Raw genomic sequence first — 112,479 nt, 5'->3', positions numbered from 1 at the left:
ACCAGACAACGTTGAGGCGATGCCTCCCATCGGCGGCGGTATCGCGTAATCCCTGATCAAGGAGTCATCTCATGAGCGCTCAAAGGTCCTACACAGGCAGTTGTTTCTGCGGTGCCGTCGAGTTCACCGTCAGCGGGGAGCCCGCCGCGATGGGCTATTGCCATTGCGAGTCGTGTCGGCATTGGTCGGCAGGACCGGTCAATGCCTTCACGCTGTGGAAGCCCGAGGCGGTGCAGGTCACTCGGGGAGCTGACAGCATCGGCACCTACAACAAGACCGAGCAGAGTTACCGCAAATGGTGCAAACATTGCGGCGGCCACCTCTTCACCGAACATCCGGGGATGGGGCTGATTGATGTGTATGCCGCCGTTATCCCGGACCTCGCGTTTTTGCCAGGCGTTCACGTCCACTATCAGGAGACCGTGCTGCACATCAAAGATGGATTGCCCAAGCTCAAAGACGTCCCCAGCGAATTGGGAGGGTCGGGCGTCGGCGTGGAGGAATAGCGCATTATCAATCGGCGAACCTGGCATGAAAAAGAGGGATTTACTTAAACCCTCAAGACAAATAGCCAAGTGACTGCCCCATCAGATCGAATGGGGTTTGTTTAGAGTGCACTTAGTTGAAAATCAACTAAGTGCGCCGAACATCTACTTATGCACCGAAACAAAATAGGCCTCATACTCAACCCTCGAGTTACTTGAGCAATACGCTCACCGCAGAGCAACTCGATCAAACGCCAGGATCTGGGTATCTACGTGGGTGGGGCCTGTGTGCGGACGCATTACATTGCAACCAGGCGAAACACTTAAGGCGGCAGACGTCCTCGAGTTCTGAGTGCCTGCAGCGCAATCGGCCTGAAGTAACGTAGTAACTTCGGCGCCGAGTGTATCGGCGGCGTTACAACTTATACCAATATAGTTGCAATCGCAGTAGCGTGCCAGTTTTGGCCAGTTCGATTTCAAGCACAATCAAACTGGCCAATACGCGCTCACATCGGCCGCGAGTGCCCGCAACCCCCATGAAGAAACTGTACTCAGCGCAGGAAGACACTCATGCACACCATTCGTAATACGTTGGTGGTAGTGGATTCGCAGCAGTCCAGGGATCTGATCTTGAACAGGGCAAAAATGATTGCCGGCGCTACCCGGTCGCACTTGCATCTGCTGGCGTGCGAAAAGGGAAATCACCACGGTGCCTACCTGAGCGACATACAAGACGAATTGCTACAGGAGGGTTATAGCGTCAGCGCTCAACAAGCCTGGTACGGGAGTTTTCACAAGACCATCATCGCGACCCAACATGAGGAAGGATGTGGTCTGGTGATCAAGCAGCACCTTCCCCAGACGCTGATGAAGTCCTTTCTCACCCCCGACGACTGGAAGTTGTTGCGATACTGCCCCAGCCCGGTACTGATCGTAAAAACCGCCAGACCGTGGACCGGAGGCAACATTCTTGCGGCCATTGATGCCGGTAACGGTGACGTCGAGCACCGCGTGCTGCATTCCGGCATTGTCAGCCACAGTTACGACATCGCCGCACTGGCGGGCGGCACGCTCCACATGATGAGCGCCCATCCCTATCCCCTGTACTCGGCAGCCGACCCCGTGCTCCAACTCAAGGAGAGCATTCAGGCGCTGTATCACGAACTGTGCAAAACCCTCCAGGACGAATTCGACATCAGCGACGACCGCCTGCATATAGAAGAGGGCTCAGCCGACGTGCTGATCCCATACGTCGCGCACAAACTTGAAGCCGCGCTCACGGTGATCGGCAGCGTGGCCCGTACCGGGCTGTCGGGAGCATTGATCGGCAACACCGCCGAGATGATTCTGGACACGCTCGACAGCGACGTACTGGTGCTCAAGCCGGACGACATCATCACTCACCTGGAAGAGCTGGCCGCCCCACCCCACAGCTCACCGGACAATGACGGTAGCGCGATATCCGCTTGGCCGTATAACCATCACAATCATCGACCACACTCGTAGGAGCACGTTAAATGCCTCCCGGAAAATCAATGGCCGTGCCCCCATCAGGCCATTCATGCAGACGCACTTCGTGAGTGCGATCGGCTGTCCATTAGCCGCTTTCGGCGAGCGGAAACACCTAAGACACATTTACTTACAAATGCGACCTTTGCTAAAAACCTGCTTTCTAACTATAGGTGATAGGTTACGCGCCTCGAATGGGCCAAGAGATGCCTAGCCTTAAGATGCGCATCAAATTCCCCAGTATTCCTGCCCTCGGTGCTTACCTTGCACTGACCTCCCTTTTTGCGGCCGCATGGTTCCTCAATCCTGGCCACACGCACTCTTCCTTTGCGTTGATGAATCCAGTGAAGGCCGTGGCCGACCAAGTGGCCAAGCCCATTTATACCAGCCGTTTCGCCTCTTCCGGGCTGGTGGACTTCGTGCATTCTTCGGCGGTAACCGCCCTGCCTGACGGTTCCTTGATGACCGTCTGGTTTGCCGGCTCTCGCGAAGGCGCCGCCGATGTGCAGGTACGTTCCGCCCGTTTCGACGTGAAAACCGGCGAGTGGGGGTCTGAACAAGTCCTGGCGACGCGGGATTCGACCCAACAAGGAACCCAAAGATACATCCGCAAACTGGGCAATCCGGTGATTGCCCTTGCGCCGGATAATCGCCTTTGGTTGTTCTACGTGTCCGTGTCCATGGGCGGCTGGGCCGGCAGTGCGGTCAACGTGATGGTCTCAGACGACTTCGGTGGAAGCTGGTCCGCTCCGCGCCAACTGATCACGTCCCCCTTTCTGAACATCAGCACCCTGGTCCGCTCGGCACCGGTGTTTCATGCCGACGGTTCCATCGGCTTACCGGTCTACCACGAATTTTTGGGCAAGTTTGCCGAGTATCTCTACTTGAGCGCAGACGGGAAAGTGATCGACAAGTACCGCATCAGCCACGGCATGAACTCGTTGCAACCCACGGTGGTCCCGCTGGACGGGCAGCGCGGCATCGCGTTGCTGCGTTATGCCGGCAACACCCATCACCGCGTTCTGGCGACCCGTACTGAAGATGCCGGGCAAACCTGGAGCGAGCCTTATCCGCTCAACCCATCGAATCCGAATTCCTCGCTGGCGGCCGTCGCGACCCCCGAGCACGGACTGCTGGTAGCGCTCAACGACCTGCAAGAGGGGCGTTTCAAGCTGAGCCTTTATGGTACCGACGCAAAAATGGTCGATTGGCGCTCGTTGAGTGATCTGGACAAGTCGCCTGATCCTGAAGGGGACCCGATTTCACCCCAGGTCTACAAGGAAATCATGGGGCATGAGTTCCGCGGTTCCAGTGGTGCGCTACGCCAACCGCTGGAGGCGCAATTCCTGAACAATCTCGACACCCGTGTCTGTACCGTCCGCGGGTGCGAATTCGAATACGAATACCCCTACTTCATCCGCAGTCCCGACGGCATGTATCACCTGGTTTATTCCTGGAACAACACTTTCATCAAACACGTCACCTTCAACGAGGCGTGGCTTTCCGAGCGTCTCAAATGATTAGCCTTTGGCAAGCCCACGTCAGCTTCGCAATGATCACCTTCCTGCTGCTGCCGGCATTTGGCTTGAACAGGGCTTTGCGCATCGCTGTGCTGTTCGCCTTGCTGGCCGTCAGCTTCATTCCCGTGGACGGGTTGTCGCTGGCCACGTATCTGCGTAGCCACATTGATGACCTGGCGATTACCTCAATGGTATTGATGGCGTGGGGCTGCTTGCGACGTCTGGGCGTCCTGCCGCCAGCGCAGCAAAGCAAAACCTGGGTGTTGATCCTGTTCGCCGTGTTGGCCCTGGTGCTGTATCCGGCAACGATGGGGTTGAGTGATCTGGACCCTTATCGGTTCGGCTTCAACCCGCGTCCGATGTTGATTTTCTTCGCACTGCTCACGCTAGGCCTGTTTTACCTGCGCAACCTGCTTGCCGTCGTGATGCTGGCCAGCGCGACCCTCGCCTTCGTCGCCGGGATAAAACCTTCGCAGAACTATTGGGATTACCTGATTGATCCGCTGCTGGGCCTGTATTGCTTCGCGTCACTCCTGATGCTTGTCATGCACTGGATGTATGGTTTGCTGATCAAGCGGCACCGTTCACCGCCGAATCGACCCGCTTGATTCAGCGAGATTCTTAACAGGGGAAACATAGATGGGTTGGCTGCATTCAAGACGTTTGCATTATTGGCTAGGCGCAACGGCGATTCTGTTTGCGCTGTTTGCCCTGTTGCGGGGTGTGTTCTTTTTCGGCTTTTCCGGTTTCGACGCCAATGCCCTGCTCAACGACGATGCCGTCCGGGAAACCTTGGGCATCGGCTTTCGTTTCGATCTGCGCCTGGCCATCCTGGTAGCGTTGCCGCTGGCAATACTGGCCTGGATTCCTCGCTGGAACCTGATCACGAGCCGCTTGCTTCGCCGCATCGCACGCCTGTACATCGTCACCGTCCTGAGCGCACTGCTGCTGATCTACATCATCGATTTCGGGCATTACGCGTACCTGGGCATGCGGATCAACGCCACGGTCCTGCGCTTCCTCGACGATGCACAAATTTCCCGTGACATGGTCTGGCAAACCTACCCGGTGATCTGGATTTCTCTGGGTTGGCTGGTAACCGTCGCGTTGATGACACTGGCCCTGGTACGCCTGGAACGCGTGACCCTCGACCGTCGCCGCAAACCGATTCACCGGCTCTCCGCCCTATGGGGTGGCACCGCGATGGTCATCGTGGTTTTGCTGGGTATTTTGGGTCGTGTCGAGAACATGAACTTTGAGAACCCGGTCCCGTTACGCTGGAGCGATGCGTTCTTCTCGGGCAACAACCAAACAGCCGCGCTGGGCCTGAACCCGGTGATTTTCCTCTACGACACACTCAAAGTCGGTCAGTCCCGCTATGACGAAGCGCAGGTGCGCGAGCACTATTCCGTCATGGCCAACTACCTGAGCGTTGACCAGCCTGATCCGCAGACTCTTAATTTTGTTCGCCACCAGGCACCACAACCCTACAAAGTGCCGGGTTCACGACCGCCGAACGTGATGTTTGTCATGCTTGAATCCCTGGGTACCAGTGCTGTCGGGGCTTACGGCAACCCGATCAATCCGACCCCGAATATCGATCGCCTGGCCACGCAGAGCTGGTTCTTCGAGCACTTCTATGTGCCGGTGACAGGTACTGCAAAAACAGTATGGGCCAGCATTAGCGGGGTCCCGGACGTGACGCGCCAGGAGACTGCGACGCGTAACCCGTTGATCACCCGACAGCACTCCCTGGTCAATGCTTTCACCGGGTACGAGAAGATCTACACCATCGGCGGCAACTCCGGTTGGGCCAATATGAATGCCTTGATCCGGCAAAGCATCGACGGCGTTCGCTTGTACGAAGAGCGGGACTGGAAGTCCCCGGTGGTGGATGTCTGGGGCATTTCCGATCTGGACCTGTTCAAGGAAACCGACCAGATCCTGCAAGCGCTGCCCAAGGACAAACCGTTCTTTGCCTATGTACAGACGGCCGGCAACCATCGCCCTTTCACGATTCCCAAGACCAACGACGGATTCGAGGTCAAGCACCCGACCCTCGAGGAAGTCCAGGCCGCAGGATCGCGCAGTGTCGAGCAATACAATGCCGTGCGCCTGCTGGACTTCAACATCGGACGCTTGATGGAAATCGCCAAGGCCGGCGGTTACTACGACAACACCATTTTCGTGCTGTTTGGCGACCATAACACCCGTATCGCGCAGATCCCTTACCTGGCACCGGCTTATCAGCAACTGGGTCTGGAAAGCAATGCGGTGCCGATGATCATTCACGCCCCGGGTCTGCTCGGGACGCGCAAGGTCGAAGAAGCGGTTGGCCTGGTGGACTTGCTGCCCACCGTGGCAGGCATGGCCGGTCTTGAGTTCCGCAACAGCGGCATGGGCCGTGACATCCAGCAACCCGCGCCCGAGGGTGAACGCGTTGTACCGCTGGTATTGCGCGAGGGAACGTTCCCGTTGATTGCCGGCGTGACTCAACACTACATGGTGCAAATGGAGCACGACGGCAGCTCGCCAACGCTCCACGACCTTGCGTCGAAGACCCCGCTGGACAACGTGGCTCAGCAAAACCCGGAAGAGTTCAAACGTCTGTCGGAGTTGACCCGCGCCATGCATGAAACCTCAAGGTTGATGCTGTATCAGAACGTCCGTCAGTAACCGTCTGTAGCAACCACCGCGCCTATCGTTCGATAGGCGCGGCCCGCCCAACCTCCCCGCCCTTCCCCGCAAAATTCTTTGAAGACCATTGCTTGCACCGAGTTTTTTTCAAACCTCGGAGTCAACCTGTGGCCCCCTATTTTGACATTCACGGGATCACTCGGGATCAGGCAGACGCCAAGTGTTTGTTAAAGTTTCACATTTGCGTTCAATTCGTATTCCGAAACCAGATGCACATGCGTATGATATCGATTCTCAAATAACACAAATTAAATGTGAGTTCGCATGTCCGCCCCCACCCTTCTGTGTTCACAAATCGCCGTTACCCCACGCTCGCCTTTGGCAATGCGCCCTCTGGCCCTGGCAGTACACATGCTTGCGGCCGGTATCGCCATTTCTGCGCCCACGCTGCAAGCGGCGGAACCGACTGAACAGACCGAGAAGGGAAGCTCGGTGGTCCTGAGTCCTATCGCTATCACCGAGACCGCCACCGCTGGGCAAGTCGGCGTTACCGAAGGCACCCACTCTTACACAACGGACGCAGCGCGCACGGCCACGCCGTTGAGCATGTCTTTGCGGGAAACGCCGCAATCGGTCAGCGTCGTCACTCAGCAGCGCATTCAAGACCAGGACCTGAAAACCATCCTCGATGTGGTCAACAATGCCACGGGCGTGTCGGTCAACCGCTACGAGACCAGCCGCGCACAGTTCAACGCCCGTGGCTTTGAGCTCAACTCGCTGATGATCGACGGTGTTCCCACCATCTATGAGCAGCCTTGGAGCTCGGGAGAAATCTTCAGCAGCCTGGCCATGTACGACCGCGTCGAAGTGGTCCGTGGCGCCAACGGTTTGATGACCGGCGCCGGCGATCCTTCCGCGTCCATCAACATGGTGCGCAAGCGCGCCTACAGCACGGACCTGAAGGGTTCGGTAGAACTGAGCGCCGGCACATGGGACACCTATGGCGTCGAGGCCGATGTGGCCACGGCACTGAACTCGGAAGGCACTGTGCGTGCGCGATTGGTCGGGGAGACCAACGAGGGCGACACCTGGATCGACATGAACTCGACCAAGCGCCAGACCCTCTACGGCACAATGGATATCGACCTGACGCCCGACACCACGCTGTGGTTCGGCTTGAGCCATCAGGAAAGCAACGCCGACTCGCCGATGTGGGGTGGCCTGCCCGTCTGGTACGCAGACGGTAGCCGGACAAACTGGAGCCGCTCGAAGACGACTTCCGCCAACTGGAGCAAGTGGGACACCACCTACGATACCTACTTCGTCAACCTCGACCACACCTTCGCCAACAACTGGCAACTCAACCTCAGCTACAACCGTGGCGAGCGCACGAGCGACTCTTCCCTGCTGTACCTTTCCGGCAATCCGGGCCAGAACGGCAGTTCCGGCATGTCTTCGTTCCCGGCGACCTACAAGACCGAGACCACCCAGGACGACTACGGCATCCGCGTCAACGGCCCGTTCTCACTGTTGGGCCGTGAACATGAATTGGCCTTCGGTTACGTGGACAGCAAGCAGGAATTCGACGCCGATGCACTCAACGCGCAATCCGGGTTTGGCGGCGTTGCCAACTTCGATGCCTACAACGGCCACTTCCCGGAACCGATCTGGGGCCCACGGTCCGACTACGGCTATAGCGAGACCCGGCAGAAAGGGCTTTACGCCGCCACTCGCTTGAACGTGACCGACGATTTGAAAGTGATTCTTGGCGCGCGTGAGAGCTGGTACGAGAAGACCAGCGACGACATCTACTCGGAAGTGAGCAAGATCGATGTCGATCACGAACTGACCCCTTATGCAGGCGTCGTCTACGACCTCACCGACAACCTCTCGGCCTATGCCAGCTACACCGAAATCTTCCTGCCGCAGTCGGTCCGCGACAGCAGTGGCCAGCAATTGGAGCCGATCGTTGGCGAGAGCAGTGAAATCGGCTTGAAGGGCGAATACTTCGACGGCCGTTTGAACGCTTCCGCGGCGATCTTCCAGATCAAACAGGACAATCTGGGGCAAAGCACCGGCGTGCTGATCGATCCTTCGAACCCCGTCGGCGGTTATGCCTACGAGGCCAGTGAAGGCGCGACCAGCAAAGGCTTCGAGCTGGAAGTGTCCGGCGAACTCGCGACCGACTGGAACGCAACGGTGGGCTACACCCAGTTCACCGCCGAAGATGCCAACGGCGACGACGTCAACACTCTGTACCCGACCAAGTTGCTGCGTACCTTCACCACCTACCGCCTGCCCGGTGCATTCAACAAGCTGACCATTGGCGGCGGGGTTAACTGGCAGGACTCGATTTACACCTACGCCACCAACCCGGCAGGCAACTCCGAGAAAATCCAGCAGGACGCCTACGCCCTGGTCAACTTGATGGCTCGCTACGAGATCACCGAAAACCTGTCGGCTCAGGTCAACGCGGACAACGTCACCGACGAGAAGTACTTCGACATCTTCGATGCCTACGGCGCCCTCACATACGGTGCACCGCGCAGCATTACGGCGTCGGCGAAGTACCGCTTCTAACGCCCCCCACCCAGCGTAAACGATGCAGAAAGCACAACGCCGGCCTTGCGCCGGTGTTGTGCTTTTCGTCGATTGAAATTAGTAGCGCCTGTGAGAATCAGGCGAATCAAAATGTTATAGTATATCAACAAACCACCCGTTCAATCGGGATTGATCTTCCCTGCCAGCGACGTCCGAATGACTACCAACCAACGCCTTTCAACTCAAGCGAAATCAAGCCAGCGACTGTTGTCCATCGATGCCCTCAGGGGCCTGGTCATTCTCTTCATGCTGCTGGACCATGTGCGTGAGACGTTTTTTCTTCATCGCCAGGTCTCTGATCCGATGAACATCGACACCACCGAGCCAGCATTGTTTTTCAGCCGGACCCTGGCCCATCTCTGCGCGCCGGTCTTCGTGCTGCTCACGGGCCTATCCGCTTACCTGTTCGCAGAAAAGCATCAGGGCAAAAACGATGCGTCTGCCTTCCTGTTCAAACGGGGACTGATTCTGGTGCTGCTGGAAATCACCCTCGTGAACTTTGCCTGGACGTTCCAGTTCCCGCCCACCGTGATCTATCTACAGGTGATCTGGGCCATCGGGGTCAGCATGATTGCGCTCGCCGCGCTGGTCTGGCTGCCACGTTCGATTCTGTTTGCGGTCGCCGTGATCATCATTGCCGGGCACAACCTTCTCGACTCATTGCACGTTGCGCAAGGTTCGGCGATGCATGGGGTTTGGGCGATTCTGCATGATCGCGGCTGGATCGAACTCTCGGACACTGTGCGCCTGCGCACGTCGTATCCCGTATTGCCGTGGATCGGGGTGATCGCTTTGGGGTACTGCATCGGGCCATGGTTCAGCGGCACCACGCCCCCTGAACAACGTCGGCGAAAACTTTGGCTGGCGGGCGTCGGTGCCCTGCTCGGTTTCTTCGCACTGCGCTTGCTCAATGGTTATGGTGACGCGCACTGGACGAGTTACGACAGCACCACATTCACCGTGATGAGTTTTTTCAACATCACCAAATACCCGCCTTCCCTGCTCTTCCTCGCCCTGACGCTGGGCATGGGCCTGTTATTGCTCCTGAGTTTCGAGCGCAGCCGCCAGCGTCATGGGATCAGCGTTCTGGCCGTGTTCGGTGCAGCGCCGATGTTCTTTTACATCCTGCACCTGTACGTACTGAAAGTGCTGTACCTGGCCTGCATAGCGATACTCGGGTTGAATCAAGGCAGCTTCTTCGGCTTCGATGGCGTCGGGATGGTTTGGTTGACGGCGGTATCACTCGCCGTGGTGCTTTATTGGCCGGTGCGCTGGTTTGCGGCCCTGAAGGCGCGGCGTCGCGATATCACCTGGCTCAAATACTTCTGATCCGGCGTCAGGGTTTGCTTTGCGGCATGAGCCATCGGCCGCCGGCACGCTCGCCAGCTATCCTTGCTATTCAACCCACAACGCCGGACAGCGAAATGCCCGCACCCGAAACCACCCTCCTCCAAAGCTGGCACCACAACGCCCAGGCCTGGATTGAAGCGATCCGCACCGGGACCATCGCCAGCCGCCAGCAAGTCACCGACCAGGCCATTCTGTGGGCAGTGCTCGGTTTCCAGCCGGAGCGCGTGCTCGACCTGGGATGCGGCGAGGGTTGGCTGTTGCGTGCGCTGGCTGCTCGGGGCATTACGGCGGTCGGCGTGGACGGTGATGCGACACTGGTCCAGGCCGCACGGTCAGCAGGTTCTTCGCCGGTCCATCTGGCAAGCTATGAAGCTCTGGTCGAGGCGAAAGTAGACATCGGCCGCGACTACGACCTGATCTGCGCCAACTTCGCCCTGCTGCACCAGGACATCATCCCTTTACTCGCAGCGATGAACACCCTGCTCGTTCCCGGCGGCACGCTGCTGATCCAGACATTGCATCCATGGACCGCTGCGGCGGGCGACTATCAGGACGGTTGGCGCGAGGAGTCCTTCGCCGGGTTCGAGGGCCAGTGGCAACCGATGCCGTGGTACTTCCGCAGTTTGTCGAGCTGGCTCAATGCGCTGGACATGGCCGGCTTCCAACTGACCGCTTTGCAGGAACCGCAACACCCGCAGAGCCCGGTGCCGCAGTCGTTGCTGCTGAAAGCAACGCGACGGGGCTGACTTCGCAGCCCAACGGGGGCAAGCCCCCTCGCTGCAACCGCTGCCGGAAGCCAATGCCCCACGCGCCGATGGTGAAGTCGATGTAGGTACCCTGCGCAGCGAGTGGTCGCAACTCAAGGACACTCACGACTTCTTCATGCTGCTCAAGCGCAACGACGTGGCACGTACCCAGGCCCTGCGCCTGGCCGGTCACGAATGGGCCGAACCTCTGGCCACCGTCGAGCTGACCCGCATCATCGAAGAAACGGGCAAGCGTGAAGTGCCGATCATGGTGTTCGGGGGCAACAAGCATTGCATCCAGATTCACTCCGGCCCGGTCAGCAACCTGCGCTGGATGGACACTTGGTTCAACGTGCTCGACCCGATGTTCAACCTGCACCTGAAAACCACGGGCGTGACTGAACTGTGGCGTGTGCGTAAGCCGAGCGTCGATGGCATCATCACCAGCTACGAAGGTTTCGATGCCGAAGGCGAACTGGTCATCCAGTTGTTCGGCGTGCGCAAGCCGGGCATTCCTGAGCGTGACGACTGGCGTGCCCTGGCTGAAACCGCCACCCCTCTGATCGGCTAAGGAATAGTCCCGATGCGTATGAAAACACTGCTGGCCTGTGCCAGCGTGCTCGTCAGCCAGATGTCCGTCGCCGACGCCCTGCCCCAGCGCTGGGTCAGTGCCGGCGGCGCTTTCAGCGAATGGGTGGTCGCCCTCGGTGGCGAAAGCAAACTGGTGGGTGTCGACAGTACCAGCCAGTACCCGCCATCGCTGCGCAGCCTGCCCGGCGTCGGCTACCAGCGCGCGCTGGCGGCCGAAGACATTCTGACCTTGAAACCGGACATCCTGGTGGGCAGCGTCGAAATGGGGCCACCGCCCGTGCTGGAGCAACTCAAAGCGGCCGGCGTGCGCATTGAGTTGCTGTCGGCCAAGGCTGACGTACCCGCCCTTCAACATAACCTGACCGAGCTCGGGCAACTGCTGGGCAAAGAGGCCGAGGCACAAGCGTTGATGGGCGGTTACCTGACGCGCCTGCAAACCCAGGCCGACTGGGTCAGGCAGGCACAGCAGCAATCCCCGGCACCGCGGGTGTTGATGCTGCTCAGCCATTCCGGCGGCAACCTGCAAGTGGCAGGCAAGGACACATTGGCCGCCTGGATGATTGAACAGGCCGGGGCCAAAAGCCTGGGCGAGCACAACGGCTACAAACCGGTTTCCAATGAAGCCATGCTGGCGCTTGATCCGCAGGTGATCATCTTCGCCGGTGGTCGTCTGGAAGGCGACGCGGCGGGCAAAGCCCTGCTGGAGCAGAACCCGATCCTGGCACAAACCCGGGCCGGGCGTGACGGCCGGGTGCTGGTGATCGATCCGACGCTGCTGGTTGGCGGCCTGGGTCCACGCGTGCCGGATGCGTTGAACCGTCTCGCCACCGCGTTCTACCCGGACGTCAAAGTGCAGACCGCCGAGATCAGCCAATGACGGCCATTTTTCGGCCGCGTCCGACGTTGATCTGTTTGCTGTTGTTGCTGGTTGTCGTGTTCTGGCTATCCCTGGCCCTCGGGCCGGTCAGCCTGCCGCTGGGCGATACGCTACTGGCCGGAATGCGTCTGCTCGGTTTGCCGCTTGAAGGCGGCGACACGCAACAGGCGGAGCTGATCCTGGGTCAGATCCGCCTGCCGCGCAGTTTGCTCGGCATTGCCGTCGGTTCGGTACTGGCGCTGTCAGGTGTGGCGATGCAGGGGTTGTTTCGCAACCCCTTGGCAGACCCGGGCCTGGTCGGCGTCTCTGGTGGTGCAGCGCTGGGTGCCGCTTTCGCCATTGTCGGCGGCAGCATGCTCGGTGGAATGCCGCCGGCCGTAGAGCCCTATCTGCTGTCGGTCAGTGCCTTTGTCGGTGGCTTGATCGTGACGGCGGTGGTGTATCGCTTCGGTCGTCGCAACGGGCAAACCGACGTCGCCACCATGCTGCTGGCGGGTGTGGCGATGACGGCGATGGCCGGTGCCGGTGTCGGTCTGTTCACCTATCTGGCCGACGATGCGACCTTGCGTACCCTGACGTTCTGGAACCTGGGCAGCCTAAACGGCGCCAGTTATCCGCGGTTGTGGCCGCTGTTGATCGTCACCGTCGGCGTGGCGCTGTGGCTGCCACGTCGTGCGGCGGCACTCAATGCGATGCTGCTGGGCGAGTCGGAAGCCCGTCACCTGGGCTTCGACATCGAGCGGATCAAGATGGAGCTGGTGTTGTGCACAGCCCTGGGTGTGGGTGCCGCCGTCGCGGCTGCCGGGTTGATCGGTTTTATCGGTCTGGTGGTGCCACACCTGATGCGTCTGCTGGTCGGGCCGGATCATCGAGTCTTGTTGCCCGCCTCCTTGCTCGCCGGTGCCAGCCTGTTGCTGCTCGCCGATCTGGCTGCGCGCCTGCTGTTGGCGCCAGCGGAATTGCCGATCGGGATCGTCACGGCACTCATTGGCGCGCCGTTCTTTCTTTACTTGCTGGTACGAGGGCGTTCCTGATGCTGCGGGCAAACAACTTGCTGGTACGCCGGGGCAGCCGCACGGTACTGGCGAACATCGATATCGAATTGCGTCCGGGGGAAGTGCTCGGCGTGCTGGGGCCGAACGGCGCCGGCAAAAGCACCCTGCTCGCGGCCTTGTGCGGTGAATTGGCGGCCAGCGAAGGCAAGGTCAGCCTGGACGAGCGGCCACTCGCCGACTGGCCGGGCCAGGAGCGGGCCAGACGGTTGGCGGTGCTACCGCAAAGTTCAAGCCTGAACTTTGCGTTCACGGTCAACGAAGTGGTCGGCATGGGGCGCCTGCCCTACGCCAGTGGTCGCGTGCGCGATGCCGAAATCGTCGCCGAAGCACTGCGTGCCGCCGACGCTCTGCATCTGGCTGGGCGCAGTTATCTGGCGCTGTCCGGTGGCGAACGCCAACGTGTGCATCTGGCGCGGGTGCTCGCTCAGCTTTGGCCGGGGGCCGAAGGGCAAACCCTGCTGCTCGACGAGCCGACGTCGATGCTTGATCCGCTGCACCAGCACACCATTCTGCAAGCCGTGCGCGACTTCGCCGGACGCGGTGCAGCGGTGCTGGTCATCTTGCACGACCTCAACCTGGCGGCACGTTACTGCGATCACTTGTTGCTGCTGCAACAAGGCCTGCCCCACGCCTACGGCCCACCGGCAGAAGTCCTGACTGCCGAGGCACTGGCCGCGGTGTATGGATTGGAAGTGTTGATTCATCAGCATCCGGAACGCGGCCACCCGTTGATCATTGCGCGCTGATACCCGCCCCCTCCTCTCACAGTCGAGGGGGCCTCTGTCTATTAAGGAAAACCCATGCGCTTTCTGTTGCTCTGTGCATTCAGTCTGCTGGCTGCCTGCCAAACCCATCACGTCACGCCACCGCCGGCGCCAATCGCCCCGCAAGGACGTGATCACACCGACTTCGGCGTTATCCGCGAGCTGTCCACCGGCCAAACGCTGACACCCCAAGAACTGGTCTTGCGATTGGCCGTCGCGCCTCGCGTACTGGTCGGCGAACAGCACGACAACCCGGATCACCACGCCCTGCAATTGTGGCTACTGCGTGAACTGGCGGCCCAGCGCCCACAAGGCAGCTTGCTGATGGAAATGCTCACCCCCGATCAGCAGGCCAAGGTCGATGCGGCACAAGCCGCCACTCGCGCCGGACAACCACCGGCCGACCCGTTCAAGGCGCTGGCCTGGCAGAAAAATTGGGACTGGAGCGTCTATGGCGCACTGGTGACCTACGCGTTGCGTCAGCCGTATCCACTGATGTCCGCCAACCTCGATCGTGCGCAGATCATGCAGATCTACCAACAGCGTCCGGTGCTCCAGGGTGAAGCGTCCACCACCCAACAGGTGCAGGCGACGTTGCTCGACGATATTCGCGAATCCCATTGCGGCTTGCTTCCCGAAGCGCAGATGCCCGCGATGCTCGCCGTGCAGCAACAGCGCGACCGACGCATGGCCGAGCGCTTGATGGCCGCGCCGACACCGGCGCTGCTGTTGGCCGGGGCGTTTCATGTGCGTAAGGATTTGGGCGTGCCGCTGCACCTGAAGGACCTGGGCGCTGGCGAAGGCAATGCGGTGCTGGTTCTGGCGGAAGTGGGCAAGACCGTGACCGCCGACAGCGCGGACTACGTGTGGTACACCGCCGCGCAACCCGAACAGGATCACTGCGCAAAGCTGCGTCGTTAATCCCAACTGATACCTTTGTGGCGAGGGAGCAAGCTCCCTCGCCACAAGAGCAATCCGATCTCAGATGACCGGCGCGACACTATGTCACGCCTCCCCACCGGTCCAATGGTCGAATCCAATCCTCCAGCACCGGCACAGTTTGCTACCATCCTCGCGTTTTTTTCGTCTGTACAGTCATCACGCTGTCATTTCAGCCTGTTCAACAGGATGCTTTTCCATGAGTACTTCGTATACCCGCCGAACTGTCCTGCAAGGCATGGGCTTGTTGAGCCTCGGCCTGCTCGCCGGTTGCGATGGCAGCAGCAAGCTGTCGTTCCAGCACGGCAAGGACCTCAGCGACAAGATCATGGGGCGTAATTTCAAGCTCAAGGACGCCCAGGGCGAAACGAGAATGCTGGGCAGCTATCGCGGCATGATGCCGATGATTTTTTTCGGTTTCACCCAATGCCCGGCGGTGTGCCCGACCACGCTGGCCCGTGCGGCACAGGCCAAGAAACTGATGGGACGCGACGGCGAAAGGTTGCAGGTGATCTTCATCACCCTCGACCCCGAGCGCGACACACCAGAGATGCTCGACAAGTATGTGAAGGCGTTCGACCCGAGTTTCGAAGCGCTGTACGGCACGCTGGAAGAAACCGCCGCCACCGCCAAAGAGTTCGGCGTGTTCTTCGAAAAAGTCCCGAGCGGCGATACCTATACCCTTTCCCACACCGCGACCAGTTTTGTCTTCGACTCCCGGGGCAATCTGCGCCTGGGCCTGTCCGCGTCCCTGACTGCACAAGAGTGCGCAGAAGATCTGCTCACCGTGATGGAGGTTTGCTGATATGACTACCCCACAGGCTAAAATCCGTTTCGCACAACGTTGCAAGCAACTGGCGCTGGGCTTGTCTCTGGTCGGTCTCGCCTGGCAGGTGTCGGCTCAGACTCAGGTTGATGACGCCTGGGTGCGTGCCACCGTGGCTGGCCAGCCATCGAGTGGTGCCTTCATGACATTGACGGCGAGCAGCGACAGCAAGCTGCTGAGCGTGCAATCACCCGTCGCCAAGGCAGTACAGATCCATGAATCAAGCATGAAAGACGATGTGATGAAGATGCAGCAGGTCGAATCTGTTGCACTGCCGGCGGGCAAAGCGGTGAGTTTTGATCCCCACGGCTACCACATCATGCTGATGGACCTGACCGCCCAGATCAAGGAAGGCGATCAGGTACCGTTGACCCTGACCGTCGAAGACGCCAAGGGTGAGAAAGAGATCATCCAGGTCCAGGCCATCGCCAAGGCACTCGGTACGATGGACCACAACAAGATGATGCACGACCACAGCAAGATGAATTAATACCCCGCCTGACGCTGCCCCCTCCTATCAGGTCTTGGTGACGCTTTCGTTTCATCACCAAGACCTTTTCAATATCAGGCTCAAATGAGCTTGAGCATGACGGCGATGTTAGTTACTTACGCGCCACTTTGTAGCTGACGCAATCTTCATAAAAAATCTTCCGTACCGCTTCCGGCTTCAGTCGTGAAGGGCTGTCATACGTTTGCTCGGTGATTCCCATGGCCATCATGCGCATCCATGATTTCGCGAACTTGTAGGCCTGGATTTTCTGGCGGGCGGCATATAACGAAACCCCTGAAAGCTTGAGTTCCTGTGCTCTTGCGGCCGTTCCGCCGCCCCAACTGCACATGTAATGATCATTGGAATTCAGATCCTTGCCGTGGACTGAACTCACAATTCCGGCCAAAAACAGCGGAAGTAATCTAATCCCTTTCTTGCACATTTCGACCTATCTAACCCACTGAAAACAAAGTAATTCTGAAGAGGACTTTGGACGTCATGGGCCAGCATTGTGCCTTTTCTTCAAAATCTATAAAAAAAGCTAATGGATGAGCTCAATTTCTTGCGAGTTTTCAAACCTTTGCTATAGATAACTCTCTATCTCGCCAACTAGTGAGGCAACGAAATGTCAGTCGCAAAAAAAATGAGTGTGGGGCAACTGACGATGTTGACCGCCGTCAACATGTTGGGCTCAGGGATTGTGCTACTACCGACGAAACTCGCCGAGGTCGGTGCAATTTCGATTCTTTCCTGGCTGGTGACAGCCACCGGTTCACTCGCTCTGGCCTACGCCTTTGCGCGATGCGGGATGCTCAGTCGAAAGACCGGCGGCATGGGCGGCTACGCCGAATATACCTTCGGTAAAGCCGGCAACTACATCACCAACTACACCTACGGTCTCTCGCTGTTGATTGCCAACGTGGCGATCAGTATTACTGCGGTGGGTTATATCCAGGTGTTGTTCGGGATAAAACTTGATTCACTGCAAGTGGGTCTGGCAACTATCGCACTGCTGTGGCTCACCACCTTCGCCAACTTTGGCGGCGCGAGCATCACCGGCCGTATCGGTGCCATTACGGTGTGGGGTGTAATCGCGCCGGTCGTTCTGGTGTCCACCATTGGCTGGTTCTGGTTCGACAGCAGCGTTTACGCCGCTGGCTGGAACCCGCATGACAAGGGATGGTTCGAAGCAGCCGGCGCCTCGGTGGCGATCACGCTGTGGGCCTTCCTGGGTCTTGAATCGGCTTGCGCCAACACCGATGCAGTGGAAAACCCAGAGCGGAACGTGCCAATCGCAGTACTGGGTGGCACCTTGGGGGCGGCGGTGATCTACATCGTTTCCACCAACGTCATCTTCGGCATCGTCGGCAACGAAGAGCTGGTCGCTTCCACCGCGCCGTTCGGCCTGGTGTTCGCCAAGATGTTCACCCCAATGGTCGGGGACATCGTGATGGCCGCGATGGTACTTGCCTGTATCGGTTCGCTGCTGGGTTGGCAGTTCACCATCGCCCAGGTGTACAAAAGCTCGGCGGACACCGGTTACTTCCTGTCGATCTTCGCCAAGGGCAACAAGGCTGGCACTCCGATTGTCGGCATGCTGGTGCTGCTGGCTGCGCAGACTGCTCTGGCCCTGCTCACCATCAGTCCTGACTTGAGCAAGCAATTCGACACGCTGGTCAACCTCGCGGTAGTCACCAACCTGGTGCCTTACATCCTCTCCATGGCCGCGTTGATGACCATGCAAAAAGTCTCCAATGTGCCGGAAAGCAAGGCACTGGCGACCAACGTTATTGCCTTGATCGCAGCGGCTTACAGCTACCTGGCACTTTACAGTTCCGGTGAGCAGGCAATGATGTTGGGCGGCGTGGCAACCATCTTCGGTTACACCCTGTTCGGCTTCGTCAACAACCGTCTGATCCGCCTTGAAGCACTTAACAACAGCGTACCGACGCAAACCGTCAGCGCGCAGCACATTACTGGCGAGCCTGTTCCAGTGAACAGCTTGTAATCGACTCTGGAGGATCAATCATGACGGAATATAAACACTCACTCGGGATGCTGGCGCTACTGGTCAGCAGCCCGGCGGACAAGCGCACGGTGTTTGGCCGTGCCCTGGATCAACTGATCCACGACGTAGAGAGCCGAGGCGTCAGCGTACTCGCCTCGGAAAGCCTGACCGACGCCGCGTCGATCCTGCGCTCGGACCCTGCCATCCAATGCGTGATCATCCGATGGGAAATGGACACCAGCGAAGACCACGCCGACTGCACCAAGTTGCTGGTCAAGCTGCGCGAGCGCAACACACGCGTACCGGTGTTCCTGGTCAGCGACCGTACCACCGCGTCGACCATTCCGCTGTTGGTCATGCAGCACGCCGACGACTTCATCTGGCTGCCGGAAGACACCTCACGCTTCCTCAGCGGGCGCATCCTGGCGGCCATCGAGCGCTATCGTCAGGCCGCACTGCCGCCGATGTTCGGCGCGCTGGTGAAGTTTGCCCGCAACTATGAATACTCGTGGCACACCCCCGGCCATGCCGGCGGCACAGCGTTCCTGAAGAGCACCGCAGGGCGTGCGTTCTACGAGTTCTTCGGTGAGAACCTGCTGCGTTCCGACCTGTCGATCTCGGTGGGTGAACTGGGCTCGCTGCTCGATCACAGCGGCCCGATCGGTCAAGGCGAGCGCTATGCCGCCAAGGTCTTCGGTGCCCACCGCACCTACTACGTGACCAACGGTTCGTCGATGTCCAACCGCGTCATCCTCATGGCCAGCGTCACGCGCAACCAGATCGCCCTGTGCGATCGAAATTGCCACAAGTCCGCTGAGCATGCGATGACCCTGTCGGGTGCGATTCCGACCTACCTGGTGCCGACCCGCAACCGCTACGGCATCATCGGCCCGATCCTGCCGCAAACCTTGAGCGCCGAAGGCGTGAAAGCTGCCATTGCCAGCAACCCGCTGGTCAAGAAAGGCATCGACCCGACGCCAGTGCACGCGATTATCACCAACTCCACCTACGACGGCCTGACCTACAACGTCACCCGCGTCGAAGATCTGCTGGGCGAGAGCGTCGACCGCCTGCACTTCGACGAAGCCTGGTACGGTTATGCGCGCTTCAACCCGCTGTACAGCGGTCGCCATGCCATGCACGGCAACCCGTCCGATCACGACAAGTCCAAGCCGACCGTGTTCGCGACCCAGTCGACCCACAAGTTGCTGGCCGCGTTGTCTCAGGCATCGATGATCCACGTGCGTGATGGCCGTAACCCGATCGAGCATGCGCGCTTCAACGAGTCGTACATGATGCACGCCTCGACCTCGCCGAACTACGCGATCATGGCGTCCTGCGACGTCAGCTCGGCAATGATGGAAGCGCCGAGCGGGCAGATCCTCACCAACGAATCGATCGAAGAAGCGATCAGCTTCCGCCAGGTCCTTTCGCGCATGCACAACGAGATGCAGAGCAAGAACGACTGGTTCTTCACCTGCTGGCAGCCGCCGACCGTGCAAGTGGGCGCCTCGACCGTACCGTTCCACGAAGTTGACCCGGTGCAGCTGAAAACCGATCCGAACTGCTGGGTCTTGCACCCGAATGCGGTTTGGCACGGCTTCGGCGACATCGAAGACGGTTACTGCATGCTCGACCCGATCAAGGTCTCGGTGCTCAGCCCGGGCATGGGCGACGACGGCAACCTGCTTGCCACCGGTATTCCCGCTTGCGTGATTACTGCGTATCTGGGACGTCAGGGTATCGTCGTGGAGAAAACCACCGACTTCACCATCCTGTTCCTGTTCTCCATCGGCATCACCAAAGGCAAGTGGGGCACGCTGCTCAACGCGCTGCTCGACTTCAAGCGTGACTACGATGACAACGCCGAGCTCGAGCTGTGCCTGCCGGACCTGTACAACGCTCACTCGCAACGCTATGCCGGCATGGGCATCAAGGATCTGGCCGACGAAATCTTCGCCGCCATGAAGAAACACAAAACCACCGCCAACATGTCCCAGGCTTTCGGCACCCTGCCCCAAGCCGAGTTCAGCCCGGTGGAAGCCTACGAAAAACTGGTGCGTAACGAGATCGAACTGGTCACCCTCGACCAGGCCGCGGGCCGTCTTGCCGCCACCGGGATCGTGCCGTATCCGCCGGGCATTCCATTGCTGATGCCAGGTGAGAACGCGGGGCCGATCGATGGCGCGCTGCTGGCGTACCTCAAGGCACTGGAAGCTTTCGACCGCTCCTTCCCTGGCTTCACCCATGACACACACGGGATCGAAGTCGAGGACGGTGTCTATCGGATGCTGGTACTGAAGTAAGTTAAACAGGCTTCACCGCAACACCTTGTGGGAGCGAGCCTGCTCGCGATAGCGATTTTTCAGTCGACTCAATGCTGACTGACATACCGCCATCGCGAGCAGGCTCGCTCCCACATTGCTTTGCGCCCCCCCAAAAAACCCTGTGGGCAAACTCAATCACAGCGCTCTATGATTGATCCTCATGACCACCACTGCTGCGATCCGCTCACCCTGCCCACCCGGCGCCTGCGACTGCGGGCGTGACCCGTTGCTGGAAACACCGGGGGCAGACCTGCGCATCCTGTTTCTGACCCGTGCCGAAGAAAAACGTCTGATCGAACGCCTGGAAAACATCCAGAGCCTGAGCGATCTTGCGCATGTGCAGCGGCGCATGTTCGAACAGTTGGGCATTCGCCTGGACATCGCCCCCGGCTTCAACGAAGTGCGCACCATGCGCGGCATCGGTATCAACATCGACGAACTGCCGGGGTTATGCCGCAAAACCCGCGCGGCCATCCCCGCCGCCATTCGCCGTGCCATGGAAAAACGACCGGAAATTGCCTACGACCTGCTTAACGCCAACGACCTGTTGCGCGATGCCTGACGGGCCGAAAGAAAACCCGTTAAAAAAACCAGCATTCATCGGTAAGTCTTACTGGCGATTTTGTCGTAAAAATCTACGCTCACTGCGGGGGACAACACATTTGATGCGTTGTCGGTAATTGATGCTTGGGGGAGCAGACGCCATGCAGAAGAAAACACTCGCATTGCCCGTCTTCACCCTGCTCGCCCTTTACGGCCAACACGCCTGGGCGGGCGGCATCATGCTGTATGAAATCGGTACCGATAACGCAGGCCTGGCCAACGCCGGTGCCGCGGCCCGCGCACAAGGCCCCTCGACCATCGCCAGCAACCCGGCGGTGGTGCCCAGCTGGGGCTTCGGCGCCAATGTCGGGGTGATCTTTGCCCCGCAACCCGGCACACGCATCGGTCTGGCGTACACCCGCCAGGTCGACCTGGATTTCAAAGACAAACCCTACGTCAAGGGCGATGGCCGATTGCTGGAGCGCGTGAACAACACCAATACCGAACTTGACACAAAGGTGCCGCAAACTGTCACCCTGAGCCTGTTCCAGCAGCTGGATCCGCAATGGGCGTTATTGGCCTCGGCCAACTGGCAAGACTGGTCGGAATTCGGCGACATCGGTGTCCAGGTCGACACCACGGCATTGGGTTCGCAATCGAGGTCCGTCGATGCCGGTTTCAAGGACACTTGGCATCTGTCGCTGGGCGCGCAATACCAGGCGACCCAACAACTGTTGTGGAACGCCGGCGTGGCCTACGACAGTAGCGCTGTCTCGGACAGCGACCGCAGTGTTATCGTGCCGATGAATGAATCCTGGCGTATCGCCACCGGAGCCACTTATGCTCTGAACAAGGATACCGATGTCAACGTCAGTTGGGCCATGGTGTGGCTGGGTGACATGCCGGTGCAACAGACCAAGGCGTCGGGTAATCAGCTTTCCGGTCAGTTCGACAATGCATGGATTCAAGCCTTGACGGGTAACATGACCTGGCGATTTTGATGCGTTGCAAACCTATAAGAACGTTTTTTCCATGGAGTAAACACAACTATGATCTTGTCCCGAAAATTGCTTGTCGGCGCCACAATGGCCGGGCTGTTGCTTGGTGGTTGCACCTCGAAAGTCACTCAAACCGAGCAGTACTCGGGTTACCTGCCCAACTACAACAACCTGCAGGAAGTCGAAACGCCGAGCGGCGGCAAAGCGATGCGCTGGGTGAGCCCGTCGTGGAACCCGAATGCCTATGACACGGTGGTGTTCAACAAACTGGAACTCTATCCAGCCCCCAAGCCGGATGAGCGGGTCAACCAGCAGACGCTGACCGACATCCAGAACTACATGACCACCAAGGCCAAGGACACTCTGGGTCAGAAGTACCGCGTAGTCACCAGCACTTCATCCTTGCAGAAGGGTTCCAAGCCCCTGCTGATGCGTGCGGCGATCACCGGGGTGAATGCCGAAAACGAAGGCATGAAATGGTATGAAGTGGTACCCATCGCTGCAGTGGTAGGGGCAACACAGGCCGCCACTGGCCACCGCGATCAGGACAGCACCTTGTTCATCGAAGCCGAGTTTATCGATGCAAAAACCAACCAGACCGTAGCCAAGGTCGTGCGTAAAGTGTTTGGCTCCACGCTGGAAAACGAAAGCCAGAAGATCACCGCACAGGACTTCAAAGCGGCGATCGACAAGCTGGGCACTGACATGCAGGCGTTCATCAAGTAACAACGTACTTGTGGCGAGGGAGCTTGCTCCCGCTCGACTGCGTAGCAGTCGCAAAGCGGTCGACCGCAATTGGGGCTGCTGCACAGCCCAGCGGGAGCAAGCTCCCTCGCCACACAGTTTCTCGCCGGTCTCAGGATTTCGCCATGCCGATCCGCCGTCGCATCTCGGCAGTAATCGCCTGGCGCGTCTTGCGCAGGTCCGCCCACGGCGCATCCCCCACCTCTGCCAGCCGTTCATGCACGTTGTGCACGTTCCACTGATTCCCTCCCTTCAGTTCTTCCACTTCCTCCCGAAAGATCGGCACCGACACCGGCAGCCCTTCGCGAGTGCGTACGGCGTATGCGCAAATGGTGGTCGCGCCCAACCCGTTGCGCAGGTAATCGATAAAGATCCGCCCTACCCGGTTCTTGGGGCCAGACACCGCCGAGAAACGCTCCGGCAGCAACGTAGCCATATGGCGGACAATCGCGTGGCTGAAGTCCTTGACTGCGTCCCAGCCCAACTTGCGGGTCAACGGCACCACGATGTGAATGCCCTTGCCGCCGCTGGTTTTCAGAAAGGCCTTGAGCCCCAGCTCATCCAGTACCGAAAGCGTCAACTGGGTCGCTTCGACCATGCGCTTCCACGGCAATGCGGGGTCCGGGTCGAGATCAAGGACAAAGCGATCCGGTTTGTCGAGATTGTCCGAGGTTGCGTTCCAGGTGTGCAGTTCCACGGTGCTCATCTGCACCGCACCGATCAGTGCTTCAGCGCTGTTGATGATCATGATCGGCTGGCCGGTGAGCGCTTTGTCCAAAGTGGTCATGCCGGGAATCGCGAGGCGCTCGGCGTTTTTCTGAAAAAACAGTTCACCCGCGATGCCGTCCGGCGCACGGACCAGTGCCACCGGGCGGTCCTTGAGTTCGGGCAGAATCCATTCGGCGACGCTGGCGTAATACTGCGCCAGTTGCACCTTGGTGGTGCCGCTGCTGGCGTCAATCACCCGATCGGGGTGGGTGATGCGCACCTTGCCTTCGTCCAGGCCGGTTTGTGACGGCGCGGGGTCGACTTTGCGGCTGGCAGCGGCTGGTTTGGTGGTACTGGTTTTTTTCGCAGAGGACGTTTTCACGACGGTCGGACGCTCCTCGGTGATGTCTTCGGCAGGTTTGTCATCGCGCAGGCCATGGAACACCGCGTGGCGCACGGCCCCGTCCTTGGTCATTTCGGCGAAGGCCACTTCGGCCAATAATGTGGGCTTGAGCCAGTGCACATCCTTGGCTTCAAAACCGCTCGGTGGATTGACCACGGCCGGTTTTTTCGTTTTCAGAGGTTTGAGTTGCTGATGAACGCTGCGCAGGGTCGCCTCGTTGAATCCGGTGCCGACCTTGCCTGCATAGCGCAACTCGCCGCTGTCGCGGTCATGCAGCCCCAACAGCAACGCGCCGAAGGCACTGCGCGAGCCTTTCGGCTCAGTGAACCCGACGATGACGAACTCCTGTCGATGTTTGCATTTGAGCTTGATCCAATCGCTGCTGCGCCGGGACACATACGCCGAACCCAAGCGCTTGCCGATCAGCCCTTCCATGCGCATCTGGCAGGCACTGTTGAGCAAGGCCTGCGGCTCTTCGGCAAAGGACTCGGAGAAGCGCAGCAACCGGTCGTCACTGGGCTTGAGCACCGTTGCCAGCGCCGCCCGGCGCTCTTCGACGGGCACTTCGCGCAAGTCCACGCCGTTGAGGTACGGCAGGTCAAACAGGTAATAGACGATGTTACCGCTGCGACCGGAATCGAACGCGTTTTGCAGGGCCTGAAAGTCAGGCACGCCCTGCTCGTCCGCCACCACCATTTCACCGTCGAGCCAGGCGGATTCAAGGTCCAGCGCGGCCAACGCCTCGGCTTGTTTCGGCAGTTTGTGGGTCCAGTCGTGGCCATTGCGCGTGATGAGTTTGACTTGGTCGTGATCGATGCGAGCCATGACCCGGTAGCCGTCGAACTTGATCTCGTAGCTCCATGCGCCGTCCGGGACTTTTTCCACCAGCGTGGCCAGTTCAGGTTTGATCTGATCCGGTATCTTGGCCTTTCGCGCGCCGGTCAATCGGGGGGATTGTTCTTGGGCAAGACTCGCCTTCGGTTTTTTGATCGGCTTGGGCTTGCTCGCCGCTTTCGGCTGTTTGCTGATGAGGGTGCGATCACTGAGCACGCTGTCGGGTTCGGCAACCAGCACGTCATAGTCGCTTTGCGGTCTGGCGGCGCCATCCTGATGCTTGATCAGAAACCATTGTTCTTTCTTGCCCGGCATGTGCGTGCGCACCAGGTTCCACAGGCCGCCAAGTTTCTCGCCCTGCAATTCGAACTTGAGCCGGCCCTTGGCATAGGCCTCGGCGGGATCGTCCTGGGGAACCCAGACGCCACGGTCCCAGACGATCACATCACCGGCGCCGTAATGCCCTTCGGGGATGTTGCCCTCGAAGGTCGCGTACTCCAGCGGATGATCTTCGACATGCACGGCCAGGCGCTTGACCTTGGGGTCCAGCGAGGGCCCCTTGGGCACCGCCCAACTTTTCAGGGCGCCATCGAGTTCCAGGCGAAAGTCGTAATGCAGGTGCGATGCGTCATGCTTCTGGATGCAGAACTGCAACGCATGGACCTGGGCGGATTTCCTGCCTGTGCGCTTGACGGCGGCGGGCTCGGACGTCGCCGAGAAGTCGCGCATGCGGTTGTAGTCATCGAGGTTTCGGGTCATGGCTCACCTGCTGCTTGCGCCAAGACGTTGAATCAAAACGTCTCTCCTAAGCAGCAGAGCAAACCCCGGGAGCAATAATTCCATCGGCGTTGAAATTGCCCGGACAGACGGGCCTGTGGGGGGAAGTCCGTCCGGCGCCTGCAGACCTATACTCAACCCCTGCAGCCCCTTCCGTTGGAGAGCCGTCATGCGCCAGGTCCACGTCATCGAAGCCGGGACAGTCCCCCGCCCCGTCATTGTCGTTGGCGAGACGATTACCGTCCTTGCCGGTGGGGACTTGAGCAAACCCTTTGAGGTGCATATCCAGGAAGGCGTGCAAGGAGGCGGACCACCGCCTCACTTTCACCCGTGGGACGAGGCGTTTTATGTCGTTGACGGCGAGGTCGAGGTGACCGTCGAAGGCCAATCGACCACCGTCTCGGCCGGGGGGTATGTGCATATCCCCGGCGGGGCCATTCACGCTTACAAGAACATCAGTGGCACCGCAAAAATGATCGGCGTAGTGTCTGATTCCCGCGGCGGCCAACTCTTTACGGCGCTGGACCGACTCAAGGTGCCGGAAGACTTGCCTCGGATACTGGAAATTGCCGAGAGCTTCGGGGTTACGTTTCTGGCTCCCAAACCGTCCCCGTAGCAGCCTGCGGCAGATCCTACGCGACACCGCCCTTGGCCTGCTGTTCCAGATGCACTTGCAGATCCGGATCGATGTTCAGCGCCGCTGCCAGCTCATCCAGATAATTGCGTTCCGCAGCCTGCTGATCGTCAACCAGCATGATGCTGGCCAGGTACATTTCCGAGGCTATGCCCGGATCCGTTGCCGACTGCGCGACGTCATTGGCGTCCAAAGGTTTGGCGACTTCATCGTCGAGCCATTGCTGCAGGTCCGGGTCATCGGTATGGCGGCCGATTTCGGTGCTGATCATCTGATGCTCGGCCTGATCGATCCGGCCATCGGCTTTAGCCGCCGCAATCAATGCCCGCAAAATCGCATGGCTATGTTCTTCAACTTCCGGACCGGCCAACAGATCAACCGTGCGCGGCGCCTCCTGTGGGGCCGACGCCTGGCTGCGTTGCCAGGCCTGATATGCCTGGAACGCCATCATCCCGAGGGACGCCAGCGCTGCGTAATTGGTGCCACCACCAGAGCGGGTTTGCGGCGCCCCACCCATCGGCGAACCGCCGCCGAGCAAGCCACCGAGCAAATCGCCCAGACCTCCACCGCTGCTGCCGCCCGTAGCGCCAGTTCCGCCGCCACCCAGCAGCCCGCCGAGCAATCCACCCAGATCGCCGAGCCCGCCTTGAGCCGACGCGCCACCGCCGCGCTGTTGTGCTATCGAGCCTTGGCCAGCTCGCAGTAGTTGTTCAAGCAGATCGCTGGTGTTCATGACTTCGTCCTCTTTGAAGGGATTGATCCAGTCAGGCAACGATAGTCCTCGCCGGCAAATGTGCCACCACCGCTGGGCCGGGGTGCTTTTTTGCGCAACAGCCAGGATTCAGACGGTGAACCTTACCCCCGGATATCCGGTCGATACCTGCAACCCGACCGGTTTGCCGCCGCCCCGCTACAAAGGGTGATAACTGGCTTGCTTCATTTTCTGGAGAACGCCCCCGTGATTTCGACTCTACACATCGCCAGACTCAAAGCATGGGGCGCCCATGGCTTCACCGCCACAGGCGTGGTCACAGCCTTCCTCGCGACCCTGGCCCTGCTCGACAACCAGCCGACCCACTGCCTGCTGTGGCTGGGGGTTGCGCTGATCGTCGACGGACTGGACGGTGCCCTGGCGCGCAAGGTCAATGTGCAGTCGGTGTTGCCGAGTTTCGATGGTTCGATCCTCGACCTGGTGATCGATTACCTGACCTACGTGTTCATCCCGGCGCTGTTCATCTATCGCTATATCCCGTTGCCGGATTACACCCTGTTGCTGACCGTGTCGCTGATTCTGGTGTCGTCGCTGTTCTGCTTCTGCAACGTCAACATGAAAAGCAAAGACAACTACTTCCAGGGCTTTCCTGCAGCCTGGAACGTCGTTGCCCTGTGCCTGTACATCATCGATCCGTCGCCGTGGATCACCTTTCTCAGCGTTATTGGCCTGGCCCTGCTGACGGTCACCCGGATGAAGTTTCTGCACCCGTTCCGCGTTCGCCGTTTCATGCCGATCAACATTGCCGTGACCGCCATCTGGCTGTTGTGCAGCTTGTCACTGGTGATCAACCATCCACTTATCAACCCGCTGGTAATGGGGCTCTGGCTGTTGATGTCGGGCTACTTCCTCGGGATCTGCATCTGGCGCACAGCACTGGAGTGGTTCGACGAGTCGCCGAAGGGATAACCCTATGCCTATCCATATTGTCCAACTCGGCTCTCCCCGCCGCCCCGATGAAGGTTTGCGACTGGGCACGGTGCGCCGCCCACCCCGCGGCGTACCGAAAACCGAATTCGCCAGCCGGGATTTCTACGATGTCTGGCAACCGTTGCTATCGCCCAGCGCGGACCTGGTGGCGGAGGCAAAAACCGCGCAAGACGCCAAGGCCTGGGAACATTTCAAGCGCAAGTTCAAGTCTGAGATGAACCAGCCTGCGGCCAGCCAGATGCTTGATCTACTGGCCGCACTGTCACACCAGACTTCATTCGCGGTGGGCTGCTATTGCGAGGATGAAGCGCATTGCCATCGGTCGGTGTTGCGTGAGTTACTGCAAGTAAGGGGGGCGCAAGTTTTATAAAGCGCAACGAACGCCCAATGACCGCTTTAACATTCGGTGCACTACACCTCATCAGGATGACTGAGGTATGCCGCATTTCTTTCCTTGATATTTATATTGAACAACAACGGCCTCGCCCCCTTGTTGGCTATGTACACATACGGAGATTCGATTCTTCTTTGCACATGAAGCAAACCCTCGTCCCTGGGCCGAAGATATATATTTGACCAATCGGATTTTATTGCGCTCAGGGTCACAGGAATGCCACGCTCGTTGATCAGGTCAAATGTGCTCGCCCCCTCTGACTCGTAAGCGCCAAAAAAGTCTTGATCGCTCATGCTCAGACACTTGCCGTAGTAGGGTCCCGGACTTCGGATGTAGAGCCTGTATGCCGTCCCGGTAAACCTGAAGTACAACGTGAGTCGCGGCCTGGCGTCCACCGGAACGTCCGCCCGCAATCCAAGAAAATGCGAGTCATCTCGGGTTTGCGGCCTTCCCGTAAAAAAACCGCCACTGAAATCACTCACGCTAACAATCGCTGGCCTTGCATGTATGTAATCCAAAAAGTGCAACAGTGTGTTGGGGGTGCCAATGGTCGCAATAAAAGATTGCTGTCGATCCGTACTCATCCAGTACCTCTTTATTATCCGATATGAAATTTATTAACGATGGCGCAAGCAACACATAAAAAGCTGCCATTGCCATATCAGAATAAAAGGAGAGAAGAACACAAGAACAGCAAATTTTATAATCAATATATTCAGATTATTTCCCACGTTACGTGAAGCACTATTCAAACTACAAACACTGCCTACAACAGCATTTTTATTCGCTGGAATACCGCCTGCGAGCGCTGACCGCCGCAGGCAGCATTTTTTATTTCACTGGTCTCAACGCCGAGTTATCACCACCTCCAGATACTCACTGGGCACCACCAGCGACTGGTCCCCCGCCCGGTTCAGCCGGCTCAACAGATCGGTCAAATCCGCCTCCAGAGCCGTGGCACCCTCGGGCGGCAGGGCCGCGAAGGCCTTGTGCACCGGGCCGTACCATTCACGGAAGGTGTCGATGAAATGCGCGGCCGAGCGATAGCGGAAATTGAAGGTGCGGCGCGTGACCTGAAGCAGAAACTCACGTTCGTTAAAGTGCTCGTGCAGCCAGGCTTCGGTGCCCCAGCGTGAGGGCGGCTGTGCGCCTGGTGGGGGTGGCAGGTGCTGGCCAAGGGTCTTGAACATCTGGCCGACGAAACCTTCGGGCGTCCAGTTGGCTAGCCCGATCCGGCCTCCCGGCCGACAGACCCGCGCCAGTTCTGACGCAGCTTTGGCCTGATCAGGCGTAAACATCACGCCGAAGGTGGACAGCACGGCATCGAAACTGCCGTCCTCGAAGGGCAAGGCTTCAGCGTCAGCCACTTGAAAGCTGACATCCAGGCGCTCCGCCCTCGCCCGCTCTTCACCGCGTTCAAGCAAGGCGCTCACATAGTCGGTAGACGTAACCTGGCAACCACGACGCGCCGCGGCGAGTGTCGCGTTGCCGTTGCCGGCGGCGACGTCCAGCACGCGCTCGTCGCACAACAGGTCGCAGGCTTCGGCCAGCTGCTCGCCGACAATCTGCAAAGTGGTACCGATTACCGCATAGTCGCCGCTGGCCCAAGAGGCCATTTGGCGGTTTTTCAGGGCAGTCAGATCAATGGGTGTGCTCATGGCGACGATCTCTGCGTGGAAACATGAATCGAAGATGACGGGGTCTATTCCGCCGTTGTGGGATCGATGATGTTCATGACCTGGGAAACGCGGCTGGCGGGAAACCCGCGTTCAATAACGAACTTTGGCATGGCAACCTCTCATTATTGTTATGGATGACAGGACCGGCATGACCCTGTAGGCAAACTATCGCGCCGCCACGGGCTGGCGTCCTGTCCGATCGTCGGCCAACCCTGCCCGATCGTCCGGAGATTTCACGTGGCGCCGCGACGCGCTCACAATCGAAGATTGCCTGCACGGGAACCGGATCGTCGGCGCGGCCCTCAATGCCCTGCACAAAAAGCCCTGTCACGCCTGGACGCTTGAAGAGCTGGCCCGCACCACCGGCACGTCCAGATCCCTGCTGGCCGAACGGTTCCAGCAATTGGTGGGTGTTTCGCCGATGCAGTACCTGACGCAATGGCGCATGTTGCTGGCGACCAAGGGCCTGACGGTTTCCCACGGTGATGTTCGGGTTACCGGAAATTTCAGCGGCGAATCTCGGAACAGGCCTACAGCCAGCACGAGACCTCTTCAGTAACGTCCAGCGACTTCAACTTCAGGATGAACAAAGACGCTGATGGCTCGCAATTGGATTGGCGGAAATGGCAGCGCTACGTCACTCATCAGTCGACTGGGCGGAACGTTGACCACCGCACCGACGGACTTGAAGATTCTCGCCGCGGTACTCATACCCGACCCAACCTCACCCGACCGCGCGCGATACACCCCTGATCAGTACGCCACACTCACTACCGCCCGCACCCGGGTACGTGTTCACGTTGAGCGTCTTGCGGATGATTCGATCCGCGCCTATGGGTTCTACACAGGAAAACACAGGGATTGGGAAAATATCCCCGTCGTCGCGGCCATCGCTGAGGGCGAGCAGTTTGTCGCGCAATTGGGTCAAGGCATCAAGCTGATCCTGACACCTGGCACCACGCCAATCCCAGTCCTGAAAAGCACTCATAGACAGCACAAAAACGGATGTTGATCACCTGAGCCACTGTTCAGAAGACTGGATAAATCCTTAGTCACGAAAAATGGCTCAGCGTGCAAACGCTCTGAGCCATTGATCTTGCGTGCTATGCAGCGTCGGGTGCCGTGGCGCCTTGCCTGGCCTCCTCCAACAACTGCTGAATCATCTTCTCCTGTTCGTCATAACGGCCTCGCCGAAGTGGCAGTTGATGCAGTCGAAAGTCCAGAAGTCCACCAGCACCACTTTGCCTTTGAGCGATTCGTTGGAGAGCGCTGGCGAGTTGAGCCATTGCACGGCGCCGGCCAACGACGGCATCGCGCCACGAGCATTGTCCCCGGCGCTGTCCGCCTTGACCTTGCTGACGATGTAATTGACAACTTTCGGCACGGTTTCCAGCACGCCATTTTTGACGCGGCCGATCCCTTCAGAAGAAGTGTTGGCCAGCAGCACGTCGCCTGCACCTGGCTGGCCGTGAGAATCGCCATCCGCCCCCACGCCCTGCGCCGGGTATTGGTCAACCTGACGGACAACGCATTGAAGTTCGCTGGCGCCGCTGAGCTGAACGTGGAAACCCGATCCGACGGCAGCCTGTTGATCACCGTCATGAACCGCGGCCCTGGGATTGCCGAAGAAGAATTGAAGCAGGTCATGCAACCTTTCTACCGCGTGAAAAATTCGCGCAACCGCAGCACCGGCGGCACGGGGTTGGGGTTGGCGATTGGTGGGGCGTTGACGTTGAGCCATCGTGAGGGTGGCGGGTTATGCGCAGAGCTCAAGCTTGTGTTGCGTAACTGAAGTTATCACTCTCGACCACTGATCACCCCTGTCAGATCTGACAGTAGCCAGATCCCCCTTGCTGTTGTGCAATGTCCCCCCACAGCATCAACGAGACACGCCAATGAACCTGCTCGAATCAGTGACCCGAGCGTGCACGCGACTGGCGCCAGGGGGATGGCATTCGTTGTTGCTCAATCATGGCCTGGACATTTTGGCCCAGCCGCTCGACGTCGAACTGAACAAGCCGTTGACCATCGATCGTCGTCTGCCAGGCTTTGAGGATTTCTCCAGTGACGGCATCCGGGCGATTGAATCTGCTCAGCCATCGCGTAGTTTGCTGTATCACGCCCTCGCCTCTCCCGGAGTCACGCTCGACGCCGGTGGCCTGCCTCTGCAACGGTTTCCCACGCCTGCCGAAATTGAAGCTGTTCTCAACTTTGTCTTCGGCGTAAATCCACCCACACTCGAAGATCTCCGGCAAAAAGCCGATGGTGCTCCCTTGGCGCTGGCGGTGTTTGCCAGCGAATACCGCTGCGCCGCTGACACTGTGCACGGTCAACACGCCGACTTGTGCTTCTCCCGCACCGGCATCGCCCGCGTGGGTACCGCTGACGCACGCTACGATCCTGAACTGCGCAGCTTCCTGCCCTTCGTCGAAGATGACGCGTACGGTATCCGGGTCATGCCCGTGCGTTACAGCGCCTATATCGCCATGCAACACAAGGGAGACGCCGAACGTTTCGGGCCGATGGATTTACAGGACGGCATTGATCACGAGCTGGACTTCTGGGTGCCGCTGCACAAGGTGTTCGAAGGTCCGCAGTGCCTGGCCGGGATGGATTTGATACTTGAGCTGGATACTCATCACATCAACGAAAAGCTACGGCACATTCATCTACGCCATAACGACACGGGCTGGCAGGAACCGGAAATCAGCCAGCCGCCATTCGTCATCACCGAAGGCCTGGCTAACTGGGCGATACAAGCAGACCTTGGGCCGGGCTTGCTGCTGCCACAGCCCAAACCCCGGCTGGTCGAACCGGTCTTCCACCAAGGCGAACCCTTGTCTTTCCAGATGCCGCCGGACACCGGCGGCATGATTCATGGACGCCATAAGGTAGGTGAGGATGGAAGCATCGAGGATTTGAATGACCGGGAAGATGTGGACGGAATCGTCAAGGCGGGCGGCTATCGTGCACTGCACTATCATGACGGTACGGCGGACGGTTGGGTCCGGGCTCGCAGCCCTTCACTGGAGATTTTCACTCCTTCGGTAGCGGCCTATTCGGTCATTGGCGCTCCGGATTTCTTCCCGTTCTGCAGCCAGCGTCAACTCAAACGCTGGGCCGATCGCGTCCTGCCCGGTGAAGCGATCTGGCATACCAGGCTGGATGCATTGTCGAATGTGCGGCATTGCGCCAACTTGAATCTGAAGGATCAACCGTTTTCGACGGAGGATCGCGGGGTCACGGCAATAGTGGGATTGCCCCGTGAAGCGGGCTCGACATCGACAGCAAACATCATCGCGACTGTTGCCCGCCCCTCCTCGTTGCCGGATGCCGCGGCCGGCGTCTTCGGCCCGGGCTGGGAAGTCGGAAACGATCGCCAACAAAGCGGAACAAACGACCGGTCACTTGTGGGATACAAGATGGCCAGCCCGTTTACAGAAGATGCGCGTATCTGCGCGGCCCTGGGCTCCTACTGGCCAGGTGTGGCTCCGGATTCGGCGCGTACCTTTGAGCCGCGGAGGAGCCTTCATTCCATCATCCCGTTGACAGACGAGGAAAACGGGGAAAAAGGCATAGCCTGGGATGGGCAGCGCGGGCCGCAGTTGATCAATGATGCGGGCCACTGGATCGCTCAATACTTCGCCTACGATTACACCGACTACACCCGGGTGGCGCTTGATGGGGGTTTCAGCCTGCAAACGACCGGCAACACCACGGCTCAAGCGTACACAGACCGCGTGCTCTCGATGCATCGTGTGTACAACGTGCTGGGGATCAGTGCCAAAGACAAACGCAATTCGTGGCCGTTGCTGTCTTTTATTCTCGTGCAGCGGCCCGATCTCGAACTCGAAGCAGCCCAACAGGAAGCCGGATTGCAACTGAGCGGATGGGTGCACCGCTTTCAAATGTATAAACACGGAATCATTTGGACCCCGGAAAAAAACTTCAAACTGCGCAACGTAGAAATCCTCCGTCAGGTAAGCCTGTTCGTCAGTGCCGGAGCGATCTTGATCAAACACGAGTCGTCGCCCTGGCAGATTGCCCTTGAATCATTTTGATGTGGTGGTGGTCGGCGGCGGCCCGTCAGGCAGCGCGGCGGCGATCAGTTGTGCGCAACGCGGACTGCGAGTGGCGCAGCTCGAAGGTCGATGCTTTCCAAGGTTTCGACCGGGGGAAAGCCTGCATCCGGGTATTGAACCGCTGCTGCGGCAACTCGGGGTGGCTGATCTCCTATGCAAGGATGCGATCCGCTTTACCGGCCAGTGGGTGCAGTGGGACGGTCCGCCTCGCTTCAATGGTTTTGGCGGGGATGACGCCAAGCCCTGGCAAGGTTTTCAGATTACCCGGGCAAGGCTCGACTCTGTATTGCTGCAACAGGCCGTGGGGCTGGGAGTTACCGTGTTGCAGCCTTGCCAGGCCCGGGGCCTGTTGACGCGTAACCGGCGAGTGATCGGCTTGCAATCCGATGCAGGTTCTCTGCTTACACCCTACGTGATCGATGCCAGCGGCGCGACGGGCTGGCTGAACCGACATTACCCGTCGGCACTGCGTCGCCATTCGCCGCTGTTGATTGCCCGATACGGCTACCACAAAGGTTGCATACATCCCTACGAACAAGCCCCGCATCTGCTCGCCGACCTCGATGGCTGGACATGGATAGCCCGGGTGGACGATCGGGTGTTGCACTGGACACGCCTGTGTTTCGACAAACGATCACACCTGTTCCGAACCGTGCCTGAACGCCTGCAGGTGTTGCCCACCGTGGGGCCGGTTCGTGGGGCCGATGTGAGCTGGCGTATCAGCACGTCGCCTGCCGGTGCCGGCTTTTTCAGGGTGGGCGATGCGGCCTGTGTTCTCGACCCCGCAGCTTCGCACGGCGTACTCAAGGCATTGATGACTGGCATGCAAGCCGCGCAGGCAGTGTTCGATTGCCTTCAGCAACCATGGCTCGAAAGCGAAGCGCAAGCTCAGTACAGCCAATGGATCAGCGAGTGGTTCGAGCGTGATCTCACGCAAATGCGCCACTTCTACAGCACGCACCCCCACCCTCCTGATTGGTTGGGCAACACGTCGGGCTGATAACCGGGTCCGCCCAACTGCACCGGCCACTCGTACCCTGACGGCCAGGCCAGCGGCGATATCCGCAAGGGCTGATCCAGCAACAACCCGGCATCGGTGGCAGGCAATGGCTCGGCATCGGACTGTTGCAGCGCCATTTCCACCCATTCGTAGTGTGCCAGTTCCACCATGAATGACGGCCAGGGACCGTCGGCCAAAGCCTGGGGTTCAGCGGCGAGAAACTCGACACACCACAATCCCCCCTGTAGGAGCGAGCTTGCTCGCGATGGTCGTTAACGCTGACGCGTGTCTACTGAATGAACGCAGCGCTCTTGAGTCCATCGCGAGCAAGCTCGCTCCTACAGAGTTCGGTGCCGGTCACGGAACTGTCGCTTTCGTCGCTCCAGCCCGCGCAGTACAACGCCCGAACTAAACTTAAGGCACACAGGACGGGCTTGGCGTCCTGCACATTCCTACGACCACCGCCCAGTGGCGAAGGCCAGGCGAACCATGCCTCTGGACCGTGATCCTGCTAAAGGAGCACACGTGATGGACGAGGCCAGACTCAATGACTTCATGGGCAAACTGGTCAATGACATGGGCGGCGCGGCAATGCTGGCCAATGTCATCGTCGGCGAGGAGCTCGGTCTGTACCGGGCCATGGCCGACAGCCAGCCGATCACCCCTGAAGCCCTTGCCGAAAAAACCGGCTGCAACCCCCGACTGGTGCGCGAATGGCTCAGCGCCCACGCCGCTTCCGGCTACATGGAACACGCCGACGGTCAATTCCGCCTCCCCGAAGAACAAGCCCTGGCCCTGGCCATCGAAGACTCACCGGTCTACATCGCTGGCGGTATCGGCGTGGTCGCGTCGTTTTTCCACGATAAGGACAAACTGGTCAACGCCATGCGCGGCAACGGCGCCCTGGCCTGGGGCGATCACCATCCGTGCATGTTCAGCGGCACCGAGCGATTCTTCCGGCCTGGCTACAAAGCGCACTTGATCGCCAAATGGCTGCCGGCCCTCGACGGTGTCGTGGCCAAACTCGAGGCGGGGGCCAAAGTGGCGGACATCGGCTGCGGCCATGGTGCCTCGACGGTGATCATGGCCCAGGCGTTCCCGGATTCGCGCTTCGTCGGGTTTGACTACCACGCGCCCTCCGTCACCGTGGCCACCCAGCGCGCCGAAGAAGGCGGCGTGGGCAACCGGGCGCGGTTCTTCCAGGGCACCGCGAAAAGCTTCCCCGGCGATGACTATGACCTGGTGTGCTATTTCGACTGCCTGCACGACATGGGCGACCCGGTTGGCGCGGCAAAACACGCCTATGAATCGTTGAAGCCCGACGGCACGGTGCTGCTGGTAGAACCGTTCGCCAACGACTCGCTGGACGAGAACATCAACCCGGTGGGCCGGTTGTTCTACGCTGCCTCGACCTTCATCTGCACGCCGAACTCGCTGTCACAGGAAGTCGGCCTCGGGCTCGGAGCCCAGGCGGGTGAAGCGCGGTTGCGCAAAGTGTTCACCGAAGCCGGCTTTTCAAGCTTCCGCCGGGCCACGGAAACACCGTTCAACCTGATTCTGGAAGCGCGTAAATAACGCCACACTCACGATGGTGGTGGGTCAGCGACCTTGATGTATCTGGTCCATTGCCATCGCGATCAAGCTCACTCCTCCAGGGTCACAGACTCAAGAGAATCGTTGTCCCAGGTTTTCTTCTTTAAGCACATCAAACAACGCCTGTGCCGCCGCCGACAACTCACTTCCTGGCAGCGTCAACACCCCTAGCGCCCGTTCCACCACCGGGTCGCGCAAGGTAATGCAGTGCGCGCCCAGCTCACGCATCTGCCCCGCACACAACGCCGGCACCGCGCTCACCCCCAGCCCGCTGGCGACCATCCGCCCAGCCGTCGCCAATTGATGACTTTCAAACTCCACCGGCAATTTCATGCCTCGCGCCTGCAAGTGCTCTTCCAGCATCACCCGCACGGTGGACGGTCGCTGCAATGTGATGAACGGCTCCTTGAGCAACGTCTGCCAGTCGATTTCATCCAGCTCGACCAACGGCGAGTCCCGAGGCACCACCGCCACGAAGCGATCGACATACAACGGCGTAAACATCAGCGATGAGTTCTGGGTCGGTTCGAACGCCACACCCAGCTCCACCTGTCGGTCACGGACCATTTCCAGCACTTGCTCGTTGATCACGTCGTTGACCGTGACGTTGACGTTCGGATAGCGGGCGCGGAAGGTTTTGAGGATCGGTGGCAGCAGGTTGCCGGCAAACGACGGCATCGCCGCCAGGGTCACGCGGCCGCGCTGGAGGGTGAAGCGCTGGCGCAGATCGTCTTCGGCATTGTCCCAATCGGCGATCAACCGACGCGCCAGCGGCACCAGGGCTTCGCCTTCGGCAGTCAGCGCCACGTTGCGCGTGTTGCGGGTGAACAACCGCCCGCCCAGCCCTTCTTCCAATGCCTTTATGGTCAGGCTCAGGGCCGATTGCGACAGGTGCAGGCGCTCGCAGGCCACGGCAAAACTCAGGCTTTGGGCCACGGCCAGGAAAGCGCGGATCTGCTTGACGGTCATGGGTCGCTTAGCTCCAGAATGAATGAACCACTGAACCTTGTAGGAGCCGGCTTGCTGGCGATTGCAACATGGTAAGCGAAATCGATGTTGGCCTTATCCGCCGCCATCGCCAGCAAGCCGGCTCCTACAGGTCTGCATATTTCATCGCCTGATGAGTTTTATCAATCAATATTCCATAAAAATCAACTTAACAAATTAATCGCACAGAGAGACACTCTTCCCCATACGGCTAGCCAGCCGCCCACAAAGAATAAAAGAGGTGCATATGGCAGGTTTCGACAAGCGCGTGAGTTCCTACGAGGAAGCTCTGGCAGGTCTTGAAGACGGCATGACTGTTATCGCTGGCGGCTTCGGCCTGTGCGGGATCCCGGAAAACCTGATCAACGAGATCAAGCGCAAAGGCACTCGCGACCTGACCGTGGTTTCCAACAACTGCGGCGTCGACGGTTTCGGCCTCGGCGTGCTGCTGGAAGACCGCCAGATCAGCAAAGTGGTCGCTTCGTATGTGGGCGAGAACAAGATGTTCGAAGAGCAGCTGCTGAGCGGCGCTATCGAAGTGGTCCTGACCCCCCAAGGCACCCTCGCCGAAAAAATGCGCGCAGGTGGTGCCGGCATCCCGGCCTTCTTCACCGCCACCGGCGTCGGCACTCCGGTTGCCGATGGCAAGGAAGTGCGCGAATTCCACGGTCGACAGTACCTGATGGAAGAATCCATCACCGGTGACTTCGCCATCGTCAAAGGCTGGAAAGCCGACCACTTCGGCAACGTGATCTACCGTCATACCGCCCAGAACTTCAACCCGCTGGCCGCCACCGCCGGCAAGATCACCGTGGTCGAAGTCGAAGAAATCGTCGAACCCGGCGAGCTGGACCCGGCGCAGATCCACACCCCTGGCATCTACGTCGACCGGATCATCTGCGGCACGTTCGAGAAGCGCATCGAACAGCGCACCGTACGTAAGTGATCCCCTGCCCCCGGACCGAATGAAGGAATAACAACAATGGCACTTTCCCGCGAACAAATGGCTCAACGCGTCGCCCGCGAAATGCAGGACGGCTTCTACGTGAACCTGGGCATCGGCATTCCGACCCTGGTCGCCAACTACATCCCTGAAGGCATGGAAGTCATGCTGCAGTCGGAAAACGGCCTGCTGGGCATGGGTCCTTTTCCTACTGAAGAAACCATCGATGCCGACATGATCAACGCCGGCAAGCAAACCGTGACCGCACGGACCGGCGCGTCGATTTTCTCCTCGGCCGAGTCCTTCGCCATGATCCGCGGCGGCCATGTCGACCTGACCGTGCTGGGCGCGTTTGAAGTCGACGTCCAAGGCAACATCGCCTCGTGGATGATTCCCGGCAAACTGGTCAAGGGCATGGGCGGCGCGATGGACCTGGTCGCCGGCGCAGACAACATCATCGTCATCATGACCCACGCCTCCAAGGACGGTGAGTCCAAGCTGCTGGACCATTGCAGCCTGCCGCTGACCGGTGCCGGTTGCATCAAGCGCGTGCTGACCGACCTGGCTTACCTGGAAATCGACAACGGCGCGTTCATTCTGAAAGAGCGCGCGCCGGGTGTCAGCGTCGAAGAGATCATCGCCAAGACTGCCGGTAAACTGATCGTGCCGGAACATGTGCCGGAAATGCAGTTCGCTGACCAGTGAGGAAATTTTCCATGCAAGACGTCGTCATTGTTGCTGCCACGCGCACCGCGATCGGCAGTTTCCAGGGCTCCCTGGCCAATGTGTCCGCGGTGGACCTGGGCGCTGCGGTGATCCGCCAGTTGCTCGCGCAAACCGGCCTGGACCCTGCGCAAGTCGATGAAGTGATCATGGGCCAGGTTCTGACCGCCGGCGCCGGGCAAAACCCTGCGCGCCAGGCCTCGATCAAGGCGGGTCTGCCCTTCGCCGTACCGGCCATGACCCTGAACAAGGTCTGCGGTTCGGGCCTCAAGGCCCTCCACCTGGGTGCCCAGGCGATTCGTTGCGGCGATGCCGACGTGATCATCGCCGGCGGCCAGGAAAACATGAGCCTGTCCAACTACGTCATGCCCGGTGCCCGCACCGGCCTGCGCATGGGTCATGCACAAATCGTCGACACCATGATCAGCGATGGCCTGTGGGATGCGTTCAACGATTACCACATGGGTATCACCGCCGAGAACCTGGCCGAGAAGTACAACCTGACGCGCGAGCAGCAGGATGCCTTCGCCGCCGCCTCGCAGCAGAAAGCCGTGGCTGCCATCGAAGCCGGGCGTTTTGCCGACGAGATCACGCCGATCCTGATCCCCCAGCGCAAGGGCGATCCGCTGTCCTTCGCCACCGACGAGCAGCCACGGGCCGGCACCACCGCCGAATCCCTGGGCAAGCTCAAAGCCGCGTTCAAGAAGGACGGTTCGGTGACCGCCGGTAACGCTTCGTCCCTGAACGATGGCGCCGCCGCCGTGATCCTGATGAGCGCCGACAAAGCCAAGGCCCTGGGCCTGCCGGTGCTGGCGAAAATCGCCGCTTACGCCAACGCAGGCGTGGACCCGGCGATCATGGGCATCGGCCCGGTGTCCGCCACACGTCGTTGCCTGGACAAGGCCGGTTGGTCCGTTGACCAACTGGACCTGATCGAAGCCAACGAAGCGTTCGCCGCACAATCACTGGCCGTGGCCAAGGACCTGGAATGGGACTTGAACAAGGTCAACGTCAACGGCGGCGCCATCGCCCTCGGTCACCCGATCGGTGCTTCGGGCTGTCGCGTGCTGGTGACGTTGCTGCATGAAATGATCAAGCGCGACGCCAAGAAAGGCCTCGCCACCCTGTGCATCGGTGGTGGTCAAGGCGTGGCACTGGCGCTCGAGCGGGCGTAAGCCAACAGCGTTCAACAGACGGCGCGGGGACCCACGAAGAACCACGCCGCCTGGCAACACCCCCCGGTGCGATGCAAGTCTCACCGGGTTTTTTATGCCTGCGTTTTTTCAGGTGGACCGCGTTATCGATCATCGCGAGCACCAATCCCTGTAGGAGCAAGCTTGCTCGCGATGAACCTGTAGGCGCCCCATTTCCCCAGACAAAACCCGTCATCGTTAACGACCATCGCGAGCAGGCTCGCTCCTACAAAGGTCGGACCGTAGTTTGTATACAAAACCCATGAATCCGTAGAGCAATCGACCCGGCGCGATGTTAACGTTACGGCCTCATACAGGTCGGAGATGTACGCGTGTTGATCCTGAAACTGTTGGTAATTCCCGGATTCCTGCTGCTGATTTCCCTTGCCGGTAAACGTTGGGGACCAAGCGTGGCGGGCTGGTTGTCGGGATTGCCGGTGGTGGTCGGGCCGATTCTGTTTTTCCTCGCCATCGAACAAGGTCAGGTGTTCGCCGCGCAATCGGCAACCGCCGCGTTGTCGGCCATGTTCGCGATGATTGCCTTTTGCGTGACCTACGCCCAGGTTGCACAACGCGCCGAATGGCCGTTGGCATTGACGGTTTCGCTGTCCGTCTGGGCGGGCGTGGCCATCGTGCTGTCGCTGATCCCGGCGTCCCTGGTGTTTTCGGTGTGCGCCGCCGCGATTGCGTTGCTCGCTGCGCCGTATCTGTTCCCTGCGGTGCAACCGGTCATCAACGGCCCGGCGCCCAAATCCGACAAACTGATTTTGCGGATGATCGCCGGCGCCCTGCTCACTTTGTTCGTGACGCTGTTGGCCAGCACCGTCGGCGACCGCTGGAGCGGCTTGCTCGCGGTGTTCCCGGTACTGGGTAGCGTGATGGCGGTGTTTTCCCAGCAAACCCGTGGCCCGGCGTTCACTGCCGCATTGCTGCGCGCCACCGCCACCGGGATGTATTCATTCGCCGCGTTCTGCCTTGTCCTGGCGCTGACGCTGCCCGATATGGGCCTTAACGCATTTGTGTTGGGCGTTGCGGTTTCCATCGCCATGCTCGGCGTGACCAAACGCCTGCTGGCGCGGCCGGTCGGGACGGCAGCAAATGTGCCCGTCGCAGAGGATCGCTCTACCCAGGGAAAGTGACCGCTTGTTAGTCAGCACTGGAGTCATCGACAGTGCCCATGGGATGATCACGCCTCACCGCGCGCCCCCCCTGGAGATTTCAATGTCACTGTTCACTAAAAAAGCCCTGGTCCTGTTGCTGACAGCGGCGGCAAGTCTGGGGGCTTTGAATGTGCACGCCGCCACGGCCACATCCAGCAATGCGCCAGCGCATAAAGTTTCGATGCTCGGTGGCAAGTTCATCTTCAACTTGCCGAAGGGCTTCATCGCCAATCCGTTGCCCACCAGTCCGAACGGCGCGAGCGGCACGATGTACAGCAACGAAACCACCAAGACTGTGGTGATCGCCGCTGAAAACAGCCTGCCCAATGATCTTAGCGTCAAGGACAACGACGGCGAGTTTCTCGACGGCACCGCGGCCGATTTCGAGACGGCACAACACAGGTCCCTGCCGGACTACAACAAGCTCAGCGAAAAAAGCCTGACCCAGAAAACCGGGCTGGGCCTTCGCCAGGTAGACGGCACCGCCACTCAAGGCGGCGGTCTGACCCTCAACACAACCCTGATGGCGGCGTCCGGCAAGCGCATGGCAGTGGTTCAGGTCATTTCCCGCCCCGGCGACATGGCGGCCCACGAAACCCTGATCAAACAGATCGTCAGCGGCAAGTGAGATTCAAGGGTTGAGACGCTGCAACCAGGCGCTCAAATCTTCAATCTCTGTCGCACTGATGCTGTGCCCCAGGCCTGGATAGGCGTGGAACTCGGGTTCGAGTGACACGCTCTGCAACAGGCTGTTGGCCTCGCTGCCGTCACTCAACGGCAAGCGTTTGTCCTGCTCGCCATGACCGATGAAAATCGCCAGCGACTGGCGTTTTTCATCGGGCTCGAGTTCGGACTTGAGCACCGGCAGAATCCGCCCGCTCAACGCCGCAATCCCGCCGACCGCCTGCGGATGCCGCAGCGCCACTTCGTAGGACATGATCGCACCCTGGCTGAAACCCACCAGGAACACTTTCTCGGGTTCGGTGTGATATTTCTTCGCGGCCTGAGTGATGAAATCCAGCAGCACCTGACCGCTGGCTTTCAGATCATCCGTCTCACCGTTGTAGGCGCCTTCGCCCTTCTTGCGAAACCACTGATAGCTGCCCGCCTCCATCACCATCGGGGCCCGCACGGACAGGTAGTTGTATTGCGCAGGTAAATCATCCTTGATGCCGAACAGGTCGTGCTCGTTACTGCCATACCCGTGTAGAAAAATCACCAGGGGTTGATGGGTCGATTCGGCGTTGGCCTGCTCCAGGTACTTGAGTGGCAGGTCAGTTTGCAGCGGCGGGGTTTGGGCGTGGACAGCGGTGGATACCAGCAGCGTAAGCAAAGCGAGAATCTTCAACATAAACCTTCCTTCACAGAGCGCAGGATTCGGGCAGAGCCTAACATCTCTCATCGCCTATGCCTGTAGGAGAGTTGAGTCAGTCGTTGATCAACTTGCCCGCCCGAATCGGCTCGCGCCCGGCAACTTTCGCCTGCCACGTACCCGGCTGGGTGTAGCGCCCGCGGTCGATGGCGAACAGAACGCCGCTGGTGCCGGCGCACACCGTCGTGACCTTGTCACTCAACGGATCGACCACCTCAAACAGCGCATCGCCCTTCTCCACCCACTCACCGGCCTCCCTCAAAAAACTGACCACCCCGTGGTGCGGTGCAAACAGGTATTGGGTGCCTTCGAACGGCATACCTTCGCAGCATTCGCTCGGTGCTGCCGGCCAGGTGCCTTTGATGAACCCCTGCTCGGCCAGAAACCCCAGAATCGCTTCACAATTGGCCTGGGCCTGATCGACCCGGGTATCCCCCATACTGCCCAGCTCCAGCGTGGTCGCCAGGTTGGCCGGCGGAATCGCCGCTTCAGGGAATGCCCGGGCCAGACGCAACCATGGAGAGGAGCAGGATTCGTCGAACGAACTGCCACCAGAATCTTCACACAGCAACGCGACCCCGGCCTTCAACCGAGCCGCCAGGGATTGCCACTGCGGCCAGTGTTGCGGCAAAGCGTAAATGTGAATCGCCGCCTCGAAATCACAATGCAAATCCAGGGTAATGTCGGCATCGCAAGCATGGCGCAGCAACAGGCGATGCATCGCTTCAAGTTGCGACGCCGCAGGCGGCAACCCGTCGAGGACCTGACCCATGGTCTGGCGAATCAGAGCGATATTGGCCTCGGCATCAGCGCCCAGGCGATCACCAACCAACTCGCCCACCGGGGCACTGAGTTCAACGAACGAACGGTTGAAGTTCTTACCGCTGCCGAGCTCGAAGCGGCCCATGTGGCTGCCTTGCAAGTGCTGATCGAGACCGATGGGATTGGCCACCGGCACCAACTCGATCACGCCGTTCAACTGCCCCTGGCTTTCGAGTTCGGCCAGGCGTTTTTTCAGTTCCCAGGCGGTGCGCATGCCCGGCAACTCGTCGGCGTGCAGGCTGGCCTGGATGTACACCTTGCGAGTACCGGCGCCGTAACGGAACACACTGAGGGTGCGCTCGCTGCCCAGGTGACTCCAGGGCAGAGGATGGTCGATGCGTTGCATTGCGAACTCCTACAAAACCTGTAGGAGCTGGCTTGCCAGCGAAGACGTCGGCACCGTCGAAAAGGATGTGACTGTCAGATCGCTTTCGCTGGCAAGCCAGCTCCTACAGGTAAGAAATGTGTTAGGCAGGATAAATCATGAACACAAAAAAAGTGGCAACCGCGTCAACGGTTGCCACTTTTCCAAACGGCTGGATTACTCGCCGTAAACGTCAAACTTGAAGTACTTGTCCTGCACTTGCTTGTACTTGCCGTTGGCGCGGATTTCGGTGATCGCGGTGTTGAATTTCTCGGCCAGGGCGGTATCGCCCTTGCGCACGGCAATGCCGGCGCCGCCACCGAAGTATTTCGGATCGTTGTACTCAGGGCCAACGAATGTAAAGCCTTTACCGGCGTCGGTTTTCAGGAAACCGTCGTCCAGGTTGACCGAGTCCGCCAGCAGCGCGTCAATGCGACCGGAGACCATGTCCAGGTTGGCTTCCTGCTGGGAGCCGTAACGCACCAGGACGATCCCGGCTGGCTGCAGCACTTCGGTGGCAAAGCGGTCATGGGTACTGGCGCGCAGTACACCGACTTTCTTGCCCTTGAGTTCGGTCAGCGGGTCCTTGACGTCGGAGCCTTCCTTCATCACGAAACGCGCTGGGGTGTGGTAGTACTTGATGGTGAAATCGACGTTCTTCTTGCGATCGTCAGTGATGGTCATGGACGACAGGATCGCGTCGATTTTCTTGACCTTCAGGGCCGGGATCAGGCCGTCGAACTCTTGCTCGACCCACGTGCACTTCACTTTCATCTGTTCGCACAGGGCATCACCGATGTCCACGTCGAAACCGGTGAGTTTGCCGTCAGGGGTTTTCATCGAGAATGGCGGGTAACCGGCTTCGATACCGATGCGGATCGGCTTGGCGTCTTCGGCCACGGCGGTCAGGGACAACATCGACAGTGCCAGGGCACCGAACATCACTAGCTTCTTCATTTATAACTCCCGTGTGCGGAGACTTTTATTGGCAGCTTCGATTGGCAGCGTTCGGTGACCGCTTTATGGGCGAAAACCGAAGTGGCCGGCAGTCTAGAGTGGCAACGGGAGGGTAAATTGTGCTGAAGCGACAAAAAGTTACAGGGATGAGAACAGTATTTTGTGCGGTGTTTTCAGATCAGCATTCGCAACCGATTGCAGCAACGGGCGATTTCAGCTCTTCGGTACTCAACGCAAACCCCTCATCCAGCCACCCGGTTACGCCGCCGATCATCTCCTTGACCGGGTAACCCAATGCCGCCAGTTTCACCGCAGCCTTATTGGCACCATTACAGTGAGGCCCGGCGCAATAGACCACGAACAGGTTGTTTTTCGTGTAGCTCGCCAACCCTTCGGCCGTGAGCAGACGGCCCGGGATATTGATCGCGCCCGGCACATGACCGCGCTCGAACGCCAGCGGCCCACGCACATCCACCAGAATGAAATCGACTTCACCGTGCTGCTGACTGGTATAGACGTCGGAACAATCGGTTTCGAAGGTCAGACGGTTGCTGAAATGCATCAGGGCGATGGCCGATGGGGCGGCGGGAATGTCGCGAACCAGGCTGGGCATGGGCAGTACTCCAAAGTGTCGTCAGGTGTGAGAAGACTTTATCCGTCCCGTTCTTCCCGCTACAGTGGCGCACAAGACACTAACCGGGAGTTTTCCGCCAAATGCAACCCAACCCAGGATTGGTCGCGATTCTCGCCTACGACGGCCTTTGCACCTTCGAGTTCGGTATCGCCGTGGAAATCTTTGGCCTGGCACGCCCGGAATTCGAGTTCCCGTGGTATGCCCATCGCATCGTTGCCGTCGACCAAGGCCCGATGCGTGCCATGGGCGGCATCCAGGTGCTGGCCGATGGCGGCATGGAACTGCTCGCAGACGCCCGGACCATCATCATTCCCGGCTGGCGCGACCGCAGTGCGGCGGTGCCCGAGGAGTTGATCGCGGCGCTGCGCCAGGCTCATGCCCGAGGCGCGCGTTTGCTGTCGATTTGTTCCGGCGTGTTCGTGCTGGCCGCAACCGGTTTGCTCGACGGGCATGGCGCCACCACGCACTGGCGCTACACCACGGAGCTCGCCGAACGTTTTCCCAACATCCTGGTGGACCCGAACGTGCTCTATGTCGACTCGGGCCAATTGATCACGTCCGCCGGCAGCGCTGCGGGCATCGATGCATGTTTGCACTTGGTGGCGCGGGATTTCGGCACGCAAGTGGCCAATGCCGTGGCGCGGCGGCTGGTGATGTCGCCGCAACGCACCGGTGGCCAGGCGCAATTCATTCCGACGCCGGTCAGTCCTACACCGCGCAGCGATCTTTCCCGCATCATGCAGTGGGCGCGGGAGCGCCTGCACGAACCGCTTGAAGTGCGCGACCTGGCCAGCGAAGCGGCCATGAGCGAACGTACGTTCTTGCGCCGTTTTACCGAGGCCAGCGGCCAGTCCCCGAAAACCTGGCTGCAACATGAACGTCTGGGGCGCGCCCGCGAACTGCTGGAAAGCACCGATCAGAACACCGAGCAGATCGCCCAGCGCTGTGGTTATCGCTCGGTGGAAAGCTTCCGGGTGGCATTCCGTTCTGTGGTTGGCGTACCGCCGTCGGTGTATCGGGAGCGATTCGGGCGCGGTGTCAAAACCCTATCGTGAGGTGGCCCTTATTTCTCGGGTTTGCGCAGCAGATAGGTATCCATGATCCAGCCGTTGGCCTCTCGTGCAGCGTGGCGTACCCGCGCTATTTCGTCCTCCACGTCCTTGAGCTTGCCGCTGATCAGGATTTCATCCGGGGTGCCCAGGTAGGCGCCCCAATAAATGTCTGTCTCCTGGTCCGCCACCTGACGGTAGGCATCCTGCGCATCCAGCATCACCACCACACTGTCGGCCTCTCCCGCCTGCCCTGCCGCCAGTCGTCGCCCGGTGGTGATCTCGACGGATTGGCCGATCCGGTTCAGCGGCACCTTGTGTTGCGCCGTCAGGGCCTGGACGCTGGTGATGCCGGGGATCACCTCAAATTCGAAGGCGCAGACACCTGACGCCAGAATCGCCTGCAAGATACGGATGGTGCTGTCGTACAACGCCGGGTCGCCCCAAACAAGGAAACCGCCGCACTGACCGTCAGCCATTTCCTCGTTGATCAGGCGTTCGAAGGTTTGCTGTTTGGCCAGGTTCAGATCGTCGACACTGGTCTTGTAGTCCACGTCACCGCGCGCTCTTTCCGGGCTATGGGCCTCGACAACGCGGTAGTCGCGGTCGGTGATGTAGCGCTCGCAGATCTCGCGGCGCCATTCGATCAACTGGTTTTTACTTTCGCCCTTTTCCATCAGGAAAAACACATCGACCCGATTCAACGCCTTTACGGCTTGCATCGTGATGTAGTCCGGATTGCCCGCACCGATGCCGATGACCAATAGCTTTTTCATTCAAGCGACTCCCCGGGATCCGTGCCCGCCAAGCGCAGCCGCCAACGACCCTGGAATCGCAATTCCACAGCCGACAGCGGTTCTACATCGATCAGATTGAACGATGCGCCTTGCAACACGTGCGTCAGCGCAGCACGAATGACAAAGGGATGGGTGATGGCAACGATGTGTCCCGGTGTCGATTGCACTGACGTCAGCCATGCACTCACGCGTTCGCAGAGCCGGGTCACCGACTCGCCACCGTGGGGTGCCGAATCGGGGTTCTCCAGCCAGTGCTGAAGGGCCTCGGGTTCGGTGTTTTGCAGTTCACCGATGCGCACACCGCTCCAGCGCCCAAAATCGCAATCCTTCAGGGCTTCGATGATCTGCGGCGCGCTGCCGAACAATTCGGCGGTTTGCCGGGTTCGCAATTCGGGGCCGCACAGCAGGCGCGGGGCTCCCTTGAATTGAGTGCATCGGGATTGCTGCGCCGATTGCCAATCCATCTCCAACGGCTCGTCGGTAGGAAAGCGCGCCAATTTCTGTGCGACGGTTCGAGCGTGGCACATCAGAGTCAAACGGGTTGCCTGCACAGGTCATCACTCTATAAACGGACGTTAAACGCCTTCACGCAACGGGGCGTGCGCAATTGTGCCGTAGAAATGGTCATCCGGGCGTAATCGCCTTCGTCTTTTCAGCGTTCGCGGGTACCGGCTACTTGCCACTGACTCGGCTATCTCCGACCCCAATTTAGGCAATACCCTACAAGGCTGATCTACGTTGACTGACTCCCCGTGGCACCGGGGGTTTCGCCCCATTTTTGGGCAGGGAGAAACCCTGCAAAAATTAACTAGACAGGCCATACTCGATAAATAAATACTGCTTTCAATGAACGATTGAGGCACCCATCACGCCATCCAGCTAGAGCCCGGCACCCTCTCTGCAACCCCGGAATATCGATCAGCGGTGGTGTTCAAGCTGACCAAAACTATCAATCCGCGCCAACACCGTTAAACGCAAAAAACACTTAAAAAAACAGCGACACCTGAGCAAGAACAGATGACCGCCGATTTGACGTGAGTAAAAAACCGACAGTGATAGTCAGATTTGGCCCGGCGCCGAATCCATTGATACAAGGAGTGTCTCCATGCTGGTCTTGCGTCCAGTCGAGTTAGCCGACCTGCCCCAATTGCAGCGCCTGGCTCGTGAAAGCCTCGTGGGTGTAACGTCCCTGCCCGACGACTACGAACAATTGCACGAGAAGATTCGGCAGTCCTGTGCCTCATTCGAAAAAAACGTCCAGAGCCCTGGCCAGGAAAATTATTTCTTCGTCCTGGAAGACCCTGCGCAGCAACGCCTGTTGGGCTGCTCGGAAATCCTCGCCACCGCCGGGTTCAACGAACCGTTCTATAGCCTGCGCAACCGGCCGTTCACCAGCGCCTCGCGTGAATTGAACATCGAGCATGGCGTACCGACGCTGTCGTTGTGCCAGGATCTGAGTGGCCACACCCTCTTACGCGGTTTCCACATCGACAAGAGCCTGGAACGCACGCCACATTCCGAGCTCCTGTCGCGTGCGCGCTTGTTGTTTATCGCCGCCCACACGCAACGTTTCGCCGCCGCAGTGATCACTGAAATTGTCGGCTACAGCAACGATGAAGGGCACTCGCCGTTCTGGGATGCCATCGGCAAACACTTCTTCGATTTGCCCTACGTCGAGGCCGAACGACTTTGCGGTCTGGAAAGCCGGTCTTTTCTCGCCGAACTGATGCCGCATTACCCCCTCTACGTGCCCATGCTGCCCCAGGCGGCACAGGACTGCATCGGTCAAATCCATCCCGATGGCCAGGAAGCCTTCGATATCCTCGAACGAGAAGGCTTTGAGACCAACAGCTACGTTGACCTTTTCGACGCAGGTCCAACGCTGTTCGCGCGCACGTTGACGATCCGCTCAATCGTCCAGAGCACCTCCGGGCTTGTCCGACCGGGTACTTGCATTGATGCCCGGGGTCACTATCTGTTCAGTAATGATTCATTGAAAAACTACCGTGCCATCGTCGCCGAGCTCGACTACACCGCCGGGCAGCCTGTCATTCTGGACGCGGCCATGTGCTCAGCGCTGAAGGCCACCGAAGGCAGCGAAATCAGGCTGATCCCGCTGTGATTACGGACCGTTCCCGACACCCGAGCACGCATGAAAAAGGAACTTCAGCATGATTGTCCGCCCGGTTCAGATCACCGACCTGCCCGCTCTGATGGCGTTGGTGGGTCATGCGGAAACAGGGCTCAGCAACCTGCCGTTCAACGAAGAACGCCTGGCCCACAAGATCCGCTGGGCCCAGCGGGCTTTCGCCGAGCAGGTCGATCGTGCCGATGCCGACTACCTGTTTGTGCTCGAAGATGACGATCAGCAAGTCGTGGGCGTGAGCGCGTTGACGGGTGGAATCGGTCTGCGAGAACCTTGGTACAACTATCGGGTCGGGCTCACGGTGAGTGAGTCGCCCGACCTTGGCATCCAGCGCCAGCTTCCGACCCTGTTCCTGAGCAATGAAATGACCGGGCAATCGGAAATCCATTCGTTGTACCTGCACCCCGATGAACGCCGTGGAAGTAACGGTCGTTTGCTTTCCCTGGGGCGCTTACTGTTTGTGGCCGAATTTACACACCTGTTCGGTGACAAACTGATCGCTGAACTGCGGGGCAGTGCTGACGAACACGGCTGTTCACCGTTCTGGGACAGCGTGGGCCGCCACTTCTTCAAGATGGATTTCGGCCACGCCGAGCAATTGTCAGAACTGGGCAACAAATCCTTCATCGCCGAACTGATGCCGCGCCAACCGCTCTATACCTGCCTGCTGACCGAACAAGCCCAGGCGGTGATCGGCAAGGCCCACCCCCATACCGAACACGCTTTGAAAATCCTCGCCGCCGAGGGTTTTGCCCATAAGGGCTACATCGATATTTTCGACGCCGGCCCCGTCATCGAAGCCCCGATTTCGAGCATCCGCACCGTGCGCGAGAGTCAAAACCTGATACTGGACATCGGCACTCCGGACGATCAGGCACCGGAGTGGCTCATCCACAACCGGCGCCTGGAAAACTGCCGCATCACCAGCGCCCGGGCACGATTGGCGGGCGGAACGCTGATCGTTGACCGACTGACCGCCAAGCGCCTGCAACTGCAACCGGGGGACTCGGTGCGCGCGGTACAGCTGCTCAAGCAACAGCCCCGGGCCGTGGCGGCGTAACCAGCCGGCATCGGTCTCAATCTGTCCCGGCCTGCAAATTCGTCATCATTCTCCACCCGTTCGCGTGATAGCCTTTTGTTCCTTCGGCGTTGACACTTTTGCTCAAGCCCTTCCATTCCATTGGTGGAACTCATATGTCCAGGCTTTCTCATCAAGATTTGCGCCGCAATTTTCGCCAGCTGTTCGCTTCCAAAACCTGCTACCACACCGCCTCGGTTTTCGACCCGATGTCGGCCCGTATTGCGGCGGACCTGGGGTTCGAAGTCGGCATCCTTGGCGGCTCGGTCGCCTCGTTACAAGTGCTGGGCGCTCCTGACTTTGCCTTGATCACCCTCAGCGAATTCGCTGAGCAGGCCACCCGCATCGGCCGCGTCGCTCAATTGCCGGTGATTGCCGATGCCGACCACGGTTACGGCAACGCACTCAATGTCATGCGCACCATCGTCGAACTCGAACGCGCCGGCATCGCCGCCCTGACCATAGAAGATACCTTGCTGCCCGCCCAGTTCGGCCGCAAATCCACTGACCTGATCACCGTCGCCGAGGGTGTCGGCAAGATTCGCGCCGCGCTGGAAGCCAGGGTCGACTCGGAAATGGCAATCATCGCCCGAACCCACGCGGGCATTCTGCCGGTCCAGGAAATCATCAGCCGCACCCAGCAATATCAGGCTGCCGGGGCGGACGGGATTTGCATGGTCGGGGTCAAGGATTTCGATCACCTGGAGCAGATCGCCGAGCACCTGAGCGTCCCGCTGATGCTGGTGACCTACGGCAATCCGTTGCTACGCGACGATCAACGCCTGGCAGAACTGGGTGTACGCGTGACCATCGACGGCCACGGCGCCTACTTCGCCGCGATCAAGGCCACTTACGACAGCCTGCGTGAGCAACGACAGATCTTCACTCAGGGGGCGGATCTGAGCGCGACCGAGCTTACCCATACCTATACGCAGCCTGAGGAATACATCCGCTGGGCAGAGGAATTCATGCAAGTCAAAGAGTAATGGCGATCGTTGGAGCCTGGTTTTTGCTCACACCGAATCCGTCACTTCATGTCGCGGCCAGTCACAATCGCAACAGATAACCCGATTGCGCCCGGTTGTCTTGGCCTCATACAGCGCCTGGTCGGCGTCATTGAGCCATAGCGTCGCGTCAGTATGGTCGGAATTGAACGCTGCCAGGCCAATGCTCAAGCTGACTTCCAGCGCCGGACTCTGCTCATAGCCCAGGGTGGAGAATCGGTCGCGCAGTGCATCCATGACCGTCGCGGCTCGGTTCAGCGGCAAATCCGGAAGGATCACGCAGAACTCATCACCGCCATAACGCCCGGCCACATCGGTTGCCCGCAGGTTCTGCTTGAGCATTTTGCTCAGCTGGCGCAGCACGATGTCTCCGGCGACGTGGCCGTAGGTGTCATTGATGGCTTTGAAATGGTCGATGTCGATCAGCGCAATCGCCCCGCCCTTCTGCTGGCGTTTGCAGCGCTGGAACTCGACTTCCAGTTGATCTTTCCAGGTCCCGTGATTGAGCAACCCCGTGAGGCTGTCGGTGCGGCTCAGTGCCAGCAGTTCACGCTTTTGCCGGCCAAGGGTGTGCGCCTGCCGGAAGCAGATCCAGCCCAGTGCCAGCGGGTACAGGCACAACAAGGGTAAACAGGCATAGAGCTGCAGCGCACTGGTGGCGGGTATAAAGGCCGGGGAGAAAATCAGAACCCCAACGCCCATACCCAGCAGCTGCGCAGCCGTGCCCACCAGTAGAAAGCGCGGGCCGCCAATGGAGACATTGTTCATTGCCATCATGGAGACGGTGGTGGCGCTGGGCAGCGGATTGAACTGCATGGCAGCGATCCAGAAGCCGCCAAGAAAGGAATCGATCAGCAAGTTTCGGTATTCGGCGTGATACGGCACCCTGGCCCGACGCGCCCATTGGTAAGCCAGATGTGGCCACAGCAGGCCATTGAACAACATCAATCCCCAGACCCACGGTGCCGGGTCGAGCGGATACATCGCCGCGCTCACGCACACCAAACCGAGGGCAATCCCCAGGATTCGCGATGTGTAGAGCCTCCTGGCCAGTGAAAGTCCCTTTCCTCCCGTTTTTTCCATAGGGCCTCTGTGCCACTGAACGGAATCCGATAAAACCGGGGTTGCGTGTGTGCTGGAGTCTATCAGGGCGAATTTAAATAGCCATCACCGATCAGACGGGCTGAATACCCGGGCATTTCGCCAGGCACAGGTGCCTGCCGATGCACGCAGAAGCAGCTATACATGAAGGAAGGGTTGATCAATGACGATAGGCGGAGGCGCATGCAGACCTTTCAAGTGTTGATCATCGGCAGCGGATTTGGCGGGCAGTGCGCCGCGATCAATTTGCTCAAGGCCGGCATCGATGATTTTCGCCTGCTGGAACGGCGGGATTTCTTCGGCGGCACCTGGTGCCAGAACACCTACCCCGGTGCAGCCGTCGACGTCCCCTCCCCCCTGTATTCGCTGTCCTTTGCGCCTTTTCTCTGGACGCAAATGTTCGCCGGGCAGGCAGAGCTGCACCGCTACACACATCATGTAGTGGAACACTTCGGCCTGCGGGACAAGGTGGAACTGGGCGCCAACGTCGAAGGCATCGAATGGGACGACGCCAATAAGCACTGGACTGTGCGCACTGCGGGCAAAGGCATGTTTTGCGCGCGATTCCTGATCAATGCCACAGGCCCGCTGAGCCAACCGGTCATTCCGCACTTCGAGGGCCGGGAGCGTTTTCAGGGCAAGACATTTCACACCAACCGTTGGGACCATGCCTACGACTATCGCCACAAGCGCGTGGCGATCATCGGCAGCGGCGCCAGCGCTGCCCAAGTGATTCCGGCCATTGCCCCGGACGTCGAGCACTTGCACGTGTTCCAGCGCACACCGCATTGGGTACTGCCCAGAGCCGACCGCACCTTCGGTCGTTTCCAGCGCTGGCTGCTCGGGCTCAAACCGGCCTACACACTGCTGCGCTGGATGATCTACTGGCAATTCGAAACGCGGGTCATTGCCTTCAAGTATTCGAAACCGGCCGTGCGCATGGTCCAGCATCAAGCGCTACGCTTCCTCAAGCGCCAGGTGCCGGACGCCGAGCTACGGCGCAAGCTGACACCGGACTACACCATCGGCTGCAAACGGGTGATCCTGTCCAGCACGCTGTACCCGGCGCTGGGCCGGTCAAACGTCACGCTGCACAACCAGGAACAAGGCATCGCCTCCCTCGATGAGACCGGCATCGTCACCCGGGATGGCCAGCACATCGACGTGGATTTGATCGTCTGGTCCACCGGCTATGATGCTACTGACGGGGTGATTTCCTACCCGGTAACGGGAAAAAACGGCAACCGACTCAAGGATGTGTGGGCGCAATACCCTCGGGCCTACCTCGGCACCGCCCTGCCGGACTTTCCCAACCTGTTCATCGTTACCGGCCCCAACACCGGAATCGGCCATACATCGGCGCTGTTCATCATCGAATCCCAGATGAATTACATCCTCGATTGCATTCGTACCTTGAACGCACAAGGTTTAAGCAGCATCGAAGTTCGACCCGAAGCAGAACGTACCTACACTGAAATGATCCACCGTGAAATGGAACGCACGGTGTGGAAGTCAGGAGGTTGCCACAGTTGGTATCAAAGCAAGAGCGGTCATGTGATCGCCATGTTTCCAGGGTTCAGCTTCAGCTTTCATCGCTTGACCCGGGTACTGAAACCCGCCGATCACATTTTGTCCTGATCAGCAGTAGGGAGACGCGAAATGCTTTTATTGGTCGTCGTTATTGCGGTTTTCCTGGCCTGGAGCTGGTTGACCTACCCGGCCATCGGCTACTGGGTCTATGACTTGAACATGGCGGTCGAAGCCAAGCTGTACCGGTTGCACAAAATCGTCGTGCCAATACCCGAAATGACCGTTTCGACCTGGCAAGGCGGGCCTTACGAGGCGACCAGCAGTGTCTTGATGCTCCACGGTTTCAGTGCCGACAAGAACCTCTGGCTGCGTTTTGCCCGGCACTTTGTCGGCACCCATCGGGTGATCATCCCGGACATCGCCGGCCATGGCGAAACCGGCTTCAAGGCCGGTGGCGGCTATGACATCCCGCTGCAGGCCAAGCGGATGATCCAGTTGCTGGATGTTTGCGGTGTTGAGAAAGTTCATGTGATCGGCAATTCGATGGGCGGCTACATGGCTGCGTGGCTGGCGGCCCACTATCCGGATCGGATTGTCTCGGTGGCGCTGATCGACCCTGCCGGTGTCACTTCGCCCGAACCCAGCGATCTTGAGCGTCATTTGGCCAAAGGCCACAACCCGTTCCTGATCAACTCGCGCGAAGAGTTCCAGCGCTTCTACGCCATGACCATGGCGTCGCCGCCATGGGTGCCGAAACTGGTGCTGGATGCTGTTGCCCAGCGCTACGAACAGTCCAGGGATGATCTCGAAGAAATCTTCCGGGATTTTCGTGCCAGCCCGCCGATGGAACCCCACCTCCCCGACATCACCGCCCCCGCGCTGTTGCTTTGGGGCCGCAAGGACCGGTTGATCGACGTCAGCAGCGTGGCCATCTGGAGCAAGGGCATCGCCGATCTGCGCGTGGAAATCTGGGACGGCGTCGGCCACATGCCCATGGTCGAAGTGCCTGCCGGTTCAGCGCGTCTGTATCGGGACTTTTTGGCATCACTGCGCTCGGAAAGCCCTCAGGATCAACGGCTGCACTAAAGATGCAGTCCTTTGAAGAATGAAGTTCGTCAGAATCTTCGTTTGTCGGCGTCGTGGAAGGCTGCGATCTTTTCTCCCATCCTTCACGTCACCGCGCCAGGAATCCTGTTCATGAGCCACCCGAGTTTCGTCAGCCCAGACCTGATCCGCCAACGATTTTCCAAAGCGATGTCTGACATGTATCGCGAGGAAGTGCCGTTGTACGGCGCGTTGATGGCACTGGTGGAGCAAACCAACCGTCACGTGCTGGACAGCGATCCACAGGTTGCGAAACACCTGAACAGCACCGGTGAAATCGAACGCCTGGACCTGGAGCGCCACGGTGCGATCCGCGTCGGCACCGCCGAGGAACTGGCCACACTCGCCCGACTGTTTGCGGTGATGGGCATGCAACCGGTGGGTTACTACGACCTGACACCGGCCGGGGTGCCCGTGCATTCCACGGCGTTTCGCGCGGTGCACGAAGCAGCGTTGCAGGTCAGCCCGTTCCGGGTGTTCACCTCGCTGCTGCGTCTGGAACTGATTGAAGACCTTGAACTGCGGGCGTTCGCCCAGTCGGTGCTCGATCAGCGCTCGATTTTCACCCCTGCAGCCCTCAACCTCATTGATCGCGCCGAAACCCAAGGGGGCCTGACCGAACAGGAGGCGGATGAGTTCGTTGAGCAGGCACTGGAAACCTTCCGCTGGCACCACAGCGCCACGGTGACCGCCGAGCAATATCAACAACTCAGTGCCCAGCATCGTCTGATTGCCGACGTCGTGGCATTCAAGGGCCCGCACATTAATCACTTGACGCCTCGCACCCTTGATATCGACATCGTGCAGGCGCAAATGCCGGCCCATGGCATTACCCCCAAAGCGGTGATCGAAGGTCCGCCCCGCCGGCAGTGTCCGATCCTGCTGCGCCAAACCAGCTTCAAGGCTCTGGATGAGCCGATTGCCTTCACCGACCAGCACGAGACGCGTGGCAGCCACAGCGCCCGCTTTGGCGAGATCGAACAGCGTGGCGCGGCCCTCACACCCAAGGGCCGGGCGCTTTACGATCGCTTGCTGAATGCCGCGAGGGACGAATTGAAGGACTTCCCCAACGAAGCCAACGCCGCACGCTACAACGCCCTCATGACGCAGCATTTCAGCGAGTTTCCTGACACCTGGGAAGGCATCCGCCAGCAGGATCTGGCGTACTTTCGCTACTTCACGACAGGAAAAACCCTGGCCCCGGATGCACTGAAAGCCTCGACTCTGGAAGCGTTGCTCAGCAGCGGCTATCTGCGGATTGAACCGCTGGTGTACGAAGATTTTCTGCCGGTCAGTGCAGCGGGGATTTTTCAGTCGAACCTTGGGGACGCGGCACAAGCCCATTACGGCGAGCATCCCAATCAGCACGCCTTTGAGAAGGCCTTGGGACGATCGACCATTGATGAACTGACGTTGTATGCCGAATGTCAGCAGCGGTCGATCGAGCAGTGTTTGGCAATGCTGGAGAAGTAGGCGGTAAGCCATCCAACGGTTCCGCTTCGCCCGATAATGGCCTGGTGCCGTAATGCGCAAGAAATGGCGTATCACAGCACCATATCCGCGTTAAAAAAGGCTTGAAGCCGAACCTGTCAGGCCCTCCGGGCGAGCTCGTAAAACATTGCGCAGCGTAGCGCAGGTTTTTGCGCGCTTTTCTGGAAAAATCAGGTGATCCGGTCGCACAAAATTCACATAACCAACTGTTTTTATAGATATTTATTAGCCATGGCACAGACCTTGTTTAGGTCATTGGCCCGCAGGAGCCGTTTTTCCCGTGGGTCTCTCACCGTTCAGCAAGGAGCGCATTCATGGCAACACCCGCGTACATGTCCGTCACCGGCGAAAAACAAGGCTTGATCACTGCCGGCGCGTTCACAGCCGACTCTGTCGGCAACACTTATCAGGAAGGCCACGAAGACCAGGTCATGGTTCAGGCCTTCAGCCACGAAGTCATCATTCCGCGTGACGCACAATCCGGCCAGCCAACCGGTCAACGTATTCACAAACCCGCTGTGATCACTAAGGTGTTCGACAAGGCTTCGCCGCTACTGTTGGCGGCCCTGACCTCCGGCGAACTCATCACCAAAGTCGAAATCCAGTGGTTCCGTACCTCCGCTCAAGGTACTCAGGAACACTATTACTCCACTGTTCTGGAAGACGCGATCATCGTTGATATCAAGGACTACATGCACAACTGTCAAGACCCATCAAACTCGCACTTCACCCATTTACAGGACGTGCATTTCAGTTATCGCAAAATTACCTGGACTCACGAAGTCTCCGGCACTTCAGGTTCCGATGACTGGCGCTCCCCGATTGTAGGCTAGGTCTGGCTGGACCGCATAAACCATCGACCGGCCCTGCTGGTCGATGTGATTTTGAGAACTGCAAACAATAACTTGCCGACCGACACCAATCGGCTAATCGACAAAAACAATGAAAAAAAGAAATACCGAGCATGTATTCAGACAAAAAAAATGGCAACCATGCGGTTGCCATTTTTATTTTGAATCAGGGGCTTAGCTTATGAAGAAAGAGTCCGCCCAGTGCAAAGGCCTCGGCAATCCATGCACTGGTAAAGAGCCATGGCACTGAGCGAACGAGGGGTATTTTAGTAGAAGTAGCGGGATATGTCCGTATCGCGAAGATGAAATTTATCACATGATATTTAACTACATGTCGAATTAAATACTATGGGGCGAAATTTCCAAACTCACTTGTTCGTTCATTCAAGCGGGTTGTTCTTGTACAAAACTTGCACAAGAACAACCCACACATATAGAGCTACTACTCGATTTTAGTGCTTGCTGGTTACTGTGAGGATATCGGTGTACGTCACAATCACCGACTGGCCAACTTTCAGGTCTTTGAGTTTTGCCTGAACTTCCGGCTTCTTGACATCGACAGTCTTGGTATTGCCCTTCGGCCCTTCGAACGTCACCTGGTTCTTGGCCAAATCGATGTGGGTGATTTTCAGCTGGACTTGCACTTGGCGGTAAGCTTCGCCACCCGGGGTATCGCTGCCCGGTGCGGCACGAACTTCACCGGCGCGTTCGACGCTGCCTGGCAGGCCTTTGTCGATATCAGTATCGAGGTAGGCGGCGACGGCGCTAGTGACGCGGATGTCGACTTCATCGCCAGCCTTCAGCTTGTCGAGGTTTTTCGCTTTGTCGGTAAGCGTTACTGGAAACTCTTTGCCGTCCGGCCCCTTGAGCACCACATGATGGTTGGCAGGATCAACCGAAACGACTTTAGTGGCGACCACATCAGACACTACGACCTCAGACAGCGCAACGTCTTCGGCAACGGCGTTAAAACTGGCGGCGGACAGCAAAGTGGCGAGGGCGATGGCTTTGGTCAATGCATGGCGTTTCATAGGCAGAGCTTTCCCTGTGATAGATGGCAACAGACGGCGTACCACTAGGTTCAACGCCGCGTGTGCGATCAGCATAGACGTTGTACAGCGAGTGTTGGCAGTTTCTTGTGCAAGGGTTTCATCGCTCGGCGTGTTAATAGCGCTTTTCTTGAGCCAGATCAGTTCGCCTGCCTGCAAAAACATCGTGCCTCGCTCGATTTTTCGGGTGGCCGTGGCTCGCCGGAGTTGCGGGGCCGTCACTTGGAGTTCCGGCTGATTTCAATACCCGGTCATTTCCAGATAACCCCGCCCGGCATGACTGCCGCTCAAGCGCACCGGGCCTTCCCAGTAAGGAATGCGCAAATCCATCCACGCCTGGGTATTGAGCGCGTTGATCACGATATCGAGGTGTTTACCGGGGACTTTGATTGCCCAGCGCACCGGCATTGTCCGCCCGGCGACATTGGTGGCGTCCTGTGGAATGAGGGTGATGTCACTCGCGTGCAGCAACTGTGTCCGGCCCTCGGCGTCGATCCACGTCCCGGTGAGATAAGGCTCGCCGTCCTTTTGCCGCATGCGGTAAAGCATCACTTGCTCGCCGCTGTCCAGGTGCAGGGAAAACCAGTCCCAGCCGCTCTGGTTGGCGGTCAGCGGTTGGCTGCTCCATTCGCGATCGAGCCAGGCCGGGCCGCTGACCTGAACGCTTTTGCCGTCGATTTCCAATGTGCCGCTGGCCTGGAAAAACGGCTGGCTGTAGTAATACGAAGCCTGGCCCTGTTCGGATTTCTGGCTGAAGCCCTTTTCACCCTGAAGCACCAGCGGACGCGTCGACGTCAACTGCAATTGATAGCTGAACGTCTTGTCGCGTGCGCTCAGGTGCATCTGTGCCAGTGGGTTGTCCGCCGTGGCCTGACTGCTGAACTGCCAATCGTCGATCCATGCCTTGAACGGCCCAAGGCTGACCCCCGCCTGACCCACGCCGCCACGGGCATAGCGTTCGGCCGCATGATGCAGCGTCGCCGACGTCACGGCTGCGTGACCCAGCCAAATCGCTTGATTGCCCCAGCCCGCCTGCTCGGGCGCGGCCGTCAGGGCGCTGCGAAACAAGGTCCATTGCGCGCCGAATTCGTTGCCCTGAGCGTCCTTGAGATTGGCGGTGACGTACCACCACTCGATGCGAAAGCCGTCGTGGGGACCGTGATCCGCCGGAAAACTGAACGCACGGCCGGGCACGACCGGTGTGAACGTCGCTGCCTGGTTGCCCAGCCCGGCGAAGCCTTTCTCATCCGGTGCGGGTTGATCGCAACCACTCGACAGCAGCGCCAGCATCAACACGCCGACCTTAATCCTCATGGGCAAACGTCCTCAACAGGTCCGCAGGTTGCGTGCGATACAAACTGTACAGCGGCCACGCCGAAGCCAATAACGTCGCCAGCATTGCCAAACCCATCAGTTGCAACAATTGCAGCGGGAACACCCGCAGCGGCAGTTTCCAGCCAAAGGCCTGCACGTTGATGACCGTGTCCAGGCACCACGCCAACGCGATGCCCAGTGGCAACGCCAGCACCAAGGTCAGTAACGCCAGCAACCAGGTTTGCCCGAGGTTGAGCAGCATCAGTTGCCGACGCGTCACGCCCAGCGCCCACAGGGGTGCCAGTTGCCCGAGGCGGCTTTTGCTCTGGGTCAGCAGGCTGATGAACAGCGCCACGCCGGCCACGCACAACGTCAGGCTGTTGAGCGCGGCGGTGGCGGCAAAGGTGCGTTCGAAGACCTGCGTGGACCAGCCCTTGAGCCGCGCCTGATCGACAATCCGGCTGTCATCCAGGGTGAAACGCGCTTGAAGCGTTGTGACAAACCCGGGGATCGATGCCGGGTCGATGCGCAGGTTGAAGCGGTTCGGCGTGAGCTGTGGCCAGCCGCGCAGCAGGTGATCGATATTGACCAGGACATGGCCCTTGGGATTGCCATAGTCGGCATAGATCCCGACGATCTTCGGCGACCACGGGCCATTGGGTGTTGGCAAGGTCAGGTGATCGCCCAGTTTTACGTTCAGCCGCCGGGCCAATTGTTCACTGAGCATCACCGCGTCTTCCTTGGCCAACTGTTCCCACGCTCGCTCGCCCGACGCTTCCAGCAACGGCCAGTGCTCGCGATAGGTCGGGTGATCAATGATGCCAAACACCTCGGTCGGCCAGCCTTGCAGCTGAATCGATACCTGCCAGTTGGGCAGCACGGCCGCCAGTTGCGGCTGCTGATCGAGCCAGGTGTGCAGCTCCCGCGCCTGCGCCGGGCTTTGTGGATTGAGGTAGAGCTCGGCGGTCAGGCGATGTTCGAGCCAGTCGCTGAACGTCTGGCGGAATCCGGCGGTCATGCTGCCGGCGCCGATGTTCGCCGCCAGGGCCAGCAACAGCGCCATCAACGCCAGGCTCAGGGCTGGCAGTTGCTGGCGGCAATCGGCGAGAAACCATTGGCCGAGCACTGAGTGACTGCGTCGCAACGCGAGGTTCAGCGACGTACTGAGCGCCACCGGCAACGCCAGCGCTGCGCCGATCAACAGCGCGGCCATCAGCACGAAACCGCTGACCAGGCTGTCGCCGAAAATCAACGCCAGCAGTGCGATCACGCCCGTCAACGCTGCCACCCAACCCTGGCGTCGCAACCAGCGTGCGTGGGCCTGATGCCAGGCTTGCGGGTCGGCCAGCGCCAGCAAGGGCAAACGCGCCGCCCGCAGCAGGCTGTTGGCCCCGGCGAGCATGGCACCGAACAGGCTCAAGCCGATGCCGCTGAACCACCACAACGGGCTCAGGCTCAACTGCCCCGCTACTTCGGCGCCGTACAACCCGCGCAGGCTGGCGGCGACATCCGGCAGCAACACGCTCGCCAACAGGTAGCCGCTGGCGACACCGGCCACACCGCCGAGGAAGGCCAGCGCGCCCAGTTCCACGGCGAGACAGCTCAACAACATCCGCGCACTGACCCCACAGGCGCGCAGGGTTCGCAGCAAACCGCGTCGCTGCTCCAGTGCCAGGCCGATGGCGGCGTGCACGATAAACAGCCCGACCACGAACGACAGAACGCCCAGAGCATCAAGGTTCAAATGAAAACTCTCGGTCAGGCGCGCCAGGTTGTTTTCTTCGCCGCGGGTCTTGAGCTGGAGTTGTCCCTTGAGTTGATCGGGCAACGGCGCGGTGAAATCCTTCGGCAGCAGCAGGCGCGACAACTGATCCGGCAACCCCAGAATCTGCTGGGCGAATCCAATGTCCACCAGCAACAGACCAGGGGCCATGTCGGTTTGCACGTGCAGTGGCGGCAGCGCCTGACCGTTGACCGCCAGTGGACGATCAGCCTCGTGCAAGCCCAAGGCCTGCAAGGTCTGCGGCGAAATCCAGGTCTTGCCTGGCGGGCTGAAAAAATCGACCACCTGCTCAATCGCCAATGCCTGCCCGGCCACCGCAGTCCCCATCGGCAGCGACACGGGTTCGATGCCCATCAATTGCAAGCGCTGGTCTTCGTGGCCTTTGAGCGTCACGCGACCTTGCAGCACCGGCGACACCGGCCACCCCGCACGGCGCAGTTCGATAAACAGCTGCTGCGAGAACGTTCCGCCACCCGGCGCGCCGAGACTGGCCTGGGGTTCGCCGCCGATCAATTGACTGGCCCGGGCGTAGCTGTCCCGCGCCTGACTGTTGAGCGCCTGCACACCGGTCAGCAGGCTGGTGGCCAGCCACAACCCGGTCAACACACTGAAAAACTGCACCGGATGCTGTCGCCAATGACTGAGCAGCGCCCGCAGTGTTTCAGCAAAAATGCGCATATCAGTGCGCGTCCACACCGGCCAGGCGACCACCGTGCAGCACCACTTTTTCCGCCATGCGTGCGGCAACGCTGGGGCTGTGGGTGACCATCAACAGTGTTGTCGGGCTGTCATCGAGCAGTTCGAGCAGCAACTTCAAGACCTCACCACTAGTGGTTTCGTCGAGGCTGCCGGTGGGCTCGTCGGCCAGCAGCAGTTGGGGTTTCGAAGCCAATGCCCGACCCAGCGCAACCCGCTGCTGCTGGCCACCGGAGAGTTGTTCGGGATAGCGCTCAAGCAAATCACCCAATCCCAGGCGCTGCACCAGATGCGCCTGCCAGCGCGGGTCATGGCGACCGGCAAGCCGCGCCTGAAAGGCCAGGTTGTCCACTACGCGCAAACTGCCGATCAGGTTGAATTGCTGGAACACCAGCCCGATCTCGGTGCGTCGCCAGTGGGCCAGTTGCCCTTCTGTCATCCGTTCCAGCTGATGTTCGCCGCTGCGGATGCTGCCGCGATCGACCTTGTCCAGCCCGGCAATCAGGTGCAACAGCGTGCTCTTGCCACTGCCGGATTCGCCCATCAGCGCCAGGCTGCTGCCAGGCTTGAGCGTCAGGTCGACACCTTGCAGCACCGGCAACGGTCCTTGCGGTGTGGCGTAGCTTTTGAAAACGCCGTGGACTTCGAGCATGGGCAAAACCCGTTCGATACGCGTGGGCCAAGGATAGCGGCCCTGAATGATTTTTGTCCGATACTGATGATCGGCCTGCCCGAGCACCGCCCTACCCTCGAGGCTGGTCTAACCATAACGATAACAATCGGAGACGCCATGCCTCGTTTCACTTTGAGCCCTCGTGGCCTGTTGGCCTGCCTGATCACTGTGTGCCTCGCGCAATCGGTGGTCGCCGCCGATGCGCCGGTCGCGGCCAGCGCCCTCACTGCTGCCAACAACGCCGCGGTGCTGCAACAACTGCCCTTCACTGATCGCACCGATTTCGAGTCAGTCAGCAAGGGCTTGATCGCGCCGTTCAAAGGCCAGGTCAAGACGGCCGAAGGCAAAGTCATCTGGGATATCCAGGCCTATGACTTCCTCGCCAAGGATCAGGCACCGGACTCGGTCAACCCCAGCCTGTGGCGTCTGGCACAGCTCAGCGCACATGCCGGTCTGTTCGAAGTCAGCCCGCGCCTGTATCAGGTGCGCGGCCTCGATCTGGCAAACATGACCATCATCGAAGGTGACGACGGCCTGATCATCATCGACCCGCTGACCATGGCCGAAACCGCCAAGGCTGCGCTGGATCTGTACTACCAGAACCGTCCACGCAAACCGGTGGTAGCGGTGATCTACAGCCACACCCACGTCGACCATTTCGGCGGTGTACGCGGGGTGATCGACGAGGCGGACGTCAAGGCCGGCAAGGTCAAGGTCTACGCCCCCGCCGGGTTCATGGAACACGTGATGAGCGAGAACGTGTTCGCCGGTAACGCCATGAGCCGTCGGGCGCAGTTCCAGTTCGGCAGCCTGCTGCCCCGTGGAGAAAAGGGCCAGGTCGACGCCGGCCTGGGCAAGAGCTCGCCGAGCGGCGGCACCGTCACGCTGATTCCGCCCACCGACCTGATCGAAAAAGAACTTGAGAGCCGCACCATCGCCGGCCTGGAGGTGGAATTCCAACTGACGCCAGGCACCGAAGCTCCAGCGGAGATGAACCTGTACCTGCCGCTGCTGCGCGCCTTGTGCATGGCCGAAAACGCCACGCAAATGATGCACAACATCCTCACCCCGCGCGGTGCGCAAGTGCGCGACGCCAAGGCCTGGGCGCAATATCTGGACGGCAGCCTGGCGCGTTATGGCGATAAGTCCGACGTGCTGTTTGCCCAGCACAACTGGCCGACCTGGGGCGGTGAACGCATCCGCACGTTCCTCGCCGATCAGCGCGACATGTACGCCTTCCTCAACGACCGCACCTTGCACTTGTTGAACCAGGGCCTGACGCCGCTGGAAATCGCCGACACGATCAAGAAGCTTCCCGGCAGCCTCGACCAGAAGTGGTACACCCGTGGTTACTACGGTTCGCTGAGTTTCAACACCCGCGCGGTGTATCAGCGCTACATGGGTTTCTATGACGGCAACCCGGCCAACCTCAATCCGCTGCCGCCGGTCGACACGGCGAAACGTTCGGTCGAGGCCATGGGCGGTGAAGCGGCGGTACTGGAGAAAATACGCGCGGCGATGGCCAAGGGTGAATACCGCTGGGCGGCGCAGCTGGGCAATCAATTGCTGTTTGCCAACCCTGAAAACGGCGATGCCCACAAAGCCCAGGCCGAGACGCTGGAGCAAATGGGTTATCAAAGCGAGAACGCCACCTGGCGCAATATGTACCTGACCGGTGCCATGGAGCTGCGCAACGGCGTACCGCCCAATACCGGCACCTCGGTATCGGTGGATATGGTGCGGGCCATGAGCCCGGAGATGTTTTTCGACTTCCTGGCGATTCGCCTCGACAGTGAAAAAGCCGTCGGTCATGACCTGACCCTGAACTGGACCTTCGAGGATCAGAACAAGGACTTCAACCTGACCCTGCGCAATGGCGTGCTGACCCACCGCACCGGGCTCAATCCCCAAGCGGATGCCGGTGTCACCATGAGCAAGGCAACCCTGGAACAGATCAGTCTCAAGCAACTGGATATCCCGACGGCGATCCAGAAAGGCCTGATCAAATTGCAGGGCAATGGCAAGAAGCTCGGCGAATTGATGGGCAGCCTCGATACCTTTGCGCCGCAGTTCAATATCGTGACTCCGTAAATCAAAGCAAAAGATCGCAGCCTGCGGCACTCCTACGGTGACCGCCGCAAGCTGCAGTATTCCTTGTAGTAGCCGGCTTGCCGGCGAAGGCGGTCTCAAGCATTGCGCCGGGCACACGGCCCTCTTCGCTGGCAAGCCAGCTCCTACGAAGCGCCCGCGTGGCGGCATGATTCCATGTAGAAGCCAATTTGCGCAGTGAGGTGCAAGACGGTATCCGCCGTAGCTGCGATCTTTTCTTTAGGCTTGCTCAACCACCGGCATCCGCCAGCGCTGTTCAATCACTTCCTGCTTCGGCCCGTACAACCGCAAAATCACGGTAAACGCGCCCTTCTCCGGGGTCGGCAGCCAGTTGCTTGACGACGACGGCGCCGAATTTTGCAGGTCGAGCGTCAACCCACCGTCCGCGTCCATCTGCAAGTGATCGCGGCTGCTCAGGCAGTAACGGTCAATCGGATTGGCCACCAGTTGTCGGTCCGGCAGGTCGTACAGCGTCAACGACCAGAATTCGCTGGCCGGTGGCAATTGCCCCGGCGCAAAGCGCAGGCGATAACGACGCCCGCCCTGCAATGGCTGTCCTTGATTGTCCTGACGACTGCCGACGTAGAACGCCTCCTCCACACTGTTGCCGTAGATGCCGACATTCGCGGCGACGGCGCGGTTGAGGTAATTGCCATGCAGCACTTCGCGGGTGCCAAACAGGCCGAGGGTGCTGCGCGTCTGACTGACCGCCGTTCGCAGTTGCGCTTGCGCATCCTGAATGCCAGCGATCAGTGCCTCACGCACATCCGCTGGCAATGCTGCCGCATCGAACGCTTGGCCCGGCACGATGCCGATCCGGGCGAAACGTGCGCGCAAGGCCTGCTCCGATGGATGCACCGGGCACAGGCTGAGAATCTGATTCAGCGCCGCAATAAATCCCGGCCCCAACCCGGTCTTGCTGTCCCACGGTTGCCAGGCAATCGCAGGGGCGGCAACCGGTGGCGCACTGCCGGTGTACTCATGCAAAGAACGCAATTGGTACTGCTGCTGCAACGCGCGCACAGAGGGCAGATCCTCGGTATTTTTCAGACCGGTACGCCCCAGAACCATGACGATCTCGGTTTCGCTGCGCAGCACGGCCTTGATACCGGGCGGCGTTTGGCCTTGCCATTGCGGCCCGGCGACCAGGTAATCCCCCGCTTCGCGACCGGTGCTGAGCGCGCCGACATAGGCGAAGTTGTGGGTGTATTGGTCGACCAGTTGATGCACGTAGTAACGGTCCGCATCGACCGCCGGCACGCTCAACACTTGCGGCTCGCTGCGCAGGTCAAGCCAGGCCCAGGAATACGGCGTGTCATTATTCGGCGTGACGATGTCGCGGTTGCTCGGGGTGAACAACTCGCTGTAGTGACGAAAGCGATTGAAGCCGCCGACGTACTCCGGCGCGACCGGGTTGAGCGCCTGTTTTTCCATAGTCTGGTAGTGCATGAGCATCGGGTAGGCGTAGATCCACGCCTCCTGCGCGATCGCCCGCAGGTCATCGGAACCGGCCGCCAGCAACCAGCGCGGCAACATCAGGCTACCGCCCATTACGCCCATGCCGCCCAATACCTGGCGGCGACTGACGATTGAATTCATGGTTCGACCCTCGCAATGGTCGGCAAGCGATAACGGCCGTCCAGCGCCCCGTCTTTCGGCAAGTACAGGCGCAATAACAGGTTGAATGGGCCTTGAGGCGTTGGCAGCCAGTTGCCCTGCGGCGCATTTTCCGGCGCGTCGGATTGCAGGATCAGGGTCAGGCCGCCGTCGGCGTCGTACTGCAAGCCCGGGCTGCGATCCCCCAGGGCGTAACGCTGGATCGGGTTGGCCGCGAGCAATTGGGTCTTGCCGTCGTACAGGGTCAGCGACCAGAACGCGTTCACCGGCGGTAACTGCCCGGCCGGGAAATGCAGGCGGTACGCATGCTGTCCATCGAGCAGTTGACCTTGGGCGTCACGCAGCGCCATCGGGTACAGCGCTTCCACCGGATCGTTGGCGTAGATGTAGCGCCAGGCAACCGCGGCGCGGGTCAGGTCGTCGTCACCGAACTTGCCGACATTGGTCGGCGAACGCAGCCAGCCCTGCTGTTCCACCGACATCCGGCTGGACGCTTGACGCACTTGCTCGCGTCCCGCTTCGGCGCCTTGGGCAATGGCATCGCTCAAGTCCGCAGGCGGTTGAAATGCGACGCCAGGCTTCACGCCGATGGCGGCGAAACGGTCGAGCTTCTTCTGTTCACTGGCAGTCCATTGGTGCAACGGTGCCAATGCGTTGAAGGTATCGAACAGCGTCTGGGTGGGACCGTGCTTGGTGTCCTGATAAGCGGGCAGTTGCAGCGGTGCCAACGGTTCAGGCGCCGCGCGACCGCTCACTGTGGACAGGGGCTGCAACGCATAACTGCTCAAGACCTTGGCGGCGTCCTTCTGGTCGGCTTCACCCTTGACCTCGGTGCGCCCCAGCAGAAACACCAGACGACTCGGCGAGCGAATCACGCCGCTGAAACCCGACGGCACCTCACCCTGCCAGTCCGGTCCGGCGATCAGGAAACGCCCGGCCTGATTGCCGGTGGCGCGGGTGCCAATGTAATCAAGGTTGTCGGTGCGCAAGTCGACCAGTTGAAAGCTGTAGTAACGGCCTTGCACGGCCGGCACGTCCAGCACCATCGGTTCGCTGCGCAGGTCGAGCAAGGCCCGGGAATAGAAGGTGTCGTTGTTTGGCGAGACGACTTTGTTGTCTTGCGGGCCAAGCAAGCGCGGTTCGCCGTAGAGTCGGTTGAACGGCAGTTTGGCGGCGATGGCGGTGAGCACTTTGTCGTGCTCGACGGTGGCGTAGGCGAACACGTAGGCCTCTTGGGCCAGCGCTTTCGCCTGGGGTTGGTCGAGGGTTTCTGCGTGAACGGTGCCCAGGCTTGCGCCCAGGGCCAGAGCGGATATCCAGTGGCGCATGGTTGATCTCCTTCCTCATAAACATCAGCACACACCCTTCCCTGTAGGAGCCCGGCTTGCCGGCGATGGCGATCTTACGGACGTCATCGCCGGCAAACCGGGCTCCTACAAAGGGGTTTGCGGTGCACTCGGGCCAATCGGGTTACTTGGCCCAGCGCCGCAGGTCCGACGGGGTGTAGTCGTCGGTCTTGGCGGCGAAGCCGACGCGCATCGGTTCGGTCTCTTCGTTGGCCAGGCCACCGGCGTAGTAACGCCCGGAGATCAGGTCATAGGAGGTTTCCAGCACGTTGTAGGTGAAGCCATGGTCGTACTGCTGAATCGCGTGCAGTTCGCCGCTGCGCCACAGTTCGCCGCGACTGTCGTACTGGTCCGACTGCGCGATCTGCCAGCTGTCCTCGTCCACATAGAACCGGCGTTTGGCGTAGATGTGCCGGGCGCCAGGCTTGAGGGTGGCTTCCACCACCCACACCCGATGTTTCTCGTAACGAGCCAGGTCCTGGTTGACGTGATTGGGTTTGATCACGGCGTCGTACTTGAGGTCGCGGCTGCCGATTTTGTAGCTGTTGTACGGGATGAACAGCTCCTGCTTGCCCACCAGTTTCCAGTCGAAACGATCCGGTGCGCCGTTGTAGCCGTCGATGTTGTCGGCGGTGATCAGGCCGTTGCTGTAACGGGCGCTGTTGTCGTACGCAATCATCGGCGCGCGGCGCACGCGACGTTGGCCCGGCAGGTATTGCCAGGCGGAGCGCGGTTCCGCGACCTGGTCGATCGGTTCATGCACCAGCACCGCTTCACCGGACAAACGCGCCGGTTCCAGCACTCGGCTCTTGAACATGAACAACACGTTGTTGCCCGGTTCCAGCCCGCCCACGGTGTCGGCGAAGTTGATCAGCGACTGGTTGCGCACGTAGCTGGTGGCACCGTTTTCGCGCACCAGCGCCGAGCTACTGATGCGCTCGTAACTGCCGCCGCGGTAACGGGTCATGTGGTTCCACATCACCTCAAGACCTTCGGTGGGCAGCGGAAACGGAATGCCTTTGGCATAGTCATGCAAACCGTTACCGCCATCGGCCATGCTGGTTTTGGCGACGTTGTCGCGGCTCACCGCCAGCACCTCCTTGGGCAGGTTGGCGCTGCGATGGGTCGGGTAGATGTTCATCTTGTAGGTATCGGGAAAACGCTTGAACAGCGCGATCTGCCCGGGGCTGAGAAATTTCTCGTACTGCGACAGGTTCTTTGCGGTCACGGTGAACAATGGCTTTTCAGCGGCATACGGATCGCTGTAACCGCCCTTGCTGTCGACGGTGCCGGCGTTGCTCGTCAGGCCTCCGGTCCAGGCCGGAATGCTGCCGTCGGTGTTGGCCGCCATTTCCGAGCCCATGGGTGTCAGGGTCTTGCCCAGGGCCGCCGAGTCGGTGCCTTTGGCCTGTGCCAGGCCCACGGTGCAGGCCAGGGCCAGCACGCACATTTGCATACGCATAACGGTTCTCCTTAGAAGTCTGCCTTGAAGCTGACGGATGCGAAGTCGCGGTCGTCGAGGGTGCTGTAGTCGTTGGAACCGAAGAACGTGTTGTAAGCCAGTTCCACGCTGTAATCGTTCATGTAGACGCTGGTCAAGCTGACGCCCAACGCTTGCTGGCCTTCCTGGAACGGCCCTTGCGGATCGTACGAATAGCCCTCGACGTCATGCCGCCAGTTGACGGCCGGAATCAGGTTGATGCCCGGCAACACGTCGCTGTATTCCAGGCTGGCGCGCAGGCGATAACCCCACGACCAATCGGTGGCAAAACCCTTGTCGGTGCAGTACTGATTGGTGACGCCCGAGGCGGCGGTGTTGCACGGTGTGCCGTTGCGCGTCGAACTGCGGCCGAACGCGGCGTTGCGGCCCAGACGCTCGTCACCCAGATCGTCGATGTGCACGACACCGGCTTCACCAAACAGGCTCAGTCGCGTGGCACCCAGAATGTTGTCAATGGCCTGGGTCGCCGAAGCGGTCGCCTGCCATACGCCCTTGCGCTCCCACGCGTCAAAACGGTTGCCGCGGTTGACGTTGAACCCGGGCGGCAGTTGCACCCAGGAACTGCCCGCCGCACCGGAGATCACCGCGACGTTGACGTCCGGCGCGTTGATCGCCAACGGCATGTTCGGGCGATAACTCACTTCACCGGCGAGGGAAATCCCGGTGATCGGCTCCACACCATTGAGGCTGATGCCGTACAGACGAATGTCTTCCGGAAACGCCGCCGCGTAGCTCGGTGCCTGGATGCGGCCGGGGAAGGTTCCGCGAATGGCGGTGTTTTTCGCATCGAGGGTGAAGTACGGCAGACGCGAGTGATAGTTGATGAAGTAGACCGCCGCTTCGGCATCGTTCAGCGCCGGGATCATCTGGCGCAAGGCGAAGCCGAACTGGCCATTGTCGGACGGTGATTCGTTGCCACGGGACGTCGCATACAACCCCGACGCCTGCATCTGTTGATCGGTCTGCACCTGGCTCAGGTACAGCGGCCCACAGCCCTTCTGGATCGCATCGCTGCTGGCGAAGAACGTGCCGCAACCGTCGAGCACGCTGGGACGCCAGTTGTACTGGTAGAAGCCTTCGAGGTTGGTGGTGTCGGTCAGGCCGAAGCTGAAGGAAATCATCTCCACTGGCAACTGGCCTTCCTTGATTTCTACACCAGGTCGGTTGAACGCCGAGACGTCCAGCGGGTTGATCACGTTGATGCCGTTCTGGATCAGCAGCGCCTCGCCCCAGGACAACACCTGGTTGCCGACTTTCACGTTCAGTGGGTGCTCGGCGATCTGGAAATCTTTCCAGACGTACGCATCGAGCATTTCAAAGCCCTTGAACTTCGACAGGTCATCCCAACCCGAATCGTCGAAATCCTTGAAGCGTCCCTGCCGGGTTTCGTAGGCATGGTCGTACCAGTATTTGAAGCGAACGAACGCCCCCTGGCCCTGGCCATCGAGGCTGAAATCGGTGAGGCCCTTGAAGACCTGGGAGATGGGGTCGCCGTCCTCGAAGTTCAGCCGGTTGTCGTCGGCACTGACGCTGCTGCCATTGGCTCTCACGCCCTGCGCTTGCAGGGCGTTGGCGCGGGTCATCAGGCTTTTGTCAGGGCTTTGCGTGGACCAGCTGCTGCCCACGGACAGACTGGTCTTGGTCGACAGGCTCCAGTCTTCGTTGAGGTCGAAGGTGGTGGCGGACGCAGGGCCCGCGAGTACAGCAAGCACCGCCAGTGCAAGGGGTTGCGGGCGGGTGTGGCCAAGCCGGGTCAGTCGTTGGCGGACTGGGGCTGTGGCCGAGCGGTTTTTTATCATTATTAGGCTCCGGTCAGGGTTGCTCAGCTCTGACACGGTGCCTAAGTGTCAGCCATGACACGCAAGCGATGGCTGACAAAAAGTAATCATTGGGGGTTGGTTCAGGGTTTTGTGCATGCACAAATTATTCGAACGGCACCCAACCTGTAGGAGCAAGCTTGCTCGCGATGAGGCCGGTGCATCCAACATCGATGTTGACTGACAGACCGCCATCGCTGGCAAGCCAGCTCCTACAGTGTTTGCGTCGAACACAAATGATTCGCACGACACCAAGCCTGTAGGAGCAAGCTTGCTCGCGATGAGGCCGGTACATCCAACATCGATGTTGACTGACAGGCCAGCTATCGCTGGCAAGCCAGCTCCTACAGGTTCGAAGTACAGTCACAAAACCCAGATCGGCGCCAAGGCTACAACCCCAACCGAAACTGCTTGGGCGTAATCCCGAACTGTTTGCGAAAGGCCCGAATAAAATTACTCGGTTGCCGATACCCAAGGCGTTCGGCAATCCGCTCGATAGGCTGATCCCCTGCAGTCAACCAATGCCGCGCCATTTCCAGGCTGTCGCTGCGGCTGTGTTGCGCGGCAGACGCTTGCCAATGCCGCAACATGCCCTGATGCAAAAACGGATTGGCCCCCAGCAGCGTTTCATCAAGCCAGGCCAATGGCAGGCTCAGACACGGATGCGGCCCTTCGCGCACATCGACACCGACGCCACGCAACCACTGGCCAGCGGCTTGCTGCGCCGTCAGGCTGACGCTGGCAAACACCTCGCCGGGTGCCCGTCCAAGGCGCCGGGCAATGTTGCGCACCAGGCTCAGCGTCGCGGCGTCCAGGCCAAAAAAGTGCGGCTGCCGATCCGCGCTGCGCAGGTGCAGCCGCGCCTGTTCATTGGTCTCTTCAACTTCGGCGATCACGTAGTTGGTCACCCGTGGCAAAAACTCGGTGAAGCACTCAAGACTCGCACGCAGGGTCGCGGCGGAGTCCAGCAGAATGTTCAAGCCCTGCAACGTGGTGGTCGCCATGCCATTGACCAACTCGCAGCCGAAAGAAGCCCCCGCGCCCGCACGTTCGCATTCATTCCACAGGCGTTCGACCAGATGCGCAGGCACATGCGTCCCCTGCCCGTCCAACAGGGAAAGACTGATTCCGGCGCGCTCCAGCAATTGTTCCTCACACAGCCCGGACTGCCCGGCATGGCTGAGAATGGTGCGGGTGAAAGCACTGGAAATAAACGGTTGGCTGGTCATGGCAGGCTACGGCGAGAAGACAGGCATGTACTTATGCCAGTGTCTGTGATATCGATCCAATGCATTAAAAGTATCCGCTGAATGCAGGAGACGCATGATGGATCTACGACAGCTCCGCCACCTCGTGGCACTGGCCGATTACCGAAACTTTGGCCGCGCCGCCGAGGCGATCAATCTCAGCCAGCCTGCCTTCAGCCGCAGCATCCAGACCCTTGAACGGGACCTCGATTGCGCCCTCGTTGAGCGCAGCAGCCGCGAGTTTCGCCTGACCGGCCAGGGTGAGTTGGTGCTGCAACATGCCCGTCGTCTGCTCGCGGGCAGTCAGGCGTTGCACAACGAACTGACCCAGTACAACGGCCTGACCGGCGGTGAGCTGAAATTCGGCTGCGGCCCCTACCCGGCCCAACTGCTGGTGCCCGAGGCGCTGGCGGAATTTATCCAGGCGCACCCCGCGATCCGCATCAGTTTTGATCAGGGCGATTGGGAACAACTGGCGTTGTGGCTGCGCGAACAGCAGATCGAATTCCTGGTGGCGGACTCGCGCTACTTCACCGGTGATCCGCAGTATCAGGTGCACGTATTACGTCCCCGGCGCGGGCGGTTCTTTTGTCGTGTCGGTCATCCTTTGGCCCAGCGTGAAAACCTGTCCCTGCGTGCCCTGCTCGACTATGCGGTGGTCGGCACACGCATCCCGCCGATGATCCGCAAGATCCTCGCCGACGTGCAGGGCGAACCGGACTTCAACCCCAGCGTGGAGTGCGCGCAATTCGACGCGATTCGCCGCGTGGTCATGCGCTCCGACGCGGTGGGGATCGCCACAGTGGAAGCCCTGGCTGAAATGGTCGATCAAGGCCTGATCTGTTTCCTGGAGTTTTCCGACGTGCCCAAGGATGATCCCGGCCTGCAACTGCATTACGGCATCGTCAGTCGTGCCGGGCATTCCCTGACACCCGCAGCGCTGGCAATGGTCGATGCGATCCTGAGCGTTGACCGGCGTTTGCTGGCGTCGAATTAAGCGCGATCTCGGTGCCTGACAGCGCATTTGTGGCGAGCGAGCTTGCTCGCGCTGGGTTGCGCAGCGACCCCAAAAAACTGGCGCCTGCTTCGCAGTCCCAACGGGAGCAAGCTCCCTCGCCACAAATGATTATTCGCACGTGAATAAGTGAAAATCAGGCACGCCGTGCCAGCGCCTGCAACGCCCGCGGCTCGCCCAGGGCGCGCAGCAGACAATGCATCGCTTCTTCGCGACTGCGTTCAAAGCGATAGCGGGCCTCGATGTACAGCGCCAGTTTCAGCTCCACCGGTTCATCCAGTGGCAGCGGCACTTGCTGCAATCCCAGCACCGTGGCGACGCGGCTCGGCAGGCTCATGCCGAAGGGCTGGCGGTCGGCAATCAGTTTGGCGGCCAGCGTGCTTTGGGTGCTCATCGCCAAGGTCCGGCGCAGGCCTTTGAGGCCAAGCTGCAAGTCCACCGGGCTGAGCCCGTCGCGGCGGCTGGAGATCTGAATCTGCGGTTGTTCCAGATAGGCTTGCAGGGAACGCGGTGGTTCCTTGAGCGCCGCGCCATAAGCGAACACGTAATGGTCGGCCGGCAGCGATTGCTTGTGCAGGCCGGCGAGCCCGGCCAGGGGCTGGTCGAGGTCGATGAGGATATCGAGTTTGCCGCTGGCCAGGTCCTGCAAGGCGTCGCGGCGCCGAGGCTGAAAGTAGCGCACCTGCCAGTCGGCGTGGGGCGATTCGAGCAAGGCATCGAGCAACACCGGTTGCAGACAATCCAGACAACTGATGCGCAGCAACGGGTTGTTCTGCCGCGCAGCGGGGATCATGCGCAAGCCATCGCGCAACGACTCCAGCGCCGCTCGCACGTAATCGGCCAGACGATGGGCGACCAGTGTCGGCGTCACCCCCAGACGACTCTTGATGAACAGCGGGTCGCCGCACAATTCGCGCAGGCGACGCAACGCATTGCTCATGGCCGGTTGCGACAGGCACATCACCTCGGCGGCACGGGTGACGCTGCGCTGCTGGTAGATCGCATCGAAGGCAAGCAAAAGGTTCAGGTCGAGCTGGCGTAAATCAAGCATGGTCTTGCTCCGGCAAATCGCTTAACGTCGGGCAGCCTAACCAGTGTTCCGAAACAAGCTGTGAGCCCTACATGACAAAAAGCGATCAGCCATTGCACGTTCAACCCTCAGCCAATGCGTTCTACGCCCCGACGTTGCTGCCGGCCATTGAAGAATTGCTCGCACGCGGGATTGCCCGTGAACGCATCGAAGACCTGTTTCGTCGCAGCCTGTTCGAATTGCGCACGCCGTTCATGCGCATACCGCTGTTCATGTCGCGACGCTTTTGGGCGTTTGCCCTGGAGCAGACGGGCGATCCGTTGATCGGTCTGGCGGCGGGTCGGCGCTTCGTTTCCACCGCCACCAATGGTCTGACCTATCTGTTCGACGTGGCTGCCTCACTGGACAGCGCCTGTGAGTATTTCGTGCGTTTCTTTCCGTTTTTCAACGGTCACTTTCAAGCGCAGATCGTGCGCGGTGAAAACAGTGTCGAGTTGCGCCTGCTCGACTGCGGCAGCGTCAAGACCCCTGCGGCGACCGCCGACTACATCCTCATCAGCCTGTGCAGCATGTTGCGGCGAAAATTCCTCGCCAGCGGGCTGGAGCGCGATCCGGTGCTGGGTGTCAGTCTGCCCGGACCCGCCCCCGCCAATTCTCAGGAACATGAACACGCCTTGCGCGCCACCGTGCAATGGCAGCAACCGCACTATTCGATTCACCTCGATCCTCAGCTGTTCGTCATCGCACTGACACCGGGCAATCATGAGCTGGAACAAACCCTGGTCGAACTGCTGGAGCAGACCCGGCGCAACAGCGAGCCCACCTTGCTGGAGCAAGTCAGCGACTACCTGATCGCCGATCTCGCCGATGCCAACTGGCAGCAGTTTTGCGCCGCCCATCATTTGCTCGAACGCACTGCAGCCCGGCGCTTGAAGGCACTGGGCTGGAGTTTTTCAGAGTTGCTGGATGAATACCGTCGCTGCCGCGCTGAAGACTTTTTGCAAGCGGCGGACCTGGAGTTGGTAGAGATTTCTGACCGGTTGGGCTACAGCGATGTGCAGAGTTTCAACCGTGCGTGTTTGCGGTGGCTGGGTTGTGCGCCGGGTGTGTACCGGATGCGCCGAAGCAAATAAGGTAGGGAGAACCGCGTCATGCGGTTCGCCCCGACAGGGTAATCAGGATTATTGATCGGATTTGATGGCGGTCCAGACTCGTGTGCGGACACGTTCGAGTTTTTGCGGCAACGGCTGCACGACGTAGAGCGTCTTCAACGCTTCGCTGGTCGGCGTCAGGTTCGGGTTGCCGGTGATCTCCTTGTTGATCAGCGGCAGCGAATCCTTATTGACGTTCGGGTATCCGAGGAAGTCGCTGATCGGTGCGATCACTTTCGGGTCCATCAAGTGATTGAGAAACTCGTGGGCTTCGGCAACGTTCTTCGCACTTTTTGGAATGGCGAACGTATCGAACCAGATCGGCGCGCCTTCTTTCGGCAGGCGCCAATCGACGACAACGCCGTTGCCCGCCTCTTTGGCGCGATTGCCGAATTGATAGAAGCTGCCGGAGTAGCCGATGGCGACGCAGATATCGCCGTTGGCGATGTCAGTCATGTATTTGGCCGAGTTGAAGTAGGTCACGTAAGGGCGAACCTTCAGCAGCAGCGCCTTGGCTTTTTCGTAGTCATCCGGGTTCTGGCTGTTCGGGTCCAGCCCAAGGTAATGCAGGGCGATCGGCAGGATCTCCGACGGTGAATCGAGCATCGCTACGCCACACGACTTGAGCTTTTCCATGTTCTCGGGCTTGAACACCAGGTCCCAGCTGTCCACCGGCGCGTTTTCGCCCAATGCGGCCTTGACCTTGGCCGGGTTGAAGCCGATCAACACGGTGCCATACATGTATGGCATGCCGTACTGGTTGCCGGGGTCGTTCTTGTCCAGCAGCTTGAGCAGGGCCGGGTCCTGGTGCGCCCAGTTCGGCAGTTTCGACTTGTCGAGTTTCTGGAACACGCCCGCCTTGATCTGGGTTTCGATGAACTGGTTCGACGGCACTACAAGGTCGTAGCCCGAGTTACCGGTCAGCAACTTGGCTTCGAGGGATTCGTTGGTGTCGAAGGTGTCCCAGGTCACTTTGATCCCGGTGTCCTTGGCGAAATCCTTGGGCACGGACGGCAGGATGTAATCCGCCCAGTTGTACACACGCAATTCGCGCTGTTCGGCGTACACGGCACTGGCCAGCAGCGACAACCCGCAAACAGTGGCGCCCAGTATGCGTTTCATTGTGTCCATGGATTTTCCCCAAGTGTGGCGTGAGTTCGATGGTTTTTATGTTCTGTACACGGCAGCGGCCTTGAAAATGGCCAAGGGCAAGGATCTGGAGATTCTAGTTGTGGTTTGGGTGGTCGTTGCACTATCGGCAACCGGTGCCTGATTCTTGCCGACGGGGTGGCCGGAGCACAGCGTGGGGTTGGCCAAAAGGGGATCGTAATGGCCAATTTTGCTGTCCGGATGGATGCCACCGTCCCGATGAGGCGAACCCATCATCGCAGTGACACCCGATTCAGTGATTGAGCTGCGCTGGCTACAACCCTGGCAAAGCGCGCCAGGCCGGATTCTCGATCAGCACCGCCATGCCCTGCCCGCCGCCGACACAGGCGGCGGCAATGCCGTAACGCAGGTTGTGTGCGCGCAGTTGCCGGGCCAGGGTCATCACCAGGCGCAAGCCGCTGGCGGCCAACGGGTGACCGAGCGCAATTGAGCCGCCGTGGACGTTGAGTCGGGAACAGTCCAGTTCCAGCGCCTGCGCCACGGCGAGCACTTGGGCGGCCTGGGCTTCGTTGATTTCGAAGCGGTCAATCTGATCCAGATTCAGACCGCTGCGTTGCAACAACAGGCGGATGGCCGGTGCCGGACCGATGCCCATGAACTCCGGCGCCACCCCCACCACGGCGCTCGCTCGCAGCAACGCCAGCGGCGTATCCCGACAGGCCGAAGCCGATCCGACCAGCGCCGCTGCGGCACCATCGACCACCGCACAACTGTTGCCGGCGGTTTGTACGCCCCCTTCGTGCACGGCGCGCAACCGGGCCAGTGCGGCGACATCGCCGGGGCGCGGATGGCTGTCTTCACTCACCGCTTCGATGCCGCGTGGCAGGCGAATGCTGCGCGGCTGATAGCCTGGCAGCTCAAAGGTTTGAGCACTCACGGCAACGATCTCGGGCGCCAGCCACCCCGCTTGCTGCGCCGCGAATGTGCGCTGATGGCTGGCACACGCGTAGGCGTCCACGGCGTCGCGGCTCAAGCCATAACGCCGCGCCAGGTTATCGGCGGTGGTGATCATGTCGACACCGGGAGCCGGGTCGTACAGTGCCTCCCACAGAAAATCCTTGAACTGCACCTCGGCACCCAGGCGAAAGCCACCGCGATGGGTGTAGGCCGCAATCGGATTGCGTGACATCGATTCGGCGGCCACGCACAGCGCCAGTTGCACGCCGTCATCCAGTTGCCTGGCGGCCTGGTGCAGCAGTTCGAAGCCGGTGGCACAAATACGCTGCACCCCCAACGCCGGAACCGATTGCGCCACGCCGCTGTAGAGGCCGATGTGCCGAGGCAGCATGTAGGCATCGAAACTGGCCTGGGCCACGGAGCCTGCGAGCACGCTGTCGACCGCCAGCGGATCGACATTGGCGCGGGCCAGCACTTCGCGTCCGACCTTGATGCCCAGGTCGATCGGCGAAACCTCGGCCAACGCACCGCCGAGGTCCACCCACGGCGTGCGCAGCGCATCGAAAATCGCCGCATCGGCAAAAGCCGAATACTGCCCGTTACCGCTCATGATTTCGCACCCGCGCGCAAAATGCTCGGATCGAGCCCGCGATACAGCGCCTCGACCTTTTCCGCACGCCACTGCAATACCGCACGCTGATTGATCGAGCCCTTGTCGGTGATTTCACCCCGGTCAATAGACGCCGGCTCGTCGAGCAAGGCGATCCATTCCAGCCGACTGGCATTGCCCGTGGCCTCGCGATTGAGCCGCTGCAACCAATCGGCGAACCACTCGCGCACCGGCGCACTGGCCAACACTTCGCTGTCGCTGGCACTCGCCGCCAACCCTGACAGCCGTCGACATTCGAACATCCGCGCAAACACCAACGCGCCCAGGCACTCGCGATCCGGCGCGGTCACCACCAGGTCCTGAACATACGGCGAACCTTCGAGCACCGCACGATTTCGCAAAGGCCCGACGCTGACAAACACCCCGGACGACAGCTTGAAATCTTCAGCGATGCGCCCGTCGAACATCAGCCCCAATTGCGGATCACGCGGATCGGCAAGCTTGAGCGCATCACCGGAACAGTAATAGCCCTGCGCGTCGAACGCTTCGCGCGTCTGCTGCGGTGAGCGCCAGTAGCCGGGCATGATGTGCGGCCCGCGAAAGCGCCCTTCCAGCTTGCCGTCCACCGGCACCAGGCGCACCTCGCAACCGGGTGCCGGCAGGCCGACATAACCGGCCATGGACAACGGCCCGGTGGTGAAGGTGCAGGACGGCGAAGCCTCGGTCATGCCGAGCCCGGCCATCATGCGGATACGTTCACCGCAATGCTGTTCGCTGACGCGGTCGAGGCGGTCCCAGACGCTTTGCGACAGACCGGCCGCGGCGAAGAAAAACAGACTGATGCGCTTGAAAAAAATCTCGCGCAATTCGGCGTCCTGCTCCAGCGCCGAAGCCAATTCTTCCCAGCCTTTGGGCACGGTCAGGTAGGCGGTCGGCGACACGTCTTTGAGATTGCGCAGGGTTTGCGCAAAACCTTGCGCCGTCGGTTTACCGTCATCCAGGTAAAAGCTGCCGCCGTTGTACAGCACGATGCCGACGTTGTGACTGCCGCCGAAGGTGTGGTTCCACGGCAGCCAGTCCACCAGCACCGGCGGTTCTTCGCCGAACACCGGAAACGTCTGCAACAGCATCTGTTGGTTGGAGCACAGCATGCGCTGGGTGGTGATCACCGCTTTGGGCAGTTTGGTCGAGCCGGAGGTGAACAGGAACTTGGCGATGCTGTCCGGTCCCGTACCGGCAAACGCGGCTTCGGCCTCGGCAGCACCCGGTTGTTCAAGCAGGCTGGCAAAACTGACCTGGCTGCGCCCGGCGATTTGACCACGAACCGTGATCAAAGGCGTTTCAGTCGGCAGCACCGCCTCGATGGCTCGCTGGTACGCCGCCGCATCGCTGACGAACACCAGGCCGGGTTGCAGCAAGTCGCAGACGTGCCGCAGTTTCGCGAAATCCTGGGACAGCAGCGAATAGGCCGGGGACACCGGGCAGTAGGGAATGCCCGCATACAGGGCGCCGAACGCCAGTTGCAAATGTTCAATGTCGTTGCCCGAAAGCAGCACCAGCGGTTTCTCTGCGCACAGGCCATAACTGAGCAAGCTCTGGGCAATGGCGCGAACGCTGTCGAGCATCTCGGCGTAGCTGACGCGGCGCCACTCACCGTCGGCCTGGCGGGCGGCGATGAAGGTTTGCTCGGGACGCACGTTGGCCCAATGCACCAGGCGATCGAGCAGTCGTGGCGGACACTCGGCCAATGGCTCCAGGGAACGCATGTGCAATGCGCCCTGCTGCTCTGTCACCTCGACCGCGGCGCGACCGATCGACACGTGACGATAGCGCGGCGCGCTGGCTTCGGTGTGGGGTTGCGATCTGAATTCGGAACTCACGTGCTTGTTCTCCATCAAGGCACGCTACCACCAAGCCGCACGAATGGGCATGGTGGTGGCTGCAGCCTTCTTATTGTTATTTCTGCGGTTCAGATCGGGTAGTGCCGCGGTCCATGCTGCAAGGTCACCCAGCGCAACTGGGTGAAATGCTCGATGGACGCCTTGCCGCCAAAGCTGCCGTAGCCGCTGGACTTGACCCCGCCGAAGGGCATTTGCGCTTCGTCGTGCACGGTCGGGCCATTGATATGACAGATGCCCGACTCGACCCGTTGGGCCAGCGCCAAAGCGCGCCCGGTGTCGCGGCTGAAGATCGCTGCCGACAATCCGAACTCGGAGTCGTTGGCCAGGCGCAGCAACGCTTCATCGCCCTCCCCGCGCAACATCACCGCCACCGGGCCGAAGGACTCTTCGCGGTACAGACGCATGGTTTCGTCGACGCCGTCGAGCAGGGTCGGCTGCAAAATGCTGCCTTCCAGCTGCCCGCCAATCACCAGCCGCGCACCCTTGGCGACGGCATCGTCGATCAGCGACTTGATGCGCGTGCCGGCACTGGCATCGACCAGTGAACCGAGCACCGAATCCGCCGCCGCAGGATCACCGGCGCGCAAGGTCTCGACCTTGGCCGCCAGTTTGGCGACGAAGGCATCGGCAACCTTGGCATCGACGATCAACCGTTCGGTGGACATGCAGATCTGGCCCTGATTGAAATACGCGCCGAAGGCTGCCGCCGCCACCGCTGCATCCAGGTCGGCATCATCGAGCACCAGCAACGGCGCTTTGCCGCCCAACTCAAGCAGCGCCGGTTTGAGGTGACGCGCCGAGAGTTCGCCGACAATGCGCCCGACGTGGGTTGAACCGGTGAAGTTGACCCGTCGCACCGCCGGGTTGGCGATCAGCCGTTCGACAATCGCCGCGGCATCGGCCGGGGCATTGCTGATGACGTTGACCACGCCATCGCCCAGACCTGCATCCTGCAGGACCTGACCGATCAACCGGTGCACGGCCGGGCTCAGTTCGGAAGCCTTGAGCACCACGGTATTGCCGCACGCCAGCGGCATGGCGATGGCACGGGTGGCGAGAATCACCGGGGCATTCCACGGGGCGATGCCCAGCACCACACCGCAGGGTTGGCGCAGGGCCATGGCAAAACTGCCGGGCACATCCGAAGGGATGACTTCGCCGTTGATCTGGGTGGTCATCGACGCCGCTTCACGCAGCATGTTGGCCGCCAGCCGCACGTTGAATCCGTACCAGTTGGCCATGGCCCCGGTCTCGCCGGCCGCTGCGATGAACTCGTCGCTGCGCGCCTGCAACTGCTCGGCGGCCTTGAGCAAACGGGTGCGACGTTCATTGGGCGCCAAAGCAGCCCAGGCGGGAAACGCCGCCTGAGCGGCAGCCACCGCGGCGTCGGCATCTTCCAGGGTGGCAGCGGCGACCCGCGACACCAATTCGCCGGTCACCGGGTTACGGCGTTCAAAGGTTCGACCGTCGCGGGCAGGAAGCGACTGGCCGCCAATCAACAGGGGCACGTCCAGCATGGTGATTCCTCTTTATTGTCTTTGTCGGGAATGCATTCGAGCGATACAGCGCGCCGGGGCGGACAGGCACCCGGCGATCAGTCTCAGCGCTTGTAGGCCTGCAGACCGGGCTTGATGCTCTTGTCGTCGAGGAACTGCTTCATGCCCTGCTCGCGGCCACCTTCGGTGTCGAGCAGCCGCGACTGGTCAAGCTTGGCGTACAGGTAGTCTTCGTTCTGCTCCCAGGTCAGCTCGCGGCAACGTTTGAAACCATGCTTGGCCGCACGCAGCACCACCGGGTTTTTCTCCAGCAGGTTGCGCGCCAGCTCGACAGTGACTTCACGCAGTTGCGCCAGCGGCACGCTTTCGTTGACCAGGCCCATCTCGGCGGCTTTCTGCCCACCGAAGGTCTTGCCGGTCATGATGTAGTACAGCGACTGACGATGGCCCACGGTGTCGGCCATGGCTTTGCTCACCAGGTTGCCCGGTGGAATGCCCCAGTTGATTTCCGAGAGGCCGAAGGTCGCTTCGTCGGCGCAGATCGCCAGGTCGCACGCCACCAATGGGCTGAAACCGCCACCGAAGCACCAGCCGTTGACCATCGCGATGGTCGGCTTGGCGTACATGCGCAGCAGTTTCCACTGCCATTGCGAGGCTTCGCGGCGGATTTTTTCCTGAAGGATTTCCGGGCCCGCATCCACTTCGCGGAAGTACTCCTTGAGGTCCATGCCCGCGGTCCAGGCGTCGCCGGCACCGGTCAGTACCAACACGCCGGCTGCCGGATCCTGCTCCAGGGTTTCCAGCACATCGATCATTTCGCGGTTGAGCGTCGGGCTCATGGCGTTGCGTTTTTCCGGGCGATTGAGGATGACCCACGCGATGCCTTCTTCCACTTCGACTTTGACGGTTGTCCAGCGACCTTCGTAATTGCTCATGGCGATGCTCTCTTGTTCTTGGCTTGAAGATGACTGGAAATTAAAGGAGCAATTTAGTTATGTCAATTAACTATTATTCAAATTAACCATTTTTCCTTCTCAGAAAAAAAGCCCTCACGCCCATCATCAATTACCACAGCCATAGCTATCGGTGGCCAACCCCGGCAAACTAGATAGCCTTGTTAACCTCTACTTCTTCAGGATTCACCTGCCATGGCCAAGTCTTCTCCTACCGCCGACCTGAGCGAGTCCCCGCCCGTCGATGCCCAGACGCAGGCACCGCTGGATTCAGCGCTGGACGATTTGATCGGGTACGCCATGCGCCGGGCTCAACTCAAACTGTTCCAGAACCTGATCGGTCGTCTTTCTGCCCACGATCTGCGCCCTGCCCAGTTCTCGGCCCTGGCGATCATCGACCAGAACCCCGGTCTGATGCAGGCCGACCTGGCCCGCGCATTGGCCATCGAGCCGCCCCAAGTGGTGCCGCTGCTCAACAAACTGGAAAGCCGCGCACTGGCGGTGCGGGTGCGCTGCAAACCGGACAAACGCTCCTATGGGATCTTCCTGAGCAAGACTGGCGAAACCCTGCTCAAGGAGCTCAAGCAGATCGCTGCGCAGAGCGATTTCGACTCCACGTCAGCGCTGACCGGCGGGGAACGCGAAGAACTGCTGCGCCTGCTGAAGAAGGTTTATCAGGACTGAACGGGAAATGCCGGCGCACCCCCGACGGGTGGCCGGCCAGGAACATCGAACAACCCGGCGCTACCAGATCGGCAAGGTGTAGAGCACCTGGAAGCGGGTCTGGTTTTCATCACGAAAGGCCGTACCGCTCGGGAAGTCATTGCGATAAATCGCCTTGCGCGCCAACAGCCCGACGTTTTTCAGCGGACCGCTCTGGATCACGTAACCCAGTTCCATCTGGAACTCGCGCTCCTTGCGGTCCTCGGCGTTGAAGGCCGCCAACTCGATATTGTCACCGCGCACGTAACGCAACCTTCCCTTCAAACCGGGCACCCCGGACGCCACGAAGTCGTAGTCATAGATCGCTTGCCAGGTGCGCTCCTTGGCATTGAGAAAATCCGAAGCCATGGTCTGTTCGCTCATGCCCATCAACTCGGTGCCGGAGATGTAGGGCGTTGCGGTGTCGCCGCTCGAATGCATGTAGCCAAGGCTCACACGGTGCCCGCCGAGGCGGTAGCCGAACAATGCCGAAAGGTTGATGTTGTCCACTTCACCCGCTTTGGCGGCGCCATCCTCACGGCTGAAAAAACTGCGCAAGTCAGTGGTGAACACACCTTCGCCGAGCGGCAGGTTGTGCAGCAGCGCCAGGGTGTCCTGTTGGTACAGGTCGGCCACCTCGGCATGGTAGGCGCGCAGACTGAGTTCTTTGTTGACCTGATAATCGCCCCCCACGTACGCCAGATGCGAGGTGGTGGCGGCGCCGTTGAATCGCCGGTTTGGCGTGGCGATGCTCATGGCCTGATAGTCCGTGGAATCGCGCTTGTTGATGCGATCGATGTAGCCGGTGTTGAAAGTCAGGCCGTCGAAATCTTTGGAACTGAGCGTGGTGCCGCGAAAGGTCTGTGGCAACAGGCGCGATGGGCTGGCGAAAGCGAACGGCAGGAAAATCGAGACATCGCCGCTCTTCACCGTGGATTGGGCAAATCTCAGTTTGGCCGTCGGGGCGAGCCGCGAATACTCATCCGCCGCACGCTTGTCGCTGGCCGACACCGGCAACAGCTCGGTGCCGCTGCGATCCGGCGCAGAGTCGAGCTTGACCCCCAGTAACCCACGAACGTCCAGGCCGAAACCCACAACCCCTTCGGTATAGCCCGACTCCATGCCCAGGATGAAACCCTGGGCCCATTCCCGCGCAGCGGATTTGGCCCCGCCATCCTTGTAGTCACGGTCCAGGTAGTAATTGCGCAGGGTCAAGTTGCCGTGGCTGTCCTCGATGAAACCCGCTGCATGCGAATGCAAGGGCTGGACGCTGAAGCCGAGAAGCGCCAGGAGCAACCCTGGATTAACGCGGGACACACAGGAAACAGACGCCGGTGCTTCGGCGTTGACGGGGTGTTTTGGCATGTTCGATATCCATTTTTATTGTTGTGCTGGATGCCTGACGACCACAGGGCAATCGGCTTCGTGGACAGAGAATGGAAACAGCCGAGGGTGATCGTCAATCGCAGATAGCCGATAATCGAACATTAATATTCTTATCTATTTTTAGGTAAAATCATCATAAATCAATCAATCGATTGTTTTTAAAGGTTTTTATTCAGTGAATTATGCCTTTTAAGAGGTCGTTCATTTTTTAGTTATATTTGTTATCTTAATCATCAGCCATTACATCCAGCGTGCCGGAGTGCAAAGGAATGGCTCGACTCCACAACAAAAACAACAACGAGGTTCACCCATGGACAGTCCATCGCGTCGCTCGACGCTGACTATCGCTTTGTGCTTTATCGTTGCGCTGATCGAAGGGTTCGATCTGCAAGCTGCCGGCACCGCTGCCGCCGGATTGCGCCAAAGCTTTGCCCTGGACCCGAAAATGATGGGCTGGGTCTTCAGTGCAGGGATCATCGGTTTGCTGCCCGGTGCATTTTTTGGCGGCTGGGGGGCCGATCGCATCGGCCGCAAGAAAATCCTGGTCGGCGCCGTGCTGCTGTTCGGCCTGTTCTCGCTCTGCACCGCCTATGTCGAAACCTACAGCGGTCTGTTGCTGGTGCGCTTCATGACCGGCCTGGGCCTGGGTGCCGCCCTGCCCAACCTGATTGCCTTGTGTGCCGAGGCCGTCAGCGAACGCAAACGCGGCACCGCCATCAGCGTCATGTATTGCGGCGTACCCTTGGGCGGCGCATTGGCGGCCGTAGTGGCGATGTTCTCCAGCGAACACTGGCAGACCACCTTTATCATCGGCGGCCTGACGCCTTTGCTGGTGGTGCCGTTGATGGCCCTGCTGTTGCCCGAATCCACGGCGTTCCGCCAGCAACATGTCACGACCGAAGGCCCCCGCTCTTCCACCGGCCGGGCGCTGTTCGGCGAAGGTCGCGCGCGCAACACCCTGGCCTTGTGGCTAAGCTACTTCTTCACCCTGACCGTGATGTACATGCTGCTCAACTGGCTGCCGTCGCTGCTGTTGGCGCAGGGTTTCACCAAACCCCAGGCCGGCATGGTGCAGATGTTGTTCAACATTGGCGGTGCGATCGGCTCGCTGCTGGGCGGTATGCTGCTCGACCGTGGCAACGGCCTGAAGGTCGTACTGTTCGTGTACGCCGGTTTGCTGGCGGCACTGGCCGGAGTCGGCCTGTCGGTGGGTATTGTGCAAATGGCGATTGCCGGGTTTGCGGTCGGGCTGTTTGTCATGGCAGCGCAACTGGTGCTGTACGCCCTGGCGCCTCCGTCCTACCCGACCTCGGTACGCGCCACCGGTGTCGGTGCAGCGGTGGCCATCGGTCGTCTGGGTTCGGTCGCCGGGCCTTTGGCCGCCGGGCAGATTCTCGCCGCGGGCGCAGGTACTGCCGGAGTGCTGCTGGCGACTTCACCGGGACTGGTGATTGCGGCGCTGTCGATCATCACCGTGATTGCCCGTAGCGGAGCCAGCACCGAGGCGCAACCGGAAGCTGCAAACTGACTGCATTTGATGAACCAGTGGCGAGGGAGCTTGCTCCCGCTGGGCAGCGAAGCGGCCCCGGCTCTTCATCTGAAAAGCAGGGACTGCTGCGCAGTCCAGCGGGAGCAAGCTCCCTCGCCACACTATTTTGTTTAGTCTCAGGCTGCGATCTTTTGATCTTCGACATGCACACCAAATTTCAGGCAAAAAAAATCCCAGGCAGCTGATGGACGCCCGGGATTTAAAAATGCATAAACCGTGGTGGTGAACGCGGCGCGGATATTACGGAATATTTCAGCCTGTAACAAGATATTTTTACTCACTATCCAGTTACTAACCTTTATAAGCCTTTAAATATCCACACATTTTCTATGCCCCATCACAGGAACCAACGGTACTCACGCGCACTGATGTCATGCAGAAATGCCAGATGATCCTGACGCTTGTTTTCGCAGTAAACATCCACGAACTCCGCGCCCAGGCCTTCGCGCAGTGGCGCATGGTTTTGCATGGACTGCACGGCGTCGAGCATTTCCAACGGAAATTCGATACCACTGGTACGGTCTTCGTTGAGCGGTGCAATCGGCTCTCGCTCCCCTTCCAGCCCTTGCTCCAATCCCACCAGAATGGCTGCGAGTGCCAGGTACGGGTTGGCATCGGCGCCCGCCAGGCGATGTTCGATACGTAGATTCTTGAGGTCTGACTCGGGTATCCGCAGGCACGCATCCCGGTCTTCAAAGCCCCAACTGGCACGGGACGCGACGTTCACTGTGCCGCTCAAGCGGCGCAAGGCGTTGTGGTTCGGCGCAAAAATCGGCATGCAGTGCGGTAACACGTCCAGGCAACCGGCCACGGCGTGACGCAACGCGCGCTGACCGTTCGCAGCCAACAGGTTGTTGCCGGCCTTGTCGTACAGGCTCACGTGCACGTGCATGCCGCTGCCCGGGTGCTGCAAATAAGGTTTGGCCATGAAACTGGCGCGGTAGTTGTGTTTGAGCGCCACGCCCCGGGTGCTGCGGCAAAACAGGGCCGCCCAGTCGGCGGCGCGCAGGCCGTCATCGCAATGCCCGAAATTGATTTCGAATTGACCGGGGCCAAGTTCGGCGGTGATCACCGTGGCATCGACGCCCTGAGCCCTTGCGGTCTCGACCATTTCATCAAGCACCGGAGCGAACCGCGACAGGCGTTCGATGTGCATGTTCGGCTGGTCATCCGCGTCGCCGGTCAGGTCATCGCGGGGGAACTGCGGCAGACCCTCCTTCAAGCGGCTGTCAAACAGATAGAACTCCAGCTCGAACGCCACCACCGGAAAAATACCTTTGCGGTGCAGGCGTCCCAGTACCTGCGCCAGCACTTCGCGGGGTTCGAATTCGATGGGCTTTTCGGTACCGTCCGAGGTAATCAACATCTGGCCCAGGGGCTGCTTTTCCCAGCTCACCAATTTCAGCGTGCCGGGCACCAGACGGCGCAGCGCGTCCGGGTCACCGTCGTTGAAGCAGTAGTCACCGATCTTGAACAACCCACCCTGCGTCCCCAGCAGCACGCAGTTTTGCGGCAACTTGAGTGCACTGCCCGCCGCGACTTTTTCCAGCATTTCAATCGGGTAGCGCTTGCCGTAGAAATGCCCCGGGATGTCCAGGGAGATGAGGTCGACGTATCGCACTTCGGGGTTGCAGTGGCGGAAGTTGCGAACCTCGGCCAGCAGTTCAGAGCACACAGCATCCATCATTTCATTCCTTGTTGTTTTCAGGTGTAAACCCAAAGCACGCGGGTCGGTTGATCGGAAAGGTTGCCGTAGCGGCAGTGCGCATGGCTGGCCAGTTGAAAGCTGTCGCCGGTTCGCAGGGTCACCGGGGCGTTGTCATCGAGCCACAGGGTCAACTCCCCTTCCAGCACGTAACCGCCCTGCTCGGAGCTGTCCTTCATGTGCCGGTCACCGCTGCTGGCGCCGGGTTCGAGCTGGCTTTCGAGCATCGAAAACGACGCGCGCATCTTGGGCGAGACCAGGATGTCGGTGATGCCGTCGGCGTAGTACAACGTGCGACGCTCATCCGGGCGGGTGACCCACGGCAACGCCATGGGCTTGGGCAGGCTGTAGAAATACGTGGTCGGCACGCCCAGGGTTTCGCTGATGGCGGTCAAGTCCGCCACGGTCGGGCGCGACAGTCCACGCTCGACCTGGGACAGGAATCCGACGGAGCGACCGATTTTGTCCGCCAGCTCCTTGAGCGTGTACTTTTTATGCTTGCGCAGGTCCTGGATCAGGATCGCCAGCGCCGAGATTTCTTCTTGCATGTCCATCTAGAGGCTTCCAGAAAGTGTCGCTTCAAATGCTGTCGCGCAGCCGATACCAGGCCTTGCCGATGGCTTCCAGCGGTGCCGCGAAGTATTTACCGCCGGGAAAACTGCCGTTGTTCAAGCCTTGGTACAGGGACAACTCGTCCGGCTGGCCCAGAATTGCGTCGGAGATCGCCCGCGCCCCGGCCAGTGTCGGCAGCACGCCATGCCCGGAGTAGCCCTGCATCCAGTACAGACCGCCGCGACGGCCAAGATCCGGGGTGCGCTTGAGGGTCAGGTCGATGTGCCCGCCCCAGGCGAACTCCAACTCGACACCGGTGAGCTGGGGAAATACGCGTTCGAGAAACGGCCGGGTAGCGGCGGCGATGTCCCTGGGCATGCCGCCCAGATAGGTGCAGCCACCGCCGAACAGCAGGCGGTTGTCCGGCGTGCGCCGAAAGTAATCGAGGACGAACTGATTGTCGGTGACGCACACATTGCTTGGCAGCAACGCAGTGGCCAGATCCTTCGTCAGCGGCTCGGTTGCGACCTGATAGGTGCCGACCGGCAACACGCAACTCGCCAGCTGCGGATCAAGTTGATCGAGGTAAGCGTTGCACGCCAGCACCAACACATCGGCGCGAATACGGCCGCGCTCGGTGGTCACCACGTACCCGTCACCCTCCTCGCGATAGTTCAGCGCCTTGCTGAGTTCATGGATGCGGCCACCGGCCTGCTCGATGGCATCCGCCAGGCCGAGGGCCAGTTTCAACGGATTCAAATGCCCGCCTTCGGGATCGAACAATCCGGCCTGATAACGCGCACTGGCCACCCACTGCGGTAAATCACGGCGCTCGATAAATTGCAGGCCGTCGTGGCCCCACTTGTGGCTGGCCTCGTGCTGCCACTCGGTCAGCAGGTTCACCCGGCGCGGCATCACCGACGTCCACAGGTGGCCGGCGCGGTAGTCGCAATCAAAACCATGGCGTCCGGGCAAATCGCGCAGCTCCCGCGCCGCCCAACGCATGCCGTCCCACAAACGCCGCGCCCGTTCATAGCCCAGCGCCGCTTCCAGCGGTGGCATGTCGCACGACCAACCGAGAATGGCCTGGCCGCCATTGCGCCCGGAAGCCGCCCAGGCGACCCGACTGGCTTCCAGCACCGTGACGCGCTTGCCGGCCAACGCCAGGCGCAAGGCCGTATGCAATCCGCTGAAACCGGCGCCGATGATCACCACGTCGGTGTCCTGCTCGCCTTCCAGCGCCGCGCGATCTACCAGCCGATCAGTGCACGTGTGGGCGTAGTAACTGGCGACATGCTGCGTAGACTGCTGAAACATACGGCCCCATGAAATTTTCTATTTATAATTTCATGAAAAGTTACACGATAAATTTCACGCAAGCAATTCGAGCCAAAAAAATCCCGCCCGGGAGAGTCCGGGCGGGATTTTTCGGTTCAGTCACGCGTATCAGGCAATCGGAAGACGCAAAGCCCCGCCGGAGTTCGGCGTTGAAGTGGAAAACTGGATGAGCGATCGGCGGGAAAAGAAAAGCGCAACTCAAGACGCCCCGCTCATCCCGGTGACCACTCTCGGCGATTGATGCTTAAAGACAGTCGCGCACCGCTTGACGCAGTGCGCCTGATTTCGCCCAGGGTGGTCCCTGATACAGCGACACCCGGCTACCGTCCTTGGACTTGACGATGTCGAGCACTTCGTCAGCGCTGATCATGCCTGGCGCGGTTATCCGGTAACCGTTGGAAATCGAAACCTGGCTCGTCTTCGATACCTCATGCTGCCAAAGTGGCAATACGCACGCCGCAAACTCCTTGGGCGGCTTTTCACTGTATTTGCTGACATTCGGTTCACCCGGCACCACTGACGCTGGCAACGAACACCCGGCCAGCAACGCCAGCACGCTTCCCCCCATCAACATCCTCATGATGTGTCCTTAATTCCTGAAAAAGAAAATGTAGCGCGTCGCCGCTTGGTCATCTATCAGCCAATCATATTGTCAGCGGCTGTCATGGATGCCATTTCTGATGTTTAGTTCCTCTCGTTAAGATAGGCCATCCATCGTTCATACGCTTCATGCTGCCATCGGGTAACCCGCTCCCACTCCGGCCCGCTGAGTTGATGGGCTGAAATCAGCTTCATCATCTCGGTGGTGGACGCGTTCAGATCATTCATCAACTCATGGGCCCGGGCCCTGAATTCATCGGTAGTGGTCATTTGACGTCGCCCCGCCCTGCTGAAATGCCTGCACGTGAGTAGGACAGCGGATTCGACCGTTCGCGTGCATTTTCCCGACCAAAGGGAACCTCGATCAATCAGACAAATACAACGTCCCGACCCGCAAACAGGTCTAAAATTTTGGAGTGCAGAATAAGGAGATCGACATGTGGCTTAACGAACAGGAACAGCAGCTTCGGCGCGATCTGCAAGGGCTCGCATCCGATTTACGCTGGTCAGCGGTGGAGCTTTTACGTATCGAGCAACAATTGCGGCTGGCCGGGAATGAAGCCGATGCGCAAGCCGTCCAGAGGCTGTGTGCGCTATTCCAGGGCGATGAAGAAAAACTGTCGGGCTATGCCGAGGAAGTGAAGGCCAAACTCATCAGCCGGAACCGGCAAGAGCAAGGCGCAAGTCCCAAAGACGCATGACAAAAGCCCCAGCGAACCGGGGCTTAAAAGCTGCTTCATTGTGTCTGCTGGTTGCCCGAAGACTTGCCGGCGCGAGCGCGGGCCTTGTAGCCGGGTAACGAGGCGGCAAACGCCAGCGCTTCCTCCCGGCTGTCGAACGAGCCAAGCCGGTCACCCTGGGTGCAAACCCGCCAGGGACCGTTGTTTACGCTGAGTACGTCGTAACCGTTCATGTGCATTTTATTCAGCATCGGTACGCTCATGGTCACCTCCTTCTCGACAGTGATATCAGGTGGACTTGCTTACCTTACACCCACCGTTCTCCAAAATACCGACCAGACGTCGCCGCATAAATTCCTCATTTAAATTGCACTGCGAGCGGTAAATTCAGCTCAAACTGCTTCGACAACAGCGCATAGGGGCTCGGCCCTGATGTTGCAATTTTGTGCCTGCTCGATGACATGTCGGGGTAACCCATGAAAATTCGCGCAACGGTCATTTGTGAGCAGGACCGGCACGTGCTTCTGGTGCGCAAGGCGGGAAGTCGCTGGACGTTGCCGGGCGGCAAGGTCGAATGGGGGGAAACCGTGGCCGGCGCTGCCGTCCGCGAACTGGAGGAAGAAACCGGGTTGCACGTTGATGAGCTGGTTTACCTGATGGAATTCGAATCAGGCAGCACGCGACACCACGTCTATGAGGTGTCGGTGCTGAACCTGCATCAGGCCCGGCCGCAAAACGAGATCATCGATTGCCTCTGGCATCCGCTGGAAACGGTTCACAACCTGAACATCAGCGACGCAACGCAGAGCATCGTCAGAGCGTTTCTGCGTCGCCTGTAGCCCCAGCGAACGTTAACCCAGGTCGCCACCGCCCACGGGCATGACCATGCCTGTGATGTAAGACGCCTCGTCGCTGGCCAAAAACAGAATGGCGCCAACCTGCTCATCCAGCGTGCCGTAGCGCTTCATCAAACTGCTGTCCAGGGTTTGATCGACGATTTGCTGATACCAGACCTTCTCCTGCTCACTCTGCTCGGCGTCGTTGCGGGGAATACGCCGCGGTGGCGCTTCGGTGCCACCGGGCGCCGTGGCGTTGACTCGCACACCGCGGCCGGCGGTTTCGAACGCCAGACAGGCAGTCAGCGCATTCACCCCGCCCTTCGCCGCACCGTACGGCACGCGGTTGACGCTGCGCGTGGCAATGGACGAAACGTTGACGATCGCGCCACTGCCCTGCTCCAGCATGACCGGCAGCGCGGCGTGGCAGCACCACAACGTCGGAAACAACGAACGACGGACCTCAGCCTCGATCTGCGACGCTTCGTAGTGCTCGAACGGCTTGGCCCAGATCGTACCGCCGACGTTATTGACCAGCACATCGAGGCGCCCGAAATGCTTGACGGCGGCTTGCATCACGCGGCTGCATTCTTCGTATTGCTCGAGGTCGGCGGTCAGGGCCAGGACCTGAGTGGTCGGTGCCAGCTGTTGTTGCACTTCGAACACCAGGTCTGAACGATCCACCAGGATCAGCTTCGCCCCTTCGGCGGCCATACGCTCGGCCACCCGGCGCCCGATGCCTTGGGCTGCGCCGGTGATCAGCGCGACTTTTTCGTGGAATCTGTTCATGAACACCTCAAGATCTGAATGACGACACCGGACCCCGTAGGAGCGTCGCAGCAGAGAAAACTCACGCCGCGCTGGCGGCGAATTTCTCAAAGTAGAAGTTCGCAGGCTTGATGCCTTGCTCGCGGATGAACTGGCTGACCGCCTCGACCATCGGCGGCGGGCCGCACAGGTAGACGTCGACGTCGCCATCGTTCAGATGCTTTGGCTCGATGTGCTGGGTCACGTAGCCCTTGAGCGGGTGCTGGCTGTCCGGGCTGGCGACGCAAGCGCTGAAGCTGAAATTCGGGATGCGCGCAGCGAAGCCTTCCAGGCGATCGAGTTCCACCAGGTCGAAATCATGGGTCACGCCGTAGATCAGATGCAGCGGATGATCGCTGCCCTGCTCGGCGATTTTCTCCAGCATGGCAGTGAACGGCGCCAACCCGGTGCCACCGGCCAGCAACAACAGCGGACGGCGAATGTCGCGCAGATAAAAACTGCCCAAAGGACCGGCCAGGCTGATGTTGTCGCCCGCCTTGGCCATGCCGGTGAGGAAACTGCTCATCAAACCGCCCGGCACGTTGCGAATCAGAAAACTGACCTCGCCGTCGCGCTGCAACGAGCTGAACGAATAGGCGCGGGTCTGCTCGCTGCCGGGAATCTCCAGGTTCACATATTGCCCCGGCAGAAACGCCAGTTTGCTCAGGGCTTCGCCCTTGATCGACAGCGCGATGGTGCTGTCGGACAACTGGCGCACCGCGCTGATGGTCGCGTCGTAGCTGGCCTGGCGGGTACGGCAGACCTCGGAGGATGTCGGTACGCGCACCACGCAATCGCTCTGGGCGCGCATCTGGCAGGTCAGGACAAAACCCTGAGCGGCCTCTTCAGGGCTGAGGGCGTCTTCGATGTATTCCTCACCCAGATCGTAGCGACCGGCTTCGGCAAAACACTTGCAGGTGCCGCAGGCGCCGTCGCGGCAATCCAGCGGAATATTGATGCCCTGGCGGTACGCGGCGTCGGCCACGGTTTCGCCGACATTGGCGTCGATGAACCGAGTGACGCCGTCTTCGAAATTGAACGCAATGGAATGGGTCATGACGGCAGTCTCACAAGTGGTAAACATCGATGACCTGGCGAACGTAGTCGTTCTTCAGGATCACTTTCTTGGCCTTGATCAGCGGATTCTCACCGCGCACGTCGAGGGTGTAGAAACTGCTGCCGAAATAGCTGTCGACGGTCTTGTAGCGAAAACTCAGGGTGTGCCAGTTGAAGCGCACCTTGCACAGTCCGTCGGCCTGTTCGAGCAGCTCGATGTTGCTGATGTTGTGGGACGTGCGGGTGTCCGGCACGCTGGCGCTGGAGCGCTCGGTCTTGATACGGAAGATGCGATCTTCCAGGCCTGTGCGGTTGCCGTACCAGATCAGCGAGATCTCCCGCTGCGGGTCTTCGGTCAACTCGTCGTTGTCGTCCCAGGACGGCATCCAGTACGTCGCGTCGGGGGCGTACATTTCCAGCCATTCGTCCCATTGACGGTCGTCGAGGTAGCGCGCTTCGCGGTAGAGGAAATCGCGCACTGCTTCATAGGAAATGCTCATTGCACGTCCTCCACGGCAATCAGCTTCGACTGCTCGGCCGCCAGGGCCTTGAGCATGGTTTGCTGCCAGTATTTGTGTTGCAGCACGAACAGGCCTTCATCTTCGGTGCGCACGCCACTGAGCAGCGGATGCAGGTCGATTTCCTTGGCTGCATCGTCGGCGCCTTCGATCCAGTGTTCAGCGCCACGGGACATGTCGTTCCAGGTGGTAACGCTGCCCTGATAGCTGGTCTGGCAGGAGCGGAACTCCTCCAGATCGTCCGGCGTGGCCATGCCGCTGACGTTGAAGAAATCCTCGTACTGACGAATCCGGCTGGAACGGGCGTGGTCGCTTTCACCTTTGGGGGCGATGCAATAAATGGTGATTTCCGTGCGGTTGACCGAGATCGGCCGGGCGATGCGGATCTGCGAGCTGAACTGATCCATCAGGTACACGTTCGGGTACAGGCACAGGTTGCGCGAGTTCTCGATCATCCAGTCGGCGCGGGCCTTGCCGAAGTCTTGCGCCAGCTCATCGCGGCGCTCGTACAACGGACGGTCCTCGGGGTTGGACCAACGGGTCCAGAGCAGCATGTGGCCCTTGTCGAAGGAATAGAAACCACCGCCCTGCTTGGCCCACGAACCGGCGCTCATGGTCGGGTTGGTGTCACCCGCTTCACGCTGTTTGCGCTGGTTCTGGGTGGCCGCGTAGTTCCAGTGCACGGAGCTGACGTGGTAGCCGTCGGCGCCGTTTTCGGCGGTGAGTTTCCAGTTGCCTTCGTAGATATAGCTCGAGGAACCGCGCAGCACTTCCAGGCCATCGGCGGACTGGTCGACGATCATGTCGATGATCTTCGCCGACTCGCCCAGGTGCTCGACCAGTGGCACTACATCGGCTTTCAGGCTGCCGAACAGGAAGCCGCGATAGGACTCGAAACGCGCCACCTTGGTCAGGTCGTGGGAGCCTTCGCAGTTGAAGCTAGACGGGTAACCGGCATTGGCCGGGTCTTTGACTTTGAGCAGCTTGCCGGAGTTGTTGAAGGTCCAGCCGTGGAACGGGCAGGTGTAGGAGCTCTTGTTGCCGGACTTGTGCCGGCACAGGGTCGCACCGCGATGGCTGCAGGCGTTGATGAAGGCGTTGAGCACACCGTCCTTGTTACGCGCGATGAAGATCGACTGGCGCCCCATGGTGGTGGTGTAGAAATCGTTGAGGTTGGGGATCTGGCTTTCGTGGGCCAGATACAGCCAGTTGCCCTCGAAGATGTGTTCCATCTCCAGATCGAACAACCGGGGGTCGGTGAACATCTCGCGTTTACAGCGATAGAGACCCTGCTCGGGATCGTCTTCAAGCAGGGAATGCACATATTCGGGTCGCAGGGTCATGGCCGCCGCCTCCATTGTTATTGTTCAGGCAGGGGTCATGCTAGGGCGGGGCGATGAGGCGGACTATCCGCGGGGTGCAGACCTTTATCCGTTTTGTGCAGGGCTTGGGATGGACACCGATCCTTGTAGGGGCTGGCTTGCCAGCGATGGCTGCGTGTCAGACACATCAGTATCGACAGTCAAGCCGCTATCGCTGGCAAGCCAGCTCCTACAAGGGATCGGGTTGATTCAGTGGCGGCGTTTGAGGGTATCGGACGGCAATTCGCCGAACTGTTTGCGGTAGCTGTCGGAGAACCGGCCCAAGTGCAGGAAGCCGTAATCCATCGCCACTTCGGTGACGTTACGCACGTTACAGGTCGGGTCGCTCAGGCAGGCGTTGATGCGCTCAAGGCGCTTCTGACGCAGGTAGTTTTTCGGCGTAAGGCCGGCATTGCGTTCGAACAACCCATACAGCGAGCGCAGGCTCATGTGCGCCTGACGCGCCAGTGCTTCGCTGTCGATGTCCTGCTTGAGGTTATTGGCGATGTAATCGGCAATCGCATCGAACGTGGCTGTCTGCGAGCCGAGTTCGAGGCGACAGACATTGGTTTTCATCAGGCTGAGCATCTTGCTGACGATGATCTGCGTGTAGTGCTCCTGCACCCTGGGAATCTGCTCGGTGGATTCAGCCTCCTGGCAAATCATCGCCAGCAGATTGACGAAGCCCTCGAGTTCACCCAGTTGATAACGGTTTTCCAGAAACCGCACGCCCTGCCCCGGATACTGCCAGCGCTGCTCATCGCAGACTGACTCGAACAAACGGGTGGGGACTTTGAGGATGAATTTTTCGCAATCGTCGGAGTACGTCAGGTCCACCGGATCGTCGGGGTTGATCAGCAACAACTCACCGGGGGCGAAATAATGTTCCTGGCCGTGGCCACGCCACAGGCAATTGCCGCGCAGTAGCACTTGCAGGTGATAGATGTTTTCCAGTGCGCCAGAGGTTACCCGCACGCTGGCGCCGTAGCTGATGCGGCACAGGTCGAGACTGGCGAACTTGCGATGATCGAGGCTGGCCAGCGGGCTGCCGGCACGGGGCATGAGAATGCAGTGGTTACCGACGTGCTGATTGACGTAGCCGGACACCGCATACGGGTCGGCATGGTCGAATACTCTGCTGCGCTGACTCAACAGTTGAGCTTGCATCATCGGGTCACTCTCATTGTTGTTATAGGTTGCGTCGGGCCATTCTAGGACCAAACCCCTGTAGGAGCGAGCGTGCTCGCGATGGACTTGAGAACGCCGCGTTTAGCCTGTAAACACGCGTTATCGTTAGCGACCATCGCGAGCACGCTCGCTCCTACAGGGTTGTGTTTCAGTCTTCCAAGGCGCGTACCCGTTCGTGGCGCTGCTGCTCTTCAGGTTGTGCAGTCGACTGCAGGGTGAAATCGAATTCGATTTCGGCAAAACGACCGCTCACACCATGGGCCGCTGCACGCTGTTGATCGTCGCTGAAGGTGATCTTCGCGATCAGCTCGTCACGGGTGGCGTAAGCGAAATCGTCATGCAGGTATTTTTCGCCATCCAGGTTGATCTGGGTGGTCAGGTGGCGATGATCCGGCGCAGAGATGAAGAAGTGCACGTGGGCCGGACGCTGGCCATGACGGCCCAGTTGATCCAGCAGTTGCTGGGTTGGACCGTCCGGTGGGCAGCCGTAGCCCGACGGCACGATGCTGCGGAAACGGTAGCGGCCTTCGGCGTCGGTAACGATACGGCGACGCAGGTTGAATTCCGATTGCGTGGTGTCGAAGTACGAGTAGGTACCGCCAGTGTTGGCGTGCCAAACGTCTACCACTGCGCCGGCCAGAGGTTCGCCCGCGGTGTTGAATACGCGGCCCTGCATGAACAAGGTCACACCCGGATCGATGCCATCGTCGAGGCGCGCTTCGCCTTCCGACAGCGGCGCACCCGCCACGTACAACGGACCTTCGATGGTACGCGGCGTGCCGCCGGATTTGCCGGCCTGCTCGTCTTCAGCGTCCATCAGCAGATCAAGGTAATGCTCCAGACCGAGGCCGGCCACTACCAGCCCGGCTTCCTGGCGTGCACCCAGCACGTTCAGGTAGTTGACTGCTTTCCAGAACTCTTCCGGGGTCACGGCCAGGTCTTCGATGATGTTCACCGAATCACGCAGGATGCGGTACACCAATGCCTTGGTCCGTGGATCACCGGCGTCGTTGAGCAGGCCGCTGGCCTCTTCGAGAAATTTCTGGACTTCGGCAGTGTGGGAAATCTTGACGTTCATTTTGAAGGGTTCCTCATCTTGTAATTATTAGCGTAGCGCGCTGAACAGGCTGGGCTCAGCGGTCGTCGTCACGGATGGAAGAAGGATGCCGACACATCGCATCGATTTCGATGGCCATGTACGGGAACAGCGGCAATTGCATCAGCAGGTCATGCAGTTCCTGAACGCTGTCGACGTCGAACACGCTGTAGTTGGCGTAATGGCCGGCGATACGCCACAAGTGGCGCCACTTGCCCTGCTCCTGCAGGCGCTGGGCCAGGGCTTTCTCGTCAGCCTTGAGTTTGGCTGCCGTTTCCGGATTCATATCGACCGGCAGGTTCACGGTCATTTTTACGTGGAACAGCATAATGCTCTCCTCAGGCTTGATGAATGGCGGTGGATGTCTTGTCGCGGCGGAAGAACGCCAGGCGCTCTTCATCCAGGCTCAGGCCCAGACCCGGGGTGTTCGGCACATGCAGTTCAAAATCGCGGTACACCAGCGGTTCGCTGAGAACGTCTTCGGTCAGCAGCAACGGGCCGAACAGCTCGGTGTCCCACGCCAGTTTGTTCAGGGTGACAAAGGCATGGGCCGAGGCCATGGTGCCCAGGCCACCTTCAAGCATGGTGCCGCCGTACAGGGCGATACCCGCCGCTTCGGCGATCGAAGCGGTACGCAGCACGGCACGTGGGCCACCGTTCTTGGCGATTTTCAGGGCGAACACCGAGGCCGCGCCTTCGCGGGCCAGGTTGAACGCATCTTCCACGCATTCGATGGATTCGTCGGCCATGATCGGTGCCGGGCTCATGGCGTTCAGACGGGCCATACCCGCGCGGTTGTTGCGCGAAATGGGTTGCTCGATCAGGTCGATGCCGTTGGTGCCAAGGATTCGGCAGGCCCGCAGCGCCACCGCTTCGTCCCACGCCTGATTGACGTCGACCCGCACGCTGGCGCGGTCGCCCAAGGCTTTCTTGATCGCAATCACGTGGGCCAGGTCGCGGTTGACCTCGCCGGCACCGATCTTCAGTTTGAAGATGCGGTGGCGGCGCAGGTCGAGCATTTTTTCGGCTTCGGCGATGTCTTTTTCGGTATCGCCGCTGGCCAGGGTCCAGGCCACCGGCAGCGCGTCACGCACGCGGCCACCGAGCAATTCGCTGACCGGCAGGCCGAGGCGTTTGCCCAGCGCGTCGAGCAGCGCGGTTTCAATACCGGACTTGGCGAATGTGTTGCCGCGAATGCTGCGCTCCAGGCGCAACATGGCCGCGTTGACGTTGTTGCTGTCCTGGCCAATCAACAACGGTGCGAAGTGCGTGTCGATGTTGGTCTTGATGCTGTCCGGGCTTTCGTTGCCGTAGGCCAGGCCACCGATGGTGGTGGATTCGCCGATGCCTTCGATACCGTCGGCGCAACGCACGCGAATGATCACCAGCGTCTGGTTCTGCATGGTATGCATCGCCAGCTTGTGCGGGCGGATGGTCGGCAGATCGACGATGATCGTCTCGATCGATTCAATGGCAGTTGCAAGCATTTCGATACCCGTCAGGTTCTTGAAGTTCTGGAATCGATTCTCGTACGGCTTTTTTCCTGAAGCCAATATAGAATTGGTCTGACTTGATACCTTAAAGGTATGCAAACGATTGACGGGAGGCTCCATGGAACTGCGGCACCTGCGTTACTTCCAGGTATTGGCTCAAACCCTCAACTTCACCCGCGCCGCCGAGTTGCTGCACATCGCCCAGCCGCCCTTGAGCCGGCAGATCCAGCAACTGGAAGATGAATTGGGAGTGATCCTGCTGGAGCGCGGGCGACCGCTGAAGCTGACCGACGCCGGGCGGTTTTTCCATGAACACTCCACCGCCCTGCTCGAGCAACTGAACAAGGTCTGCGACAACACGCGCCGCATCGGGTTGGGTGAAAAGACCTGGCTGGGTATCGGTTTTGCGCCCTCGACGCTGTATGGCGTGTTACCGGAACTGATACGCCGCTTGCGCAGCGGTGAGCCGCTGGAACTGGAGCTGGGCCTGTCGGAAATGACCACATTGCAGCAAGTGCAGGCGCTCAAGGCCGGGCGGATCGACATCGGTTTCGGCCGTATCCGCATTGACGATCCCGCCATCATCCAGACCGTGTTGACCGAAGACCGCCTGGTCGCCGCCCTGCCCGCCGGTCACCCGTTACTCGCCGGGCCCATCAGCCTGCGGGATCTGGCAAAGGAACCCTTTGTGCTGTACCCCGGCAATCCGCGACCGAGTTACGCCGACCATGTGATTGCCCTGTTCGAGTCCTACGGCGTGAGCATCCATGTGGCGCAATGGACCAACGAACTGCAAACGGCGATTGGTCTGGTGGGGGCAGGCATCGGGGTCACGCTGGTGCCCGCCTCGGTGCAATTGCTGCACCGCGACGACATCGGTTTTACCCCGATAATGGAAGACAATGCGACTTCGCCGATCATTCTGAGTCGACGGGTGGGCGATGTGTCGCCGGGTTTGAATCATTGTTTGCGGATGATCGAGGAACTGCTACCGCCCGCGACGTGAGGCAATGAATACCTGTGGCGAGGGGGCTTGCCCCCGTTCGACGGCGAAGCAGTCGCTATGCTGCCTACTCGGCATGCCTGAAAGAATGCCGGGGGCCGTTTCGCGCCCCAGCGGGGGCAAGCTCCCTCGCCACCGGTCGGTGTTTACATCAACCCGCAAACGCCCTACGCCCGGCCTTCATCTCGGTACGCAACTCGCCGACAAGATCAGAAATGGCGCGCACGCTGGTCAACTCAGCTGTTGACACACCATTGATCAACAGTTCAACCCGTCCGGTGGCGGGTTCGAAAACCTCAATGCGCAACAGTCCGAGGCTTTCCGTGCATTCGCAGGACAGCGGTTCAAAACCGGACTCAACGATGTTGCATAAGACTGAGATAGGAAGCATGGCCGGTGCCTCGAACGTTAGCAGATCGAATTGACCGTTTCAGCATAGATACACATTGCCGATTATGCGTCAGCAAATTGCCGTCAATTTTGTTATGTCGCTCGCATTCTGGGCATTTCAGTGGGAATTACCGCCCCAGATCCAATTCCAGAACCCCGGCAACTCAACCGGTTGCGAGTCGTCGCGCACCGTTCGCGCCAGGGCGGCTCGAAGCAGCGCAGCCTGATCGTCGTAAAAAGGCGTGTCGGCGACTTTCACGCCACTCGCCTGAGCACTGTCGAGGAGTATCTGCAAATACTCGCGGGCATGCCGGGCGGTGTAGCGGTTGAGGTCGTGGAACGTCACCACCACCGGGATCACCCCATCAACCACCGGCAACTCACCACGGGCGATGCGCTCGCGCACTTCAGACATTGATCGCAGCATGTGTGAGCGGCGTCGCGGGCTGGCATTGAAGCCCCAGATCTTGCCGTCGTTGGCACTCAAATCCGTCAGAAGTACATGCAGGCCATGTTGCTGATACGCCGCGAAGGTGCGCTTGTCGTAGTTCCAGAACGGCGGGCGCAGCAACACCGTTGGCACGCCGGTCATGGCGGCAATGTCGGCGCTGCCGTCGGTGAGGGCCTGCTCCAGTTCTGCCGGGGCAAGGGAACGATGATTGGTGTGCGAGGGCGTGGCGGTGTGGAAACCCAGAACGTGCCCCTCTGCGTGTTCGCGGCGCATGATTTCGCGGCCCAGGTCGCTGCCGCCGGCCCTCGGAGCGCGGGTCTGCACAAAGAACACCGCTTTGATGTTCGGTTGCAGCGGATTGTGCGCGAGGCTCTCGAGCACCGTCACGGTCGGATTCCACCAGCTCGATGCGCTGGGGCCGTCATCGAACGTCAGCAGAAAACGAATCGGCGGTTGCTCGCGCAGACGCTGTTCGGTCTGCGGGGTCATTTCAATCGGCGCAGCAATGCAACCCAGCAGACCGACTGCCAGGGCGCACACCGTTAATAATTTGAATAGTTGTTTCATGTTTTGCCTTGGGCCGGCCCGCATCGGGCGGCGGGCCGAGGTTGGATAAGGTACACAGAGTTTGGTTCCAGTGCTTGCCAGGCCCATTTTACGTCCAGCAACTAAACTGAAAACACCGCCCAACCAGAGTGTCAGGCCATGTGCGGACGACTGTCGCAATACCACGGAATCCACGACTTTGTGGCGGCGCTGAGCATTCCCGATGCGCTGATCAATCACGTCGGCAACGAGCCATTGGCGCGCTACAACGCCGCGCCTACCACGCAGCTCGCCCTGTTGCATGAGGAAAATGGGCGACTGCATGCCGACTCGGTACGCTGGGGCTGGCGACCGCACTGGGCGACGGATCGTGCGGCGCCGATCAATGCGCGGGTCGAGAAAGTCGCCCACGGCGCGTATTTCCGGGCGATCTGGCCCCATCGCGCAATCTGTCCGGTTGATAACTGGTTCGAATGGGTCGATGCCGGCGATTCGACGCGGCAACCCTGGCTGATTCGTCGACGAGACCACGCACCGGTGTTCTGCGCCGCCATTGGTCAGTTCCCCATCGGTGGCGCGCCTCCACGGGAGCACGACGGTTTCGTGATCATCACCGCCGACAGCGCTGGCGGCCTGCTGGATGTGCACGACCGCAGGCCGGTGGTGTTTTCAGCGGAGTTCGCCAGGGAATGGCTGGACCCGGCCACCCCCAAAGAGCGGGCCGAAGAGATGGTGTTAATGCAAGGCGAAGTGAGTGATGTATTTGAGTGGCACAAAGTCGACAAGGCGGTCGGCAATGTCAGAAATCAGGGCGCCTGGTTAATTGATGAAACAATCAAGTCGTGAGCCTGGCGTGCGTTCAACGCCTCTGCTCTTCAATCTCTTCTTCCGTAGGCTCATCAACATCTTCGTCCGGATCGGGACGCTTGGGTTCATTGGCCATGTTCACCTCGCTGTCTGAAGGGTTCGTTCATCAACGTTAAGCGTAGAACAACTTTCCTGCGCCAAACCTCAGAGCCACCAGCGCAGCACAAAGAAGAAGCCCATGCTCAACAGCATGCTGAGCAAGGTATTACGGGTGTACAACACCAGGCCGACAGCCACCAGCGAGCTGATCAGGTAGGGATTGTCCCATTGCAGGTTCAGTTGCTTCTCCGGCATGAACACAATCGGCCCGCAAATCGCCGTCAGCATCCCCGGCACCGCAAACCCGAGAAACTGCCGGGCATTACTGCTCAAGCGAAGCGGCAACCTCGGCTCGAGAAACACATAGCGGTTGAGGAACACCAACAGGCCCATTCCGATAATCACTGCCCAGACCATCATGTGCGTCCACCGTAGAATTTGTTGCAGACAAACCCGGCGGTCATCCCCGCCAAACCCGACAGCACCAGGGCCGAACCCCACTGCCAGTAGCTGAATAACACCGAGCAAAACAACGACACCGCCACGCACACCACGGTTGGTACGTTGCGCACCACCGGGGTGATCAGGGCGATAAACGTCGCCGCGATGGAGAAGTCCAGCCCCAGATGCTCAAGGCCCGGAATGCTGCTGCCCAACACAATCCCGGCCAGGGTAAAGAGGTTCCAGGCGATGTAAAACGTCAAGCCGACACCCAGAGCGTACCAGCGGTTGAACTGCTGTTTGTCGTGCTGGCTGGTCAGGGCGAACAGCTCATCCGTCAGCAAGAACCCCAACCCCACTCGCCAGCGCCCCGGCAGCGGTGAAATCACCGAACGCATGCTCATCCCGTAGAGCAAATGCTGGGAGGTCAGCAGCAACGTGGTCAACAAAATCGAAAAGATCCCGGCACCGCCCTTGAGCATACCGATGGCCACCAGCTGCGCGGCACCGGCAAACACGATGCTCGACAGGCCCTGACCTTGCAGGGGCGTGAGATTGGCTTCGATGGCCATGGAACCGGCCAGCAAGCCCCAGGGCGCCGTAGCCAGGGACAGCGGCATGATCGCTGCGGCGCCGCGCAGAAAGGCACTGCGGGGCAGGAGTGAATTGGACATGACGTTCTACAGAAAGGGAAAGACCCGTGACTGTGCCAGTCCTCGCGGCCATTGGCTTTAACAATTTTGCTCACCCGCCACGGTATCCAAGGCCAGCCCGAGTACCATGGAGCGATTGATCTACCCGGCCAGGGGCATCGCCATGCTGTACCGAATCGCCGCCGATGGGCTGGTGCTGTTTCATCTGTCGTTCATTCTGTTCGTATTGTTCGGCGGTCTGCTGGTGCTCAAATGGCGGCACCTGGTGTGGTGGCATCCACCTGCAGCGCTGTGGGGGATGGCGGTGGAGTTTTTTCACCTGCCCTGCCCGCTCACCGATTGGGAAAACCATCTGCGCCATCGCGCCGGGCAAGCCGGCTATGACGGTGGATTCATCGAGCATTATGTCTGGCCGATCATCTACCCCGCCGGGCTGACCCCGGGCATTCAGCTTGGGTTGGGCTGCGTGGTGCTGCTGATCAATGTGCTGGTCTATCTTCGTCTGTGGAAATGGCGGCGCACGGACTGACAACACCCGATTCATCCAGCGCCTTGACCGGTCGGGCTAAACGCGTGGCGGTCAGTTGGCGATGACGCTCATATTCCGGCCGCTGGTCTTGGCCACGTAAAGCGCCTTGTCCGCTGCGCCGATCAGATCCTCGGGCCCGGCCAACGAGCTCGCATCACAGGCACTCAACCCAAGACTGACCGTCACCTGCCCTTCGGGACTGTCACCATGCAGGATGTTCGCCTCCTGCACCGCACGACGGATTTTTTCCGCGACCAGAAACGCCCCCACGTAGTCCGCACCGGGCAGCACCACGGCAAACTCCTCGCCACCGTATCGGGCGGCCAGATCACCGGGACTGCGGATATTGTCAGTGATGATCGCACTGACCTTGCGCAAACACTCGTCACCGGCCAAATGCCCGTAGTGATCGTTGAACGCCTTGAAATGGTCGACGTCGAGCATCAGCAACCCGAGGCTCGTCTGGTTACGCCGGGCACGACCCAGTTCCGATTCGATGAAAATGTCGAACTGCCGCCGGTTGGCCAGCCCGGTGAGCGCGTCGTTGAGGGCCAGCTGTTCGAGGTTGCGGTTGACCCCAAGGAGTTTTTCCTGAGTCCCCAGCAACTCGGCCTGGACTCGGTTCTGGCGCCTCATCAGCTTGATCAGCCGATAACCCAGCATCCAGAGAACGACCAGCAACACCGAGACAAGACCCGCGCTGAGCAGGGTTTGCTTGCGCCAGCTGCCGAGCACTTCGTCCTTGTTCACCGCGACAAAAACGATCAGCGGATAACCCTCGACCCGGCGATACCCCACGACCCGATCCACGCCGTCGATGATCGATTTGATGGTGGCGGTGCCCGCATCGCCCTTGGGCAGCAAATCAACAAACAACGGACTCTTGGACAGGCTGGTGCCAATATCTGACGAATTGAAGGGTCGGCGAATGACAATGGTCGCGTTGTCGGCGATCAGGTTGATCACACCGTTACTGCCCATATCGATGCTGTCGTAGAGTTGCAGGAAATGGCTCAGATAGATCGTCGCCAGCGCCACCCCGGCGAAGCTGCCGTCCGGATGATTGACCCGTCGCGACACCGGCATGACCCACTCGCCGCTCGAACGGCTCTTGATCGACGGCCCGATGTGCGGCCCTCGGCCTGGATGATCGCGATGGAACAGAAAATACTCGCGGTCCGCATTGTTGAGCCCCTCCTGCCCGACACCGTTGGAGTTGGCGAGCCAGCGCCCCGTTTCGTCGAATACAAACAGACCGTGGAGCTGGCTCAGCTCACTGCGCTGGGCGCTGAGCAAACGCGGCAAGCGGGATTGATCGGCACCCTCGTGCTCCAGTCGATCCACCAGGGTAAACAACAGCGTATCGGCCTGTTTGATTGAATCCTGGGCTTGTGATGCCAGGGCCTGCGCAAGGTTGGACATGGCCACTTCCTTGTCACGCAGATGGTACCGATGCGAGCTCCAGGCCTCCCAGATCAAGATCACCGTCATCGACAGACACACCGCGACCATCAGCGTCACCGCCGAGCGAACCTTCAGTCGGGTCACGGCAGGCCGGCGACTTTCAACAGGATCGTTGATCAACAGATTTCCCATGCTGCTCCCTGAGTGCTGATGATGGCGCGACACTCCTTATCGTTGTGCTGCTCGCTACGCCGCCGCAGGCTTCACCGCTTGAAGCCACGCCGGATTGAATTGCGTCTGCTCGGTGTCGATACCCAGCGCTTCCATCCGCGCCTTGTGTTGCTCCATCTCGTGGATCAACTGGTTGTGGTCACTGGAGTTGCCGTCCAGTTGGTGCATCTGGTTCAAGCCCAAATGATAGAACCGTAGCAGCTTCATGGCCATCGGATCGTCGGCCTCCACGGAGACCTTCACATGGTGCATGACATTGGTGATTGCCATGAGCGTGCGCTTGAGCTGCCAACTATAGACTGCCGGGGCCATCCATGGCTGAGTCCAGAAGACTTTGCGCATCAGCGCCACCATGACCAGTACGGCGACAAACACCCCTCCGACATTGAATCGCAGATTGTCGCCACCCGGCTCACCGAACAACGCCACCGCGGCCGTGGACAGGACCATCGCCAGGGCGAGGAAAATCAGGGCAATGATGATCGTGCTGCGCCGCGTCTGTTGCCGGTAGCGTTCGGCGTTCATCGGCTGGATTTCGAACATTGCGTCAGGTTTCCTTGGGTCATGGGCAAAAAGACTGCGGGCCATTATCGCCTCTGCGAGGGATTTAGCTATGCTGGGGCTCCTTTTCATCTTTTCACCGTCAAACGGGGGACATGGCGAGACCGAGCAGTTCGTGCCATCTTCTTTCATGGATACATATTATTCGGATGTCATTCGCTGGTTTTGCGCGGATGCCGTCGTTTTAAGGATCATTGCATGACCCAACGACAAGTAATCAACGCCTCTGTCAGCCCAAAAGGCAGCCTGGAAACGCTCTCGCAACGGGAAGTCCAGCAACTGAGCGAAGCCGGTTCCGGCAGCACCTACAACATCTTCCGCCAATGCGCCCTGGCCATCCTCAACACCGGCGCCCACGTCGACAACGCCAAGACCATCCTCGAAGCCTACAAAGACTTTGAAATCCGCATTCACCAGCAAGACCGTGGCGTACGCCTGGAACTGCTGAACGCCCCGGCTGACGCCTTCGTCGACGGCGAAATGATCGCCAGCACCCGGGAAATGCTGTTCAGCGCCCTGCGTGACATCGTCTACACCGAAAACGAACTCGACAGCCAACGCATCGACCTGAGCACCTCCCAGGGCATCAGCGACTACGTCTTCCACCTGCTGCGCAACGCCCGCACCCTGCGCCCCGGCGTCGAACCGAAAATCGTGGTGTGCTGGGGCGGCCACTCGATCAATACCGAAGAATACAAATACACCAAGAAGGTCGGTCACGAACTGGGCCTGCGCAGCCTGGACATCTGCACCGGTTGCGGCCCCGGCGTGATGAAAGGCCCGATGAAAGGCGCGACCATCGCCCACGCCAAGCAACGCATCCACGGCGGCCGCTACCTTGGCCTGACTGAGCCGGGCATCATCGCCGCCGAAGCGCCAAACCCGATTGTCAACGAACTGGTAATCCTGCCGGACATCGAAAAACGCCTCGAAGCCTTCGTACGCGTCGGCCACGGCATCATCATTTTTCCGGGCGGCGCCGGCACGGCTGAAGAGTTCCTGTACCTGCTCGGCATCCTGATGCACCCGGACAACGCCGGCCTGCCCTTCCCGGTCATCCTCACCGGGCCGAAACACGCTGCCGCGTACCTGGAACAACTGGACGCCTTCGTCGCCGCCACTCTGGGCGATGCAGCCAGACAGCATTACCAGATCATCATCGACGATCCGGTCGAAGTCGCCCGGCAAATGACCCAAGGCCTCAAAGCGGTGAAGCAATTCCGCCGCGAGCGCGCCGATGCCTTCCACTTCAACTGGCTTCTGAAAATCGATGAGGGCTTCCAGCGTCCGTTTGACCCGACCCACGAAAACATGGCCAACCTGAAACTGAGCCTCGACCTGCCCGCTCACGAACTGGCGGCCAACCTGCGCCGCGCGTTCTCCGGCATCGTCGCCGGCAACGTCAAGGACAAGGGCATCCGTCTGATCGAAGAGCACGGCCCGTATCAGATCCGCGGCGATGCCGCGATCATGCAGCCACTGGACCAACTGCTCAAAGCCTTCGTCGCCCAGCACCGCATGAAGTTGCCGGGCGGCGCGGCGTATGTGCCGTGTTATCGGGTGGTGGCGTAATTCAATCGGCGTAAGAACGCCGACATGAGCTCGACCGTCGTGAACCGCAGTGAAAGCTACGGTTCGCGGCACTCCATGGAAAGAAAAAATGCGCCAACGTCATTCCGCCGAACTGCGAGAGACCCACGAAACGGTGTGGCAGGAGCCGTTGATTGAGATGCTGGAAAACGCCTGACGTCGGGACCAAAAAACAGAAGCGCCTGTTGTTACTCCTGATACCTCGCCCGATAGCGCCCCGGGCTTTCCCCCGTCCACTTCTTGAACGCCCGATGGAAGGCGCTGGGTTCCTGAAAACCCAGCTGTTCGGCGATATCACTGATACTTGCCCCGCTGTGCCGCAACTGTTCGAACGCCACACCCCGTCGCACTTCATCCTTGATCTCTTGATAAGAACAGCCTTCGCGTTCCAGTTTGCGGCGGAAGGTGCTGGGGCTCAGGTGCTGCTCCAACGCGAAGGCCTGCAACGTCGGCCATTCGCTGTAATGACTGCCGCGCAAACGCTGGTGAACGTGTGACGCCAGGCCATGCTGGTTGCGAAAACGAATGACCAACCATTGCGGCGCCGTGCGCAGGAACACTTTCAGCGACACGAGATCCTGTGCCACTGGCAGTCGCAGGTAATGGCTGGCAAATTCGATTTCAGTGCGTTCAGCGCCGAAGGTCAGGTTGGGCCCCCAAAGCAAACGGTCATCGCTGAGCGACAGACGCTCATGGCGAAAGTCGGCGCGATCAATCGGGATACGCCGGCCACCCAGCCAGCACAAAATACTGATCATCAACACCAGGAACGTCTCTTCTCCAAAACGGCTGGCATCGGCGTCTTGCGACTGGGTTTCCAGGCTGATGACTGCCCGTTTGCCACGGACCGTCAGCGTGCCGCGAAAGTCGCGCAAGAACAGTGCGAAATTGGCCAGGCACTGGCGCATGGCTTTATGCAGGTCGGGCTCTTGGATCAAAGCGCGGCATATCAAGGCGAAACTGCCGGGTGGCATGCCATGTGAGTCGAGCCCGAAAAACTCGTCGTCGAGTTCGCGGATCTGTATCAGCCACAACGCAGCAAATGCACTGGCCGGCACTCGCGCCGTCGGCTGTTGCATGATCGCCGGATCGACACCCGCCTGTTCGAGTACCGCCTTCACGCGCTGTGGTTTATCCCGCAGCCCATGGATCATTGCCTGTACAAAATAGGCAGCGACCGAGTCCTTTTCCCGCATATGAACGTTTCTCTTCTCATCATCCGAATGGCAAAAAACGCCAGTGCCGTTGAACAGTTGCGGCATAGGACAACCGTCCTGCCAGCTCTAGACTCGCGGCAATAGTACGCCTTCGGCCGCAGTGGCGGCGAAGGTATCGCACGGTTTGATCGAAGGACGTAAAGATGAATCTGCAAAACATCGGAGTGATCGGTGCAGGCACCATGGGCAACGGCATTGCGCAAGTCTGCGCCATGGCGGGTTTCAACGTGACCTTGATCGACATCTCCGAGAGCGCGCTGCAAAAAGCTGTCGCAACCGTCGGTAAGAACCTTGATCGGCAGGTTGCCAAGGAAACCCTGACACAAGAGCAGAAACTGGCAACCCTCGACAAAATCCGCACCAGTACCGATTACAGCAGCCTGCAAAACGTGCAACTGGTGATCGAAGCGGCCACGGAAAATCTCGAACTGAAATTACGTGTACTGCAACAGATCGCCGCGCAGGTCACCCACGAGTGCGTGATTGCGTCCAACACTTCGTCGCTGTCGATCACCCAGCTCGCTGCGAGCGTCAGCCAACCTGAACGCTTCATCGGCCTGCACTTCTTCAACCCGGTGCCGGTGATGGGGTTGATTGAAGTGATTCGTGGCCTGCAAACCAGTGATGCCACTCACAAACTGGCCCTGGACATGGCAACGACCCTCGGCAAAACCGCGATCACCGCGGGTAACCGTCCGGGCTTCGTGGTTAACCGAATCCTGGTACCGATGATCAACGAATCGATCCTGGTGTTCCAGGAAGGCCTGGCCAGCGCCGAAGACATCGACGCAGGTATGCGCCTAGGCTGCAATCAACCCATCGGCCCATTGGCCCTGGCGGATCTGATCGGCCTGGACACTCTACTGGCGATCATGGAAGCCTTCTATGAAGGTTTCAACGACAGTAAGTACCGCCCGGCTCCACTGCTTAAGGAAATGGTCGCTGCCGGGTATCTGGGACGCAAAACGGGGCGCGGCTTCCATGCCTATGCCTGAGCGTTGTTCGCGTTTCGCAGAGTACCGGGACAAGGTGCTGGAATTGTTTGCCAGCAAAGGTTTCGGCCAGGTCGGCATGCGCGAACTCGCCACGTGCCTGGGGCTTTCTCCAGGCTCGCTGTACCATCATTACCCCAGCAAACAGCACTTGTTACTCGACCTGATCGAAGAGTTCTACGAGGAGCTGTTGGCTACGCTCGAACGCATCCGGCAAAAAGCCCCGGCGAAACGCGACAAACTCAACAGCGTGATACGCGCGCACCTGAACCTGCATCGGGATATGCCTTGGCATTTTCGTCTGGTGGAACGTGACAGCGGTTGCCTGAATGACGAGCAGCAGCAACGGGTGCAGCAGTTGCGCGAACAGTACGAGCGTACCCTGCTGAAAATACTTGATGTAAAGCCCCGTTTCAGTGAGCAGGGTGTGTTGGCAGCCGGGCATGCCATTGCGTCATTGCTCAACAGCGCCCCCAGCTGGCTTACACCTCATATTCTGGATGAACAGGAGCACGATGAGCTGCTGGAGAGCCTGGTGAGTGGTGCCATCGAACGAGTGTTGTCTCCACGACGCGCACCGGAAGCCATAAGTCTGGCCCGGCCTATCGAAAAATCTTCTAAAGAAATTCCCGCCATTACCGCTATTTAGCGCTTTGCTTTTCGGCTCAATACATCGGAATTCGCTGCTGCACCCGGCGTCCAATCCGATGTGTCCCTTCCAAACCTGGAGCCGAATATGAAAATCAATCCTTACCTGATCTTCAATGGCGACTGCAAAGCCGCGTTTGAGTTTTACGCGCAAAGTTTGTCTGGTCAGATCGAAGCCATGACGACTTTTGGCGACACCCCCGCCGCCGAGCACGTGCCGCAAGACCTCCATAACCTGATCATTCATACCCGTCTCGTTGTAGGCGATCAGGCAATCATGGGGTCGGACACCACCCCTGACCGCCCCACCGATAATATGAGCGGATGTTCCATCTCGCTGAATGTCGACAGCATCGCCGAAGCTGAACGCGTTTTCAGTGCTTTATCTGAGGGAGGTAGCGTACAAATGCCGCTGGAGACCACCTTTTGGGCTGCGCGTTTCGGCATGTTGGTCGACCGTTTTGGCGTGTCATGGATGGTGAATTGCGAAAAGGACCAGTGAAAGGAATTCGCAGGTCGTCTAATGACAACACCGCCTGACGGGACGGTGTTT

Annotated in this window: 106 protein-coding genes and 5 pseudogenes; 58 read left to right on the top strand and 53 right to left on the bottom strand. The window is 59.9% G+C overall.

Annotated features, from left to right (window positions below):
* Positions 1-71: 71 nt before the first annotated feature.
* The 15 genes and pseudogenes from QYH43_RS09125 (at position 72) to QYH43_RS09055 (ending at position 16,390) form a co-directional block, all read left to right on the top strand.
* Positions 72-506, top strand: a complete 435-nt coding sequence (locus tag QYH43_RS09125; protein WP_095056829.1) for a GFA family protein — start codon at positions 72-74, stop codon at positions 504-506.
* A 549-nt stretch (positions 507-1,055) separates the two neighbouring features.
* Positions 1,056-1,991 carry a universal stress protein gene (locus tag QYH43_RS09120; protein ID WP_095056830.1) on the top strand — a complete coding sequence of 312 codons (936 nt, stop codon included), beginning with the start codon at positions 1,056-1,058 and terminating at the stop codon, positions 1,989-1,991.
* A gap of 224 nt (positions 1,992-2,215) precedes the next feature.
* Positions 2,216-3,514, top strand: a complete 1,299-nt coding sequence (locus QYH43_RS09115) for an exo-alpha-sialidase (protein ID WP_095056831.1) — start codon at positions 2,216-2,218, stop codon at positions 3,512-3,514.
* Complete coding sequence (locus tag QYH43_RS09110; protein WP_095056832.1) at positions 3,511-4,122, top strand: hypothetical protein; 612 nt, start codon at positions 3,511-3,513, stop codon at positions 4,120-4,122. Before QYH43_RS09115 ends, QYH43_RS09110 begins: the two co-directional genes overlap by 4 nt.
* A 31-nt stretch (positions 4,123-4,153) precedes the next feature.
* Complete coding sequence (locus tag QYH43_RS09105) at positions 4,154-6,190, top strand: LTA synthase family protein (protein ID WP_095056833.1); 2,037 nt, start codon at positions 4,154-4,156, stop codon at positions 6,188-6,190.
* A 285-nt stretch (positions 6,191-6,475) separates the two neighbouring features.
* The gene (locus tag QYH43_RS09100) at positions 6,476-8,731 is read left to right on the top strand and encodes a TonB-dependent siderophore receptor (RefSeq protein ID WP_095056834.1); all 2,256 of its coding nucleotides are present in this window, start codon (positions 6,476-6,478) and stop codon (positions 8,729-8,731) included.
* A gap of 177 nt (positions 8,732-8,908) precedes the next feature.
* Positions 8,909-10,081 (top strand): DUF1624 domain-containing protein, encoded by a 1,173-nt coding sequence (locus QYH43_RS09095; protein ID WP_095056835.1) that lies wholly within the window; start codon positions 8,909-8,911, stop codon positions 10,079-10,081.
* A gap of 95 nt (positions 10,082-10,176) precedes the next feature.
* A complete protein-coding gene (locus QYH43_RS09090) occupies positions 10,177-10,848 on the top strand; it encodes a bifunctional 2-polyprenyl-6-hydroxyphenol methylase/3-demethylubiquinol 3-O-methyltransferase UbiG (protein ID WP_301156911.1) in 672 nt (223 codons plus the stop codon).
* Between the two features lie 67 nt (positions 10,849-10,915).
* Positions 10,916-11,419 (top strand): annotated as a pseudogene (locus tag QYH43_RS09085) (ChuX/HutX family heme-like substrate-binding protein); the annotation flags it as partial.
* Positions 11,420-11,431: 12 nt separating this feature from the next.
* Positions 11,432-12,316 carry a hemin ABC transporter substrate-binding protein gene (locus QYH43_RS09080; RefSeq protein WP_301156910.1) on the top strand — a complete coding sequence of 295 codons (885 nt, stop codon included), beginning with the start codon at positions 11,432-11,434 and terminating at the stop codon, positions 12,314-12,316.
* Entirely contained in the window at positions 12,313-13,350 is a 1,038-nt protein-coding gene (locus QYH43_RS09075) for an iron ABC transporter permease (protein WP_095056838.1), read from the top strand. Before QYH43_RS09080 ends, QYH43_RS09075 begins: the two co-directional genes overlap by 4 nt.
* A complete protein-coding gene (locus tag QYH43_RS09070; protein WP_095056839.1) occupies positions 13,350-14,117 on the top strand; it encodes a heme ABC transporter ATP-binding protein in 768 nt (255 codons plus the stop codon). Before QYH43_RS09075 ends, QYH43_RS09070 begins: the two co-directional genes overlap by 1 nt.
* 54 nt (positions 14,118-14,171) lie before the next feature.
* Positions 14,172-15,056: a ChaN family lipoprotein gene (locus QYH43_RS09065; protein ID WP_301156909.1), complete on the top strand. Its 885-nt coding sequence runs from the start codon at positions 14,172-14,174 to the stop codon at positions 15,054-15,056.
* A 217-nt stretch (positions 15,057-15,273) separates the two neighbouring features.
* On the top strand, positions 15,274-15,879 hold the full coding sequence (locus QYH43_RS09060) for an SCO family protein (RefSeq protein ID WP_301156908.1): 606 nt from the start codon (positions 15,274-15,276) through the stop codon (positions 15,877-15,879).
* A gap of 1 nt (position 15,880) precedes the next feature.
* Positions 15,881-16,390 (top strand): copper chaperone PCu(A)C, encoded by a 510-nt coding sequence (locus QYH43_RS09055; RefSeq protein ID WP_095056842.1) that lies wholly within the window; start codon positions 15,881-15,883, stop codon positions 16,388-16,390.
* A gap of 112 nt (positions 16,391-16,502) precedes the next feature.
* Here the strand turns inward: QYH43_RS09055 and QYH43_RS09050 are convergent, their stop codons facing one another.
* Entirely contained in the window at positions 16,503-16,832 is a 330-nt protein-coding gene (locus QYH43_RS09050; protein WP_095056843.1) for a hypothetical protein, read from the bottom strand.
* Between the two features lie 183 nt (positions 16,833-17,015).
* Here QYH43_RS09050 and potE point away from each other — a divergent pair, with 183 nt between their 5' ends.
* The 5 genes from potE to QYH43_RS09025 all read left to right on the top strand — a co-directional run bounded on the left by potE (position 17,016) and on the right by QYH43_RS09025 (position 22,992).
* Entirely contained in the window at positions 17,016-18,398 is a 1,383-nt protein-coding gene (potE, locus tag QYH43_RS09045; protein ID WP_095056844.1) for a putrescine-ornithine antiporter, read from the top strand.
* 20 nt (positions 18,399-18,418) lie between these two features.
* Positions 18,419-20,704: an Orn/Lys/Arg decarboxylase N-terminal domain-containing protein gene (locus QYH43_RS09040; RefSeq protein ID WP_095056845.1), complete on the top strand. Its 2,286-nt coding sequence runs from the start codon at positions 18,419-18,421 to the stop codon at positions 20,702-20,704.
* A 181-nt stretch (positions 20,705-20,885) separates the two neighbouring features.
* A complete protein-coding gene (locus QYH43_RS09035; protein WP_095056846.1) occupies positions 20,886-21,287 on the top strand; it encodes a hypothetical protein in 402 nt (133 codons plus the stop codon).
* Between the two features lie 142 nt (positions 21,288-21,429).
* Positions 21,430-22,269 carry an OmpP1/FadL family transporter gene (locus tag QYH43_RS09030; protein WP_301156907.1) on the top strand — a complete coding sequence of 280 codons (840 nt, stop codon included), beginning with the start codon at positions 21,430-21,432 and terminating at the stop codon, positions 22,267-22,269.
* A 48-nt stretch (positions 22,270-22,317) separates the two neighbouring features.
* Entirely contained in the window at positions 22,318-22,992 is a 675-nt protein-coding gene (locus QYH43_RS09025) for a DUF3313 domain-containing protein (protein WP_095056848.1), read from the top strand.
* A 130-nt stretch (positions 22,993-23,122) separates the two neighbouring features.
* On the opposite strand, the gene ligD is transcribed toward QYH43_RS09025, so the two are convergent.
* Positions 23,123-25,714 (bottom strand): DNA ligase D, encoded by a 2,592-nt coding sequence (ligD, locus tag QYH43_RS09020; RefSeq protein ID WP_301156906.1) that lies wholly within the window; start codon positions 25,712-25,714, stop codon positions 23,123-23,125.
* Between the two features lie 187 nt (positions 25,715-25,901).
* Between ligD and QYH43_RS09015 the strand changes: the two genes are divergently transcribed.
* A complete protein-coding gene (locus tag QYH43_RS09015; protein ID WP_301156905.1) occupies positions 25,902-26,348 on the top strand; it encodes a cupin domain-containing protein in 447 nt (148 codons plus the stop codon).
* 16 nt (positions 26,349-26,364) lie between these two features.
* On the opposite strand, the gene QYH43_RS09010 is transcribed toward QYH43_RS09015, so the two are convergent.
* Positions 26,365-27,099, bottom strand: a complete 735-nt coding sequence (locus QYH43_RS09010; protein ID WP_095151449.1) for a tellurite resistance TerB family protein — start codon at positions 27,097-27,099, stop codon at positions 26,365-26,367.
* A gap of 225 nt (positions 27,100-27,324) precedes the next feature.
* On the opposite strand from QYH43_RS09010, the gene pcsA reads away from it, so the two are divergent.
* Positions 27,325-28,047, top strand: coding sequence for a phosphatidylcholine synthase (gene pcsA / locus QYH43_RS09005; RefSeq protein ID WP_301156904.1), 723 nt, complete (start codon positions 27,325-27,327; stop codon positions 28,045-28,047).
* 4 nt (positions 28,048-28,051) lie between these two features.
* Complete coding sequence (locus QYH43_RS09000; RefSeq protein WP_301156903.1) at positions 28,052-28,438, top strand: DUF488 domain-containing protein; 387 nt, start codon at positions 28,052-28,054, stop codon at positions 28,436-28,438.
* Positions 28,439-28,479: 41 nt separating this feature from the next.
* Here QYH43_RS09000 and QYH43_RS08995 read toward each other — a convergent pair whose 3' ends face one another.
* Both QYH43_RS08995 and QYH43_RS08990 read right to left on the bottom strand, forming a co-directional pair.
* Entirely contained in the window at positions 28,480-28,755 is a 276-nt protein-coding gene (locus QYH43_RS08995) for a hypothetical protein (RefSeq protein WP_143500293.1), read from the bottom strand.
* Between the two features lie 552 nt (positions 28,756-29,307).
* On the bottom strand, positions 29,308-30,120 hold the full coding sequence (locus QYH43_RS08990; protein ID WP_301156902.1) for a class I SAM-dependent methyltransferase: 813 nt from the start codon (positions 30,118-30,120) through the stop codon (positions 29,308-29,310).
* Positions 30,121-30,418: 298 nt separating this feature from the next.
* Between QYH43_RS08990 and QYH43_RS08985 the strand changes: the two are divergent.
* Both QYH43_RS08985 and QYH43_RS08980 read left to right on the top strand, forming a co-directional pair.
* A pseudogene (locus QYH43_RS08985) lies at positions 30,419-30,598 on the top strand (AraC family transcriptional regulator); the annotation flags it as partial.
* A gap of 141 nt (positions 30,599-30,739) precedes the next feature.
* Positions 30,740-31,153 carry an S-type pyocin domain-containing protein gene (locus QYH43_RS08980; protein ID WP_095056856.1) on the top strand — a complete coding sequence of 138 codons (414 nt, stop codon included), beginning with the start codon at positions 30,740-30,742 and terminating at the stop codon, positions 31,151-31,153.
* Positions 31,154-31,339: 186 nt separating this feature from the next.
* On the opposite strand, the pseudogene QYH43_RS08975 reads toward QYH43_RS08980, so the two are convergent.
* A pseudogene (locus tag QYH43_RS08975) lies at positions 31,340-31,600 on the bottom strand (cytochrome c biogenesis protein DipZ); the annotation flags it as partial.
* A gap of 24 nt (positions 31,601-31,624) precedes the next feature.
* On the opposite strand from QYH43_RS08975, the pseudogene QYH43_RS08970 reads away from it, so the two are divergent.
* The 3 genes and pseudogenes from QYH43_RS08970 to QYH43_RS08960 all read left to right on the top strand — a co-directional run.
* Positions 31,625-31,933 (top strand): annotated as a pseudogene (locus QYH43_RS08970) (ATP-binding protein); the annotation flags it as partial.
* 103 nt (positions 31,934-32,036) lie between these two features.
* Complete coding sequence (locus QYH43_RS08965) at positions 32,037-34,202, top strand: hypothetical protein (protein WP_095056857.1); 2,166 nt, start codon at positions 32,037-32,039, stop codon at positions 34,200-34,202.
* Entirely contained in the window at positions 34,189-35,223 is a 1,035-nt protein-coding gene (locus QYH43_RS08960; RefSeq protein ID WP_301156901.1) for a tryptophan 7-halogenase, read from the top strand. Before QYH43_RS08965 ends, QYH43_RS08960 begins: the two co-directional genes overlap by 14 nt.
* Here QYH43_RS08960 and QYH43_RS08955 read toward each other — a convergent pair.
* Positions 35,199-35,450, bottom strand: a pseudogene (locus QYH43_RS08955) (DUF2063 domain-containing protein); the annotation flags it as partial. The gene QYH43_RS08960 and the pseudogene QYH43_RS08955 sit on opposite strands and share 25 nt — an antisense overlap.
* A gap of 301 nt (positions 35,451-35,751) precedes the next feature.
* Here QYH43_RS08955 and QYH43_RS08950 point away from each other — a divergent pair.
* Positions 35,752-36,798: a class I SAM-dependent methyltransferase gene (locus QYH43_RS08950; protein ID WP_301156900.1), complete on the top strand. Its 1,047-nt coding sequence runs from the start codon at positions 35,752-35,754 to the stop codon at positions 36,796-36,798.
* 90 nt (positions 36,799-36,888) lie between these two features.
* Here the strand turns inward: QYH43_RS08950 and QYH43_RS08945 are convergent, their stop codons facing one another.
* Complete coding sequence (locus tag QYH43_RS08945; RefSeq protein WP_095056860.1) at positions 36,889-37,785, bottom strand: LysR family transcriptional regulator; 897 nt, start codon at positions 37,783-37,785, stop codon at positions 36,889-36,891.
* Positions 37,786-38,050: 265 nt separating this feature from the next.
* On the opposite strand from QYH43_RS08945, the gene QYH43_RS08940 reads away from it, so the two are divergent.
* From QYH43_RS08940 to QYH43_RS08920, 5 genes are all read left to right on the top strand, one after another.
* Complete coding sequence (locus QYH43_RS08940) at positions 38,051-38,749, top strand: CoA transferase subunit A (RefSeq protein ID WP_053160351.1); 699 nt, start codon at positions 38,051-38,053, stop codon at positions 38,747-38,749.
* Between the two features lie 36 nt (positions 38,750-38,785).
* Positions 38,786-39,451, top strand: a complete 666-nt coding sequence (locus tag QYH43_RS08935; RefSeq protein ID WP_095056861.1) for a CoA transferase subunit B — start codon at positions 38,786-38,788, stop codon at positions 39,449-39,451.
* 11 nt (positions 39,452-39,462) lie between these two features.
* Positions 39,463-40,644 carry an acetyl-CoA C-acetyltransferase gene (locus QYH43_RS08930; RefSeq protein ID WP_095056862.1) on the top strand — a complete coding sequence of 394 codons (1,182 nt, stop codon included), beginning with the start codon at positions 39,463-39,465 and terminating at the stop codon, positions 40,642-40,644.
* A gap of 350 nt (positions 40,645-40,994) precedes the next feature.
* Positions 40,995-41,801 carry a hypothetical protein gene (locus QYH43_RS08925; protein ID WP_095056863.1) on the top strand — a complete coding sequence of 269 codons (807 nt, stop codon included), beginning with the start codon at positions 40,995-40,997 and terminating at the stop codon, positions 41,799-41,801.
* Between the two features lie 82 nt (positions 41,802-41,883).
* Entirely contained in the window at positions 41,884-42,450 is a 567-nt protein-coding gene (locus QYH43_RS08920; RefSeq protein WP_095056864.1) for a hypothetical protein, read from the top strand.
* A gap of 3 nt (positions 42,451-42,453) precedes the next feature.
* On the opposite strand, the gene QYH43_RS08915 is transcribed toward QYH43_RS08920, so the two are convergent.
* The 4 genes from QYH43_RS08915 to QYH43_RS08900 form a co-directional block, all read right to left on the bottom strand.
* A complete protein-coding gene (locus QYH43_RS08915) occupies positions 42,454-43,173 on the bottom strand; it encodes an alpha/beta hydrolase (RefSeq protein WP_095056865.1) in 720 nt (239 codons plus the stop codon).
* 76 nt (positions 43,174-43,249) lie between these two features.
* Entirely contained in the window at positions 43,250-44,362 is a 1,113-nt protein-coding gene (locus tag QYH43_RS08910; RefSeq protein WP_095056866.1) for a succinylglutamate desuccinylase/aspartoacylase family protein, read from the bottom strand.
* A 195-nt stretch (positions 44,363-44,557) separates the two neighbouring features.
* Complete coding sequence (locus QYH43_RS08905) at positions 44,558-45,337, bottom strand: ABC transporter substrate-binding protein (protein ID WP_095056867.1); 780 nt, start codon at positions 45,335-45,337, stop codon at positions 44,558-44,560.
* A gap of 178 nt (positions 45,338-45,515) precedes the next feature.
* On the bottom strand, positions 45,516-45,950 hold the full coding sequence (locus QYH43_RS08900; RefSeq protein ID WP_095056868.1) for a rhodanese-like domain-containing protein: 435 nt from the start codon (positions 45,948-45,950) through the stop codon (positions 45,516-45,518).
* Positions 45,951-46,051: 101 nt separating this feature from the next.
* On the opposite strand from QYH43_RS08900, the gene ftrA reads away from it, so the two are divergent.
* Positions 46,052-47,026 carry a transcriptional regulator FtrA gene (gene ftrA / locus QYH43_RS08895; RefSeq protein ID WP_095056869.1) on the top strand — a complete coding sequence of 325 codons (975 nt, stop codon included), beginning with the start codon at positions 46,052-46,054 and terminating at the stop codon, positions 47,024-47,026.
* Between the two features lie 8 nt (positions 47,027-47,034).
* Here the strand turns inward: ftrA and cobF are convergent, their stop codons facing one another.
* Complete coding sequence (gene cobF, locus QYH43_RS08890) at positions 47,035-47,796, bottom strand: precorrin-6A synthase (deacetylating) (RefSeq protein ID WP_095056870.1); 762 nt, start codon at positions 47,794-47,796, stop codon at positions 47,035-47,037.
* Positions 47,793-48,368 (bottom strand): histidine phosphatase family protein, encoded by a 576-nt coding sequence (locus tag QYH43_RS08885; protein ID WP_095056871.1) that lies wholly within the window; start codon positions 48,366-48,368, stop codon positions 47,793-47,795. Before QYH43_RS08885 ends, cobF begins: the two co-directional genes overlap by 4 nt.
* A gap of 554 nt (positions 48,369-48,922) precedes the next feature.
* On the opposite strand from QYH43_RS08885, the gene QYH43_RS08880 reads away from it, so the two are divergent.
* The 3 genes from QYH43_RS08880 to QYH43_RS08870 all read left to right on the top strand — a co-directional run bounded on the left by QYH43_RS08880 (position 48,923) and on the right by QYH43_RS08870 (position 52,027).
* Complete coding sequence (locus tag QYH43_RS08880; protein ID WP_095056872.1) at positions 48,923-49,939, top strand: arginine N-succinyltransferase; 1,017 nt, start codon at positions 48,923-48,925, stop codon at positions 49,937-49,939.
* Between the two features lie 49 nt (positions 49,940-49,988).
* Complete coding sequence (gene astA / locus QYH43_RS08875) at positions 49,989-51,023, top strand: arginine N-succinyltransferase (protein ID WP_095056873.1); 1,035 nt, start codon at positions 49,989-49,991, stop codon at positions 51,021-51,023.
* Between the two features lie 134 nt (positions 51,024-51,157).
* Positions 51,158-52,027 carry an oxaloacetate decarboxylase gene (locus QYH43_RS08870; protein WP_095056874.1) on the top strand — a complete coding sequence of 290 codons (870 nt, stop codon included), beginning with the start codon at positions 51,158-51,160 and terminating at the stop codon, positions 52,025-52,027.
* A gap of 27 nt (positions 52,028-52,054) precedes the next feature.
* On the opposite strand, the gene QYH43_RS08865 is transcribed toward QYH43_RS08870, so the two are convergent.
* Entirely contained in the window at positions 52,055-53,128 is a 1,074-nt protein-coding gene (locus QYH43_RS08865) for a diguanylate cyclase (protein WP_095056875.1), read from the bottom strand.
* 201 nt (positions 53,129-53,329) lie between these two features.
* Here QYH43_RS08865 and QYH43_RS08860 point away from each other — a divergent pair, with 201 nt between their 5' ends.
* From QYH43_RS08860 to QYH43_RS08845, 4 genes are all read left to right on the top strand, one after another.
* On the top strand, positions 53,330-54,784 hold the full coding sequence (locus QYH43_RS08860) for an NAD(P)/FAD-dependent oxidoreductase (protein WP_095056876.1): 1,455 nt from the start codon (positions 53,330-53,332) through the stop codon (positions 54,782-54,784).
* Between the two features lie 21 nt (positions 54,785-54,805).
* Positions 54,806-55,762, top strand: a complete 957-nt coding sequence (locus QYH43_RS08855) for an alpha/beta fold hydrolase (RefSeq protein WP_095056877.1) — start codon at positions 54,806-54,808, stop codon at positions 55,760-55,762.
* A 111-nt stretch (positions 55,763-55,873) separates the two neighbouring features.
* The gene (locus tag QYH43_RS08850; RefSeq protein ID WP_095056878.1) at positions 55,874-57,253 is read left to right on the top strand and encodes a VOC family protein; all 1,380 of its coding nucleotides are present in this window, start codon (positions 55,874-55,876) and stop codon (positions 57,251-57,253) included.
* Positions 57,254-57,585: 332 nt separating this feature from the next.
* Positions 57,586-58,104 (top strand): Hcp family type VI secretion system effector, encoded by a 519-nt coding sequence (locus QYH43_RS08845; protein ID WP_095056879.1) that lies wholly within the window; start codon positions 57,586-57,588, stop codon positions 58,102-58,104.
* 470 nt (positions 58,105-58,574) lie between these two features.
* Here QYH43_RS08845 and QYH43_RS08840 read toward each other — a convergent pair whose 3' ends face one another.
* From QYH43_RS08840 to QYH43_RS08825, 4 genes are all read right to left on the bottom strand, one after another.
* Complete coding sequence (locus QYH43_RS08840; protein ID WP_095056941.1) at positions 58,575-59,153, bottom strand: hypothetical protein; 579 nt, start codon at positions 59,151-59,153, stop codon at positions 58,575-58,577.
* Positions 59,154-59,411: 258 nt separating this feature from the next.
* Positions 59,412-60,485, bottom strand: coding sequence for a lipocalin-like domain-containing protein (locus tag QYH43_RS08835; RefSeq protein ID WP_301156899.1), 1,074 nt, complete (start codon positions 60,483-60,485; stop codon positions 59,412-59,414).
* Positions 60,475-62,946 carry an ABC transporter permease gene (locus QYH43_RS08830; protein WP_095056881.1) on the bottom strand — a complete coding sequence of 824 codons (2,472 nt, stop codon included), beginning with the start codon at positions 62,944-62,946 and terminating at the stop codon, positions 60,475-60,477. The genes QYH43_RS08835 and QYH43_RS08830 overlap by 11 nt, the downstream gene beginning before the upstream one ends.
* Position 62,947: 1 nt before the next feature.
* Positions 62,948-63,616, bottom strand: a complete 669-nt coding sequence (locus tag QYH43_RS08825) for an ABC transporter ATP-binding protein (protein ID WP_301156898.1) — start codon at positions 63,614-63,616, stop codon at positions 62,948-62,950.
* Between the two features lie 138 nt (positions 63,617-63,754).
* Here QYH43_RS08825 and QYH43_RS08820 point away from each other — a divergent pair, with 138 nt between their 5' ends.
* Complete coding sequence (locus QYH43_RS08820) at positions 63,755-65,728, top strand: alkyl sulfatase dimerization domain-containing protein (protein ID WP_301156897.1); 1,974 nt, start codon at positions 63,755-63,757, stop codon at positions 65,726-65,728.
* A 237-nt stretch (positions 65,729-65,965) separates the two neighbouring features.
* Here QYH43_RS08820 and QYH43_RS08815 read toward each other — a convergent pair whose 3' ends face one another.
* From QYH43_RS08815 to QYH43_RS08795, 5 genes are all read right to left on the bottom strand, one after another.
* The gene (locus tag QYH43_RS08815) at positions 65,966-67,345 is read right to left on the bottom strand and encodes a DUF1254 domain-containing protein (RefSeq protein WP_095056883.1); all 1,380 of its coding nucleotides are present in this window, start codon (positions 67,343-67,345) and stop codon (positions 65,966-65,968) included.
* The gene (locus QYH43_RS08810) at positions 67,342-68,691 is read right to left on the bottom strand and encodes a DUF1254 domain-containing protein (RefSeq protein WP_301156896.1); all 1,350 of its coding nucleotides are present in this window, start codon (positions 68,689-68,691) and stop codon (positions 67,342-67,344) included. Before QYH43_RS08810 ends, QYH43_RS08815 begins: the two co-directional genes overlap by 4 nt.
* A gap of 142 nt (positions 68,692-68,833) precedes the next feature.
* Positions 68,834-70,171, bottom strand: coding sequence for a DUF1329 domain-containing protein (locus tag QYH43_RS08805; RefSeq protein ID WP_301156895.1), 1,338 nt, complete (start codon positions 70,169-70,171; stop codon positions 68,834-68,836).
* Positions 70,172-70,182: 11 nt separating this feature from the next.
* Positions 70,183-72,009: a DUF1302 domain-containing protein gene (locus tag QYH43_RS08800; protein WP_301156894.1), complete on the bottom strand. Its 1,827-nt coding sequence runs from the start codon at positions 72,007-72,009 to the stop codon at positions 70,183-70,185.
* 407 nt (positions 72,010-72,416) lie between these two features.
* Positions 72,417-73,256, bottom strand: a complete 840-nt coding sequence (locus QYH43_RS08795; protein WP_301156893.1) for an AraC family transcriptional regulator — start codon at positions 73,254-73,256, stop codon at positions 72,417-72,419.
* A gap of 97 nt (positions 73,257-73,353) precedes the next feature.
* Between QYH43_RS08795 and QYH43_RS08790 the strand changes: the two genes are divergently transcribed.
* Entirely contained in the window at positions 73,354-74,271 is a 918-nt protein-coding gene (locus tag QYH43_RS08790; protein ID WP_095056888.1) for a LysR family transcriptional regulator, read from the top strand.
* 154 nt (positions 74,272-74,425) lie between these two features.
* Here QYH43_RS08790 and QYH43_RS08785 read toward each other — a convergent pair whose 3' ends face one another.
* The gene (locus QYH43_RS08785) at positions 74,426-75,340 is read right to left on the bottom strand and encodes a LysR family transcriptional regulator (RefSeq protein WP_095056889.1); all 915 of its coding nucleotides are present in this window, start codon (positions 75,338-75,340) and stop codon (positions 74,426-74,428) included.
* A gap of 71 nt (positions 75,341-75,411) precedes the next feature.
* On the opposite strand from QYH43_RS08785, the gene QYH43_RS08780 reads away from it, so the two are divergent.
* Entirely contained in the window at positions 75,412-76,452 is a 1,041-nt protein-coding gene (locus QYH43_RS08780; RefSeq protein WP_095056890.1) for an AraC family transcriptional regulator ligand-binding domain-containing protein, read from the top strand.
* A gap of 48 nt (positions 76,453-76,500) precedes the next feature.
* On the opposite strand, the gene QYH43_RS08775 is transcribed toward QYH43_RS08780, so the two are convergent.
* Positions 76,501-77,601, bottom strand: coding sequence for a polyamine ABC transporter substrate-binding protein (locus tag QYH43_RS08775; RefSeq protein WP_301156892.1), 1,101 nt, complete (start codon positions 77,599-77,601; stop codon positions 76,501-76,503).
* On the opposite strand from QYH43_RS08775, the gene QYH43_RS08770 reads away from it, so the two are divergent.
* Complete coding sequence (locus QYH43_RS08770; protein WP_159953413.1) at positions 77,582-77,743, top strand: hypothetical protein; 162 nt, start codon at positions 77,582-77,584, stop codon at positions 77,741-77,743. The two genes, QYH43_RS08775 and QYH43_RS08770, sit on opposite strands and share 20 nt — an antisense overlap.
* Positions 77,744-77,893: 150 nt before the next feature.
* On the opposite strand, the gene QYH43_RS08765 is transcribed toward QYH43_RS08770, so the two are convergent.
* From QYH43_RS08765 to QYH43_RS08750, 4 genes are all read right to left on the bottom strand, one after another.
* Positions 77,894-79,147, bottom strand: a complete 1,254-nt coding sequence (locus tag QYH43_RS08765; protein ID WP_301156891.1) for a thiolase family protein — start codon at positions 79,145-79,147, stop codon at positions 77,894-77,896.
* Positions 79,144-81,027: a feruloyl-CoA synthase gene (locus QYH43_RS08760; protein ID WP_301156890.1), complete on the bottom strand. Its 1,884-nt coding sequence runs from the start codon at positions 81,025-81,027 to the stop codon at positions 79,144-79,146. Before QYH43_RS08760 ends, QYH43_RS08765 begins: the two co-directional genes overlap by 4 nt.
* A gap of 89 nt (positions 81,028-81,116) precedes the next feature.
* Complete coding sequence (locus QYH43_RS08755; protein WP_095056894.1) at positions 81,117-82,565, bottom strand: aldehyde dehydrogenase; 1,449 nt, start codon at positions 82,563-82,565, stop codon at positions 81,117-81,119.
* A gap of 83 nt (positions 82,566-82,648) precedes the next feature.
* Positions 82,649-83,479 (bottom strand): p-hydroxycinnamoyl CoA hydratase/lyase, encoded by an 831-nt coding sequence (locus QYH43_RS08750; RefSeq protein WP_095056895.1) that lies wholly within the window; start codon positions 83,477-83,479, stop codon positions 82,649-82,651.
* 213 nt (positions 83,480-83,692) lie between these two features.
* On the opposite strand from QYH43_RS08750, the gene QYH43_RS08745 reads away from it, so the two are divergent.
* A complete protein-coding gene (locus QYH43_RS08745; protein WP_095056896.1) occupies positions 83,693-84,181 on the top strand; it encodes a MarR family transcriptional regulator in 489 nt (162 codons plus the stop codon).
* A gap of 60 nt (positions 84,182-84,241) precedes the next feature.
* Here QYH43_RS08745 and QYH43_RS08740 read toward each other — a convergent pair whose 3' ends face one another.
* Positions 84,242-85,564 (bottom strand): OprD family porin, encoded by a 1,323-nt coding sequence (locus QYH43_RS08740; protein WP_095056897.1) that lies wholly within the window; start codon positions 85,562-85,564, stop codon positions 84,242-84,244.
* Positions 85,565-85,895: 331 nt separating this feature from the next.
* Here QYH43_RS08740 and mhpT point away from each other — a divergent pair, with 331 nt between their 5' ends.
* Positions 85,896-87,113 (top strand): 3-(3-hydroxy-phenyl)propionate transporter MhpT, encoded by a 1,218-nt coding sequence (gene mhpT, locus QYH43_RS08735; RefSeq protein ID WP_367316887.1) that lies wholly within the window; start codon positions 85,896-85,898, stop codon positions 87,111-87,113.
* A 137-nt stretch (positions 87,114-87,250) separates the two neighbouring features.
* On the opposite strand, the gene QYH43_RS08730 is transcribed toward mhpT, so the two are convergent.
* The 6 genes from QYH43_RS08730 to QYH43_RS08705 form a co-directional block, all read right to left on the bottom strand.
* Positions 87,251-87,415 carry a hypothetical protein gene (locus tag QYH43_RS08730; protein ID WP_159953414.1) on the bottom strand — a complete coding sequence of 55 codons (165 nt, stop codon included), beginning with the start codon at positions 87,413-87,415 and terminating at the stop codon, positions 87,251-87,253.
* A gap of 56 nt (positions 87,416-87,471) precedes the next feature.
* Positions 87,472-88,818 (bottom strand): glutamine synthetase family protein, encoded by a 1,347-nt coding sequence (locus QYH43_RS08725; protein WP_095056899.1) that lies wholly within the window; start codon positions 88,816-88,818, stop codon positions 87,472-87,474.
* A 20-nt stretch (positions 88,819-88,838) separates the two neighbouring features.
* On the bottom strand, positions 88,839-89,393 hold the full coding sequence (locus tag QYH43_RS08720; protein ID WP_095056900.1) for a helix-turn-helix domain-containing protein: 555 nt from the start codon (positions 89,391-89,393) through the stop codon (positions 88,839-88,841).
* A gap of 25 nt (positions 89,394-89,418) precedes the next feature.
* The gene (locus QYH43_RS08715; RefSeq protein WP_095056901.1) at positions 89,419-90,708 is read right to left on the bottom strand and encodes an FAD-binding oxidoreductase; all 1,290 of its coding nucleotides are present in this window, start codon (positions 90,706-90,708) and stop codon (positions 89,419-89,421) included.
* Positions 90,709-90,973: 265 nt separating this feature from the next.
* Positions 90,974-91,309 (bottom strand): hypothetical protein, encoded by a 336-nt coding sequence (locus tag QYH43_RS08710; protein ID WP_095056902.1) that lies wholly within the window; start codon positions 91,307-91,309, stop codon positions 90,974-90,976.
* Positions 91,310-91,413: 104 nt separating this feature from the next.
* Entirely contained in the window at positions 91,414-91,599 is a 186-nt protein-coding gene (locus QYH43_RS08705) for a hypothetical protein (protein ID WP_095056903.1), read from the bottom strand.
* 167 nt (positions 91,600-91,766) lie between these two features.
* On the opposite strand from QYH43_RS08705, the gene QYH43_RS08700 reads away from it, so the two are divergent.
* A complete protein-coding gene (locus QYH43_RS08700) occupies positions 91,767-92,030 on the top strand; it encodes a hypothetical protein (RefSeq protein ID WP_095056904.1) in 264 nt (87 codons plus the stop codon).
* A gap of 35 nt (positions 92,031-92,065) precedes the next feature.
* Here the strand turns inward: QYH43_RS08700 and QYH43_RS08695 are convergent, their stop codons facing one another.
* Positions 92,066-92,272: an SPOR domain-containing protein gene (locus QYH43_RS08695; protein ID WP_095056905.1), complete on the bottom strand. Its 207-nt coding sequence runs from the start codon at positions 92,270-92,272 to the stop codon at positions 92,066-92,068.
* A 213-nt stretch (positions 92,273-92,485) separates the two neighbouring features.
* Here QYH43_RS08695 and QYH43_RS08690 point away from each other — a divergent pair, with 213 nt between their 5' ends.
* The gene (locus tag QYH43_RS08690; protein WP_095056906.1) at positions 92,486-92,848 is read left to right on the top strand and encodes an NUDIX hydrolase; all 363 of its coding nucleotides are present in this window, start codon (positions 92,486-92,488) and stop codon (positions 92,846-92,848) included.
* A gap of 12 nt (positions 92,849-92,860) precedes the next feature.
* On the opposite strand, the gene QYH43_RS08685 is transcribed toward QYH43_RS08690, so the two are convergent.
* The 8 genes from QYH43_RS08685 to QYH43_RS08650 all read right to left on the bottom strand — a co-directional run bounded on the left by QYH43_RS08685 (position 92,861) and on the right by QYH43_RS08650 (position 100,358).
* The gene (locus QYH43_RS08685; RefSeq protein ID WP_095056907.1) at positions 92,861-93,634 is read right to left on the bottom strand and encodes a 1,6-dihydroxycyclohexa-2,4-diene-1-carboxylate dehydrogenase; all 774 of its coding nucleotides are present in this window, start codon (positions 93,632-93,634) and stop codon (positions 92,861-92,863) included.
* 61 nt (positions 93,635-93,695) lie between these two features.
* On the bottom strand, positions 93,696-94,709 hold the full coding sequence (gene benC, locus QYH43_RS08680; protein WP_095056908.1) for a benzoate 1,2-dioxygenase electron transfer component BenC: 1,014 nt from the start codon (positions 94,707-94,709) through the stop codon (positions 93,696-93,698).
* A gap of 10 nt (positions 94,710-94,719) precedes the next feature.
* The gene (gene benB, locus QYH43_RS08675; protein WP_095056909.1) at positions 94,720-95,208 is read right to left on the bottom strand and encodes a benzoate 1,2-dioxygenase small subunit; all 489 of its coding nucleotides are present in this window, start codon (positions 95,206-95,208) and stop codon (positions 94,720-94,722) included.
* Positions 95,205-96,569 (bottom strand): benzoate 1,2-dioxygenase large subunit, encoded by a 1,365-nt coding sequence (gene benA, locus QYH43_RS08670; RefSeq protein WP_301156889.1) that lies wholly within the window; start codon positions 96,567-96,569, stop codon positions 95,205-95,207. Before benA ends, benB begins: the two co-directional genes overlap by 4 nt.
* A 228-nt stretch (positions 96,570-96,797) precedes the next feature.
* Positions 96,798-97,757 (bottom strand): AraC family transcriptional regulator, encoded by a 960-nt coding sequence (locus tag QYH43_RS08665; protein ID WP_095152770.1) that lies wholly within the window; start codon positions 97,755-97,757, stop codon positions 96,798-96,800.
* 166 nt (positions 97,758-97,923) lie between these two features.
* Positions 97,924-98,853 (bottom strand): catechol 1,2-dioxygenase, encoded by a 930-nt coding sequence (gene catA / locus QYH43_RS08660; protein WP_095056912.1) that lies wholly within the window; start codon positions 98,851-98,853, stop codon positions 97,924-97,926.
* 55 nt (positions 98,854-98,908) lie between these two features.
* On the bottom strand, positions 98,909-99,199 hold the full coding sequence (gene catC, locus QYH43_RS08655) for a muconolactone Delta-isomerase (RefSeq protein ID WP_095056913.1): 291 nt from the start codon (positions 99,197-99,199) through the stop codon (positions 98,909-98,911).
* A 10-nt stretch (positions 99,200-99,209) separates the two neighbouring features.
* Positions 99,210-100,358: a muconate cycloisomerase family protein gene (locus QYH43_RS08650; RefSeq protein ID WP_177408773.1), complete on the bottom strand. Its 1,149-nt coding sequence runs from the start codon at positions 100,356-100,358 to the stop codon at positions 99,210-99,212.
* 124 nt (positions 100,359-100,482) lie between these two features.
* Here QYH43_RS08650 and QYH43_RS08645 point away from each other — a divergent pair, with 124 nt between their 5' ends.
* Positions 100,483-101,370 carry a LysR family transcriptional regulator gene (locus QYH43_RS08645; protein WP_095056915.1) on the top strand — a complete coding sequence of 296 codons (888 nt, stop codon included), beginning with the start codon at positions 100,483-100,485 and terminating at the stop codon, positions 101,368-101,370.
* 148 nt (positions 101,371-101,518) lie between these two features.
* Here the strand turns inward: QYH43_RS08645 and QYH43_RS08640 are convergent, their stop codons facing one another.
* Positions 101,519-101,758 carry a DUF1652 domain-containing protein gene (locus QYH43_RS08640; RefSeq protein WP_095152771.1) on the bottom strand — a complete coding sequence of 80 codons (240 nt, stop codon included), beginning with the start codon at positions 101,756-101,758 and terminating at the stop codon, positions 101,519-101,521.
* A gap of 117 nt (positions 101,759-101,875) precedes the next feature.
* Positions 101,876-102,775, bottom strand: coding sequence for a polysaccharide deacetylase family protein (locus QYH43_RS08635; RefSeq protein WP_301156888.1), 900 nt, complete (start codon positions 102,773-102,775; stop codon positions 101,876-101,878).
* A 138-nt stretch (positions 102,776-102,913) separates the two neighbouring features.
* On the opposite strand from QYH43_RS08635, the gene QYH43_RS08630 reads away from it, so the two are divergent.
* Entirely contained in the window at positions 102,914-103,600 is a 687-nt protein-coding gene (locus tag QYH43_RS08630; RefSeq protein ID WP_301156887.1) for an SOS response-associated peptidase family protein, read from the top strand.
* A gap of 165 nt (positions 103,601-103,765) precedes the next feature.
* Here QYH43_RS08630 and QYH43_RS08625 read toward each other — a convergent pair whose 3' ends face one another.
* Together QYH43_RS08625 and QYH43_RS08620 are read right to left on the bottom strand one after the other, a co-directional pair.
* Positions 103,766-104,077 carry an AzlD domain-containing protein gene (locus QYH43_RS08625; RefSeq protein WP_177408774.1) on the bottom strand — a complete coding sequence of 104 codons (312 nt, stop codon included), beginning with the start codon at positions 104,075-104,077 and terminating at the stop codon, positions 103,766-103,768.
* The gene (locus QYH43_RS08620) at positions 104,077-104,775 is read right to left on the bottom strand and encodes an AzlC family ABC transporter permease (protein WP_095056920.1); all 699 of its coding nucleotides are present in this window, start codon (positions 104,773-104,775) and stop codon (positions 104,077-104,079) included. Before QYH43_RS08620 ends, QYH43_RS08625 begins: the two co-directional genes overlap by 1 nt.
* 142 nt (positions 104,776-104,917) lie before the next feature.
* On the opposite strand from QYH43_RS08620, the gene QYH43_RS08615 reads away from it, so the two are divergent.
* Entirely contained in the window at positions 104,918-105,283 is a 366-nt protein-coding gene (locus QYH43_RS08615) for a DUF2784 domain-containing protein (RefSeq protein ID WP_095056921.1), read from the top strand.
* A 51-nt stretch (positions 105,284-105,334) separates the two neighbouring features.
* Here the strand turns inward: QYH43_RS08615 and QYH43_RS08610 are convergent, their stop codons facing one another.
* Positions 105,335-106,879 carry a sensor domain-containing diguanylate cyclase gene (locus QYH43_RS08610; protein ID WP_095056922.1) on the bottom strand — a complete coding sequence of 515 codons (1,545 nt, stop codon included), beginning with the start codon at positions 106,877-106,879 and terminating at the stop codon, positions 105,335-105,337.
* Between the two features lie 54 nt (positions 106,880-106,933).
* On the bottom strand, positions 106,934-107,461 hold the full coding sequence (locus QYH43_RS08605) for a DUF3087 domain-containing protein (RefSeq protein ID WP_095056923.1): 528 nt from the start codon (positions 107,459-107,461) through the stop codon (positions 106,934-106,936).
* 216 nt (positions 107,462-107,677) lie between these two features.
* Here QYH43_RS08605 and ppnN point away from each other — a divergent pair, with 216 nt between their 5' ends.
* Both ppnN and QYH43_RS08595 read left to right on the top strand, forming a co-directional pair.
* Positions 107,678-109,051: a nucleotide 5'-monophosphate nucleosidase PpnN gene (gene ppnN, locus QYH43_RS08600; protein WP_095056924.1), complete on the top strand. Its 1,374-nt coding sequence runs from the start codon at positions 107,678-107,680 to the stop codon at positions 109,049-109,051.
* Between the two features lie 49 nt (positions 109,052-109,100).
* Entirely contained in the window at positions 109,101-109,226 is a 126-nt protein-coding gene (locus QYH43_RS08595) for a hypothetical protein (protein WP_256580300.1), read from the top strand.
* Between the two features lie 31 nt (positions 109,227-109,257).
* Here the strand turns inward: QYH43_RS08595 and QYH43_RS08590 are convergent, their stop codons facing one another.
* Complete coding sequence (locus tag QYH43_RS08590) at positions 109,258-110,265, bottom strand: AraC family transcriptional regulator (RefSeq protein WP_095056943.1); 1,008 nt, start codon at positions 110,263-110,265, stop codon at positions 109,258-109,260.
* A gap of 164 nt (positions 110,266-110,429) precedes the next feature.
* On the opposite strand from QYH43_RS08590, the gene QYH43_RS08585 reads away from it, so the two are divergent.
* The 3 genes from QYH43_RS08585 to QYH43_RS08575 all read left to right on the top strand — a co-directional run bounded on the left by QYH43_RS08585 (position 110,430) and on the right by QYH43_RS08575 (position 112,428).
* Positions 110,430-111,281 (top strand): 3-hydroxybutyryl-CoA dehydrogenase, encoded by an 852-nt coding sequence (locus QYH43_RS08585; RefSeq protein WP_095056925.1) that lies wholly within the window; start codon positions 110,430-110,432, stop codon positions 111,279-111,281.
* Positions 111,268-111,927, top strand: coding sequence for a TetR/AcrR family transcriptional regulator (locus QYH43_RS08580; protein ID WP_095056926.1), 660 nt, complete (start codon positions 111,268-111,270; stop codon positions 111,925-111,927). The genes QYH43_RS08585 and QYH43_RS08580 overlap by 14 nt, the downstream gene beginning before the upstream one ends.
* 87 nt (positions 111,928-112,014) lie before the next feature.
* Positions 112,015-112,428 (top strand): VOC family protein, encoded by a 414-nt coding sequence (locus tag QYH43_RS08575; RefSeq protein ID WP_095056927.1) that lies wholly within the window; start codon positions 112,015-112,017, stop codon positions 112,426-112,428.
* Positions 112,429-112,479: the final 51 nt, after the last annotated feature.

Origin of the sequence: Pseudomonas sp. C32, from assembly GCF_030417915.1 — a bacterium.
Taxonomy (GTDB): domain Bacteria; phylum Pseudomonadota; class Gammaproteobacteria; order Pseudomonadales; family Pseudomonadaceae; genus Aquipseudomonas.
Note: the sequence above shows the minus strand (reverse complement) of the source record. Positions and strands in the feature narration are given on the sequence as shown.

Bases quoted from the DNA above. Each gene is read 5' to 3' on its own strand.
- QYH43_RS09125 (WP_095056829.1), top strand. From the start codon at position 72: ATGAGCGCTCAAAGGTCCTACACAGGCAGTTGTTTCTGCGGTGCCGTC.
- QYH43_RS09120 (WP_095056830.1), top strand. From the start codon at position 1,056: ATGCACACCATTCGTAATACGTTGGTGGTAGTGGATTCGCAGCAGTCC.
- QYH43_RS09115 (WP_095056831.1), top strand. From the start codon at position 2,216: ATGCGCATCAAATTCCCCAGTATTCCTGCCCTCGGTGCTTACCTTGCA.
- QYH43_RS09110 (WP_095056832.1), top strand. From the start codon at position 3,511: ATGATTAGCCTTTGGCAAGCCCACGTCAGCTTCGCAATGATCACCTTC.
- QYH43_RS09105 (WP_095056833.1), top strand. From the start codon at position 4,154: ATGGGTTGGCTGCATTCAAGACGTTTGCATTATTGGCTAGGCGCAACG.
- QYH43_RS09100 (WP_095056834.1), top strand. From the start codon at position 6,476: ATGTCCGCCCCCACCCTTCTGTGTTCACAAATCGCCGTTACCCCACGC.
- QYH43_RS09095 (WP_095056835.1), top strand. From the start codon at position 8,909: ATGACTACCAACCAACGCCTTTCAACTCAAGCGAAATCAAGCCAGCGA.
- QYH43_RS09090 (WP_301156911.1), top strand. From the start codon at position 10,177: ATGCCCGCACCCGAAACCACCCTCCTCCAAAGCTGGCACCACAACGCC.
- QYH43_RS09080 (WP_301156910.1), top strand. From the start codon at position 11,432: ATGCGTATGAAAACACTGCTGGCCTGTGCCAGCGTGCTCGTCAGCCAG.
- QYH43_RS09075 (WP_095056838.1), top strand. From the start codon at position 12,313: ATGACGGCCATTTTTCGGCCGCGTCCGACGTTGATCTGTTTGCTGTTG.
- QYH43_RS09070 (WP_095056839.1), top strand. From the start codon at position 13,350: ATGCTGCGGGCAAACAACTTGCTGGTACGCCGGGGCAGCCGCACGGTA.
- QYH43_RS09065 (WP_301156909.1), top strand. From the start codon at position 14,172: ATGCGCTTTCTGTTGCTCTGTGCATTCAGTCTGCTGGCTGCCTGCCAA.
- QYH43_RS09060 (WP_301156908.1), top strand. From the start codon at position 15,274: ATGAGTACTTCGTATACCCGCCGAACTGTCCTGCAAGGCATGGGCTTG.
- QYH43_RS09055 (WP_095056842.1), top strand. From the start codon at position 15,881: ATGACTACCCCACAGGCTAAAATCCGTTTCGCACAACGTTGCAAGCAA.
- QYH43_RS09050 (WP_095056843.1), bottom strand. From the start codon at position 16,832: ATGTGCAAGAAAGGGATTAGATTACTTCCGCTGTTTTTGGCCGGAATT.
- potE (WP_095056844.1), top strand. From the start codon at position 17,016: ATGTCAGTCGCAAAAAAAATGAGTGTGGGGCAACTGACGATGTTGACC.
- QYH43_RS09040 (WP_095056845.1), top strand. From the start codon at position 18,419: ATGACGGAATATAAACACTCACTCGGGATGCTGGCGCTACTGGTCAGC.
- QYH43_RS09035 (WP_095056846.1), top strand. From the start codon at position 20,886: ATGACCACCACTGCTGCGATCCGCTCACCCTGCCCACCCGGCGCCTGC.
- QYH43_RS09030 (WP_301156907.1), top strand. From the start codon at position 21,430: ATGCAGAAGAAAACACTCGCATTGCCCGTCTTCACCCTGCTCGCCCTT.
- QYH43_RS09025 (WP_095056848.1), top strand. From the start codon at position 22,318: ATGATCTTGTCCCGAAAATTGCTTGTCGGCGCCACAATGGCCGGGCTG.
- ligD (WP_301156906.1), bottom strand. From the start codon at position 25,714: ATGACCCGAAACCTCGATGACTACAACCGCATGCGCGACTTCTCGGCG.
- QYH43_RS09015 (WP_301156905.1), top strand. From the start codon at position 25,902: ATGCGCCAGGTCCACGTCATCGAAGCCGGGACAGTCCCCCGCCCCGTC.
- QYH43_RS09010 (WP_095151449.1), bottom strand. From the start codon at position 27,099: ATGAACACCAGCGATCTGCTTGAACAACTACTGCGAGCTGGCCAAGGC.
- QYH43_RS09000 (WP_301156903.1), top strand. From the start codon at position 28,052: ATGCCTATCCATATTGTCCAACTCGGCTCTCCCCGCCGCCCCGATGAA.
- QYH43_RS08995 (WP_143500293.1), bottom strand. From the start codon at position 28,755: ATGAGCGATCAAGACTTTTTTGGCGCTTACGAGTCAGAGGGGGCGAGC.
- QYH43_RS08990 (WP_301156902.1), bottom strand. From the start codon at position 30,120: ATGAGCACACCCATTGATCTGACTGCCCTGAAAAACCGCCAAATGGCC.
- QYH43_RS08980 (WP_095056856.1), top strand. From the start codon at position 30,740: ATGGCTCGCAATTGGATTGGCGGAAATGGCAGCGCTACGTCACTCATC.
- QYH43_RS08965 (WP_095056857.1), top strand. From the start codon at position 32,037: ATGAACCTGCTCGAATCAGTGACCCGAGCGTGCACGCGACTGGCGCCA.
- QYH43_RS08950 (WP_301156900.1), top strand. From the start codon at position 35,752: ATGGACGAGGCCAGACTCAATGACTTCATGGGCAAACTGGTCAATGAC.
- QYH43_RS08945 (WP_095056860.1), bottom strand. From the start codon at position 37,785: ATGACCGTCAAGCAGATCCGCGCTTTCCTGGCCGTGGCCCAAAGCCTG.
- QYH43_RS08940 (WP_053160351.1), top strand. From the start codon at position 38,051: ATGGCAGGTTTCGACAAGCGCGTGAGTTCCTACGAGGAAGCTCTGGCA.
- QYH43_RS08935 (WP_095056861.1), top strand. From the start codon at position 38,786: ATGGCACTTTCCCGCGAACAAATGGCTCAACGCGTCGCCCGCGAAATG.
- QYH43_RS08930 (WP_095056862.1), top strand. From the start codon at position 39,463: ATGCAAGACGTCGTCATTGTTGCTGCCACGCGCACCGCGATCGGCAGT.
- QYH43_RS08920 (WP_095056864.1), top strand. From the start codon at position 41,884: ATGTCACTGTTCACTAAAAAAGCCCTGGTCCTGTTGCTGACAGCGGCG.
- QYH43_RS08915 (WP_095056865.1), bottom strand. From the start codon at position 43,173: ATGTTGAAGATTCTCGCTTTGCTTACGCTGCTGGTATCCACCGCTGTC.
- QYH43_RS08910 (WP_095056866.1), bottom strand. From the start codon at position 44,362: ATGCAACGCATCGACCATCCTCTGCCCTGGAGTCACCTGGGCAGCGAG.
- QYH43_RS08905 (WP_095056867.1), bottom strand. From the start codon at position 45,337: ATGAAGAAGCTAGTGATGTTCGGTGCCCTGGCACTGTCGATGTTGTCC.
- QYH43_RS08900 (WP_095056868.1), bottom strand. From the start codon at position 45,950: ATGCCCAGCCTGGTTCGCGACATTCCCGCCGCCCCATCGGCCATCGCC.
- ftrA (WP_095056869.1), top strand. From the start codon at position 46,052: ATGCAACCCAACCCAGGATTGGTCGCGATTCTCGCCTACGACGGCCTT.
- cobF (WP_095056870.1), bottom strand. From the start codon at position 47,796: ATGAAAAAGCTATTGGTCATCGGCATCGGTGCGGGCAATCCGGACTAC.
- QYH43_RS08880 (WP_095056872.1), top strand. From the start codon at position 48,923: ATGCTGGTCTTGCGTCCAGTCGAGTTAGCCGACCTGCCCCAATTGCAG.
- astA (WP_095056873.1), top strand. From the start codon at position 49,989: ATGATTGTCCGCCCGGTTCAGATCACCGACCTGCCCGCTCTGATGGCG.
- QYH43_RS08870 (WP_095056874.1), top strand. From the start codon at position 51,158: ATGTCCAGGCTTTCTCATCAAGATTTGCGCCGCAATTTTCGCCAGCTG.
- QYH43_RS08865 (WP_095056875.1), bottom strand. From the start codon at position 53,128: ATGGAAAAAACGGGAGGAAAGGGACTTTCACTGGCCAGGAGGCTCTAC.
- QYH43_RS08860 (WP_095056876.1), top strand. From the start codon at position 53,330: ATGCAGACCTTTCAAGTGTTGATCATCGGCAGCGGATTTGGCGGGCAG.
- QYH43_RS08855 (WP_095056877.1), top strand. From the start codon at position 54,806: ATGCTTTTATTGGTCGTCGTTATTGCGGTTTTCCTGGCCTGGAGCTGG.
- QYH43_RS08850 (WP_095056878.1), top strand. From the start codon at position 55,874: ATGAGCCACCCGAGTTTCGTCAGCCCAGACCTGATCCGCCAACGATTT.
- QYH43_RS08845 (WP_095056879.1), top strand. From the start codon at position 57,586: ATGGCAACACCCGCGTACATGTCCGTCACCGGCGAAAAACAAGGCTTG.
- QYH43_RS08840 (WP_095056941.1), bottom strand. From the start codon at position 59,153: ATGAAACGCCATGCATTGACCAAAGCCATCGCCCTCGCCACTTTGCTG.
- QYH43_RS08835 (WP_301156899.1), bottom strand. From the start codon at position 60,485: ATGAGGATTAAGGTCGGCGTGTTGATGCTGGCGCTGCTGTCGAGTGGT.
- QYH43_RS08830 (WP_095056881.1), bottom strand. From the start codon at position 62,946: ATGCGCATTTTTGCTGAAACACTGCGGGCGCTGCTCAGTCATTGGCGA.
- QYH43_RS08825 (WP_301156898.1), bottom strand. From the start codon at position 63,616: ATGCTCGAAGTCCACGGCGTTTTCAAAAGCTACGCCACACCGCAAGGA.
- QYH43_RS08820 (WP_301156897.1), top strand. From the start codon at position 63,755: ATGCCTCGTTTCACTTTGAGCCCTCGTGGCCTGTTGGCCTGCCTGATC.
- QYH43_RS08815 (WP_095056883.1), bottom strand. From the start codon at position 67,345: ATGAATTCAATCGTCAGTCGCCGCCAGGTATTGGGCGGCATGGGCGTA.
- QYH43_RS08810 (WP_301156896.1), bottom strand. From the start codon at position 68,691: ATGCGCCACTGGATATCCGCTCTGGCCCTGGGCGCAAGCCTGGGCACC.
- QYH43_RS08805 (WP_301156895.1), bottom strand. From the start codon at position 70,171: ATGCGTATGCAAATGTGCGTGCTGGCCCTGGCCTGCACCGTGGGCCTG.
- QYH43_RS08800 (WP_301156894.1), bottom strand. From the start codon at position 72,009: ATGATAAAAAACCGCTCGGCCACAGCCCCAGTCCGCCAACGACTGACC.
- QYH43_RS08795 (WP_301156893.1), bottom strand. From the start codon at position 73,256: ATGACCAGCCAACCGTTTATTTCCAGTGCTTTCACCCGCACCATTCTC.
- QYH43_RS08790 (WP_095056888.1), top strand. From the start codon at position 73,354: ATGGATCTACGACAGCTCCGCCACCTCGTGGCACTGGCCGATTACCGA.
- QYH43_RS08785 (WP_095056889.1), bottom strand. From the start codon at position 75,340: ATGCTTGATTTACGCCAGCTCGACCTGAACCTTTTGCTTGCCTTCGAT.
- QYH43_RS08780 (WP_095056890.1), top strand. From the start codon at position 75,412: ATGACAAAAAGCGATCAGCCATTGCACGTTCAACCCTCAGCCAATGCG.
- QYH43_RS08770 (WP_159953413.1), top strand. From the start codon at position 77,582: ATGCGTTTCATTGTGTCCATGGATTTTCCCCAAGTGTGGCGTGAGTTC.
- QYH43_RS08775 (WP_301156892.1), bottom strand. From the start codon at position 77,601: ATGGACACAATGAAACGCATACTGGGCGCCACTGTTTGCGGGTTGTCG.
- QYH43_RS08765 (WP_301156891.1), bottom strand. From the start codon at position 79,147: ATGAGCGGTAACGGGCAGTATTCGGCTTTTGCCGATGCGGCGATTTTC.
- QYH43_RS08755 (WP_095056894.1), bottom strand. From the start codon at position 82,565: ATGCTGGACGTGCCCCTGTTGATTGGCGGCCAGTCGCTTCCTGCCCGC.
- QYH43_RS08750 (WP_095056895.1), bottom strand. From the start codon at position 83,479: ATGAGCAATTACGAAGGTCGCTGGACAACCGTCAAAGTCGAAGTGGAA.
- QYH43_RS08745 (WP_095056896.1), top strand. From the start codon at position 83,693: ATGGCCAAGTCTTCTCCTACCGCCGACCTGAGCGAGTCCCCGCCCGTC.
- QYH43_RS08740 (WP_095056897.1), bottom strand. From the start codon at position 85,564: ATGCCAAAACACCCCGTCAACGCCGAAGCACCGGCGTCTGTTTCCTGT.
- mhpT (WP_367316887.1), top strand. From the start codon at position 85,896: ATGGACAGTCCATCGCGTCGCTCGACGCTGACTATCGCTTTGTGCTTT.
- QYH43_RS08725 (WP_095056899.1), bottom strand. From the start codon at position 88,818: ATGGATGCTGTGTGCTCTGAACTGCTGGCCGAGGTTCGCAACTTCCGC.
- QYH43_RS08720 (WP_095056900.1), bottom strand. From the start codon at position 89,393: ATGGACATGCAAGAAGAAATCTCGGCGCTGGCGATCCTGATCCAGGAC.
- QYH43_RS08715 (WP_095056901.1), bottom strand. From the start codon at position 90,708: ATGTTTCAGCAGTCTACGCAGCATGTCGCCAGTTACTACGCCCACACG.
- QYH43_RS08710 (WP_095056902.1), bottom strand. From the start codon at position 91,309: ATGAGGATGTTGATGGGGGGAAGCGTGCTGGCGTTGCTGGCCGGGTGT.
- QYH43_RS08705 (WP_095056903.1), bottom strand. From the start codon at position 91,599: ATGACCACTACCGATGAATTCAGGGCCCGGGCCCATGAGTTGATGAAT.
- QYH43_RS08700 (WP_095056904.1), top strand. From the start codon at position 91,767: ATGTGGCTTAACGAACAGGAACAGCAGCTTCGGCGCGATCTGCAAGGG.
- QYH43_RS08695 (WP_095056905.1), bottom strand. From the start codon at position 92,272: ATGAGCGTACCGATGCTGAATAAAATGCACATGAACGGTTACGACGTA.
- QYH43_RS08690 (WP_095056906.1), top strand. From the start codon at position 92,486: ATGAAAATTCGCGCAACGGTCATTTGTGAGCAGGACCGGCACGTGCTT.
- QYH43_RS08685 (WP_095056907.1), bottom strand. From the start codon at position 93,634: ATGAACAGATTCCACGAAAAAGTCGCGCTGATCACCGGCGCAGCCCAA.
- benC (WP_095056908.1), bottom strand. From the start codon at position 94,709: ATGACCCATTCCATTGCGTTCAATTTCGAAGACGGCGTCACTCGGTTC.
- benB (WP_095056909.1), bottom strand. From the start codon at position 95,208: ATGAGCATTTCCTATGAAGCAGTGCGCGATTTCCTCTACCGCGAAGCG.
- benA (WP_301156889.1), bottom strand. From the start codon at position 96,569: ATGACCCTGCGACCCGAATATGTGCATTCCCTGCTTGAAGACGATCCC.
- QYH43_RS08665 (WP_095152770.1), bottom strand. From the start codon at position 97,757: ATGATGCAAGCTCAACTGTTGAGTCAGCGCAGCAGAGTATTCGACCAT.
- catA (WP_095056912.1), bottom strand. From the start codon at position 98,853: ATGAACGTCAAGATTTCCCACACTGCCGAAGTCCAGAAATTTCTCGAA.
- catC (WP_095056913.1), bottom strand. From the start codon at position 99,199: ATGCTGTTCCACGTAAAAATGACCGTGAACCTGCCGGTCGATATGAAT.
- QYH43_RS08650 (WP_177408773.1), bottom strand. From the start codon at position 100,358: ATGCTTGCAACTGCCATTGAATCGATCGAGACGATCATCGTCGATCTG.
- QYH43_RS08645 (WP_095056915.1), top strand. From the start codon at position 100,483: ATGGAACTGCGGCACCTGCGTTACTTCCAGGTATTGGCTCAAACCCTC.
- QYH43_RS08640 (WP_095152771.1), bottom strand. From the start codon at position 101,758: ATGCTTCCTATCTCAGTCTTATGCAACATCGTTGAGTCCGGTTTTGAA.
- QYH43_RS08635 (WP_301156888.1), bottom strand. From the start codon at position 102,775: ATGAAACAACTATTCAAATTATTAACGGTGTGCGCCCTGGCAGTCGGT.
- QYH43_RS08630 (WP_301156887.1), top strand. From the start codon at position 102,914: ATGTGCGGACGACTGTCGCAATACCACGGAATCCACGACTTTGTGGCG.
- QYH43_RS08625 (WP_177408774.1), bottom strand. From the start codon at position 104,077: ATGGTCTGGGCAGTGATTATCGGAATGGGCCTGTTGGTGTTCCTCAAC.
- QYH43_RS08620 (WP_095056920.1), bottom strand. From the start codon at position 104,775: ATGTCCAATTCACTCCTGCCCCGCAGTGCCTTTCTGCGCGGCGCCGCA.
- QYH43_RS08615 (WP_095056921.1), top strand. From the start codon at position 104,918: ATGCTGTACCGAATCGCCGCCGATGGGCTGGTGCTGTTTCATCTGTCG.
- QYH43_RS08610 (WP_095056922.1), bottom strand. From the start codon at position 106,879: ATGGGAAATCTGTTGATCAACGATCCTGTTGAAAGTCGCCGGCCTGCC.
- QYH43_RS08605 (WP_095056923.1), bottom strand. From the start codon at position 107,461: ATGTTCGAAATCCAGCCGATGAACGCCGAACGCTACCGGCAACAGACG.
- ppnN (WP_095056924.1), top strand. From the start codon at position 107,678: ATGACCCAACGACAAGTAATCAACGCCTCTGTCAGCCCAAAAGGCAGC.
- QYH43_RS08590 (WP_095056943.1), bottom strand. From the start codon at position 110,265: ATGCGGGAAAAGGACTCGGTCGCTGCCTATTTTGTACAGGCAATGATC.
- QYH43_RS08585 (WP_095056925.1), top strand. From the start codon at position 110,430: ATGAATCTGCAAAACATCGGAGTGATCGGTGCAGGCACCATGGGCAAC.
- QYH43_RS08580 (WP_095056926.1), top strand. From the start codon at position 111,268: ATGCCTATGCCTGAGCGTTGTTCGCGTTTCGCAGAGTACCGGGACAAG.
- QYH43_RS08575 (WP_095056927.1), top strand. From the start codon at position 112,015: ATGAAAATCAATCCTTACCTGATCTTCAATGGCGACTGCAAAGCCGCG.